This window comes from Gilliamella sp. App2-1 (assembly GCF_001690255.1).
Taxonomy (GTDB): Bacteria; Pseudomonadota; Gammaproteobacteria; order Enterobacterales; family Orbaceae; genus Gilliamella; species Gilliamella apicola_G.
Window position 1 is genome coordinate 1 of record NZ_LZGR01000048.1, and the last position, 108,695, is coordinate 108,695.

Here is a 108,695-nt window from a genome sequence, read left to right on the forward strand (position 1 = left end):
AATTAAACTTATCATAATAAATAAATTACAATTAACAAAAATTAACAAAAATTAACAAATTAACCAGTTGAGTAATAATGACAAATATCAAATTTACAAAAAAAAATCAAAAAAAGTAATAAATAATTTTGCTAAATGACTTTTTTGTAATAAAATTGGCAAAGTAAAAGAAAACATTGTAAAGAAATTTAAATTATAAAGATAAGCAGTAATATAAAAATATATATACTATAAAAATTAATAATTGCTCAGGTTGATATTTAATAAACTAAATTAATATTAGCTGTAAGTTTTATGTTATACGCTTCCTAACTGAAATATAAGGAATATTAAGATGAAAAAGAATCTTAATTTAACAGTTATCTCTGCATTTGTAATTGCCACATTAGGATGGCAATCTGCTTTTGCGGTTAATGCTCAGGTATCGCAAGGTTCTGTTGATAGTAATAAGGTAATTGAATTAAAAGATGGCTCGAAAGCTCGCGAGATGATAAATAATCAACAGCGCAGTCTTTATCAAATTGCACTTTTAAGCAGTATCTCTATTTTAGAATTACGCGCCATGAATGCAGGGCACTTTGATAAAAGAGATGTAGTTGAGGTTGGTGAGCGTATAGTTCTGCCTGAAAATTCACCATTATTGCCTGCAATTAAATTAAAAGATGATGAAAAAGATAACTATTCCAATTTACCTAAATTGGGTTCAGATGATAAATACGATGTAAAAAAAGATAAAGAAGCTCTTTCAACTCAAGTTGCTTCAACATTACAAACCTTAGCTAGTCAAGACTGGAAACAAATAACATCGTCAGAAAATGGTGGTCTATCTGGACATTTAAAAAATAGAGGTAAAGATTATACAGAGAATTATTTGCGTAATAGTGTCAAAAACCAAGTTGTTGATCCTGTTCGCAGCGCTGTGCAAGACTTTTTAGGTCGTTTTGGTACTGCTCAATTACAATTTGATTTGAGTAATAAAGGGGAATTTAATAACGTTAACCTAAAGTTATTTAGCCCATGGTATGATACAGAGAATACATTAATATTTAGCCAAATGTCGTTTCAAGAATATGAACATAATCGTCGAATAGGTAACATTGGTATTGGTCAACGTTGGGATGTGGCCGATAAAAAATGGTTACTCGGCTATAACGTGTTTTTTGACCATGATTTTCAACGTGATCACAATCGTTTAGGTATTGGTGCCGAAGCATGGACTGATTACATGAAATTCGCTGCAAACTATTATCATCCTTTATCTGATTGGAAAGAATCTAAAGATTTTGATGATTACTTGGAACGCGCAGCAAAAGGTTTTGATATTCGATTCCAAGGCTATTTACCGCAATATCCGCATTTAGGTGGATCACTTATGTACGAACAATACTATGGTGATAAAGTTGCCCTATTTGGAAAAGATAATTTACAAAAAGATCCAAGAGCAATTACTGTTGGTCTTGATTATACTCCTGTTCCTCTGTTTACTGTGAAGGCCGATCATAAACGAGGTCAAGATAACAAAAAGGCAACTAAAGCTGAATTAACGATGAACTATCGCATAGGAACCCCATTAAAGGACCAGCTGGATCCAGATATGGTTCAATCTGCTCGTTCTTTAAAAGGTAGCCGTTATGATTTAGTTGATCGTAATAACTATATCGTACTTGAATATAAAGAAAAGAAAATGTCTGTCGATTTAGGGCTTGAACAAACTCAGTTAATCGAAGGACAATCTTATCCGTTAAGTATTAGTGTCCATAATGCTAAAAATTTATCAAGCATAGCATGGTCTGGTGATATGTTAGAAATTGATGCTGGTGGTGGTTTCTTATGTGCGGCAACAGGGGTATGTACTGCTTCATCGTGGCTTAATCCACCAGTCGATACAAATAACTGGCAAATTGTTGCGCCTAGCTATGTTGACCAAAATGGTCAGCGCCACCCAGCAAGTTCCAATGGTAAATATTCTTTATCGTTAACGGTAACGGATGGCAGAGGTAAAACAGCGACATCTAATGCCGTTCTTTTTGAAGTTTTACCAAATCCTATTATGCGTAAGATTGGTGTATGGGCAGTAGACAAAAATGGAAATAAAACAACCATGGCGGAGAATATAGCCGATGGTGTAAGTTCAATGACAGTATTGGCTACTTTGGTAAAACCTAAGGTACAAAATGGCTCGATTACGTCAATGCAAGATGTTGAGGGCTTTAGTGATGAAGATCTGATGAATCGTATACCCGATACTTTTGAGTCAGTATTAAAAGGTTGGACAGCAACCAGTAATGGTAAAAAATTAGTATTGATTGATGGTACTTCCGGTAATGTGAATGATTGCCCAGCTCAACAGCCTTGTGTCATTGTTAAGTCTTTTGAAAAAGTTAAGATGGGACAAAAAGTGTCTAATAAGGCATCTACTGCTGCAGGTTTTGAAGTAATCGGTGATAGTTATATTTTAGATGTTGCCTCAAACATTAATGGTGTCGTTGATTTTTCTGTCGAAATTGATCAATTTGGACCATCATTTAACAAAGCAACGATAAATTTTTCCGGTGGTAAAGCTGGAGCAGTAAAAGTTTATAGAGCTGATGGCACGTTAGTTGCTAAACAAGTAGGTAATTCGCTTGTATTTGATTCTTCAGGTCCACAAGAATGGAAAGTCGATAATGAGTATTATGTTAAGGCATATACTACTGATGGAGCAGAAATTGTGAATCCTTTCATCATCTGGTCATTGGTAGGCTCAAATGAAGAGGCTTGTCCTGGACAGGCGGCAACGGCTAAATTGCCTGATGCATCATCAGATGCTAATGGTCCATGGTTTAACGTTGCGATGGGTGTTGATGCTCGCTACAAAATAAGAAGTTTGAAAACAAATAGTTATGCATCATCGGGTACAAGTATTGCGGGTGTTGCAGGTGCCCCAGCGCATTTAGATCTAAGCCAAATAAGTGCATTGCCACCAGCATGTGCAGGCGATCAAGGATTTAAACTACAAGTAGTTATTAACTAATAGATAGTAAAAATATCATTGTAATAGGTTCTAGACTAACGAATACTTTCGGTAGTCTATGATAGTGGACATCAACAGAAGTGTTGTATTTATATAAATATAACGTGTTAATTTATAAATAAAATAGGAAGTTAAACATGAAAAATTTAACAATAAAAAAAGTAGCATTAGGCTTATTTTTAGCTGGTTATGCAGCAAGTAGTGCATTTGCATTAGATGCAACTACTGCAGCTATCAATGGTAATGCACCAGTATTGAAATCTGCAGCCGGTGCAGCTGACCATACTGTGGCTGTTCGAGTAGCTACAGATGCGGAAGGTAATAACTTAATCGGTAATCGTGCAGCTAAAGTAAATGACTATGTGGTTATTAAATTTAATGTAGACGATAAAGATGGCGATCTTGACACGGGCAAAATCAAAGACACATTAAAAGTTTATATAAAAAGAGATGTAAATGATCCTTGGACTGAGATCGCAAATCTTAGCGACTTAGTTGCAACCAATAATGATGAAAATGGTCAAATATCTTTTAAATTAGATAATCAATTCAGAGGCGCACAAAAAATTGGTTTTAAACTTTTAGAAAGAACTGACTTTGGTCTTCCTTATGCTGGTAAATGGTTACAAGTAAACGATATTTGGGCGCAAAACTCTAGTCCAATGGTTGAAGAACCAGCAGACCCTAATGCTCCAGAAAGTACTGGTCCTGCTGATCCAGGTTCAACTACAGAGCTTCATGGTCCTGGCGATACTACTGTTGATAATGGTTACGGTCCAGTTGCGTCTGGTGTTGAAACAGTTGGTATCTTCAAGGTTGTAAATGGTGTACCAGATAAGTCAGTAAACTATGCTAATGCGGGCGCTCCAGCTCCAGTGTATGGCGAGACTTTCGCGGCTATCGCATGGGATGATGCTGACCAAAATAATGCATTAGATTCAGGTGAAACAGAGATAACAACAAATTATACTTTTGCATGGCATCTAGCTGGAAGTTATGAAGGCGTAGATGCTGATGTTGAAGAGATCACTCAGGGTGTAACAAATGGTGAAGCAACCAACAGTGTTATTACTCTAGGTTCATCAGATGGTGCGGCTAAACATAATGCTCTGTACTCATCAGCCTATAAAGCTGGTGCACAAGGCTATAAGCTTAAAGTTATTACTAACTAATTTTAAATTTAGTTATATGCAATGTAAAACCACTCTCTGGAGTGGTTTTTTTATTAAATATGAAGCATGACTGGTTCAGCTTCATATTGTTTAAGCTTTGTTATAAAATAATAACAACTTTTAATTCATCGTCATAAATTATGATTATTCCTTGGCAAAATCTTGATCCACAAACATTAAATAACCTAATTGAATATTTTGTATTACGTGAAGGTACTGACTACGGTTTACAAGAAAAATCTCTACAAGAAAAGGTTGATGATGTTAAACTTCAATTAGCAAATGGTTCAGCAACAATCTTTTGGTCGCAATTACATGAAACAATTGATATTAAGCTAACCAAATAATGGTTATAATGGTTGTTTGTTAGTATATGATTTATTGTGTAACTTTGTTATAGTGTCATAGTTGTAAATTAAATGGAGAGGTAGGAGTAATGATTGGTAAACAGCAATCGGATACAACGTTAGAATGGTTTTTATCTCATTGCCATATTCACAAATATCCAGCTAAGAGTACCCTTATACATCAAGGCGAAAAAGCAGAAACTCTCTATTATATTTTAAAAGGTTCTGTAGCAGTATTGATTAAGGATGATGAAGGTAATGAAATGATTTTGTCTTATTTAAATCAAAATCAATTTTTAGGTGAATTAGGTCTTTTTGAAGAAGGTACCGAGCGAAGTGCTTGGGTTAAAGCTAAAACAAGTTGTGAGGTTGCTGAAATTTCATACAAAAAATTTAAGCAACTCGTTCAAGTTAATCCTGATATTTTAATGCATCTTGCAAGCCAAATGGCAAGCCGATTACAAGTAACATCTGAAAAAGTCAGTAATTTAGCATTTTTAGATGTTGCTGGGCGTATTGCGCAAACACTTTTAAACCTTGCTAAACAACCCGATGCAATGACACATCCCGATGGCATGCAAATCAAAATTACGCGTCAAGAAATCGGTCAAATTGTGGGATGTTCACGTGAAACAGTTGGTCGAATCTTAAAAATGCTTGAAGACCAGCATTTGATTTCAGCTCATGGTAAAACTATCGTAGTTTATGGTACACGTTAATTGGTCAAAATAATATTATTAACAAAATGATTGATACAATACGAGATATTACATGACTCAAGAAAGAAGTATTCCAAGTCATGTGGCTATAATTATGGATGGTAATGGTCGCTGGGCTCAGCAACGTAATCAATTACGTGCTATTGGTCACCGTGCGGGTTTAAAAGTTGCACGAAAAATTGTTACTTATGCGGCAAGGTTAAAAGTAAAAGTTCTTACTTTATATGCCTTTAGTAGTGAAAATTGGAAGCGCCCACCGAATGAAGTCTCGGCGTTAATTTCTCTTTTTATTTATGCATTAAATAGAGAGATAAAAAACTTGAATAAAAATAATGTTCGCTTGAATATTATTGGTGATATTTCGCGTTTTAGTGAGCATTTGCAAAATATGATTATCAACGCACAAAATTTAACTAAAAATAATTCAGGACTAGTGTTGAATATTGCCGCAAATTATGGTGGCCGTTGGGATATTTTGCAATCTGCAAAAAAAATGGCTATGCAAGTTACAAAGGGCGAAATCACTTTAGATGAAGTGACAGAAGATCGTTTTGGTTCAACCATGAGTATGAGCGAATTTCCAGAGGTTGATTTAGTTATTCGTACTGGTGGTGAATATCGAATCAGTAATTTTTTGTTATGGCAAATTGCTTATTCTGAACTTTACTTTACCGATACCTTGTGGCCCGATTTTAACCAAAATTTATTTGATGAAGCAATCAAGGCATTTAATGCTAGAGAACGTCGATTTGGCGGAATTCATAATAAGGAAAATTCATGTTAATCCATCGTATACTTACTGCAATTGTGCTTATTCCACTTGTAATTATTGTATTTTTTTGGGTACCACTACCGATATTTGCCAGCATTATGATTATTATTGGCGGTTTAATAGCGTGGGAATGGGCTCAGTTTTTACTTATTACTAGAACTGCGTCACGATTGATGTTTGCAGTTTTTGTTGCTGTTTTATTTAGCTTGCTTTACTTTATGCCAATTTCAATGGAGTTAAGATCAAAATTATATACTATTATATTTTCACTATCGATTATCTGGTGGTTAGTTGCATTATATTTGGTGCTAAGTTATCCTAAAACCAAGCATTATTGGTCTAATTCAATGGTTGTAAAGTTGTTATTTGCTTTTCTTACTTTAGTCCCATTTTTTGTTAGTATGATTGAATTAAGAGCTATTAACTATAATGCAAATACTTGTACTGGTGCAATTTGGTTACTTTATGTCTTTGTGCTAGTATGGGCAACGGATTCAGGTGCTTATTTTGCAGGACGAGCTTTTGGTAAACATAAGCTGGCACCTCAAGTATCGCCGGGTAAAACAGTAGAAGGTTTTATTGGTGGCGTCAGTGTGGCAATTGGGATTAGTATAATTACCTATTTTTACAATTTTTTTAACATGTCCTTTGCGATGTTTTTAATTAGCTCTTTGTTAGCTATATTGGCATCGGTGTTAGGCGATTTAACAGAAAGCATGTTCAAACGAGAGGCAGGTATTAAAGATAGTGGTCATCTGATTCCTGGGCATGGTGGTATTTTAGATCGTGTAGATAGTTTAACTGCTGCAGTTCCTGTTTTTATGGCATTCTCTTTTCATTTATTATAAAAGGCTATAGATTTTGCTTTGGTCGTTGTTATTATTTATCATTACTATAAGTATATTAGTCATTGTACATGAGTCTGGACATTTTTTTGTTGCCCTTCTATGTAAGGTTCGTGTTGAATGTTTTTCGATTGGTTTTGGTAAAAAATTGTGGTCACATAAATTTTCAAATGGAACAGAATTGGCAATTGCTATGATTCCACTTGGAGGATATGTTAAAATGCTACATGCTGGGGCACAAAAATTATCAACTGATGATGAAAAGTTTGCTTTCAGTAGCAAAAAAATTTGGCAAAGGGCATTGATTATATTTGCTGGGCCTTGTGCTAATTTTGTATTGGCTATGATTATTTATTGGATTATCTTTTTGAACGGTGTGGTAATTTATCCCATAAAAGTGCAAGAAACCATTCCCAATACACCTGCTTCTACGATAAATATTCCAGCGGATGTAGAGTTAAAAACAATTAACAATATCAAAATTGAAAGTTGGAATGATGTAAATTTAGCGTTGATATCCGCTATGGGGAAAAATAACCTATCTTTATCATATTTAGATTCAACGGGTAATAATAATCCACAAAAAGTTGAAAAAGTTGTTGATATTAATCATTGGCATTTTGATATAGAAAATGAATCAGCTATTACTGCTTTTGGTTTTGTTCCTAAAGCACAAGAAATTTATCCAATTGTAAGTAAAATCGTACCACAATCGGCTGCTGAAAAAGCAGGATTACAAGTGGGTGATGAAATCATCTGTTATAATAATAAGTCTTACACAAATTGGAATGAATTTTCTGCTGAAATTAAAAAAGCAGCTCCGATAACATTAAAAGTTAAAAGAGAAAATAATGATATTTATCTTAACCTTAATCCAACTATTCAAAAAAATGGTGAAGGGGTCGCAGGTTTATACCCCACATCTAATGCAATAATTAAGCAATATGGGTTTATAGAAGGATTTGGTAAAGGTATAGCACAAACAGCATTAACTACACAAGTAACTGTTCGTTCGCTTTATCAGTTAGTGTCAGGTGTTATTGGCATAAAACATTTATCGGGACCAATAACAATAGCAAAAAGCGCAGGGCAAACAGCAAGGTATGGTTTTACTCCTTACTTATATTTTCTAGCCTTTATTAGTATAAGTTTGGGAGTTATCAATCTTGTCCCATTGCCAATGTTAGATGGCGGACACCTTGTCATTTTATTATTTGAAAAGATAAGAGGAAAAGCCTTATCAGATAAAACACAACAGCATCTTTTTCGTATTGGTTTTGTTTTATTAATGATAATAATGGGAACTGCACTATTTAATGATATTTTACGATTGTAATGGGATGAGGTTATAAACATTTACGATGAAAATAAATAAATTACTTATAGCATCTTTGCTGTTTAGCACTACAGCGGTCTATAGTTCCAATGCATTTTGTGTTGAAGATTTTGTGGTAAAAGATATCAAATTCGAAGGTTTACAGCGTGTTACTCTTGGGGCTGCACTACTTGAAATGCCAATCCAAGTTGGTGACTATGTTAATGAAGCTGATTTAGGACGAATCATCAAATCACTTTATTCTAGTGGTAACTTTGATAATATTACCGTCTCTCGTGATGGTGATAGGCTAATTGTTCATGTGCAAGAGCGCCCCACTATTTCTAGCATAACTTTTTCTGGTAATAAATCTGTTAAAGATGACATGCTAAAGAAAAATCTGGATAGCTCTGGTATTCGTGAAGGCGAAGCATTGGATCGAACTATGCTTTCAGCTATAGAAAAGGGTTTAGAAGATTTTTATTACAGTGTCGGTAAATATAACGCTCAAATTAAAGCGGTTGTAACTCCTCTGTCTCGTAATCGAGTTAATTTAAAAATAGTTGTTGCTGAGGGTAAGTCGGCATTAATTGATCAGATCAATATTGTTGGTGCTAAAGCTTTTTCATCAGAAGAGCTTATTTCTCGTTTTACTTTACGTGATGAAGTGCCTTGGTGGAACATGCTTAGTGATCGTAAGTATCAAAAACAAAAATTGGCTTCGGATTTAGATGAGTTGCAAAGTTTTTATTTAAATCGAGGTTATGCTCGTTTTAATATTGAGTCAACGCAAGTTAGTTTAACGCCAGACAAAAAAGGCATTTACGTAACAATTAATATTCATGAAGGTGAACAGTATAAGTTATCACAACTTGAATTTATAGGTAATTTTGCTGGGCACAAAGAGGCTATTGCCAAAATTGCTAATGAAAAAGTAACAGTTGGTGAGCTGTATAATGGTAAAAAAATTACTGAAATTGAAGATAATGTTAAGCGTTTACTTGCTAATTTTGGTTATGCCTACCCTAGAGTTTCAATTCAACCTGAAATGGATGATGTAGCTCATACTGTGAAATTAGCTGTTCTTGTTGATGTAGGTGAGCGTTTCTATGTTCGCAATATTAAAATAGTAGGCAATACAGTAACCAGCGAAAGCGTAATTCGTCGTGAATTTCGACAAATGGAAGGCGCTTGGTTAAGCAATGGATTAGTCGAATTAGGTAAAGAACGTTTAAATCGTCTAGGTTTTTTTGATACTGTTGAAGTAAATACCGAACGAGTGTCAGGAGTAGATGATCAAGTTGATATTATTTATAAGGTCGCTGAGCGTAATACAGGTAGTATCAAATTTGGTGTTGGTATCGGTTCTGATAGTGGTCTTAGCTTTAATGCTGGTATTTCTCAAGATAACTGGTTAGGTACCGGTAATAGCGTCTCATTTGACGTTAATACTACAGATACTGATAAAACTGCGTCTGTTTCTATCGTTAATCCTTATTTTACCGTTGATGGTGTGAGTTTAGGTGGTAGTATTTACTATAACACCTATAAAAATGACGATAAAGATGATGAGTCAGAATACTCCAGTAAGACGTGGGGGGCATCAGCGAATTTAGGTTTTCCAATTAGTGAAAATAATTTTATTCGATTTGGTTCCGAATTTGCTAACCATAAGTTATCTGACATGCAACCTCAGTATGGTATGTGGCGTTATTTTGATTCGATGGGCAAAAATGTAAAAAATAGAAATTCTATTTCTTTCGATACTAATGATTTATTATTAAATGCTTATTGGATATATAATTCTTTAGATCGTGGATTCTTTCCAACTGATGGCTTAAAAGTGACTGCTAGTGCTAAAGTCACAGCGCCTGTATTTGATAATCGATTCTATAAATTAGTTTCAGATGTGTCTTACTATTATCCAATTGACAATGATCATAATTGGATCTTCTTAACTCGTGCTCGATTAGGTTATGGTGGAGGTTTAGGAGGTAAAGAGTTGCCATTCTACGAAAACTTCTATGCTGGTGGAGCGTCAGTGCTGCGTGGTTTTAAATCAAATACTGTGGGTCCTAAAGCAGTATATCTGAATAAAAGTGGGGTCTGTGATAACTTAGATAATACATCTGGATGCACAAAATCAAAAGATGCAGTAGGGGGTAACGCTATAACTTTTGTTAGTACAGAATTGATTGTTCCTACTCCATTTGCTGGCGAAAAATATGCCGATAATATTAGAACCTCACTATTTTTTGATGCAGGTACTGTATGGGATACCAAATGGGACTTAAAAGGGAATAATATTCCAGATTATAGTTCTTCATCGGATATTAGAATGTCAGCAGGGCTTGCTGTACAGTGGATGTCGCCCTTGGGTCCTTTGGTCTTTTCTTATGCTCAACCATTTAAGAAATATGACGGTGACTCATCACAACAGTTCCAATTTAATATAGGCTCTACATGGTAATTCCATGTTATACATTAAAAACACATAGGTGATTAAAGTGAAAAAAATTATATCTATTCTTGGTATCAGTGTTGCATTGCTCTTTGCAGGTTTTGCAAACGCTGAAGTTAAAATTGGTGTGGTTGATGTTATGTCAGTACTACAACGTATGCCTCAACGTGAATCAGTAGGTAAAGCATTAGATAATGAATTTGAAGCAAGAGCTAAATCATTACAGGCAGAAGAAAAGAGAGCAAGTGAAGCAGCTGCTCGCCTAAAGAAAGATGGTTTAACCTTGTCTTCTTCTGAAAAAAGTAAATTAAATAAGATAATTTCTGATTTTGAAAATAAAGCTAAGGCATTTTCTGATGATTATCGTAAACGTGAAACTGAAGAAGCTGGTAAATTATTAACTAAAATTCAAGAAGCTGTGAAAGATATTGTTACAACAGAAAAATACGATATTATCTTAAAGGCTGAAGCGACATTATCATCTTCAGATGCTGTTGATATTTCAGATAAAGTGCTAGAAAAGGTAAAAAAATAATGTTTGCTTTCCGTTTAGAGCAACTAGCTAAGCAACTTAATGCTAAGTTATATGGTGATGGTGGTTTGATTATCACCGGCATAGCATCAATGAAAAGTGCAAAATCAGGTCAAATTACATTTTTGTCTGATAAAAAATTACAAAATAATTTATTAGAATGTAAAGCTTCTGTTGTCGTAATGACAGAAGAGTGCCTTCAATATTGGAATGGCGCGGCGCTCATTGTAAAAAATCCATATCTTGCATACGCAAAATTAGCACAAATCCTTGATACTACGCCAACGCCAGCAAAAGATATTGCACCAACAGCAGTCATTGATTCAACTGTTCAGTTAGGTAGCAATATTTCGATAGGAGCTAATGCAGTTATCGAAAGTGGTGTTGTATTAGGTGATAATTGTATTATTGGTGCTGGTTGCTTTATTGGTAAAAATACAACAATAGGTGCAGGCACAAAATTGTGGGCTAATGTTTCTGTTTATCATAATTGCGTTATAGGCGAAAATTGCTTAGTTCAATCAAGCACTGTAATTGGTGCAGATGGATTTGGTTATGCAAATGATAAAGGGAAATGGATTAAAATTCCCCAATTAGGTCGTGTTATTATTGGTAATAATGTTGAAATTGGTGCCTCAACAACAATCGATCGAGGTGCGTTAGATGATACTGTTATAGGGAATGGTGTAATTATTGATAATCAATGCCAAATAGCGCATAACGATATTATTGGTGATCATACAGCGGTAGCGGGTGGTGTTATTATGGCTGGAAGCCTAACCATTGGACGTCATTGCTTAATTGGTGGTGCTAGTGTTATTAATGGGCATATGGAGATATGTGATCAAGTTACAGTAACCGGTATGGGAATGGTGATGCGTCCAATAACTGAGCCGGGTGTTTATTCATCAGGTATCCCACTACAAAAAAATAAAGCATGGCGAAAAACGGCATCATTGGTCTTACATATTAACGAAATGCATAAACGCTTGAAAGCGCTTGAGAAGAAACTGTTAAATGTCTCGACGTAGACGATTACGGTCGGTATAATGCATGCCTATTTTTTAAATTTTTTAGCTCAGTTATCGTTTTATATAATTATGGGCAGATAATATTCAATAATTTCGAGGTATAAAGATGCAAGTTTCGGTAGAAACAACACAAGGTTTAGGTCGACGTTTATCAATTACAATTAAAGCTGAAGATATTACAAAAGCGGTTGATAAAGAACTTATTAATACAGCCAAAAAAGTACGTATTGATGGTTTCCGAAAGGGAAAAGTGCCTTTAAAAATTGTTGAACAACGTTATGGAGCTTCTATTTTACAAGATGCATTGAGTGACTTAATGCAACGAAATTTTGTTGAAGCAATTATTCAAGAAAAACTAAATCCAGCTGGAGCCCCAACTTATACTCCACCACAAGAATATAAAAAAGGTGAAGATTATACTTTTACTGTTGAATTTGAAGTTTACCCAGAAATCAAAGTTGAAAATTTAGATAAGATTGAAGTTGAAAAACCAGTAGCGGAAGTTGCAGATGCTGATATCGAAACAATGATTGAAACATTACGCAAACAACAAGGTGCTTGGAAAGAAGTTAAAAAAGCAGCTAAAGAGCAATATCGTGTTACTTTGGATTTTGTTGGTCAAGTTGATGGTGTTGAATTCGAAGGTGGTAAGGCTAATGATTTTGCATTGGTATTGGGTCAAGGTCGTATGATTCCTGGTTTTGAAGATGCAATTATTGGTCATCAAAAAGGTGATCAATTTGATATTAATGTGACTTTCCCAGAAGATTATCATGCTGAAAATTTAAAAGGTAAACCAGCTGTATTTACGGCAACACTTAAAAAAGTAGAAGAACTTGAATTACCAGAACTTACAGAGGATGTTATTAAACGATTTGGTATTGCTGATGGTAGTGTTGAAAGCCTGCGAGCTGAAGTTCGTAAGAACATGACACGTGAGCTCAATGCAACAATCCGTAATAAAGTCAAAGTACAAGCTATTGATGGTTTAGTTAAAAATAATGAAATTGATGTACCAGTGGCATTAATTGATCGTGAAGTTGATGTATTACGTCAACAAGCGTTATCTCGTCTTGGCGGTAATGTAAAACAAGGTATGGAACTACCTAAAGAACTATTTGAAGCTGAGGCCAAAAAACGAGTTGCTACTGGTTTATTATTTAGTGAAATCATTGAAAGTAATAAACTAACTGCGGATGAGGCGCGTGTTCAGGCATTAATTGATGAAATTGCAACTGCATATGAAGATCCAAAAGAAGTTTTAGAATATTATCGCAAAGATAAGAAAGCGATGGAAAATATTCGAGCTGTAGCATTAGAAGATCAAGTGGTTGATCTATTATTAGCTAGTGCAAAAGTAACAGAAAAGAATTATTCGTTTTCTGAATTAATGAACCAGCAAATTGCTTAATCTATTAGCTTTTTCATTTAATTTAAAAATCATCAAAGCCCAAATAAGGATCGTCTGTTTGGGCTATTTTGTTTAATTAGGAGATAAAAATGCCTTTAGAACCATATATGGGTGTGATTCCAATGGTTGTTGAGCAAAGCTCTCGTGGTGAGCGAGCTTACGATATTTACTCACGATTGTTAAAAGAGCGAGTTATATTTTTGACTGGGCAAGTTGAAGATAATATGGCAAATCTTATTATCGCTCAAATGTTATTTCTAGAAGCTGAAAATCCTGATAAAGATATCTATTTGTACATTAATTCGCCAGGCGGTGTTGTTACAGCTGGCTTGGCTATTTATGACACAATGCAATTTATAAAACCAGATGTCAGTACTATTTGTTTAGGACAGGCGTGTTCAATGGGATCATTACTTTTAACTGCTGGCACTAAAGGTAAACGCTATTGTCTACCTAATGCTCGCGTAATGATCCATCAACCATTAGGTGGTTTTCAAGGACAAGCTTCAGATATTCAAATACATGCGCAAGAAATTTTACAGGTAAAAAATCGCTTAAATAATATTTTAGCAATGCACACAGGCCAAGATATTAGTGTGATTGAAAAAGATACTGATCGTGATAATTTCATGTCTGCCGATAAGGCTGTTGAATATGGCCTAGTTGATGCCATATATAGTAAACGCTCTTAATATTAGGTAGGTAGAAAAAGTGAATAAAGAAAATTCAGAAAAATTACTCTATTGTACTTTTTGTGGTAAAAGTGAGCATGAAGTCCGTAAACTCATTGCTGGACCATCATCTATTTATATTTGTAATGAATGTATAGGATTATGCAATGATATTTTAAAAGAAGAGACAAAAAGCTTTTTTTCACATGAAGAGTTTATTAGTAAACCATTACCAACACCGCATGAAATTAGACAACATCTTGATGAATATGTAATTGGTCAAGAACGAGCAAAAAAAGTTTTATCTGTTGCTGTTTATAATCATTATAAACGATTACGTAATTATACGAGTCACAATGATGTTGAATTAGGCAAAAGTAATATTTTGCTCATAGGACCTACTGGTAGTGGTAAAACGTTATTAGCTGAAACATTAGCTCGTTTTTTAGATGTGCCTTTTGCAATGGCTGATGCAACAACGTTAACTGAAGCTGGTTATGTTGGCGAAGATGTAGAAAATATTATCCAAAAATTATTACAGAATTGTGATTATGATGTCGAAAAAGCGCAGCATGGCATTATTTACGTTGATGAAATAGATAAAATTTCACGAAAATCGGATAATCCCTCTATTACTCGAGATGTATCAGGCGAAGGGGTTCAACAGGCCTTATTGAAAATTATTGAAGGTACTATTGCTTCAGTTCCACCAAAAGGTGGGCGTAAACACCCTCAGCAGGAATTCTTACAAGTTGATACTTCAAAGATTCTGTTTATTTGTGGTGGTGCATTTAGTGGCTTGGATAAAGTTATTGAAAATCGAGTGTCAATTAATACTGGAATAGGTTTTGGTGCTGATGTAAAAAGTACTAAAAATAAAGTTTCTGAGTCAGAATTATTAACACAAATTGAAGCTGAAGATTTAGTTAAGTTTGGCTTAATTCCAGAGTTTATTGGAAGGTTACCCGTTATTGGTACATTATCTGAATTGGATAAAAATGCTTTAATTAATATTTTAACTGAGCCGAAAAATGCCTTAACTAAACAATTTCAAACTTTGATTGAATTAGATGGTGTTGAACTTGAGTTTACTAAAGAAGCTCTGGATGCTATTGCTATAAAAGCGATGCAACGAAAAACAGGAGCGAGAGGTTTGCGTTCAATTGTGGAAAATATACTATTAGATACAATGTACGATTTACCATCAATGAATACTATTAAAAAAGTGATTGTAGAAAAAGAAACTGTTGAGTGTTCCCAAGCACCGAAATTAGTGCTTTGTGAAGATGCTGAATTATCTGCTTGAAATACAAACTTGCCATCATAAATATGATGGCAAGAAGAACTATAATTTCGAATTAATACTAAAGTAAAATTTCTATAAATACTGTCAAGATGATCCAGAAATAGTGTATGTTTAAATCAAAAAAGATAGGCTTGAATATCTAAAAACAATCCCAATATCTATCTAATGGGGTTGTACTACTAGAGATAATAAAATGAAAATAAAACGAACTAAACACATGATTATGCCTATTTTACCATTGCGTGACGTTGTTGTATTTCCACATATGGTAATCCCTCTTTTTGTTGGTCGAAGTAAATCAATACGTTGCTTAGAAGGTGCAATGGAAATGGATAAGCAAGTCTTTCTTGTAACCCAAAAAAATCCTTCACAAGATGATCCAGCTATAGATGATTTATATGAAGTTGGAACTGTGGCTAATGTTTTACAGTTACTTCAATTACCTGATGGGACAGTAAAGGTTCTTGTTGAAGGTGTTGAACGGGCTAAAATGATTGATGTGGTTGAACATGAAGGCAATGAATTTTTTATTGCAGAAGTTAAGCCATTAAGTGAAGTAAAAAAGGCTGCTGATATAAGTGAAGCTATGATTCGCTTGACTTTATCTAACTTCGATGAATATTCAAAGCTTAACAAAAAGATAACTCAGGAAGTTGTTGATTCTATCCGTTTACTTAAAGAGCCATCTCGTTTAGCTGATTCTATTGCAGCTACTCTATTTTTAAAAGTCGATCAGAAACAAGAGATTTTAGTAACAGCGAATCTTGTAAAGCGATTTGAATTGCTTATTTCTTTGATGGAATCAGAAATTGAATTACTACAAGTCGAAAAAAATATTCGACAACGTGTTAAACAGCAAATGGAAAAGGCTCAAAAAGAGTATTACCTCAATGAGCAAATTAAAGCTATTCATAAAGAGTTAGGCGATATAGATAATAAGCCAGATGAATACGAAGAGTTAAAAGAAAAAATCATTAAAGCTAGAATGCCAAAAGAAGCGACAGACAAAGCATTATCTGAACTTAATAAGCTAAAGATGATGCCAGCAATGTCTGCAGAAGCAACAGTTGTTCGAGGCTATATTGATTGGATGATTCAAGTTCCTTGGTATAAGCGTAGTAAAGTTAAAAAAGATATTGAAGGTGCACAAAAAGTTTTAAATAAAGATCACTATGGGCTTGAACGTGTAAAAGATAGAATTTTAGAATATTTAGCAGTTCAAGGTCGTGTTAATAAAGTTAAAGGCCCTATTTTATGTTTGGTTGGACCTCCTGGCGTGGGTAAAACGTCACTGGGTCAATCGATAGCTAAAGCAACAGGACGTCAATATATTCGCATGGCACTAGGTGGAGTGCGAGATGAGGCTGAGATTCGTGGGCATAGACGCACTTATATTGGTTCAATGCCAGGTAAATTAATTCAACGTATGGCAAAAGTAGGGGTCAAGAATCCATTATTTTTATTAGATGAAATTGATAAGATGGCATCCGATATGCGTGGTGATCCTGCATCAGCATTATTAGAAGTACTTGATCCAGAGCAAAATAATGCCTTTAGCGACCATTATTTAGAAGTCGACTATGATTTATCTGATGTGATGTTTGTGGCAACAGCTAATTCTATGAATATCCCTGCACCATTGTTGGATAGAATGGAAGTTATTCGTCTTTCTGGTTATACGGAAGATGAAAAATTAAATATAGCTAAACAACATTTACTTACTAAGCAAATAGAAAATAATGGCTTAAAACCAAAAGAAATTAGTATTGATGATTCTGCTATTATCGGCATTATTCGTTATTATACAAGGGAAGCTGGTGTAAGAAACCTAGAAAGAGAGATCGCAAAAATTTGCCGTAAAATTGTTAAACAATTAGCATTAAATAGCAAATTGAAAAAAGTAACGGTAAAACAAGATAACTTAAAAGATTTCCTAGGGATACAACGTTTTGATTATGGAAAAACAGATAATCAAAACCGCATCGGTCAAGTTATTGGACTGGCGTGGACAGAAGTGGGGGGAGATTTACTCACTATTGAATCCGTAAGTGTAATAGGTAAAGGGAAATTAACTTATACAGGTTCATTAGGTGATGTAATGCAAGAGTCAATTCAAACGGCATTGACAGTTGTTCGATCTCGTGCAGAAAAATTGGGTATTAATAATGATTTTTATGAAAAACGCGATATCCATGTTCATGTGCCTGATGGTGCAACGCCAAAAGATGGACCAAGCGCAGGTATTGCAATGTGTACTTCACTTATTTCCACATTAACCGGTAATCCTGTTCGTTCTGATGTTGCTATGACGGGTGAAATAACATTACGTGGCGAAGTTTTACCTATTGGTGGGCTAAAAGAAAAGTTATTAGCTGCGCACCGCGGTGGAATTAAAACTGTATTGATTCCAATGGATAATGTTAAAGACTTGGAAGATATCCCCGATAATGTGAAATCTGAAATTGATATACATCCAGTAAAATGGATTGATGAGGTGTTAACAATTGCACTGCAAAATAATCCATTTGGTATAGAATCAATAGATAAAAAAGAAACATTAAAACAACCCGCTAAAAAGGCTATTAAGAAATTAAAAAATAGATCTGGGAGTCCTGCCAGATTAAATTAAATATTTTTTAATTTAAAAAAGATCAACTTAAAGTTGATCTTTTTTTTAGGCTTAATATTCTGACAATAGCCAATTTAGTTAAATATGTTATACTTTTAAAATGCAACATTAGGTATATGGAGAATCGCAAGATATGATGGAAACAATCCGAACAGCAGCAAATAATATTGTTGTTAAAATTATTTTTGCAATAATTATTGTATGTTTTATTTTCACTGGAGTCGGATTTTTAGGCTTTACTAGTGGTGGTCACAGCGCACGTGATCAGCAACAATACATTGCAAAAGTTGATGGTAATGGTATCAGTCGAGCTGAATTTGAAGCCCAAGCTAGAACAGTAACAGCTAATGCTGGAGGTGATAGCTCTTTTATTAAACAGCTACGTCGTAATGTATTATCTTATCAAATTGATAATTATTTAGCTTATAAATTTTCGCAAAAGATTGGCGTAGCTATTAGTAATGATCAGATTAAAAAGTTTATCAAGAAACAGAAAGATTTTTTCAAAAATGGTAAATTTGATAATCAAACATACTTAAACCTTCTTGCTGAAAATAATTTTACTCCAGATAGTTATGCCGAAATTATAAGAACTGTATTACAACAACAACAGGTTATTAGTGCGCTAACAAATAGTAATTTTGTTTTGCCAATTGATTTAGAAATATCTTCACTCAAAAATCAAACTAGAAATATATATGCTGCCACTGTCAATACCTCGATAAGTGATATTGATGAGGCGAATATAACATTAGAAGACGAACAAAAATATTATAACGAACATTCAAAAGAGTTTTTCAAAAATGAGCGAGTGAAGGTTAAATATATTGTTATTTCTCAAGATATATTGGCAAAAAATATTAACGTTACTACAGACGAGGTTAAAAATGAGTATAATAAAAATATTAGAGCTTATTCATATCCTGCCAAGAAAGCTTATAGTGTAATTTTTGTTACTGATAAAGACCAAGCTTATGATATTGCCAAAGATATTTCTTCCGGAGCTGATTTCGAAGATATTGTTAAAACTGTTAACAAAAATAATGATATTTCGCCATATGGTAAGAATGGTTCATTGGGGTGGTTTGCTGATGATGAATCTTTACCTCAGGTTTTTAAAGATGCTCAGTTGAAAAAAGTAGGAAAAATTTCATCACCAATCACTGTTGATGGTGGTTATGTGATAGTAAAATTAGATGGTATACAACCTAAAAAATTTATGAATTTTGATTATGCTAAGCATCAAATTGAGTCAAAACTCACTAAACAAAAAATACAACAAGTTTTAGAAAGTGAAGAAAATAAAATTAGAACTGCATTGAGTAATTCCCCTAAGAATATCGAAGAGCTTGCTAACAAAGTTGGACGTGAGGTAATTAGCACTGATTGGGTATCTTTCAATGATAAGTTTTCAATTGCTACTCATCCTGAAGTTAGAGATGTAATTTTTAGTGAAGAAATGATAGTTGACGGTAAGGTAACTGATAAAATTTCTGATTTAATACCTGTAGACAGAAATTATGGAAAATATGATTTTGTTGTACAAACAGTTGATTATCGTCCTGAAGGTATAGCGCCATTTGATGAAGTTAAAGATGAAATCCATAAAAAGCTTTTTACAAAAATGGCTAATAGCCAATTTAAATCGAGTGTCGATAATATATTGACTCAATTAAATGAAACTGGAAATGCTAAAAATGTGCAATTTGCAAAAAGATATACTTTGAATCGAAATTCAACAGAATTAGATCAAAAAGTTGTTAATATGGTATTTAATTTAAATCTTTCAGCAGCAGGCAAACCTGTTTATGGTGCGGAATTTTTAGATGATAAAAATGCTTATATTGTTGCACTAACTAAGGTTGATACACCAAAAGAATATGAAGATATTTCTTCTGAGTTGTTACCTTTATTCATTAATGATACGCATTATTATCTTGCTACAGATATACGTTCTAAGGCTAAGATTGAAATTATGCCTGATTCTAATTTGTGAGTTAACTCCCAAAATAGTGGTAATAATTGAAAAAAAGAAAAGTCACTTGAGTGACTTTTCTCATTTTTATTATTCATGAAATTTTTTTATTTGATTAGGTGAGATAGTTATAAAGCAAATTTACTTGCGTAACTATTTTTAGAGGTTGATCAAATGAAAGTATTTTCACTATTATGTATTTTGTTATCAAGTTTTATTTTTTCCAACACGAGCTTTGCCGATTCGGCTCCTGCAACGTCAACACCAATTAAACAAGAACAAAAACACATTGTTCAAGTAAATATCAATACTGCAACAGCAGAAGAATTATCAAAAATGTTGACTGGGATTGGATCGAATAAAGCTCAGAAGATTATTGATTACCGAGAAAAATTTGGACCCTTTGTTTCCATCGAGCAGTTAAAAGAAGTTTCAGGTATTGGACAGGCAACACTAGATAAAAATGCTGGTAAAATAATATTATAATTTATTATTTCCACCAATTAATATTGGTGGAAATAATATCGCTTTAATTATCAATAGGATCTACATCAATACTCCATCTCACTTTAGACGTTTCACTCCAATTATCGATTGTTATTAATAGTTGATCCAATATCTGTTGTAACTGTTGCCTATTTGTATGTTGAAGGAGTAATTGCCAACGATAATATCCTGCTTTCTTTGGTTGATTTGCAGGCATTGGTCCAAGTTGCCATAAAGCATGATCACAATGCACTTTTAGCCAATCATGTATATGTTTTAAAAATATTGGAGCGTGATGATTATTACGATCTGCAGCACGAATTAATGTTTGGTAACTAAATGGTGGTAATTGTGTTTGTTGCCGTTCTTGTAACGTTAGCTTGGCAAAATTTTGATAGCCTTTAGTTAGTAACACATTAAGTAAAGGGTGATCGGGATGATACGTTTGTAAAATCACTTGCCCTGCTTTAGTTTCACGTCCTGCTCTACCTGATACTTGAGTATAAATTTGGGCAAATCGCTCAGTTGCTCGAAAATCACTTGAAAATAGAGCACCATCAACATCGACAATTCCAACTAAAGTTACATCAGGAAAATGATGCCCCTTAGCTAAAATTTGTGTACCAACTAAAATGTGTGCTCCACCTTGTTGGATACTTTGTAAATAGTTATCTAATGCACCTTTTTTACTCACTGTATCTCGATCAATACGACTAATCTTGATATTAGGAAAAAGGTTCTCAAGCTGTTGTTCGAGTTGTTCAGTTCCAAATCCAATTGGCATTAAATGAGTTGAACCACATTTTGGACATTGTTTGGGAACAGTTCTTGGTGTATCACAATAATGGCAAATTAGTTTGTGTTTTTTTTGATGTAATGTATAAGGTCTATCACAACGAGGGCATTCAGCAATCCAACCACAATCATGGCATATTAATAACGGTGAAAAACCTCGACGATTTAAAAATAACATTACCTGATTATTATTGGATAAATGCTTTTTTACTTGTTGAATCAATGGTTGAGATAAACCTGCAGTAAGTGCCAATCCTCGCAGATCCAATATCGACTGTTTGGCAAGTCTTGCTTTACCGGCTCTTTCGGTTAATTGTAATAAATGGTACTTGTGATTTTGTGCATTATTGAGTGTTTCAAGTGAAGGCGTCGCAGAGCCTAAAACAATAGGAATATTGTCAAATTTAGCTCGAATAATTGCTAAATCTCGAGCATGATAACGCCAACCTTCTTGTTGTTTATAGGAACTATCATGTTCTTCATCAACAATAATCCCTCCTAAGTCTTTAAATGGAGTAAAAAGTGATGAGCGAGTGCCAACAACAATAGCATTCTCTCCATTTTTACTTCTTAGCCAAACAGATAGTCTTTCTTTATCAGTTAATCCTGAGTGTAAAATATCAATTGGCGCATTAAAACGTTGTTGAAAACGTTTAATTGTTTGTGGTGTTAATCCAATTTCTGGAACTAGCACTAATGCTTGTTTACCAGTAGCTAAAATATTAGATAGTATATTTAAGTAAACTTCTGTTTTACCCGAGCCAGTTACTCCTTCCAATAAAAACACCTCAAATTGGTGATTTTTTTTATTGACTGTTTCTATGGCATAGGTCTGCTCTTTATTTAACTGAATTGAACTAGTGTTAGTCGAAAAGTTTGTTTGCCATTGAATATTATCTGGTTGGCAGCTTACTTGTTCTATAAGATTTTTTTTCTGTAATCCGTGATAGGTGGCACTACTTCCATTAGATTCAGAAATAGTATTATTTCTAAATGATGATAATAATAATTTTTGTTTCGGAGCACGTGATAGCGATTTCAAATCAATATTTTTACCCAGCTCGGTTAATTGCCATTGTTTGAGTTCTTTTTTGACTGCTTCTCTCCCTTGCCGTAATAAAACAGGGATAGAATGAAATAAAACTTCACCAATGGGATAATGGTAATAACCAGCAGCCCAGTTTAATAACTGCCAAATAGAAGGGGTAAAAACAGGTTCTGTATCAATAATTGTAGTAATAGTTTTTAAATTTTGAATATCAAATTTAGTTTTTTCATCAATACTAACAATAATTCCTATTGTGTGACGTTTGCCGAAAGGAACTTTAACTCGCATTCCAATTTGGGCTGGCTTTGTTAATTGATAATCAAATATTTGGTAAAGTGGTACAGGTAAGGCTATATGAGCGATAAGCATTAAAAAATCACAAATATTATAATTAATATAAAGCTATATTGTACGCAGTTTTTACTTAACCTGCAAAAACTATGAATAATAATCTCCTTTTTTCAAAAGGATTACGGTCTAGTATGTTTTTATTGTTATTAAAAAGTTTTAATTATTGGTCGGTATTTATTACTTTAATAAATTAAACTGAATAGTGGTAACTATTGGTAAAATTTGCTATCTTGGCTATAAGTTGATAATTTATAAATTGCTAAGGATTAAAAGATGTTTGAGTCATTTTCGCATATTAATCAGCGCGGTGATGCTCATATGATTGATATTTCAGATAAACAGATAACAACGCGACAAGCAAGTGCTGAATCAATAGTCTTAATGAATGCTAAAACACTGAATATGATTATTGAAGGTAAACATCATAAAGGTGATGTTTTTGCAACAGCAAGAATTGCAGGTATTCAAGCTGCTAAGAAAACTTGGGAGCTTATTCCACTTTGTCATCCCCTTTTTTTGAGTAAAATTGAAATTAACATCGAAACGGATCGAATAAAAAATTGTGTTAGAATTCAATCTTTTTGTCGATTAAACGGGCAAACCGGTGTAGAAATGGAGGCGATGGTTGCCGCATCGGTTGCAGCCTTAACAATCTATGACATGTGCAAAGCCGTTCAAAGAGATATTATAATATCTCAAGTAAGATTATTGTCTAAGAGTGGTGGTAAGTCAGGTAACTTTGTAGCCGAAAAAGTTTAATAGAGATAAGATGAATAAAGTTATTTTTTTTGCTCAAATTAGAGAATTAGTGGGGACTGAGTATATTATGTTAGATGCTAATCAACTTTCAGTTTCTTATCTTATTGAACAGTTAAGAGATCGTGGTGATCTATGGTTATTGGCTTTCAAAGAAAGTTCTGTTTTATGTGCTGTAAATCAAACATTAGTTGATTTTGATTATATTGTTCAAGATGGCGATGAAATTGCATTTTTCCCTCCTGTGACAGGTGGGTAATATTATGGAGATTATCAAAATCAGCAAAGAGCCTATTAATGTTAATAAGCTAAACGATTGGCTTTCACAATTACCACAAGATGGTGCTGTTGTCTCTTTCATGGGTAAAGTACGTAGTAATGAAAAACAAACGATAAGCCTCTTTTTAGAACATTATGCTGGAATGACTGAAAAGGTATTAGCCAATATTGTAATCCGAGCTAGAGAGCGATGGCAATTAAGTCGAGTTGTGTTAATCCATCGGGTAGGAGAAATTAATGCAAATGAACAAATTGTCTTTGTAGGAGTAAGTAGCGCACATCGTTCAGATGCGTTTGCAGCTACAGAGTTTATTATGGATATATTAAAGAGCGAAGCACCTTTTTGGAAGAAAGAACGAACGTCTCAAGGAGAAAATTGGGTTCAGGCAAAAAAAACGGATAAAGAAGCATTGAAAAAATGGTATTAGTATTTATTTAGGATATAATAATACCAAGTTATATCATTCTTTTTTAATGAGAGGTAATTAATGAAAAATTATTCACCTAATGGTTCAATTATTGAACAAACAGGTAGTCGAATTCAAACGTATATGAGCCATGTTTATGGTTGGATGACTGTCGGTTTAGTCTTAACAGGGATTGTTGCTTGGTTTGCCTCGTCTAGCCCTGCAATGATTCAATTATTGTTTACTTTCAATCCAAGAGGTTATATTTCTCTTAGTGTATTTTCTTGGATTTTAATTGTAGCCGAATTAGGTTTAGTTTTTTTCTTGTCTGGTATGATCGGGCGTTTGTCAGGTAGTACTGCAACAACATTATTTATGCTTTATTCAGCTGTCAGTGGATTAACATTAACTTCTATTTTTATTGTATATTCTCATTCGTCTATTGTTAGTGTATTTTTTATCACGGCAGGCATGTTTGCCGCATTAGCTTGTTATGGTTATACTACTAAACGTGATTTGTCTGGTTTTGGTCGTTTTTTATTTATGGGATTAGTGGGTATTGTAATCGCTTCACTAGTTAATATCTTTATGCAAAGTCAACCATTAATGTGGGCAATTACTTATATTGGAGTATTTGTTTTTGCTGGGTTAACAGCTTATGATACGCAAAAACTGAAAGAATTAGGTAATCAATTATCACAAGATGATCCTAATATGTTTAGACGATTTGTTATTTTAGGTGCATTAACCCTTTATCTTGATTTTATTAACTTATTTTTAATGTTATTAAGAGTTCTTGCAGACCGTCGATAATTTTATTTAAACTAAGATAAGAGGGCTCTAAATTGGGCCCTTTTTGTTAAGATATTATTAGTAATTTATTTCCGTAGTGCTAGTTTGTTAAAAAATTTGAGGAAAGCGCTAGGGTTAAGTATAAAATGCTGTAAGATTCTTATATGTAGAGTCAATTATTTAATAGCAGATACTATGAAAAAATTATACCTCTTTGTTCTAATTAATATCTTGATTTCATCAGTAATAGCAATTCGTTTCTTCCTTGTCCCTGGAATTGCATTTTATTGGGTTGGGGTAACATTTTCTGTGCTTGCTGTTTTGGGGCATTTTTTCTCAGCCTATCTATTACTTTTAATTGTTTGTATCCCTTTGCTGTGGTTACAACAATCTGTGCGTACTATTATTCTTGCTATACTCTTCAGTTTTTTTCAAATTGGGTTATATGTTGATACTATTGTTTTCCAGCAATACCGTTTCCACATCAATCAATCTGTTTTATCAATGGTTTTTTCTGGGCAGGTTGTTGACTTTTCGATGTTTACTTACTTTTTAATGTTTGTTCTTATTGTTGCTTCATTTTGTCTTGAGTATTTTCTTCTTTACTTAATCAACAATAAATTGATTTTACCACATAAAAAATCCAGAATTGTATTGCTATCAACAGTCTTTCTTTTTAGCTCATTTTTAATTAGTCATATTATGCATATGATTGCCTTTTATTATGCTTATTCGCCTATTATGGTCGTGAAAGAATATATTCCACTTTATCGACCATTTACTTCGAAAAAAATTATGACTTTTTTTGATGAAAAAGGGCAACGAAAAGTTGTGTATAGTAAGGAGAATAGCAATGCTAGCGTTGATTATCCGAAAAATCCATTGGTAATTAATCCAGAAAATAATAAACTTAAAAATATTATGTTTATTGTCTTAGATTCTTGGCGATATGATACGTTTAGTAAAGACGTTTCGCCTAATACATTTCGTTTTGTTAAGCAAAATAATGGGGTAATTTTTGATAACCATTACTCAACTGGTAATGCAACGCGTACTGGTATTTTTGGGTTGTTTTATGGTATTCCTGGCACGTATTGGGATTCATTTTTACGAAATAGTATTCCTTCACTCTTTATCACAACGTTACAGAAAGAAAACTATAATATCGGCATCTTTACTTCAGCTAAAGTTACCGCTCCAGAATTTGACCGAACAGCATTTGTCACTATCAAAAATTTAAGAATCAGTAGTAAAGATAGTTCAGCATCTAATCGAGATAAACAAATTACGGATGATTGGCTAGCATGGTATAAAATACGTGATAATTCTAGACCAACATTTTCCTTTTTATTTTATGATGCGCCTCATGCTTATGACTTTCCTGCCGATTTTGCAGTGAAATTCAAACCTATTGGTGAGCTTAATTATATGACATTGAATAATGATACCGATCCTTTACCAATTTTTAATCGTTACAAACAGAGTGTTTATTATGATGATTATTTATTACAAAATGTCTATGATGAACTGACTAAATTAGGTTCGTTAGATGATACAATATTAATTATTACTGGTGATCATGCTCAAGAGATGAATGATAATAAACTAGGTTTTTGGGGGCATAATGGTAATTATACGGATGCGCAAACAAAGGTGCCTTTTATTATTATTGGTGGCAGAGAGCTAGAAGCTCTTAAAAATAATAGTGCAAAAATGACCAGCCATGAAGATGTCATTCCTACTTTAATGAAACATTATTTATATGTGAAAAATGATATAAGCGATTATTCGACAGGGTATGACTTATTTAATCCTATAACTAATCGTAACTGGCTTTTAATGTCAAATTATAGCTCTTATGCGATTAGGACATCTGATAATATTTATCTTGTGAATCGATTAGGTATTAGTCATTATATGGATTTACATAATCGTGAGACTGATGAAACACCAAATTATCAATACATTCAAGAAGCGATGAATCATATGCGTTATTTTTCCCAATCAGGGCAAAAGCTTAAAAAATAGAATCAATAAGTTATAAAATTGTTAGGAAAGGAGAATCATTATCTACCCACAAATAGTAGATAATGATCAAAGTATTTAATGCACATCAGCACAATTTAGGCAGTAAATATAGCGATTTTGAGGATCGTGAAATTTATTCCATAAAGAAACATGTTGTTGAAGCTGTTTGGCTTCTGGCAAGTGTTCAAAAAATATTTCTGCAGTTGATTTAGGTAACATCGCTATCACATCTGAATAAAATGCATTAAACCAATTTCCCTGTGGTTTTTGCCAATCAATTTCATAATCTGCTACATTAGCTAATGTGGCAGCAATCTCAATGGCATCATCAAAATCACCTAACTTATCAACGAGTCCAATTTTGCTGGCTTCTGAACCTAACCAAACTTGCCCTTGTCCTATTTTATCCACTTGTTCGATTGTCATATTTCGAGCTTTAGCTACTAACGAAATAAATGTTTGATAGCCATTATCAATGCTAGTTTGAATCAATTGGTTCATTTCGATAGGTAGATTTTGCGTCGAGGTATTATTAGCTAATGGTGATGTTGTTACACCATCGCTATAAACACCAATATGAGATAAAGAGTTCTCGAATGTTGGAATAATACCGAAGATACCGATAGACCCTGTAATGGTATTTGGACTTGCAACTATATAATCAGATGCGGTTGATATCCAATATCCCCCCGATGCAGCCATTCCTCCCATCGAGATAACAATAGGAATTTGATAACTACGTAAGGCTTCTAGTTCACTACGAATTGCTTCTGATGCATCTACGCTACCCCCAGGGCTATTTACTCGTAATACGACTGCTTGTATATTATGTACGTTTAAGTTCTTACGGATTTTTCTGAGCTGTTCAACAATATCTTGGCTACCAGCGACATTACTACTATTTTCACCATCGGTAATAGTGCCATTGACAAATACAACGGCAATCAGTGGTTTGTTGCCCTCGTTGTCATCACTATCTAAATTTTTATTTTTTGACTTAAGTTGATAATCATAAATGCTGATATGATGTTGATGAGTAAACTCCGATTCAAATTGGTAATTAGATGCAATGACATCGACTAACCCATTAGATATAGCATATTGAGCCATATTGCCATTAGTCGCTTTTAAATTTGCCAACATAGTATCTGGTGCCGGAACTAATTGTGTATCGGCTTTTTTTCGTTGTGATGAAATGTCATTAAGATAGTTGTTCCACATAAGTGTTAACCAACGTGTTGTATTGCTTTTTGCTTCTTCTGACATATCATCCCGAATAAATGGTTCAATGGCTGACTTGTAGGTTCCCACTCTAAAAACGTGTGTATTAATTTTTAAATTATCAAGTAAGGTTTTATAGTATAGGTTGTTCGCTGCTAATCCATATACATTAACAGCCCCAAGTGGTGTTAAATAGATTTTATTAGCATAGCTGGCTAAATAATATTGGCTTTGATTGAAATTCGATCCATATGCATAAATTGGTTTATTTGCCTCACTAAATTTAGTTAAATATTTACCGATATATTGCAGCGAACTCATATCTGCACCAACAAAATTATCTAATTTTAGAACTATGCTTGTAATCTTTGGGTCTGCAGCTGCTTGAGCTATTTTCTGAGTTAATTCAAACAAACTATTTTCGCGTGAGGTATTTACTTTTTTACCATAAATTTTATTCTGTAAAGCATAGATTTCATCACTGTAAAGAGTAGTGTCAACAATAACCCCTTCAATATCTAAAACCAATGCACCATATTGTGGAATAATTTCTTTTTTTTGTGCTTCTTTGACTAATGTAATACCACTAAAAATTAAAATAATAATAATTAAGAAAATTAGGTTAAGAAATATTTCTCTAATAAAGTTAATCACTTTCCATATTGATTTAATGGCAGATAAAGCAGACATAATAAATGATCCTTTCATAGTAGTTGAGCTAATTTTTTGCTTCAATATTTTTCTTTTTAAAATATTTTTTATCTTCAAATCGTAAGCATGTTAATTTTCCACCCCAACAACATCCTGTATCAAGTGCATAAATGTTTTCTGGTGTACCTTTTCCTTTTAATGCTGCCCAATGTCCAAAAGCGATGCTATATTCGTTTGGAATTTTACTAGGTAATAAAAACCAAGGTTTAAGTTTAGAAGGTGTTTGCTCAGGCGATTTTTTATAATAAAAATCTAACCGACCATTTTCATAGCAAAAGCGCATACGAGTTAATGCATTAGCAATATAGCGTAACCTATCTAAACCTTGTAAGTTAGGCAACCATTCATCAGGAAAGTTACCATACATTTTATCAAGGAATAGGAGATAGGAACCGCTAGATAACATAACATGCAGATCGTCAGCACATTTTTTTAGTGTTTCAAGATCCCATTGTGGTGGGATACCAGCATGGGTCATAATTAACTTGAGTGATTCGTCAATTTGAACCAATGGCTGTTTACGGAGCCAATTCATTAATTCATCAAAATCTGCTGCATGAATGATATCATCTAGATTATCCTTCTTTTTGGAAGGTGTGACATTGGCATAAATCGATAATAAATGTAGGTCATGATTACCTAATACCAATCGAATTTGCTTGGCATTATATTTAACAAATCTTAGGACTTCTAATGATTTTGGACCTCTAGCAACGAGATCACCTGTTAGCCATAAAGTGTCCGATGACGAGAATTTTGCTTTTTCAAGCAATCGCATAAATTCATCATAACAACCATGAATATCACCAATCAGTAAATTTGCCATACTGTTAACCCCATAAGTTTGCAAGTTGACAATATTGTTGTACTGTTAAGTTTTCAGCACGTAAATTGGGGTCAATATTTAATTCTGTTAATTGTTCAACAGTAAACATATTACTTAAACTATTACGAATAGTTTTACGTCGTTGATTAAATGCTTCTGTCGTCACACGAGAAAGTATTTTTATATCATTAACAAGATAAGGCTTCTCTTTATAAGGTATTAATCTAACGACTGCCGAATCAACTTTTGGTGCAGGTTTAAATGATGTTGGGGGGACTTCGAGAACCGGAATAATCTGACAATAGTATTGAGCCATAACGCTCAATCTACCATAATCTTTACTGTTAGGCGCTGCAACTAAACGGGTTACCACCTCTTTTTGTAACATAAAATGCATATCAGTAATGATATTTGCATGTTCAAATAAGTGGAACATCAAAGGTGTTGAGATATTATAGGGTAAGTTACCAAATACTCTTAATGGTTTACCTAATTGATTTGCTAATTGATTAAAGTTAAAGGTCAGCGCATCTTGTTCAATAACAGTTAATTTATTGTTTAAAAATGGATTTTTAATTAATCTACTGGCTAGATCTCTGTCGATCTCTATGACTGTTAAATGATCAATATGTTTACTTATAGGTACTGTTAAAGCTGCAAGCCCAGGACCAATTTCAACCAATGCTTGATCTGTTTTAGGCTGTATCGCCGCGACAATACTTTCGATAATATAATCATCATGTAAAAAGTTTTGTCCGAATCTTTTACGAGCAAAATGCCCTTGGTGAATACGACTATTCATCTTTATCGTCACCTGTAATTTTTATATAAGCATCACCTTTTATTTCTTGAACCCATACCTGAGCTTCTTCGGAAAATTTACGATTAAAAATAAGCCGATAAGCGTGATCTTTATTTATAGCATTTGTTCCATCTGCTTGTCTTGAATCAATTAATTGAATTAAATGCCAGCCATAAGATGACTTTATGGGCTGGCTAATTTCGCCTTTTTTTAGCTGAGTTAGAGCTGTTTTAAAACCATTATCATAAACTTCAGGACGATTCCAACCTAAGTTGCCTCCTTTACTTGCTGAACCAGTATCTTCAGAATTAGCCTTAGCTGCAGCTTCAAAGGTTGTTGCGCCACTGGTAATGGATTTGCGAATATCGGTTAATTTTTGTTTAGCTATTTGGTCAGTGATTAATACATTTGTTTTAATCAAAATATGGCGTGCATTTACTTCTTGAATTTTGACAGTTTTTTGGGCTTCTGAACGTGTATCATCAACTTTTAGAATATGTAGGCCAACTCCAGAACGGATAGGACCAATAATACTACCTTTTGGTGCACGAACTAAACGTTCTTCAAAGATAGTTGGTAATTCATTAAGTTTATGCCAACCCATATTACCACCTTTTAAAGCAAGATCGTCATTTGAATATGTAGTGGCTAATTTGGCAAAATTCTCACCTTTTTGTGCTCGATTAATAATATTTTGTGCTTTATTTGTCGCATTGTCGATTTGCTGTTTAGAAGCTTTTTCTGGAATGGAAATCAAAATATGACTGATTTTTACTTCAACATTGTTGGTAGGTTGGCGAGCAATACTTTGAGCTAAATTTTCCACTTCTTTTTCTGAAACCCTGACTCTAGATCTAACTTCATGCATTCGAGTTTTATCAATCAACATGTCATTATGGATTCTTTCTCGATAGGCTTCATAACTAATGCCCATTATCGATAGCCTGCTTCGAAGTTGATCGATAGTCATATCATTTTCAGCAGCGATTCTATCAATGGCACTGGTTACCTCATCATCACTTATAGTGATTTGAGCTTTAGCTGCTTTTTGTAAAATTAGATTTTCAATAATTAAACGATCAATAATTTGTTTTCTTAGTACTTTATCCGTAGGTAAATTTTGTGGATCAGTACTCGCTTTAATCGTTTTTAACATATCATTAACATCACTTTCTAAAATGACATTGTTATTAACAATTGCAGCAACTTGTTCTACAACTTTAGGTGCGGCATTTGCAGATAATGAAGTTATCATTCCTAAAGTTAAACTTAGGTTTAAAACGATAAATAGTTTTAATAATTTCATATTCACTTAACTCATTTTGTTGTGCAGCATTGATAGCATGCAATAAATTTATCGGTAATATATTTGCAGAAATATTTTACTCAAATGTTGTGGTATATGGTAGCTTGCCGAAGTTTAGCATTTTAGCTTTGGCGTCTTTGTTGTTGCCTAATCCTTGCAATTCGAAATTAATCGACAGTTTATTTTCATATTTACTTTTGAGAGAAATATTGTCCCAATCTGTTAGTTTTCTTCCATATTGTACTGTTGTTCCCCAACAACAGTCACTATAATGTAATCCGACAAAACTATCAGTGGTTTGTCCTAATTTAACGTCATAGTAATATGAACCAACAGCACTAACAGTTTGTGACAATGGCCAAGCAGTCATCATGCCTGCTTGAGAAATATCTTGCCGATAACCTCTATAAAAAGGATTTTTATCAACAGTGTCAATATAGTTACGATTTGCATAACGATAAGATAATTGTATTAACTTATCACTCGATGCGCGATACTCGAATACTACATTGGCTAATGAAATTGTATCAATTCGAGTATCATATTGGACGCCACTTCTAAAGATCATATCATTATTTATGCGCCAAAAATTATCTGATGCCCAAGTAATACTGCCTGTATCAGAATTTTCGTCTAGATCATTATTGTGTTCACTCGTTTTTGATTTAGTAAAATAAGTGATTTGTCCAATTGATAGGTTAAATTTTTCAACCTTGCTATTATCATAAAACCGTGTGGTTACTCCTGTTGATATTTTATTGGTTGAAGCAATTCTATCTAGGCCACTATATGGCTGATCTCTAAACAGACCAATATAATCTGATTGTAATATAGTAGAATCATAGGCACCAATATTCGATTGTTTTCGGTATGGAATATAGATGTATTTTACTCGTGGCTCTAAGGTTTGTGTATAGCCATCAATAAAAGGCATATTACGCTCAAAGATGACTTTACCATCAATACTAAATTTTGGTAAAAAACGATTTACGTTTTTATCTAAATCTTTATATTGATCAATGTTTTTTCTAATATTATCTTGATTATAATGAGTTGCCATAAACCCCATTTCAGTGGCTAATGATGACCAAGAATTGGTTAAGGTATAATTAAGTGTAGGTTCAAAATGTGCTCGCCATGCTTTAGGTTTATTTTGCCCAGATGTCAAAAAGCGAGACACTTGAGAAAATGCTCTAAATTTGAAAGGACCCAAATCATTATTATAATAACTCATATCCAACTGTGGTTCGGTTTGGTAAAGTGAATTTTTTAATTCTGAGTGAAATGGCTGAAAGTGTTTATAGCCTAACGTGATATCCCAATGCTCGTCATTATAAGCAATTTTATAAAACTGCGTTAAATACCCAGCAGTTTGGGAAGCATATTTAGAGCTTAGATTTGTCAGATATTGATTGTCACTAACTCGAGTTGTATCAGCATAAAAACGCCAATTATAGTTTATTAATTCTTCATTTTTCCAATGAAATAACCAACGGTGACGATTGTCATCATAATTATTGCCATTTAAATGAGTGGTTCTATCTTTATCATATTTACTATCATGTTGTAGCCAGTCAAACGCAAGTGTGCCTAAGCCTATTTCATTTAAATAGCGAAATTCTGTTTGTAGTTGTACACCACGCTCTTGCAAGAATCTTGGCGTAAAGGTGGCATCATAATTTGGTGCAATATTCCAATAAATTGGTATTGAAAAATCAATACCATCAACACTATCATAGCCTAAATTAGGCATTAACAATCCTGAACGACGTTTATCACCGGTTGGTAATTGTAAATAAGGTGAGTATAGAACGGGTATTTTGCCAATACTAAATATGGCATTCCAAACTTCTAGTAACTGTTCTTCGTTATCATGAATAACTGTTGATCCCTTAATATCCCATGTGCTGTCATTAACAGGACAAGATGTAAAGCTGCCATTTTTTAAAATAACATATCTATTTTTTTTTAGTTTCATCTGATCAGCATTGCCACGTCCAAGTCTATTGACAAGTTGATACTGACTTGGAGTCATGTTTGCATCATTATTATTTAGATTCATTGATGCATGATCGCCTTTCATTTTTATTAAATTATCTTGATAAGTAATATCACCTTCTAATGTTACTACTCGATTATTATTATCTTCAGTATTAATTGTTACTTTATCTGCTTGAACTGTACGGTTACCTTGTTTTATTAATACTTCACCTTTATATATGGTAATGCTTGGATAGATTGCCTCAAATTGATTGGCTTCAGTATTTATAGGTAAGGTACTTATATCTCCATTGACTAAAGGGCGATCAAACCTAGGAACGTCTATAAGACATTGCGGATTATTGCTAACAGCTGCTTTAGGTAAATCTATAGCATAACTCGAGTTGTTATACAAAGAAAATGTGACGGCAATTGCAATAAGAGTGGGCGCTAATTTTTTCATCAATGATTAAAAAGTTATTATGATTATTTTAATTGCAGCATTATAGCGGTTATTTACAAAAGTGCGAATTAAAAATTAACGTTTCACTTTGCGTTTATTCATTTTATTAAGTTGTTTTACCATCGCTATTCTTTTTTCGACTGAAGAGTATTGAAACTCATCCCACCATTTAGCTAATTCCAAAAGTTCTCCCTTTTCAATCGAGGCTCTCATTTCTAAAAGGTCATAAGCAGCTCGAAATTTAGGGTGTTCTAAAATAACGAATGCACGTTTACCATCTCGTTTTTTCATACGTAGCTGCAAACGCCAAATATCGCCCATTATGGTGGTTAATCGTCTAGGTATGGCAATATTTTTACATTGTTCAGTTAGCACTTCGTTAATTGCCATGGAAAAAGAATCATGAAATGGCAATCCACTTTCGATACATGTTGTCTGTGTTTGTTCAATAATTGGGTACCAAAAAAAGGCTGCAAATAAAAATGCAGGATTGACTCGTTTGTTGTTAGTAATACGATAATCAGTATTTTTTAAGACTTGCTCAATGATTTTTTCTAAATAACCATTTTGATTGTTGACAAACAAACGCTCAATAACAGGAAACAATTGTTCAAAAAGACAATATTCTCTTAGTAACGTGTAAGTTTTATATCCATTTCCTGTTTGTAACAGTTTAAGCGACTCATCAAAAAGTCGAGCAGAAGGTACATTTTTTAATAATGGGGCAAGGTGTTTAATTGGTGCAGCAGTAGCTGGTTCAATTTTCATATTCAATTTTGCGGCAAAACGAATAGTCCTTAGCATTCTAACAGGATCTTCTCGGTAACGTGTTTGTGGATCGCCAATTAATCGAATAATACCTTTTTGTAAATCTTTTAATCCTCCGCAATAGTCACGTAATGTAAAATTATTTACATTATAATAAAGCGCATTCATTGTGAAATCGCGACGAATAGCATCTTGTTCAATGGATCCATAAACATTATCGCGTAATAACATACCTGTCTGTGAACGTTTAGAAATATTGGTTTGTCCTTCTTGCGAACCGTGGTCGCCACGGAAAGTCGCGACTTCAATAATTTCTTTACCAAACATAATATGAGCAAGACGAAATCGTTTTCCCACTAAGCGACAGTTACGGAAAATTTTCTGAATTTGTTCTGGGGTTGCATTGGTTGTGATATCAAAGTCCTTTGGCGTTTTGCCTAAGATGAGATCTCTGATACATCCACCAACCAAATAAGCTTCGTATCCCTGTTTGTTTAATCGGTGAAGGACTTTTAATGCATTTTCACTAATCTCTTTACGGGATATATTGTGCTCATTACGTGGGATAGTCACATAGCCAACTTTTTGTTTTTTTTCATGACGAAAAAACTTTCGATAAAAGTTTGAAACTTGATTAAAAATAGCGCACCTCAAAAGTGTTTTTGGCATAATAACAATATAGCGCGCGATTATAGCGTAATTGCTAATAAGTTTCCATGTTTCTTAGAATTGGCAATTTTTCGCTCAATAAAATTATATTTTCCAAGTTGGCTTAAATATTATATTTGATTTTTTTAACATAATTATCAACAATAGTAGTTTCTATAGTAATATTAGCAATATCTAATAAAAGTAATAAACTTTGTTTTGCTCTGGTTAGTATATTTTAACTAGCTGATTAAGATGAAATAAAACTATATTCAGAACTTCTTTTTGCTTATTTGTTTCACAGAATATAATTTATAAAGCATGATAATTTAATAAATTATGAAGAGCTTTTTAATGTTATTTGTTATAACGTTACATATAGAAGTTGTTTGAGTATATATCATTAACTAATAACTTATTGGGGACATTATGAATATTCGTGATTTGGAATATTTTGTTTCGTTAGCTGAATTTCGCCATTTTCGTAAAGCTGCTGATGCTTGCAATGTGAGTCAACCAACTCTTAGTGGTCAAATTAGAAAATTAGAAGATGAATTAGGCGTAATGTTATTAGAGCGTACTAGCCGAAAAGTATTATTTACACAAACGGGTATGATGTTAGTTGAGCAATCCAAAGAGATTTTACGTAATATTCAAATTTTAAAAGAGATGGCAAGCCGTCAAGGTGAAGAAATGTCAGGACCAATGCATATAGGATTGATTCCTACCATAGCACCTTACCTTTTACCACATGTTATTACAGTGTTACATGAATCTTTTCCTCAATTAGAGCTTTATTTACATGAAGCACAGACTGCTAGTGTTGTTGCTCAGCTCGAAAGTGGAAAACTTGATTGTGCTATTGTTGCACAAGTTAAAGAGACGGCACAATTTATTGAATTGCCATTATTTGATGAACCTATGTTTTTAGCTGTTCGAGCTGATAACGAGTTAGCTAGCAAAAAGACAGTTAAATTATCTGGTTTAAAAGGACATAAATTCTTAATGTTAGAAGATGGTCATTGTTTGCGTGATCATGCAATGGGGTATTGTTTCCAAGTCGGTATTGATGAAGATAAACAGTTCAAAGCAACCAGTCTTGAAACGCTTAGGAGTATGATTTCTGCTGGTCGTGGTATCACTTTATTTCCAGAGCTAGCTGCACCAAATGAGCGAATTCGTGATAATATTTGCTATATCCCGTGTACTGATCCAGTACCATCACGTAGTATTACTTTGATTTATCGCCCCGGTTCACCATTACGTTCTCGTTATGAAACAATAGCTAAAACTATCCGTGAACATATGCCTAAAGTATTTGCTGAAAAAGAGCGATTATTAAAAACAGCAAATTAATGGTAGATTACGTATAAAATATTCAAACTAAACTATCAAATGAAAAACATCAAGGCAGGCGGAATTCGAGCTCAACAGAAAGAAAGAACCCGCCGTACTTTAATTGAAACAGCATTTAATCAACTCAATGCTGAACAAGGTTTTGCTAGTTTAAGCCTGCGAGAAGTTACGCGTGAGGCTGGAATAGCAGCTACTTCATTTTATCGCCATTTTCGTGATATGGATGAGTTGGGTTTAGCCATGGTTGATGAAAGTGGTTTAACTCTTCGTCAATTATTACGTCAAGCACGTAAACGTATCGAAAAAGGTGGTAGCGTATTACAAACGTCAGTAACTACATTTATTGAGTTTATCGATAAAAATCCAAAAGTCTTTTTATTACTTCTTCGCGAAAAAGCTGGGACGTCCTCAGCTTTTCGAGCTGCTATTGCGCGCGAAATTCAACACTTTATTGTCGAGCTTGTTGATTATCTCGATAATGCTAATCAAATGCCTCACCATTATAATGAAGCTCAAGCTGAAGCGATGGTTACTATTGCATTTAATGCTGGCGCTGAAGCGATTGACTTTGACACAGTACAGCGCCAAAAATTAATTGAAGATCTTATTTTTCAACTGAAAATGGTATCTCGAGGTGCTTATTATCTCTATCATAAAGAACAAATTAAAAAAAGATAATCATTAATATAACGACAATTTTATACTAAAACACCGACTTTCCTGAAAGTTTTGAAAAAATAAACAGTTGTTTCGTTAGTATTAAATAGATGAGATTGATATTATTTGGTGGGCATATTTATTACAAGTAATATGTATTTTTATTATTAAAGTTTATAAATAGGTGATGAAGACATATTTTTGATTAATTACTGCGGCAAAAGCCGCAGTAATATTTGTAGCGATTAATTAAAGATTTTGTAATACTTTTTCAACACTATCTTTCGCGTCACCGAATAACATATAGCTGTTTTCTTTAAAGAATAGTGGGTTTTGTACACCTGCATAACCGGTATTCATTGATCGTTTAGAAATAATTACTGTTTTTGCTTTCCAAACTTCAAGAACAGGCATGCCAGCAATTGGACTATTTGGGTCTTCTTCTGCAGCTGGGTTTACTGTATCATTTGCACCAATAACCCAAACAACATCCGTATCAGGGAAGTCATCATTGATTTCATCCATTTCAAGAACGATATCATAAGGCACTTTGGCTTCTGCGAGCAATACGTTCATATGACCAGGTAAACGTCCAGCAACAGGATGAATACCAAATCTTACTTCGATATCCATTGCGCGTAGTTTTTCGGTAATATTACTTACGGCACCTTGTGCTTGTGCAACAGCCATACCATAGCCAGGAACAATGATAACAGAACGCGCCTCTTTTAATGTTTGTGCAACTTCGGCTGGTTGCATTTCACGGTACTCACCTTGTTCTTCATCAGATGAACTAGCTGCGCTACCATCACTACCAAATCCACCCGCAATAACGCTGATAAATGAACGGTTCATTGCTTTACACATAATATATGACAAAATTGCGCCTGATGAACCAACTAATGCACCAGTTACAATGAGAAGATCATTACCTAGCATAAAGCCTGCCGCTGCTGCAGCCCAACCCGAATAAGAGTTTAACATTGAAATAACCACAGGCATGTCAGCCCCACCAATTGAAGCAACAAGATGGAAACCGAACACAAAAGCAATAATCGCCATGATTAACAAGCTAATTGTTGCACCAGCACCACTTTCTACATCAACGAAAGTAAACATTAAAATGATTGAAACAATAATTGCCGCCAGGTTCCAATAATGTTTATTTGGAATTGATAATGGTTTTGAACTAATTCGTCCATTTAATTTACCGAAAGCGACAACAGAGCCTGAGAAGGTTACTGCGCCGATAAAGACACCAACAAAAATCTCTACTAAATGTACAGTTAGTTCGCCGCCATGAAACTCTTGAATGTGAGGATCTAAAAAGCTGTTTAAGCCAACAAGGACCGCTGCCATTCCCACAAAACTATGAAGTAGCGCAACAAGTTCTGGCATTTGTGTCATTTCAACTTTTTTAGCAAGATATAAGCCAATAGTTGCACCAATAATCATTGCTATAACTATCCAGTGTAATCCGCCTTTAATACTAGCAACTGCTGCGATAAGAGCGATTGCCATACCAATCATACCATAGATATTTCCTGATTTGGCTGATTCTTGGTTAGAAAGGCCACGTAAACTAAAGATAAAAAGTAATGCAGCAATTACATAAGCTGCCTGAATAATTCCATTACTTAACATAATTTATGCTCTCCCTTACTTGCCACGTTGGAACATTTTCAGCATTCTTTGGGTAACAAAGAATCCACCAAAAATATTGATACTAGCAATCAAAATAGCAACAAAGGCAATTGCCGTAGTTAAGCCATTATCATCACCGACTTGTAATATTGCACCGACTAATATAATCCCAGAAATTGCATTAGTGACCGACATCAGTGGTGTATGTAAAGAGTGTGTGACATTCCATACTACGTAGTAACCAACAACACAAGATAATGCAAATACGGTAAAATGTCCTAAAAAGCTTTCTGGAACCGAGTTAGCAAGCCAAAAGAAAGCAATGAGAGCCAATGCTAAAATACCATATTTTTTTCGAGGTTCCATTGGTTTCGGTTCAGGCTTAACAATTGGCTCAGCTGCTTTTTTCTGCGGTTGAGCAGATACTTGAATTGGGGGGGCAGGCCAAGTGATTTCTTTATTTTTGACCACCGTTACACCACGAATTACAACATCTTCAAAATTGATATCAACATTCCCGTCTTTTTCTTTTGCAAGTAGTTTTAATAGGTTAACAATGTTCGTACCATAAAGTTGTGATGCTTGTGCTGGCATACGATTAGCTAAATCAGTATAACCAACAATCTTTACATTGTTATCTGTTTCGAAAACTTCTCCTGGTTTAGTCAATTCACAGTTACCGCCAGTTAATGCCGCTAAATCAACAATAACACTACCTGGTTTCATGGATTCAACCATCTCTTTAGAAATAAGCTTTGGTGCAGGTTTTCCCGGAATTAAGGCCGTGGTAATAATGATATCAACATCTTTCGCTTGCTCAGCAAACAGGGCCATTTCAGCTTCGATAAAGGCGGCTGACATCTGTTTAGCGTAGCCGTCGCCAGAACCGGCTTCTTCTTCAAAATCTAGCTCTAAAAAGTCGGCTCCCATGCTGTTAATTTGTTCAGCAACTTCAGGGCGGGTGTCAAAAGCACGAACAATCGCACCTAAACTCACCGCTGCGCCAATAGCAGCTAGTCCAGCAACACCAGCTCCAATAACTAATACTTTAGCCGGTGGGACTTTACCAGCAGCAGTAACTTGACCGGTAAAGAATCGACCAAATTGATTTGCTGCTTCGATAACTGAACGGTAACCAGCAATATTAGACATTGAACTCAATGCGTCTAAAGATTGTGCTCGTGAAATACGTGGCACACAGTCCATTGCCATAACAGTAATATTTTTAGCTGCTAATTTTTCTAATAATTCTTTATGCTGAGCTGGATAAATATAACTGATAAGGGTTGCTCCCTCTTTCATTAAAGCAATTTCATCGTCGGTTGGTGCATGAAATTTCAATATTAAATCACTTTGCCAAATATCTTGTGTATTTTGAATTGTGGCTCCAGCATCAATAAAAGCTTGGTCTTCAAAATGAGCTGCATGACCTGCGCCTTGTTCTACGGAAACTGTAAAGCCCAATTTTAACAGTTGTCCAACAGTCAGGGGAGTTGCAGCAACTCGAGCTTCATTGGTTAACCGTTCTTTAGGTATACCGATATGCATTTCGTTACGTCCTTATGTTAGTTTATAAAATGTATATTGATTTTAGCATAAATAGGTTTCTGTGCGAGTAGGGAATCTATTTTTTATTCAAGAAATAAGATTTTTAAATTATTTGAGTGATATTTATTAATTAATATTATTATAAGGCTGTAACTAAATAGCCCTAATTTAAATAATACAGTTTGAACTCTTTCCTCGAATTCCATTACAAATTTACTGTATATTGTTATATAATTGGTGGCATTTTTATTCATACCGCACAGAGATAAAACCTCTGAGGTATGTTTCGATTTTGTTCTCCTTGAATTAAGGATTCTTTATGATTGATTTTTCCCAATCAGTGCCAGAATTGGTTGCTTGGGCAAAAAATAATGATTTTTCGATCTCATTACCAGTTGAACGGCTTGCTTTTTTATTAGCAATAGCAGTATTAAATAGTGAACGGTTTGATGGTGAAATGACGGAATCTGAATTAGTTGATGCCTTCCGCCATGTATCGCAAATTTTCGAACAGAGTGAAGAAACGATAACGGTTAGAGCGAACAATGCGATAAATGATCTCGTTCGCCAACGTTTTATTACTCGATTTACGAGTGAAATGACTGATGGGTTTTCTATCTATCGTTTGACACCATTGGGAATAGGTATTACTGATTATTATATTCGTCAGCGAGAGTTTTCCACCTTACGTTTATCTCTCCAACTTTCTATTGTTGCACAAGAGTTAAAACGAGCTGCCGATGCTGCGCTTGAAGGCGGTGATGATCTGCATTGGCATCGAAATGTTTTTGCGCCGTTAAAATATTCCGTTGCTGAGATTTTTGACAGTATTGATATCACGCAACGTGTTATGGATGAGCAGCAGGCAGATGTGAAGCAAAATATTTCAGCCTTATTAAGCCAAGATTGGCAAGCTGCAATTAGCAGTTGTGAAGGTTTACTTACCGAAACATCGCAGACATTGCGTGAGTTACAAGATACTTTAGCTGCTGCAGGGGATAAGCTACAAGCTAGTCTTCTTTTGATCCAAGATGCAATATTGGACAATCCTGATCTTGATAAGATTAACAATGTGATTATAGATTTACAGGGCAAACTTGACCGGATTATTGGTTGGGGGCAAAAGGCGATAGATCTTTGGATAGGTTATGATCGCCACGTGCATAAGTTTATTCGTACCGCAATTGATTTAGATAAGAATCGCGTTTTTTCGCAGCGTTTACGTAAATCAATTCAAAATTACTTTGATTTGCCTTGGTCACTGACTTTTGCTAATGCTGATCGTTTGCTTGATATGCGTGATGAAGAATTAGTCTTACACGAAGCAGAAGTAACCGGCGAATTACCAGCAGAGCTCGAATTTGAAATGATTGAAGAACTTCAAGAGCATATTATTGCGCATATTGAACAAAATCTACTGATCTTTAAGCAAGAAAATAAACCACTTGATATGGGTATTGCCATTCGCAGTTATTTAGCGCAGTTCCCACGCGAACAACATTTTGATATTGCAAGGTTATTTATCGATCACGCTATTCGTTTAGGTATTGCCGAAGACGATTTGCTAGGTATCCCTGCCGAATGGAAACTGATTAACGATTATGGAGCTAAGGTACAAGCACATGTCATCAATAAATACTAAAAATTTAGAAATAGAATCAACCGCTCATCACCTTGATAAAGTTATGGGGCGTATTGCAGCCAGTTCTCAAGCATTAATCGATAAATATATGCCTGTAAAATTAGCGCAGGCGATTGCTAATCCAATTTTTCCAGAACTTGATAGCTTACTACGATCAGGGCGCCATATTGGTATTGATGAGCTTGATCATCATGCTTTTTTAATGGATTTCCAACTTGAGCTTGAGCAATTTTATCAACGTTATAATGTTGAATTGATTCGAGCGCCAGAAGGCTTTTTCTACTTGCGTCCACGCTCTACAACATTAATTCCTCGTTCAGTATTATCGGAATTTGATATGCTTGTTGGTAAAGTACTTTGTTATCTATATTTGAGCCCAGAACGATTGGCTCATGAAGGCATTTTTACCTTACAAGAGCTATTTGATGAACTGGTTTCGTTAGCTAACGAAAATAAATTACTGAAATTAGTTAACCAGCGTTCAACCGGTTCAGATTTAGATCGCCAAAAACTCTTTGATAAAGTAAAAACAGCTTTAAATCGCTTACGTCGGCTTGGTATGATTTTTTTTATTGTTGGAAACGACAGCTCACGCTTTCGTATTAACGAAGCTATCTTCCGCTTTGGGGCAGATGTTCGTAGTAGCGATGATGCGCAAGAAGCGCAACTGCGCTTAATCCGAGATGGTGAAGCAATTAAAATTGAATCATCACTGACTTTAGATAATGATAACAGCGAAGAACAAGAAGAAGTTAATGAGGAGACAGAATAAACATGATTGGACACGGTAAATTTCACTCATTAACGTTAATTAACTGGAATGGTTTTTTTGCGCGAACTTTTGAGCTAGACCAATTAGTCACAACGCTATCGGGTGGTAATGGGGCTGGTAAATCAACCACAATGGCAGCATTTGTAACCGCATTAATTCCTGACTTAACCTTATTACACTTTAGAAATACAACGGAAGCCGGGGCGACTTCAGGTTCACGAGACAAAGGCTTGCATGGTAAATTAAAACCGGGTGTTTGTTATTCTATGCTTGATGTGATTAATTCTCGTAACCAACGTATTATTTGTGGTGTCCGCTTACAACAAGTTGCAGGTCGCGATAAAAAAGTCGATATCAAACCATTCTTATTGCAAGGTTTACCTATTGGTATAAGCCCAACAGAATTGGTAACAGAACGACTCAATGATAAACAAGCTCGCATTTTATCGTTACTAGAGCTAAAAGATAAAGTTGAATTGATGGATGGTATTATCTTCAAACAATTTAACTCGATTACTGATTATCATTCAGTTATGTTTGATTTTGGCATTTTACCAAAACGCTTACGTTCACCATCAGATAGAAGTAAATATTACCGATTGATCGAAGCCTCACTTTATGGCGGTATCTCAAGTGCTATTACACGTTCACTACGCGACTATTTATTACCTGAAAATGGTGGGGTGCGTAAAGCTTTCCAAGATATGGAAGCGGCACTGCGTGAAAACCGAATGACATTAGAAGCGATTCGAGTTACACAATCCGATCGGGATTTATTCAAACATCTTATTACTGAATCGACCAATTATGTCGCGGCCGATTATATGCGTCATGCTAACGCACGCCGAGTGCATATTGAATCGGTACTTGGCTTGCGTCGTGATATGTTTAAAACGCAAGATCAGCTTATTAGTAATCAATACCGCCAAGTAGAAACGGCGAAAGAACTTAAAGAGTATCAAGAAGCGCAAAGCGATTTGGAAACTGATTTACAAGCCGCTAATGATCACCTCAATTTAGCACAAACAGCGCTACGCCAACAAGAAAAAATCGACCGCTATCAAGCAGATTTAGATGACTTAAATTTAAAGCTTGAAGAACAAAACGAAGTGGTACTTGAAGCGAATGAACAGTACCAAGTTTATCGCGATCAGGTTAACGAAACAGAGCAAGAAGTCGATGAAATCAAAACACAGTTGGCGGATTATCAGCAAGCACTTGATGTTCAACAAACACGAGCAATTCAATACCAACAGGCTTTACAGGCACTAAAAAATGCGCAGTCATTATGTCAGCTACCAAAACTAGATATTAGCAATATCGAAGATCACTTTGCCGTGTTTGATGAAAAGCAAAAAGAGATCACCGAACAAGTTCTTGAACTTGAACAAAAATTAAGTGTATCTGATGCAGCCATGAATCAATTTGATCGAGCTTATCAATTGGTGATTAAATTAGTTGGTGATGTGATACGTAGTGATGCCTTTGTTGCAGCGAAAGAAGCATTAAGAAAATGGCCATCACAATGTTATCAAGCTGAACAAGCGGAACATTTACAGCTACAACTTGATGAACTAGAACAGCGCTTTTTTGAGCAAAAAGAAGCAGAATCATTACTAACACAGTTTTGTAAACGTATTGGACGACAAATTAATTATGATGAGCTTGACGAATTAAAACAAGAGATCGAATCCCAACTAGATGAGAATGCGGAGCGGGCTAACGAATCAAGCGAAAAGCGTATTGAATTTAGGCAAGAACTTGAACAGATTCAATCGAAAATTACTGATTATCACCAAAAAGCACCATTATGGTTAAAAGCCCAAGATGCGTTAATTGCTTTGCAAGAACAAACCGGTGAAACGTTTAATAACAGTCAAGCCGTGACTCAACATATGCAAAAGTTGCTTGAAAGAGAGCGAATATTAGTTACTGAACGAGATCAAATTAGCTTTAGACGTAATCAATTAGATGTCCAAATTGAGCAACTTAACCAACCTAGTGGTGTTGATGATGGTCGTTTATCTGCATTGTCTGAACGCTTCAACGGTGTATTACTTTCTGAAATTTATGAAGACGTAACCATTGATGATGCGCCTTACTTTTCAGCGCTCTATGGTCCAGCAAGGCAAGCTATCGTTGTGCCAGACTTATCATTAGTTAAACAGCAATTAGAAAGCCTTACCGAAAGTGATGAAGACTATCCTGAAGATATCTACTTTATTGAAGGTGATCCTTCATCATTTGATGATAGCGTTTTTGATTGCGAAGAGATGAATAAATCCGTACTAGTCAAAACAGGCGATCGCCAATGGCGATTTTCAAGTTTTCCAAGTGTACCACTATTTGGTCGAGCAGCGCGTGAAGTTCATCTTGAAAAACTATCGATTGAACGTGATGAATTACATGAACGTTATGCAACAATTTCATTTGATTTACAAAAATTACAACGCATTGAGCAAAATGTTGGACAGTTTATAGGTCAATATCTTGCGGTTGCTTTTGATATCGACCCTGAAGCGGAAGCGCAAAAATTAGCGACAAGACGCACCGAAATTGAACGTCAATTATCATCTCAAGAAAGCATTGATCAACAAAACCAACAACAAGTTATTAATTGCAAAGAGCAATTAGCTACCGTTAATAAGCTTGTTGCTCAGATGCACTTGCTTGCAGATGAAGATTTAGCGGATCGGGTTGATGAATTACGTGAACAATTAGCTGAAGCGCAAGAATCTGTGCAGTATGTTAGCCGTAATCGCAATACTGTTTCAGAACTTGAACCGATTGTGGCACTATTACAAAGTGATCCTGAACAAAATGAATCGCTTCGTGAACATTACAACATGGTTAAAGCACAGCAACACACGATTCGCCAACAAGTTTTTGCGTTAACTGAAGTCATACAACGCCGAGCTCACTTTAGTTATGAAGATTCGGCTGGCATGTTGAGCGAAAATAGTGATTTAAATGAAAAATTGCGGTCTCGATTAGAAGTGGTTGAAGCGCAAAGAGCTGAAGCGCGTAGTCAGATGCAACAGTATCAAGATAAATACAATCAATATAACCAAACGTTTGCCTCGCTTAAAAGCGCATTTGAAACTAAGCGTGATATGTTGCATGAACTACAAAAAGAGATCGAACAAATTGGCGTAAAAGCGGACGCGATCACAGAAGAACGAGCGCGATTGCGCCGTGATGAAATCCATCAAAAATTAAATAATAACCGTCAACATTGTACATCGCTTGAAAAACAACTGATTATGTGTGAAAGCGAAATGACACAGATGCAAAAACGCTTAACTCAGACACTGCGTGATTATAAACAACTTCGCGAACAGATAGTACAAGCGAAAGCAGGATGGTGTTTAGTATTAAGGTTGGTTAAAGAAAACAGTGTTGAACGTCGACTACATCGCCGAGAACTGGCTTACTTAAGTGCTGATGAGCTACGTTCTATGTCGGATAAGGCATTGGGTTCGTTACGCTTGGCAGTTAATGACAATGAACATCTACGGGATGTTTTAAGATTATCAGAAGATCCAAAACGTCCAGAACGTAAAATTCAATTCTACATCGCAGTTTATGCACATTTACGCGAACGAATTCGCCAAGATATTGTGAAAACAGATGACCCTATTGAAGCGATCGAACAGATGGAAATTGAATTGTCACGTTTAACGGAAGAACTCACATCACGTGAACAGCAGCTGGCAATTAGTTCAAAGAGTGTGTCCAATATTATCCGTAAAACCATACAGCGAGAGCAAAATCGTATACGTATGCTTAACCAAGGCTTACAAGCGGTAGCATTCGGTCAAGTCAATGGCGTACGCTTAAATGTTAGCGTTCGAGAAGCACACTCTACTCTGTTATCAGCATTAGCTGATGAGCAAAACGAACATCAAGATCTGTTTAGTAATAATCGTATTACATTTTCAGAAGCTTTAGCAAAACTTTATCAGCGTTTAAACCCACATATTGATATGGGACAACGAACGGCACAAAATATTGGTGAAGAACTGCTTGATTATCGGAATTATCTTGAAATGGATGTTGAAGTGAACCGTGGTGCGGATGGTTGGCTACGTGCTGAAAGTGGTGCGCTATCAACCGGTGAGGCAATTGGTACGGGTATGTCAATTTTACTCATGGTTATTCAAAGTTGGGAAGAAGAATCCAAGCGACTACGTAATAAAGACATTTTACCATGCCGTTTATTATTCTTGGACGAAGCCGCTCGACTAGATGCCAAATCCATTGCAACACTATTTGAGCTTTGCGAACGGCTAGAAATGCAATTAATCATTGCCGCTCCAGAAAACATCAGCCCAGAAAAAGGCACAACGTATAAACTTGTACGTAAAGTGATAAACAACCAAGAGCATGTGCATGTGGTTGGTTTAAAGGGCTTCGCTTAATTTGTTTTGTCGACATTGTCGGCAAAACATTGGCGTATTTTGTAAAAAAGTTTCAGGTAACTATACGTTTTAGTATAAAAATATGGTTATAAGCTCAATAGCAATATGAGGTATTGAGCCAAATTAAGCCATTTTATAAAGGCGTACTCTGTCTAATCTTTGGCAGGATCACTTCCACCATCAAATAAAAACAGCAGTCCTTGCCTCTTAGCATGGCAGTTTGAGTATCTTATTAATGGGTGAATTTTTCTTGCCATAATAATTTTAGTATATAGTTTCGTATAACTAACCATATAACTAAAAATTTTGGTTGTAAATGTACCTTACTGATACTTAATGGGCAATAAAATAGACTTTAAGGCTTGTTATTACTGGTTTTGGTGTGCTTTGTTGGGGTTAAAAGAATATTACTGTTTATTGATTTGGTGCGTGGGCGGGACTTGAAAAGCGCTGTTTAAATCATTTTTCATAAAGCATTGTGTTTGTTTCTTCTGTTTGCCGTACCCCCATTTGTACCCCCAAAATAAAAACTGACCCCCAATATTAGGTATTTTAATCTTGCCAAATTGAAAGGTTAAAAATTGGTTTTAGAATTTTGACGGTGTAAAAATTTATCTAGGTGAGCGGTATCCGTTAATTATGTTTTAGATTTTTATACCTCCCCCCCCCATAAAAATAAAATTTAATAAAAAAGTATGCACGGTGTTCACTACCTGCTTGAAGCCTTATTCTAAAAGGGTTTGAGTGGTGTATACTTAAATGTTTACTATTCACAAGTATACACTTTAGGTATTCACTCAATAAAAAACCGCCAATTAGGGCGGTCTTATTTTAGTGGTTCAATTTGAGCTACTAGTTAGGATCTTCGGCTTTAGGTAGCCAATCTTTACACATATCTGGGTTTATTTCTAAATTAGTTTTTACCCCTATATTAGTTCGTTTTTTAATGTACGCCTTTCTATTTTCTTTTATGGCGTAATTTAATGATAAACCGAACCCACTCAAGGACAATGGATTATTAAGCCCTGTATTGCGCACATACTCAATATAAGCATGATATAAATATTTTTTAGGGTTAAATGGTATTATGCCTAAATTACCCATAAGCATACCATTAGGATGATCCAGCACATCAAGATAACTACAAAAATCTACCAAGTGGTCAGATTCGCGTTTAATCGCCGTCGCTTCGTCTGATTGTTGTTGCTGGTGTAGTCTTTCTTTAGCTTCTGCTGGACTGGTAAACTCATTTAATAGCAACCTCACAATTGAGGGGAGCTCTTGCTCTATTTTGCTAACCAAGTTTAAATCTCGCTCTTTTTCAGGGATGACTTCGTCAAAGTGAAAGATAACCCTACGCCGTGATATACCGCCGTTACGCTCGTTAAATCTCATTACCTCGTTATTGATAACCAAGACTACCGCAGGGATTTTACAAGAATAGGGTTGCTTGTGTTTTGGGTCTATTGCGACTTCATCACCGCCAGTAATTGCTTTTAATCCTGCGCCACTGCCCATATAACGCGGTTGGTCGGGTAAGATGACTAATGAGTAACCCACGATTAAGGCTCTGTCCCTTGCCTTTTCTAATGCGTCCATAGTGCCTATTACAGTATTGTTTTTACCTGACAACATCGTCGCAATTTCAGCAAAAACACTTTTACCGCTACCACCTGCGCCTGTAACCTCTAAGAATAATTGCCAGTCATGACGGTTAGCCAATATCATATATAGCGCAGCTAAGATATTTTTAGCCTTATCTTGATTGCCCGATGCTTTTTTTAGCCATTTAGCGAAGTTTGGCGCGTGAGTATCAAAAGATTCATTTTCTTTGGCAGGGTAGTAATCAATATCATTACTGACTAATAACCAATCTTGCTTATTGTGAGGTCTAAAGGTTTGGCTTTTTAGCTCATATACGCCATTTTTAAAGCAGATTAAATCTTTCTGAGGTGTTCCCATTATAGGCAGTGATAACCTGAGCGATTCAACCGCTGAGCTAATTCGCATAGGGTTAAATGGCTCGCCTGATTGAGTGAATAAATCGGCTAGTGTTCGCATTAGCAGTTTATCGCTTATAGGTTGCCATGCGTTATCTTGATAGTGATAGATTTCATCGGTAGTAAGATTAATTGCAAGGTTATTATCATAATATTGATTGAGCAGTTCAGCCCGTTGACTTGATGCCATTTGCGATAGGTTCATACTTGATAACTCGTTTTGCATGTTAAGTTTTGTCACGGTTGGTAACTCTGGTTTTATGAGGTTTTTATTAAAATGAGCCGAAGCGTTATCGCTTCCAAATTGTTGCCTATAATCATCCCAATCACATTTATAATCTGTATCAGGAATGGAGTAATAACCATTTACCGCTTGAGAAGCTTCTATTGCTTTAGCTAAGCCCGTATTCGGGCTTTGACCAATATCGTTATCACCTGCGATAATGATTTTAACGGTAGGATTTAGTTCACGAATAGCCTTGGCTACATGAATAAGATTGCCTGCGTCAATGGCGGATATAACAATAGACTGTTGGCGGAATTCCGCTATCGATATCCCTGTGGCTAAACCCTCACAGATAATAATTTCATTATGTGCGAGCAAATTTGCGCACACCTCGGCAGGTCTGCTCAAAACTGAGCGCACTAATATAAAAGCACTTTTCTTATTTGAGTCTTTCATTAAGTGCTTACTGCCATCAGGTTCGATAAATTGACCACCTGCGTATTCATTATGAAGATTCAGCATAGGCACAAAAATGCGCCCGTTATCTAACAAGGGTAAATCAAAGGTTAACCCTTTCTTGGTCAGGTATTGAGATTGCCCTAATGTTGCTTTAGATAGCAAATACTCGACCTTTTTACATACGGGATTATCTGGTATGTTATCATTATGTAATTGTTCAGAATCTATTTTTCTAAATACGAGATTTTCCCGTATTTTGTTATTCTGATTAGACAGATTTAAACATTCCGCTACTTTATTTGATGCTTCTTTAGCGTCACATTGACAATAGTTTTTGATAAGCTCTAAGCCATCACCACTACCGCACTGGTTACAGATGTACGTACCTCTACCATTTTGATTATCAAATCTAAATCTATCTTTACCGCCACAGACAGGGCAAGGGCAATGCTTGCCATTACCCACTTCAATACCTAATGATTGAAAGATATAATCCCATTTACCTATAGCTTGGGTTGTAATTTCATTGATTTTCATCACATCCCCTTAATGAATTGTCGAGCTAGATTCAGCTTTAATATCTTCGGCTAAATCAATAAATAACGATGCAAGCATTTCTTGCCCTAATTGTGTTAGTGCCATAGGTTTATCATTGCTTTCGCTGTACATCTCTTTTAGTAGTCCATAGGTGCGATTTAAGCCATCACTTTCGCCAAAGTCTTCAATTAAGCTATCTTTAAGATTCATTTTTAGCCCTAACACAATTAAATCTTTATCAATATCAATCTTGATACCGTCATGAATAAACACCTTGGCACCGTTTTTATTAATCTGCTCAATTAAAAATAAGCCTGCGATAATCGCCATGGTAGAATCAACGATACTATGATGAATTGCTGTTACTTCTTGCTGATTATCCATGATTTACCCCTTAATTTGTGCCATGTATCGCCTAACTTCGGGCGGTAGTCGCTTAGTAACATCAGCAAGTAAATCAGAGATTTCATCCTTGCCAAAAGAAAGTAGTGCTACATATTTGCCATTTTTAAGCCTTAATGCGGTAATAGTGCCGTCATCGTTATGGACAAAATCAAACTCTTTCATTCTTTGCCTCCTTGCGCTCGGTTTCGCTTCTAAATAGCTTTTTAGAATCGTTAATTAAGTCTGATACAGCATCAAGGGCATAGGCGCGTAACTCATCATTAATTGGTGTATTAGAATCACAATCAGCCATTAAAAGCGTGGTGATAGCGTTAGCTTGTCCTAGTTTTGTATTGATAGTATTAATTGCGTCCAGTGAGATATTAGCCATTGTTTTTCTCCTCCTTTAACCCGTACTCTTGTAACTCATCAAAAGCTTGCTCTACTAAATCAACGATAACCCACAGTAAATTACTCATGTCGGTTTGTTCGATGAAAGGCTCATCATATCCTGCGTACTTATGATTAGTATTGTCTAAGGCGATTTTAGCCATGCTCCGAACTTGAATAAGTTTAGATTCAACATTACAAATTAACTGATCGTTATTCATGGCTATAACCTCCAAAGCTTCTAGTGTCTTCAATAACTGGATATAAGCGAATTCTGGCAATAAAGATAAGGGATGATTTGCCTAGACTTTTTCTAGCTTGTTGTTCTGTAGGAGCTAATGCCTCAAATACTTTGGCAGTAGTAAGGTCATAGAATTTAAATAGTTTAGTTTCACGATTACTTTTTTCTTGATAATTCGTTTTCAACATACTATTTACCTCCCTTATGGTTTTGTGTAGCATCAAGTAGGTTAATTTGATTTGAAGCGAAACAGGCAACATCCCTTAATTGTGCTAGTAAATAGCCAATATCACGCATATCACTTTTAAGGTTCTGCTCCGAATAACTCTCATTTTCACTAGCCCAAAACATCAGGTTACCAATCGCACCTATTCCCCATAAAATTGATTGTTGTAGTTCTTCAAAATGGTTCTCAGCTTGTAGTAAATGGTGTGTTGGAATATCTGCTTGATAGAGATTTAAAACAGAAATTAAATTAGATAGGTCAGGTTGCCCATTTTTAGGGCGTAGGGTATCATTACTATTAGCCATAGCATTACTCCGTTTAATGTTTGTGGTTAGATAGCTCATTGAGGTGTGAACTCTTTGGGCTATTGTTTTTTGGGGCGCGACCATTATAATGGTCGTTACCGTGTAATTATAATAATATCGGGTAATTACTATGTCAACACCAAAAGAAAAAAGATCACCACAATACCAAATGCGATTAACCGAAGAATTTCGGCAACAGTTAGAAGAAGAAGCTATGAAAGATGGCGATACTAGCTTGGCTACTTGGATTAAAAGAGTTTTAAGAAAAGAATTACAATCACGAGGAATTATACCTAAAGCATAATAATTAAGTTTCTTGTGGTTTCTTTTTATGGACTCAATAAACCTACTTTTAAAATTCAACCCCATGCAATGATTAGTACGCATTAAAAAAACGGTTTTCACTGCGTACTTAGTGCGTACTTTTACACTGGTTTCCACTGAAATAGGCTTTTTTGACTGAAAACTAGAATTATTGCCAACCAAGAAGAATGATTTCACCTTTTGGATGGCGTTAATTCCGTTAAAATAGCAATTTAAGCGATTATTTGGGGCTTGGGTATACTGTCCTATTGCTAAGGCGTTAAATGGGTGTGTAGTCATCATAATTAAGCCACCTTACCCAATAACCGAATCATGTAGCTTTGTGATAGCTTGATGAGTTCTGCTTTTCGTTTTTCATAATTCCAACCCATATCTATTAACGTGATATTGGATTTCTCAAGGTAAGCTAAGTGATTAAGCTGTTCTTCAGTGATATGGTCGCGAATATCACCCGTGAGATTATGAGCTTTTCGGTAAGCCTTTGCTGTCATGCCAAGTACAATACGATTAATCATATCAAATTCATTAGTATAGTGATGTGGCTTGGTCTCCTTGCCTAGGGATAATCGTTGTATAGCTAAAGCGTCACACATAGGACGGCTATAATCTGCGACTTCTAAACGTGCTTTTAACCGCTTAAGAGCTTTCTTTTGGATTGTTGGCGCGATTTCTTTAAGGTGCTCTTCACAACGTATAAAGTACTTTCTTATTGCTCGTCCTTTCTCGTTGTTTTCAATCATCGCCAATTCTTTAGCGGTTCCGATTGTAAGGATGTAATCTGTACTTTTACGATCTCCACCTCGCTTAGTTGTCCATTTTATTTGTTGTTCATTATTTGTACTTTGATTCCTGAATTCTGATGAATCAAAGATTAAAAAATCATCATTTTTAATAAGCCCATATTCTTTTATTCTTCCCTTTATCCATGTTGAAAAATCATTTCCTACTTTTAAGTAATTATGTAAAGCCTTTGCGCTAACTGTTTGTTGTAATTTGCCGTTTAATTGCGTATCTGTTACTGGTACTAAATGATTAAACTCTGTCATAAGTATTACTCCTAACTTGTCGAAAAATCCCTCTTTTAGCTAAATTTAGGCAAAGGGATACCGTCGGCTCAAAAATGAGCTTTGCTATAAAATCAATTAATTAAGCTGCTTTGCTTGGATAAAGGGCTAAAATTTGGCTGATATCCGATTCAGTTAATAAGCTATTTTCATAACTAAGAATCAGATTAACCACCTTTTGAGCATCTTCCTTATTGGCTAGGTAATAGCGATAGTGTGAGCCTATTCCGTCGGTATTAGGTTCATCCATGCGCTTTAATGTGATGCCTAACTTTCTTTCTAGTTCTGAACAGTAATTTCTACCACTAGAAAGCCTACAGGTGCGCAATATCTCATTTTCGGTAATACCATTGTCACCAGTACACGCAATTAATAGGTAAGCTCTTGGCTTTTTAGGTAGCTTTTTATAATCAGATTGGCTATGATTGGCGTTGTCAAAGCACCAATTTAAGCCCTCGATTATTTCACGGTATAGAGGGTTTTGCTTTATCACCATTATGCTACCTCGCGACGTTCTACTCTGCGAGATTCAAGCCAAGAGTAAATCTCATCAGCTCGATAGCCAACACGGCGTAAACCGATTCTAATTTTTTGCGGAAAAGTTTTATCTTTCTTCTCTAGCGTGTAAAGGCTAGTGTCAGATTTGAAATGTAGTAAGGTTTTTACTTCTTGTTTGGATAGGATTTGGTTTTTCATACAGTTATAACCTCTTTTTGTTTTTTTATAACTGTATTATTGCGTTAAGTAATTGGGTTATTAAGGGATATATTAAATATATTTCTTACCGGAAAGAAATAAAAAATTTTTCTTCCGTTTTTATGGTTCTCTATACTCTGCAATATACTTGGTAAGTATTTCTCGATAATAACCATGCCTCTTAATACTAAAATAACTAGCGGTTTGATCACCATATAATTTTATTAATGCAGGTTTTAATGTTTTTCTTAATTTTTCTTCTCTATTAACATAGATATCACTATAAATAATATCGGCTATATTTGTTTGAGTAAGTTTTATATTAAACCTTGATGCCAATATAACTAAATCAATATAAGCTAGTACTCTATGTTCTCTCCATTTTTTTATATCAACGTTTTTAATTTTATTTCTGATGATTTTGGGAATCTCCCGATCTTGTATGTTTAAATCATTTTCATTACTAGGGGAATAAAAACCATTTTTGTAATGTTTATCACAAATAGCTTTATGATGCTTATTATATAACTCTTCTGCTGTTTTTCTTGCCGTTGGTAACCAGTTTTTAAAATTCTCTATCAAAAGATCATCTGGTGTATTTAAGTTTATTTCAGTGAAAACGTTATTCCCTTGTGAAAACCAACCTACACTATCCGGTAGATCATTCATTTTTTTTCTGTTCTTTAGATAGTCTGATTCTTCAATTTTAACATTTCGATTATCTTTAACACTACTAAGCAAATAGTTAGCGATGATCTCTTTTTGTTTATCTGTTATTCCATAATAAAATAGTTGGGATTTCATATTTAAAAAAATTGACTTCAAATCTAATAAAGCAATAGGAATATTAATAGTACCATTTTCATATAATGAGTATTCATGTTGTTTATTTGTCTCAAAAATAGTTTTATTAATTATCGCATTGCTACATTTGAAAAATCTTTTATGTTCTCTTTCATCAATATGAGAAATACTAATCAAATAATCTACTTTTGAAGGAATGCAGGGCATAAAGTATTCATAAAAGCTCTTTTTTTTATTAGTTGGAAGTTCATCCCATTCTTGTTTTATGTCATCTTCAAATTCTTCCTTAAAAAACTCTTTATATTCATTATAACCATTATCAATAATTTCTTGTCTCTCGAAAGTATGCTCATAAGCTCGATAACGTAAATCAAAAGCAATAAACCAATCCAACAAATTATAATTAGCGGTAACTTCATCATAGAATGAAACATCAATAAATTGTTTTAAATATTGAATATCACTATCCATACGCCCCTCACGCCCCTAATAGATATTTGCGCCAGTTCGCTAGGGTTGCGAATGTTCGGGGATCAGCCTAGACGCAAATAATACAGTAATATACAGTTAGGTACATTATAGCGCTGTGTTTATGTACATGGAATTGTTTTAGGTATGAAATTATTGAGGTTACTAATCAGGAATTTTTATACACATAGTGATAAGATGATCACCATCTTCTTTGGTGGGCAATATTTTAAATCCGTATTTTTTATATAGTGCTATCAATGAGGGATTATTATTACATTCTAATATAGCAAATCTACCGCCAGCCATAGCGCGGATTTGTTTAATTATTGTGAAAGTTTCTTGTAATATTAACCCAAGATTTATAGGATTATTTTCAACTGCGAAATTTTTGCCAATTTGCCCAATCAAATGAACTTTTATTTCTGTAGCGTGCTTATTAAATCCATCCATACTAGATACTAATGTTTTAGATATTTCAAAATTACTTGATTGTATTGATGTAAATGCTAAAGAAAAATAGGCGAGAATATTAAGATTATCTTCGTTGATAATAAGATAGGTTTTTGATACGTTCCTTTTGCTAAATTCTATTGCTGAATTACATAAAAAATTCTCTAAATCTTTATTTTTATCGCATGAGAAACAACAAAGGAGGCTTTTTATTTCCTCCTCGTCATATTCATTAATAAGTTCATCTAGATTAACCGTGAGCATTTTTTCGGGTTAAAACTTTAGAAAATAATTTTACTGCTTTTTGGGATTCTGCTTTATCGTCTCTATCGCGAGTTTTAATTTTATTTGGTGCTTTATCTAGTTCAATAAGAGTGTCAATGCCACTAGAATCAGCCAAAACAAACGTTTTGCTAAATGATGATGTTGCCATGTTACGCCTCCTTAAAACTAATATTGCGCAGTTGTGTAATATTATATAGTTCTATTTTGTTATATCAATATGTATTTAACTGTTTAAAAATGCATATAAATAAACAAAGTTTAATTATGTTAAAATTACATAATTAAAATAACACTTGAGGATAAAGAAATGAGAGCATTTGCAAAAAACAGCAATAAATATTTAATTCGTCGCGCTGCTTCAAAACATAAAGCACGTTTATCAGCAAAATAATAAGCCTTTATCGGGATTTTTAAATTCCCCCCCCACAGAAGATACTACAATTATAGCTATCTTCATAATAAAGGATAAGCTGCCTCCATTTTTTTATGGAAGCGAGAAGTAGTAATTATTTCAGCATGATCTTCTATATAGTTGCTATTCGTTAAATATATTTTTGGTGCGTACCTTTGTGCGTACCAGTTCATCAGATTTCACATTAGTTAAACCAAAGAGATATACGATGGTTGGCACATATATTATCTTCTATCGTATTCAAATATAACCGCCTGTCTTATTTCATCATCCAAATTTGGATCATCTTTTAATAAGCCATTTTAATAATTGCTAGCCAGCTTTATCAATATAATTAACGGGCACAAAATTAGGTATAATCAACACTATTACAATGTATCCATAATTAGTATCCATTATTTTAAAGTCTTTTCACTGGCTACCTAAGTGGATACCTATTTTTATTGTGAATAGATCAGCATAGACGCAAATAATACAGTTATATGCTTTTAGATAAATTATAGAACTGTTCATTTATACATAAAAATGGGAGCAGTTAAATCAACTTTTTTAAATTATCTAAGTGGTCATAAGTAAATCCCATTTCACTATAATTAACATCATCAACTAAAATAGGTAAGCGGCCTATATGATTGATAATTTTTTTTAACCATTCTGAATTAGTACTAAATAACCTTATTAACATCCACATTAAACAAATAGTTCCAAATATCTTTTCCCAACTGACATCTTTAGGGTTAATAATCTTTAATTCATCTACCAATTTTAGATTAAATTTAGGGGAATTTATTGAAATATTCCAAATTCTAGCGTGGTGAGCACATTTATTTCTTATAATATTTAAATGTTGTAATGCGGCTTGCATATTTTTCTTATGGGAGTTGGCCAATCTTTTGTCATTAAAGATTGCTTGGCATATACCTAATTTATACGTATCTTTCAGCATTCCATAAAATTTAGATAACATTCCAAAATCCCATATTTCTGTTACAGCCCAAATAGGAATATCTTGATAATTTTCTTTATGCCAACGAATACAATCATCTTTACTGTTTTCTATACTATTATTAAGTTTATCCAACCACTGGTCATATTTTGATTTAGACCCATTATTCGTATTCAAGTAAAATGTATCTATAAGAGATCTGTTTTTGTACCCCAGTGGATCAATTTCGCCTATAGTATGAGCTATAACTGATCTCATAAAATTTTCAATTCTAGCAATTCCTTCAAATAATAATATCTTTAATTCACAATCAAAAAGATATAAAGAGTTAATTTTTTCAATCGTCGTATTGGGAGTAAAAATATTTTTCCTCTTTGGGATGCTTGGAAAACGAATTGGATTTAATATCAAATACTGCGGGGATTGCTGTAGATAAAAAGTAATAGGACAGCGATATCGATACCAGAAACCAGATAATCTATAATAACCCACCTGTTTTAGTTTCTTAATCGCCCATTCTTCATCAGATATGACCATCCCTCTTTTTTTCAAAAGCTCAAGCTGTTGATCATAACTTTTATAGCATTTAATTGTTTTTTTTGTTATTTTCATAAACAATTTTTAGATAAAAGAAAGCCCCGAACGTATCTATAAATCAATTGTTAGATTGACTTATAGAAAGTGGTGTAGGGGCATTGTTAGATATAAGTTTATCTGTTTTTTATTAAATGTCTACTAATGTTTATTGACCTTTATTGGTGCTTAACATAAAAGATTTTTCTAAAAACACTATATGTAGTTATTTTTGCATAAAGGCTAAGTAGATATTGTGTTTTCAAATAAAATTAAACTTAGTTTTGATTGCTTGTTTTTTAATCTAACCAATAAAAAGCTCTTAAACCTGCTTTTGTCTTTTTATTGAAAATAATTGTATTTATTTCTCATTAATTAAACGGATTTTGGGGTATTTAAATTCCATATGAAGTAGCTCAATTTGAGCGTCTAAAACTTGAGCAGGTAACAAGTCTCTAATTACTCGTAAAACATCTTTATGCTCTTTGTTTGTCAGGCAGTTAAATCTTTTGGTTATGGCGCTACTAGCTCAATACGCATTGGTTGGGATTTGGCTGTAATGCCACTACCCATAGATTGATGATCTAATATCTGCTTTTCAGAATAACCATGATTAGCAAGCATCAATTTGGCAATACTCGCGTTAAATTCGCCTTTTAAGCCTTTATTAATTAATTCCACTTCTTGGCGCGCTTTGATCAGTTCTAATACATCCTTAAATTCTTCGCTTGAACTTGCGTAATTATATAAACTTGACCTTGAACAGTTAGCATATAAAGCCAGTCCAGCCACAGAGGGGATCATTTCACCATTATTGATATAACCCTGCTTATGCAAATACTCTTGCCCTAGCTCTAACATTTCCTTTAATTTTGATTTTCTTCCTACCATATTGCCATCTAACTTACTAATAATAAGGTTATTATAATCCAATAAGGCAAATTATTAGATTGCTTTTTAACGTGTCCAAAATTAGCCCAGCCAATAGGAGGGGGTAGCAAATTTCTATAACTCTACACGTCTAAAACCGCCCAACCTCCTTTTTATGCAAAACCGCGAATTGAAATAATTTTTTTGACTGCTATTACTAAATGGGGAATCATAAATAGCTATAGTTGCGTAACTCAAACCAATGTAATAAACCTGCTGGCTTTTTAGCAGATTGCAAATTTAATACCTGAATGGTGAAAATCACCATAGAGCATTTAGTCTTTTCCTCCAATAATAGCCCTGGATCAACCTTAAAATTACTTTAACTTAACATTATGATTAATAATTATTTTATTTTAATAAAAAAATAACGTTATATAAATATATTTATATTTCAATTGGTTAATTACAGGATCAGGATTATTTTAAGAATGTGTATAGTAGTGAACACTAGTGAATACTAGTGAACACTTTATATTAAAAGTTTAAGATTATGGGGAGGTAAGCATAAAAACAACCTAATGATTGGCATAGGTAAAGGGTGACATTTGAAAAGCTCCCCTCAATTTTGAGGAGGGGTATTATTGAAGTAACTCAGATTTGAGTATGGTTTTATCCATGAGAAAGCGTAACCCAAATATGGGGTACGGTATGAATATGGTATGGGTAGCGCGATATGGTTAATGATTAACTAGCTTTAAATTGCGGTTACCTGATAGTGAGACATTTCCTTGGCTTGCTTGCTCGACAAAGTCACCCCACCAGTCAAGCATAATACGCTTTTGATGTTCATATTCTGCTTTGTTGTAGGCTCGCCTTACTGCGTTTTTATCTACATGCGATAACGCGCTTTCAATGACATCATAATTAAAGCCTTGTTCGTTTAAAGCGGTACTAGCTAAAGCTCTTAATCCATGCGCAACTAACTTATCTTTGTATCCCATGCGCTTTATTGCCATGTTAGCGGTTTGGCTACTCATTGGCTTGTTATAAGGCGGTCTTGCTGTTGGGAAAACAAACTCACTTTTATGATTAATAGATTTCATTATCTCAAGTATTTTTATTGCTTGCGGTGATAAGGGTATATTGTGTGGTCTATCCATTTTCATGCGTTCGGCAGGAATACTCCATAATTTTTTATCTAGATTAATTTCTTCCCACTTAGCCCCTACGGCTTCACTTGGTCGCGTTAATGTTAATAACTGCCATTCAATCACGCATCTAGTTTGTAATTCAATCTTTGCCATAGCTAAAGCTTGCATGAACTGCGGTAACTCAGTAGGGGGAATAGTTGGCTGATTTTTTACTTTCGGGCTATTAAATACGTCGGTGATTTTAGCTAGAGGGTTATTATCGATAATTCCCATATTGACAGCATAATACATTATTTCATTAATTCGCCGACAAACTCTTTTTACTGTTTCGTATTTGTTATTGTTATTTAATGGCTGTAATGCGTTAATTGCTTTGATAGCTGTTACTTGGTTTATTGGAATATCTTTTATATAAGGGAAAACATGATTTTCTAATGAACGCCAAGCCTTTTTGAGTGTTTGTTCTTCTAAACCTTGTTCTGTTTTGAATTTGAACCATTTCTCAGCCATAGCGTAAAAGGTATTATTACAAGCTTCTTGCTTACGTTGTTCTTGTTCCGCTTTGTGATGTTGTGGATCTATCCCTTGCTTTATTAATTCTCGCGCTTCATCTCGTTGTTTTCGCGCTTGTTGTAGCGATGTTTCTGGGTATTTACCGAAAGATAATAATGTCTCTTTATGTGATATTGGCTTTTTATATTTAAATCGCCATAATTTAACCCCTGTCGGTTTAACTAACAAAAAAAGACCTCCACCATCAAAATACTTTTTATCCTTACTAGTGGCTTTTAATGCTTTTATTTGTGTGTCAGTTAAGGGAGTAGTTTTTACAGCCATTGTTCACCTTTGGGGGTACGCAATAATAGGGTATTTAATTATACCCCCAAATATACCCCCATTATTTTTGGTTGTAAATGTACCTTACTGATACTTAATGGGCAATAAAATAGACTTTAAAGCTTGTTATTACTGGGTTTGGTGTGCTTTGTTGGTTTTAAAAGAATGTTACTGTTTATTGATTTGGTGCCGTGGGCGGGACTTGAACCCGCATGCTCTTAGAGCACTACCCCCTCAAGATAGCGTGTCTACCAATTTCACCACCACGGCGCCGTTTTTATTCAGGAATATCTGATGTTGAATTTTGTTGTATAGGTTGACTTGCAGGAGCCGTTGTAGACTCTGTATTGCCTTTATTTAGCTGTGTTGCTGGTACACTATCTTCAATGTTGTCAAATTCGCTAGTTAAATTTGTATGTGGTTTACTACCTAAATTCGACAGTAAAATGCTTATTACAAAAAACAAAACGCCTAATAAAGTCGTAGAACGAGTTAAAAAATTCCCACTGCCTGACGAACCAAACAAAGTTGCAGATGCACCTGCACCAAAAGACGAGCCCATGTCAGCACCTTTACCTCGTTGTATTAAAACTAATGCAACTATTATAACCGCAATAATTAAATAACTTATAATTAAAAATTCGTACATTTCAACCTGTCAATTTTTTATGTTATATAACAGAATTTATTGATGTGAAATATTAGCGAAAGACAGCCCAACAAGCAAGTAAAATTTCAGATATAGTTGGTATATTTTGAGCATTTATACTTTTTAATTAGCAAGAACACGTATTTCATGTGTTGATGATTTACCTTTGTTAAGGAGTATATTATTGGTATACCACTAATTTTATTTCAATAAATTAATTATGATTTTTAATTTGGTAAAATTTAATTAAGTTAGTTGAAATAGTCATTAGATATATTTCTCATAATCAATTGTCAGTTTTTGGGGAAAACAAGTATAATGATGCATTTGTATTAAAGTTCACATTGATTTTATGAAATTTATTGTTAAGCTCTTTCCAGAAATAACTATCAAAAGTGATTCTGTTCGTTTACGTTTTATTAAAATACTAACGAGTAATATTCGTAATATTTTAAAGTACCATATTGAAAATGTTGCGGTTATCCGTCATTGGGATTTTATTGAAGTTCGCTCAAAAGCTGAAAATAGTGAAGCTCAAATACTTGAGTTATTAACACGAATTCCTGGTATTCATCATATTTTAGCTGTTGATGAAATTACTTTTGTTGATATGCATGATATTTTTGAAAAAGCATTAGATTATTATGCTCCGTTAATTGAAAACAAAACATTTTGTGTACGTGTAAAACGTCGTGGTAAACATGAATTTACATCAATTGATGTTGAACGCTATGTTGGTGGTGGGCTTAATCAACATGTGTCTTCGGCTAAGGTTAAATTAAATCACCCAGAAATCACGATTAATCTCGAGATCGACAAAGATAAGTTACTACTTGTGAAGAGTCGACATACAGGCATTGGCGGTTTTCCAACTGGTACGCAAGAAGATGTTCTTTCGCTTATATCTGGTGGTTTTGATTCTGGCGTGTCAAGTTATATGTTAATACGACGAGGAAGCCGAGTGCATTATTGTTTCTTTAATCTTGGTGGAAAAACTCACGAGATCGGCGTTAAACAGATGGCCCATTATTTATGGGAGCGATTTGGTAGCTCACATAAAGTACGTTTTATTGCCATTGATTTTTCTCAGGTTGTTGGCGAGATTCTTGAAAAAATTGATGATGGTCAAATGGGAGTTATCCTAAAACGGATGATGATTCGAGCTGCATCAAAAATTGCGCAACGTTATAAAGTAGAAGCACTTGTAACCGGAGAAGCATTAGGTCAAGTATCGAGTCAAACACTGACTAACTTACGGCTAATTGATAATGCCAGTGATACATTAATTTTACGTCCTCTTATCACGCATGATAAAGAAACAATTATCAATATTGCACGCCAAATTGGGACTGAAGATATTGCTAAAACAATGCCAGAATTTTGTGGTGTGATATCCAAAAGCCCAACGGTAAAAGCTGTAAAAGAAAAAATTGAAGCAGAAGAATTAAATTTTGATTTCACGATTTTAGATAAAGCCGTTGACGAAGCAGAAAATATTGATATTCGTGAAATTGCCAAACAAGCTGATACAAAGATCACTCAAGTCGAAACTGTCACAACACTGAGTGCAGATTACGTAGTGATTGATATTCGTTCTCCAGATGAGCAGGAAGATAATCCATTGGAATTGAACGATATGGAAATCAAGCATATTCCATTTTATAAACTCGCTACACAGTTTGGAGATTTGGATCAATCAAAGCAATATTTACTATATTGTGAGCATGGTGTTATGAGTAAGTTACAAGCACTTTATTTAATTGACCAAGGATTTAATAACGTAAAAATATTTACTACATAAAACTAATAATAATTTACTATATTAAGCTTTTTTACATATATAATGACTTTTTAAATATAATCTATATTTGTTATTAAGATAAAATATCAAAAATGAATGGAATGGTATAAAGAGGACTGTAATGAGTAGTAAATTGCTTATAGTTGATGATGATCCAGAGATTGCATCGTTATTACGTGAACTACTAGAATTGGAAGGATTTCGAGTTGAAATAGCTAATAATGGTGTTCAAGCGTTAGAGAAGTTTGACAGTACTATAGATCTCATTCTGCTCGATATTATGATGCCTGAAATGAATGGGCTTAGTGTATTATCTCAACTCAGAGGTAAATTTACTGTCCCTGTAATTTTTTTAACGGCTAGAGATAACGAATACGATAAAGTTATTGGGCTTGAACTAGGCGCTGATGATTACATTTTAAAACCTTTTAATGACAGAGAACTTATCGCACGAATTAATGCGCTTTTGCGTAGAACCCGTTGGGATAATGCTGTAAATGATGGTGCTGATAAACCGATTCAATATACTATTGATAAGCTGAATGTAAATCGAAAACAGCAGTCTGTATCTTTTGATAATAAATACATTGAATTAACAGGTACTGAGTTTCAAGTATTGCTCAAACTGCTTGATAATGCGGGTAAAATAATTTCGCGCGATACTTTAAGTGAAACTGTTTTAGGTAAAGAATTTATCCCTCTTGCGAGATCGATTGATGTTCATGTATCGAATTTACGGAAAAAGCTTCCTCCTAGGAGCGACGGTTTACCTTGGATTAAAACATTACGTTCAAAAGGTTATCTATTTGTAATTGATCACAATGATGATTTGCTACAAGATTAGAATAACATATAAATGAAGATCAGATAACATAAAATGTGGCTTATTGATAGACTAACCATCAGAATTTTCACTATATTTTTACTGACCATAGGTTTTTTCTTAATGTTAATTATGGTGTTACCAAGTTTAGATTCTCGAAACTTAACCTATTTAGCAAATAAAGACAAAGAAGCCGGTAATGTGCTTGCTCATCAGATCGAAAATGATCTTGTTAATGTACCTAAAGATAGTTTTCGATGGTGGATGCGTTTTATTGTTATAATGGATAGCCACCAAAAATCGGGTCAATCATTATTTATTGTTACTCCGAATGAGCAAATTATCACCGCTGAAACTAAAAATATTGATTTAGTAAAAAACTTTAGTGAAAAATCTCATAATGTAGATGATCCTGCAAAAAAGATCTATGATTCTCAAGAGATTATAGGGCCTTTTTTAGTCCAATATGCTAATGCCGAATATCAATTGTATATCTTACAACAAGCTACAGACATACAATCCCAATTTGTTAACTTTATATTTGATCATCCTTTTTTATTATTAACTTTGACCATGCTAATAAGTTCTCCTTTTTTACTTTGGTTATCTTGGAGTATTGCAAAACCAGCGCGGGGTTTAAAACAAGCGGCGGATCAGGTTGCCAAAGGCAATTTACAAGAATGGCCAGAGCTTGAGCAAATAGGATCGTCTGAATATAAAGCAACAGGTACTAGCTTTAACCATATGCTTAGGGAGCTAAAACGAATGCAAGAGGTACAGCAGCGTTTATTTTCCGATATTTCCCATGAATTACGTACTCCTTTGACACGTTTGCAGTTAGCGACATCTTTATTGCGACGAAAACAGGGTGAAAGCAGTGAAGTTATGCGCATTCATAATGAAGCAATAAAGCTAGATTCTATGATTGGTGATTTATTGTCATTGGCAAGGCAGCAATATGACAATAATGAAATTCGCGAATTTAATAAAATTAATAAGTTGTTTAAACAAGTGCTTGATAATGCCACTTTTGAAGCAGAACAAATCAGCAAAAATTTTACCGTTACCAATCTTCCAACTAATCACATTATTTTATGCTATCCCATTGCTTTATGTAGTGCACTTGAAAACGTTATACGAAATGCGTTTTGTTATTGTAACAAAGAGATTGTAGTTAATTTTATTGCTCAACAACAAAAGATCACAATTACAATAGATGATGATGGCCCAGGTGTTGCAGAAAGTGAACTAGAGAAAATTTTTAGGCCATTTTATCGCACAAGTGAAGCTCGAGATCGCAAATCAGGAGGAACAGGATTAGGACTCGCTATTGTGGCTAATGCCATCATACGCGATCATGGAACCGTAAAAGCTGAAAAAAGTCATCTTGGCGGACTTAGAATTGTGATAGTATTGCCAATTCATAAACATTAATAAATAATGAAAGAGAAAATTTGTGTCAAATTCTGCCTTAAACATCGTCTTATTTGAACCCGAAATTCCTGCTAATACCGGTAATATTATTCGTCTATGTGCTAACACTGGTTTTAACTTGCATATCATTGAACCAATGGGCTTCTTTTGGGATGACAAAAAGTTAAGACGGGCAGGGCTTGATTATCAAGAATTTGTTGATGTAAAACGTTATAAAAATCTTAACCATTTTTTAGATATCAATCAAATAGACTTGTCAACACAAGTTTATGCCTTAACCACAAAAGGGCAAAAGCCACATAGTGAAGCCAATTACCAGCAAAATGACTTTTTAATGTTTGGACCAGAAACTCGAGGATTACCTAAAACTATACTTGATGCATTACCTCAAGATAAAAAAATACGCATTCCCATGCTAGCAACAAGCCGTAGTATGAATTTATCTAACGCTGTAGCCGTTGTGGTTTATGAATCATGGAGACAATTAAATTATTTTGGAATAAAGTAATTTAATTGTATAATAATTGCGCAATTATACATTACCGCTTTTTAATATAAAATATACCTGTACGTTATAATTGCTAGAAACGCTTTTGTAGCTTAAAAACACAAAATTAGTAAAAGATAAAGAAGAGGTTAAGTTAACCTCTTTCTATCAGTGCTTAATATGATAAGCTTAAAGTCAAACAGTTATTTTAATGAATATAATTATTTAACGCGCGAAACGTATTCGCCTGAGCGCGTATCTATTTTAAGGATTTCACCAACTTGTATGAATAAAGGTACACGAACTACCGCGCCAGTTGATAAAGTTGCTGGTTTGCCACCAGTTCCTGCTGTGTCGCCTTTTAAACCTGGATCAGTTTCGATAACTTCAAGTTCAACAAAGTTTGGTGGCGTTACAGCAATCGGTTGTCCGTTCCATAATGTTAAAATACATTCAGCTTGATCAACCAACCATTTTGCATTGTCGCCAACCGTTTTAGAGTCAGCCGAAAGTTGTTCAAACGTATTGTTATTCATAAAGTGCCAAGACTCACCATCGGTGTAAAGGTAAGTTAAATTCATATCAACAACGTCAGCTACTTCGACCGATTCGCCTGATTTGAATGTTTTATCGATAGTTTTACCTGAAAGTAATTTTTTAATTTTTACACGATTGATGGATTGTCCTTTACCCGGTTTATAAAATTCATTTTCAACAATTACACACGGTTCACCATCTTGCATTATTTTAAGACCAGCTTTAAACTCATTAGTACTATAAGATGCCATAAAAGCTCCAACTAAAATTCTGAATTACAAAAAATGAGCCATATTATACAGCAAAAAATTGAACTACCAAATAATAAAGATAGATGGATTGTTGATCTTGCTAATGTTGTGACAGATATCAACGTTTTATATTCCTATTTAGGTCTAGATCCTGACACCATCTCAACTCCTATGCAACTGGCGAAAAAACAGTTTCCACTTCGGGTTCCTAGGGCTTTTATTAACCGAATGAAAAAGGGTGATAGTAATGACCCACTTTTGCTACAGGTGCTTTGTAATGATAACGAATTATTAAAAGTTGATGGGTACAGTAATGACCCATTACAAGAGCAAGATAATGCTATTGCTGGGTTATTGCACAAATATTACAATCGTGCATTGTTGATCACTAAAACGGCGTGTGCAATTAACTGCCGTTACTGTTTTAGGCGGCATTTTCCTTATCATGATAATCAAGGTAATAAAAAGAATCTTGGTATTGCGCTTGAATATATTGCTAATCATTCAGAACTCAATGAAATTATTTTATCAGGTGGTGATCCGTTAATGGCCAAAGATCATGAAATGGCTTTTTTGATTAATGCATTAGAGAAAATTCATCATATCAAGAGGTTACGAATTCATACTCGTTTGGCGGTTGTCATTCCTTCACGAGTAACGTCTGAACTTTGTCGCCTGTTTATTGAAAGTAGATTGCAAATTATAGTGGTTACTCACATCAATCACCCCAATGAGATTGATAATGATGTTGCTGGTGCGATTCAGCTTTTAAAACAAAATAGCGTGACAGTATTAAATCAAAGCGTATTGTTGAAAAATATTAATGATAATGCCGATGTTTTGGCTCAGTTAAGTGATAAGCTTTTTAATATTGGGATTTTACCTTATTACATCCATTTGTTAGATAAAGTGCAAGGGGCTGCTCATTTTTTAGTTGATGATGATACTGCGAAAATAATAATGAAACAACTTGCTGAGCAAGTATCGGGTTATTTAGTGCCTAAATTAGCGCGTGAAGTGGGGGGGGAAAAAAGTAAGCGTGTACTTGCTTTGGCTGATTAGTTAATCTATTTTTGTTGTGTAAATTCGTATGTTATAAGCTATTTATTCGGTTTTACTCAATTGTGCCATAATTAGATGTTAACGACTTTTATTAGAATTTATCTGTTAAAATCTCATTGACGGAAAATAAAATAGACACTATAATTCCGACCTCTTTAATTAATGCTGTGGAGTTTAACTCTGCAACCTGTTGATAAATTAGATTTGGATATAAATCGTCATGAAACGCACATTTCAACCATCAGTATTAAAACGCAATAGAACTCACGGTTTCCGTGCTCGTATGGCAACTAAAAACGGTCGTCAAGTTCTTGCTCGCCGTCGTGCTAAAGGCCGTGTTCGTTTAACTGTTGCTAGCTGATTTAAAGTTGGGTGATTAAGTTCACATTTCCTCGGGAGTTGCGATTGTTAACTCCCTTTGATTTTAATCAGGTCTTTCAAGAGTCCATTCGGGCTGGCTCTCCATTTTTGACGTTAGTTGCACGTAAAAATAACTGTAATCATATGCGGTTGGGCTTTGCTGTAGCTAAAAAACAAGTGAAACGAGCCCATGAGCGTAATCGTATAAAGCGACTGGCTAAAGAGTACTTTCGGCATCGTCAACATCAGCTTCCTAATATTGATTTTATTCTGATGGCTAAACAGCCTGTTATAGACTTAGATAATCAACAAATCGTTGAAATACTCAATAAATTATGCCAACGAATCATAGCCAAGCAAGAGGTTTAAATAAATTTATATTTATTATCAAACAGCATGTTTATGCATGTAACTATATGATAATTAATGTTTTTGTTTTTTTTATTCGTGTTTATCAACGTTTTATTAGCCCTTTGTTTGGTCCTAAATGTCGATTTACTCCGACATGTTCGCAATATGCAGCAATTGCATTAATGCGCTTTGGATTAATAAAAGGTAGTTGGCTAACAGCTAAACGTGTATTAAAATGTCATCCTTTACATGAAGGAGGAGAAGATTTTGTTCCTCCAAAAACTAAAACCAATAGAGAAAAACACTAATGGGATCTCAACGTAATATTTTAGTCATTGCTTTACTTTTTGTATCTTTTTTTATTTGGAAAGCGTGGGAGGAAGATCACGCACCTAAACCGCCAATAGCTAATCAGTTGACACAACAAATGGGTGATGATAGTTTAACAGATGGCTCTGCATTGGGTGAAACAATTACTGTAAAATCAGATGTTTTGTCACTCACTATTAATACTTATGGTGGTGATGTGCAAGCCGCAAAATTGTTAAAGTATGAGCAAACACTTCACTCAGGTACGCCTTTTCAATTATTAACTTCACGCCCTGATTATGTTTATATTGCAGAAAGTGGTTTAACAGGTAAAGGTGGTCCAGATAATGCTACTCAAGGTTCAAAACGTCCAGTATATCAAACTGAAAAGTTAGAATATGTTTTAGCTGATGGGCAAGATGAATTGCGTGTTCCACTCACTTATCAAGTTAATGGCGTAAGTTATACTAAATATTACATATTACACCGTGGTAATTATGCCATTGATGTTCAGTATGATATTAATAATCAAAGTAGTGCAGCTATTGATGTTGCAATGTATGGTCAATTAAAACAAACCATTAAATTACCTGATGATATACCAACCGAAGGGGGAAGTGGACTAGGGCAAAGTGCATTCCGTGGAGCTGCTTACTCGAGTTCTAGCACCAATTATAGTAAATATAGTTTTGATGATATTAAAGATAAAGATTTGGCGGTTGAAACTCACACTGGCTGGGTTGCGATGTTACAACACTATTTTGCTTCAGCATGGGTACCATCTCAGGATAAAAATAATCTATTTTATTCTCGTACAACGGCTAATAACTCTCAAGCAACAATTGGTTTTAAAGGCGAGTCAGCTGTTATTCCTGCTGGAAGTACATACACGACTGGAGCAAAACTGTGGTTAGGTCCTGAAATTCAAAGCCAATTGAAGGAAACGGCTAACCATCTTGATTTAATTGTCGACTATGGTTGGTTATGGTTTTTGTCACAACCGTTGTTTTATTTGTTGAAGTTCATTCAAAATATTATTAGTAACTGGGGCTTCTCAATTATTGTCATCACGTTTATTGTTCGTGGTATTTTGTTTCCATTAACTCGCGCGCAGTATCGTTCAATGGCTAAAATGAAGCTATTGCAACCACGTTTACAAGCGCTGAAAGAACGTTATGGAGATGATAGACAAAAAATGAGTATGGAAACAATGGCACTTTACAAGCAAGAAAAAGTGCATCCATTAGGGGGATGCTTACCACTAATGATTCAAATGCCAATTTTTTTGTCATTATTCTATATGTTGGGTAATTCTGTTGAGCTACGTCATGCACCATTTGCGCTCTGGATTTGTGATTTATCATCGCAAGATCCTTATTATATTTTGCCTTTATTAATGGGTGCTAGCATGTTTTTAATTCAGAAAATGTCACCAACACCTGTTACCGACCCACTACAACAAAAACTCATGACTTATATGCCATTAATCTTTACGGCTTTTTCCTTATGGTTTCCATCGGGTTTAGTTCTATATTATATCGTCAGTAATTTATTCACAATTGCTCAGCAACGTATTATCTACTGGGAACTTGAGAAAAAAGGACTTCACGAGAAGAAAAAGAAATAATATTGATTAAAAGGAGGAGTAAAATCCTCCTTTTTCGTTTTTATTTTGGTGTTAATTATATGAATATACAGCAACAATTTAATTTAACTGGTAATGAAATCGGTTACTGGTTTGTAAGTGCTAATGGTCGATTGTGGTTGCCTGATGGTGAAGTTCCTGTCGGGTGTGCTGATGAGCTAGGTTTTACGAATAAACTTGCTCAACCAATAGGCGAATGGAAAGGGCTAACGGCTTGGCTGATTTGTTATGAAATGAAAAATTCGATGAGTTCAATTCGTCCATTACTTGATAGGACTGATCAATCCTTATTTAATATGGCTGGTCGAGCAGTTCAACTTTCTGAGTTTTACCGTTCCCATAAATATTGTGGTTATTGTGGGCATGAGATGTATATTAGTAATACAGAATGGTGTTGTATGTGTGACCATTGTAAAGAGCGTTACTATCCACAAATTTCACCATCTATTATCGTGGCTATTCGCCGCAAAAATAAAATTTTATTAGCAAAGCATGTTAGGCATAATCAAGATAACTTGTATACTATTTTAGCTGGTTTCACTGAAATTGGTGAAACAATGGAAACAGCAGTTGAACGGGAAGTTTTTGAAGAATCAAAAATAAAAATTAAGAATATTCGTTATGTAGGATCACAACCTTGGCCATTTCCAAATTCATTAATGATGGGTTATTTAGCTGATTATGATAGCGGTGAAATAGTAGTAGACAAAAACGAACTCATCGAAGCAAACTGGTATCATTATACAGAATTGCCTAAAATTCCTAAATATGGCACTATTGCTAGACGTTTAATTGAAGATACAATTATACTTTGTCGCGAATATGATGAATATGGAAATGACTAATCATATTGAACTGTCCTTATTCGATTGGCGGTTTTTTACTCGTTGCCTATTGTAATACAAACCATTTTAGTCTAATCGAAGTTTTGATTATAATCCGAATAAGTACCCATATTAGGTAGTTCAATTTCTTATTAATTTTTATCATTAATGATGGTGTTACCATTTGATGCTAATTTAAAGGTTTTGATAATGGTTTTTTCTAATTACTTATTCGCATTACATAACACGGGTTCTATATGATCTTGCTCATAAAATTCTGAGTTTGCGTCTATAATCGTTACCATTTTTCTTTATGCCAAAACAGTTTTTGGATGAAACAAAAGCAATATCATAAATATTTTTGGTGAGGTCCATGCCATAGCTAATTTCATGATATAACCTTTCTAAATCGTAATTAGTAATAAAGATTTGTTTATTTTATTAAATTATTTTATTTGAAGACCCTTGAATATGTTGCTGTTTAATCATTTTACTAAACGGTAAAAGCTTTGGTTCAGTATAAAAAAATAATTATTAATTACTGCACTTGGTAACTGTAGTAAGTTATTTATAGAGTAATTTTTTTATCCAGTTATCTGGAAATATGTTCAGTTAACAAATTATTTGTTGATCGTTGTTCATTGTTGCCTTATTGATTTTTATTTTTGCACCAAATGGCAAGAGCATCGCAATGCCAATCTTTCATCATGTAATACCAAGCAGATCGCCATTTACGTACAGTATCATTGTGTAAGTTAAGAGTTTTTCCTATTTGTAAATTATTAGCTCCAGAAACAAGTAGATCAATGAATTGTAGCCATAATTCAGGTTTTGGTATACGGTTTAAATGGGTGTTGCTTAAAGTATTAAAACTATGCCGGCAACGCTTACAGCGGTAACAAGTACGTGAACCCACTTTGGTTGTTTCGTTGGATCCGCAGTGTATACAAGTTGGGCTTTGTTCATTCAATAAGTCTGTCACTTTGGCTTTAATAATTTTATATTGTTGAGCCAAGGTTGGAATTAATGTGGCTTGCTTTTGATGTGTATACCACTTATGCAATGATGGGTAATGGATTTGAAGATAATGAATAATAGCTCGATCTCGACGTATGACCTTTTCGTGTGAAATTTCAAGTTTTTTGGCAATTTCGTGATAACTCATCTTGTTTATGCGGTTAGTAAAAATAATCTCTAACCAATTATAGGGCATTAAACGATTGAAGGGTGTATTAGTTGAAACGGTAAAATATTTATGACAATTTTTACAACGATATGTTTTAGTGGGTTTTGAACGAATTATGTAAAATTTAGTTTTTTTACAAAATGGACAAAATTCTGTATGTTGCGATGTGATTTTCTCTAGATCATGATAAAAAGCTGTCAATTCATCATATAATTCGGTTGGTACGAGTTCATAAATCATTTTTTATTCCATTATCGCTTATCCCCCGCAAATGTTATCAAATTTTTACTTAAACATATAGCTATCCAGAAATTTTTTTACGCTTTTTAGCGAAGAGTAACATTTGACCTAGTATGAGTGTTAACCTGTTTGTATTTATTAATTTTTTGTATCTTCGATGAACTAAGAAGATACAAAAATGTATTGCTACTACATAGTATGATTATTAATGCAATTTGCTGATTGTAATATGATCAATCGGCGAATAATGCTCTTTCCAATTAGGAAAGAGCGGCAATGTCTATATGAATAAATATTATTTTTGTTGATGCAACCATTCGGCGACTTGTTTAGCAAAATAGGTTAATATTCCATCGGCTCCCGCGCGTTTAAAGCAAAGCAAAGATTCCATAATGGCTGATTTTTTATCTAACCAACCATTTTCAATTGCCGCTGTTAACATGGCATATTCGCCAGAAACTTGATAAGCAAAAGTCGGTACAGCAAAAGTTTCTTTGACTCTTTGCACTATATCAAGATAAGGCATACCCGGTTTAACCATGACCATATCTGCACCTTCGCTTAAATCTTGATAAATTTCTTGTAATGCTTCATCACTGTTAGCGGGATCGAGCTGATAAGTTTTTTTATTGCCACCTTTAATATTTTTGGCAGAGCCGACAGCATCACGAAAAGGACCGTAAAAACAAGATGCATATTTGGCTGAATAAGCCATAATTTTGGTGTTAACAAAACCGTGATTTTCTAGTCCATTACGTATTTCGCCAATGCGACCATCCATCATATCACTTGGTGCGATAATGTCTACCCCCGCTTCTGCTTGCATTAGCGCTTGTTTAACAAGCGTTTCAATAGAGCGATCATTTTGTACGTACCCTTGTTCATCAATAATGCCGTCTTGCCCATGTGTGGTATAAGGATCAAGTGCGACATCAGTAAGTATACCTAGTTCAGGGAATTCTTTTTTTAATGCTCGAATCGCTTTTGGTACTAATCCAGTTTCATTATATGCTTCTTGTGCAAGTAGTGATTTTTTTGCTGGTTCAATAACAGGAAATAATGCAAGAACAGGAATCCCTAATTTAGCTACTTGTTCTGCTTCGTTTAGTAATACATCAATACTCATTCGGTTTACATTTGGCATTGAGGTAACGGGTTCAGTAACATTATTTCCTTCAATAATGAAAGCTGGATAAATGAGGTCATTGACGGTCAAGCTATGTTCTGCAACCATACGACGACTAAAGTCATGGGAGCGATTACGGCGTAAGCGACGAGTTGGGTATTGACCAGTAAATGATAGCATGAAAAACTCCTGTGTATTCTTTATAAGATTTGAATTATTATCTGATGCCATATGTTGATTGGCAAATTAATTTGCTCTCTTAGAATAATTCGATTTTTTACTTTACAATATATATTGATTAGAGGTAAAATTGCGCACTAAATTTAGTCCCTTGTGATATTAAACAAATTTGAGGTGAGAGGCACATGCCAGTAATTAAAGTACGTGAAAATGAACCTTTCGATGTAGCATTACGTCGTTTCAAACGTTCTTGTGAAAAAGCAGGAGTTTTAGCTGAAGTTCGTAATCGTGAATTTTACGAAAAACCAACAACTATTCGTAAACGAGCTAAAGCAGCTGCTGTTAAACGCCATGCTAAAAAATTGGAAAGAGAAAACGCTCGTCGCACTCGTCTATATTAATTGTTTTTAAGATTATTTATACTGAAAACTTGAATTGATATTAAAATCAATTTTTTATTTTTTAATATAAAGAATTCTAACAAGCCGTATTTTTGATACGGCTTGTTGTCTTTCTATAATACCAGAATTGGTTGAAAATTTATCATGAAAGGTCTTATCCCCCGCGATTTCATCTTAGATCTCATTGCTCGAACTAGCATTCTCGATGTGATTAGTAAACGCGTTAAAATGAAAAAAAGGGGGAATAACTATTTTGGTTGTTGCCCTTTTCATGATGAAAAAACAGCCTCTTTTTCGCTTAATGAGAAAAAACAGATCTATTACTGTTTTGGATGTGGTGCATCGGGATCGGTTGTTAATTTTTTAATGCAATATGAACGGTTGTCTTTTCCTGAAGCTATTGAAGAATTAGCTAGTATGCAAGGAATTCGAGTACCTTATATTGATAGTGATAACAATGAAATTGATCAATCTAAACATATTGAATCTCGAAATGTACGTCGTGATTTGTATACCTTGATGGCTAAAATCACGGATTTCTACCAGCAGCAATTAGCATTACCAACATCTATCGATGCTCAAAAATATCTTGAGAATCGAGGTCTTAACGCTGAAATTATAGCCAGATATAAAATTGGTTATGCCCCTAATGATTGGCGATTAACTTCACAAAATATTGTTAAAACTAAGACTGAAGCAGAGCTTTATAAACAAGCAGGCATGCAAGTAACCAATGATAGTGGTAATCAATATGACCGCTTTCGGGCACGAGTCATGTTTCCTATCCGTGATAGGCAAGGAAATGTCATAGCATTTGGTGGAAGAACTATCATTAATGATCCTGCGAAATATATTAATTCTCCGGAAACTCCAATTTTTCATAAAGGTTTCCAACTTTATGGACTTTATGAAACACAAGAAGTGAATCGTAATCCTCAACAACTCATCGTGGTTGAAGGTTATATGGATGTGGTTTCGCTTGCTCAATATGGTATTGATTATGCTGTTGCATCTTTAGGCACGGCAACGTCAGAAGAACATATTAAGTTATTATTTAGAGCAACAGATTCGGTAATATTTTGTTATGATGGCGATAATGCTGGGCGAAGTGCCGCTTGGCGGGCTCTTAATGTATTATTGCCTTGCTTAATCGATGGTAAGAAAATTACCTTTGCTTTTTTACCTCAAGATGAAGATCCGGATAGCTTTATTCGTAAAGTTGGTAAAGCGGATTTTGAAGAATATTTAAATGAGGCCTCAAATTTATCAAAGTTTTTATTTGATGAACTTTTGAAACAGGTTGATTTAAAAACTGCTGAAGGAAAAGCTAAATTGAGCTCGCTAGCTTTACCACTACTTGATCAAATTAAGGCAAAAGCTTTTAGATTAAATTTATTACAAAAACTTGGCAATTATTTAGGTTTGCTTGATGTCTCTCAACTAGAGCAATTAATGAGTGACAATCGATACAAAGGTAATGAAAAGGCAAAAGAAAGAGCCCCTGTATCACAAATAAAATTAACCACTATGCGTGTTTTAATCGGTTTATTACTTCAATATCCTAATCTTGCTGAACAAGTTTCTGATATTAATGTGATTCGCCAAGTTAAAATGGCAGGTATTGAGATCTTTATTGAATTACTTGAATTATGTCAACGTTATCCCAATATAACGACAGCACAAATACTAACAGAGTGTATAGATAGACCGTTTTATAAACAATTAAATCGTTTATCAACATGGGAGTGTCATTATCAAGATGATGAAATAGATTCAACTTTTTCACATACTTTAAAAGAGTTATATGATAATATACTCGCCCAAAGGCAAGATGAACTAATCGCAAAAGAGAGAGTCTCTGGTTTAAGTACCGCAGAGAAAAAAGAATTGGCGACTTTAATACTTGTTTTATCAAAAAAAGACTAAATATATAGGGTATATGTAGATTTTCAGATATAGTTCTACATATATAATATAGATGACCAAATAACTAAAGTGGATACCTTTTATGGAGCAAAATTCTCAATCACAGCTAAAACTCCTAATCATTCGAGGTAAGGAGCTAGGATACCTGACCTATGCTGATGTCAACGATCATTTACCTGAAGAGATTATTGATTCAGATCAGATTGAAGATATTATCCAAATGATTAATGATATGGGCATTCAAGTGCTTGAAGAAGCCCCAGATTCTGATGAGTTATTACTTTCAGATAATGTCCCTGATGAGGAAGCCGTTGAAGCAGCAACAGCATTAGTATTATCTAATGTTGAGTCAGAAATTGGTAGAACAACCGATCCTGTCCGTATGTATATGCGCGAAATGGGCGCGGTTGAGTTGTTAACACGTGAAGGTGAAATTGATATTGCTAAACGTATTGAAGATGGCATTAATCAGGTTCAAACGTCAGTATCCGAATATCCAGAAGCCATTACCTATCTTTTAGAGCAATATAATTTGATCGAAAGCGGACAGGTTCGCTTATCTGATTTGATTACCGGTTTTGTTGATCCAAATGCTGAGGAAGTCTCTGAAGAACTACCTGAAGAGTTAGTTAGTGAAACCGAAATTGACATTGATGATAGCGACGATGAGAATGAGGATGAAGAAAGCGATTCTTCAACTGATGATGATGTTTCTATTGATCCTGAAGTTGCCAGAGCTAAATTTGCTGAACTAAAAGAGCAACATGATAAAACATCGGATGCTATTAAAAAATATGGTCGAGCTCATAAAAAAGCGCAAAAAGAGATTGAAAACTTATCAGAAATATTCAAACAATTTCGTTTAGTTGCTAAGCAGTTTGATATTCTTGTTAATAACATGAGAAGCATGATGGAGCGCGTTAGAACACATGAACGTGCAATTATGAAGATCTGTGTGGAACAATGCAAAATGCCGAAAAAGCAGTTTATGACGCATTTTACTGGTAATGAAAATAATATGAGCTGGTATCAAAAGGCATTAACAGCTAAAGGCGCATTTGCTATAAGTTTGAAAGAATTTGAAGAACCTATTCAAGTTCAGATCAATCTATTGCAGCAAATTGAAATAGAAACTAACCTTTCTATTGAGCAAATCAAAGATATTAATCGGCGCATGTCTATTGGTGAAGCTAAAGCACGCCGTGCTAAGAAAGAAATGGTTGAGGCTAATTTGCGTCTCGTTATCTCTATTGCGAAGAAATATACCAATCGCGGATTACAATTCTTAGATCTTATCCAAGAAGGTAATATTGGTTTGATGAAAGCGGTTGATAAGTTTGAATACCGTCGTGGTTATAAATTTTCAACCTATGCGACTTGGTGGATTAGGCAAGCCATTACTCGATCCATTGCTGACCAAGCAAGAACAATTCGTATTCCAGTACATATGATTGAAACAATCAATAAACTAAACCGTATTTCACGTCAAATGTTACAAGAGATTGGTCGTGAACCAACGCCTGAAGAGTTGTCAGAACGCATGCAAATGCCTGAAGACAAAATTCGTAAAGTGCTTAAGATTGCTAAAGAGCCCATTTCAATGGAAACACCTGTTGGGGATGATGAAGATTCCCATTTAGGTGACTTTATTGAAGATACTGCTCTTGAGCAACCGTTAGATGCAGCTACGTCTGAAAGCCTACGCAGTGCGACACGTGATATTTTATCTGGATTAACGCCAAGAGAAGCCAAAGTGTTACGTATGCGATTTGGTATTGATATGAATACGGATCATACGCTAGAAGAAGTCGGTAAACAATTTGATGTTACACGAGAACGTATTCGTCAAATTGAAGCTAAAGCCTTGCGTAAGTTGCGCCATCCAAGTCGATCCGATGTGCTTCGTAGTTTCTTAGAATAAATTTTATCATTTACATATAACGCCACTTTTGTGGCGATTTTTTTAATTGTTTTTAATTAAAGACACTAAAAACCATGAATATACTGCAACGATTTAAGATTGATTCATTTTTATGGATTTTAATTTGTGTTGTGATTACAGCTAGTGTTTTTCCTTGTGAAGGACAAACCAAAACTGTTTTTGAATACCTTACAAGCTTCGCTATTGGCTTACTCTTTTTTATGCATGGCGCCAAACTCTCTTTTCAAGCAATTGTTGTTGGCATAAAGAATTGGCGATTGCATTTATTAATATTTGCTACTACCTTTGTGATTTTTCCTATATTAGGTTTGATGATGCAATTGTTGGTGCCAAATTTTTTATCACAAGATATTTATTTAGGCTTTATTTATCTTTGTGTTTTACCGGCAACAGTACAATCAGCTATAGCTTTCACTTCAATAGCAAAAGGTAATGTAGCAGCAGCTGTTTGTAGTGCATCTGCATCAACTTTATTAGGTGTTTTTATTACCCCTCTTTTGGTTGGATTATTAATGCATACCCAAGCTTCGACATCAATGAACATAATTGATGCGATTAGCTCTATTATGTTAAAACTGATGTTGCCTTTTATTGTTGGGCATTTATCTAGACGTTTTATTGGCAAATGGATAAATAAATATAAAAGCGTTATTTCTAAAATAGATCGCCTGTCGATTTTATTAGTAGTTTATGTTGCTTTTAGTGATGCGGTAGTTAATGGTATATGGTTGCAAGTTGGTTTTTTATCATTATTAAACATTCTATTTTTCTCGATTATTCTATTGACTATAGTGTTATTTATTACCACTTATAGTGCAAGATTTTTAGGTTTTAGCAAAGAAGATGAAATCACAATTGTATTTTGTGGCTCGAAAAAGAGCTTAGCGAGTGGTATTCCAATGGCAAGTGTTCTTTTTCCCATATCAATAATAGGCATTATGATTTTACCTTTAATGATCTTCCATCAAATCCAATTAATGATTTGTGCCTTTTTAGCGGCACGTTATGCCCAACAAAAAATGTAAAAATTGTTTTGCTCATTAGCCTATTCTCAAGGATAATAGTGGTGCTAATTAACAACAGAAAGATATATTATGTTTCATCTATTTGCTGATTTAGAATTTTCAACCATTATAGTATTAGCCTTTGCTTTACTTTTTGTACTTTTTTACGAGGCTATCAATGGATTTCATGACACCGCCAATGCTGTTGCCACTGTTATTTATACAAGGGCACTTAAAGAACAACTCGCAGTTTTTATGGCAGGAGTATTTAATTTCTTTGGAGTGTTACTTGGTGGGCTTAGTGTTGCTTATGCAATTGTGCACTTGTTACCAACTGATTTATTACTTAATGTCAGTTCGGCTCATGGGCTTGCTATGGTATTTTCTATTTTATTTGCAGCAATTATTTGGAATTTAGGTACTTGGTATGTTGGTATTCCTGCATCAAGTTCACATACTTTAATTGGTTCTATTATTGGAGTGGCACTTGCAAATGCATTGATTATGGATACATCAATCATTGATGCGCTTAATATCCCTAAGATGCTCCAAATCTTTTTATCCTTGATTATTTCACCAATAGTTGGTCTTGTTATTGCCGGGTTAATGATCTTTTTTCTACGTAAATATTGGACACGTAAAGGGCAAAGTAAAAAGAGCAGTAAAAAAAGAGAACGTATTTTTATGACGCCTGAACAGCGTGAAAAACTCTATGGCAAGAAAAAGCCACCGTTTTGGATCCGTATCATGCTTATTATATCGGCTGCTGGCGTGAGCTTTTCTCATGGTGCTAATGATGGGCAAAAAGGAATTGGTTTATTAATGTTAGTGTTAATGGGAATTGCCCCTGCTGGTTTTATCGTTAATATGAATGCTCCTACTTATGATATTACTAATACCCGTAATGCAATCCATAATATTGAAGAGTATTTTGTTTCGCATAGTGAAGATTTAACAACTGTGATAGGTAAACAATCTGCGATTGATGCAAACATTCCTATTACAGATTTGAATCAATATCATTGTGATTATTCTCGTTCCTTCATCACTATTGGAATAGCGAATTCACTTTTTAATAAAATTAATGATTATCAATCGTTAAATGTAGAACAACGATCTCAGGCTAGACGTATATTATTATGTTTATCTGATACTGTTTTGCATGTTGCCAAACAACCTAATGTGCCACCAGAAGACAAACAATATTTAAAATCTTTAAATAATGATTTGCTCAAAACTGTTGAATATGCGCCTATTTGGATCATTATTGCGGTAGCTTCGGCGTTGGCAGTTGGAACAATGATAGGGTGGCGGCGTGTAGCTATTACTATAGGTGAAAAAATTGGTAAAAAAGGTATGACTTACGCACAGGGGGTGTCGGCACAAATCACAACGGCTTTATCAATTGGGATTGCAAGTTATACCGGTATGCCAGTATCGACAACCCAAGTTCTTTCATCATCTGTTGCTGGTACAATGATCGTTGATGGTGGTGGAGTACAGGGTAAAACCATTAAAAATATTGCGTTAACATGGATTTTAACACTTCCAATTTCGATTTTGCTATCTGGATCACTTTTTTGGCTTGCTCAAAAATTAATTTAGTAGTAAAAAGAGAATATCAATTTGTAATTTAACCTGAGCATCAAATAGGAAGGAGTAACGTATTATGGCTTATAAACACATATTAGTTGCAGTGGATTTATCGCCTGAAAGTGAAGTTCTTGTCGAAAAAGCAGTTTCTATGGCTAGGCCGTATAATGCTCAAATATCATTGATTCATGTTGGTATTAACTATTCTGATCTTTATACTGGTTTGGTTGATATTAATATGAATGATATGAAAGATCGAATTACTGAAGATGCACACATTGCATTAAATAAATTGGCAGATGATGCGGGTTATCCTATTGCTCACACTCTTTCAGGAAATGGAGAATTTGACCAAGTATTAATTGAGGCAATTCACGAATATGGTGCTGATTTAGTCGTGTGTGGCCATCATCAGGACTTTTGGAGTAAGTTAATGTCTTCTGCTCGTCAACTTATCAATAGTACTCATATTGATACTTTAATTGTGCCATTAAAAGATGAAGAACCTGTGCAAGAATCTGCTAAATGAAGTATTAAATATCAACCCGCTCATTAAGCGGGTTTTTTATACGTATTAGATAAATATTTTTGTGAAAAAATTTCAGGGAAGTAGGTGTTTTAGTTTATTTGTTGTGTATGCATATTGTAGTTTATCGAAATATACTCAAATTTTCATTTTAGTTTATAAGGGGATTTAATATGAATATAGCTTTAGTTACTGGTGCATCCTCTGGTTTTGGGCAAGCCATTTGCCGTAAGCTAATTGCAGACGGTTATAAAGTAATAGGTGTAGCTAGGCGTATAGATAAACTACAAAAACTTGCAGATGAATTAGGTATTAATTTTTTGTCATTGCCATTAGATATAACTAAAAAAGATGCAGTGAATACCATTTTGTTACAATTACCGAATGAATTCCAACCCATAGACGTTTTGATTAATAATGCAGGTTTAGCATTAGGCTTAGAGCCTGCTTATGAAGCAGATTATAACGATTGGGAAACAATGATTGAAACCAATATTATTGGGCTAGTAAATTTAACTCGACAAATTTTACCAGAAATGGTTGATCGCAATTTTGGTTATATCATTAATCTTGGATCTGTGGCTGGCACTTATGCCTATAAAGGTGGGAATGTTTATGGTGCATCTAAAGCCTTTGTTAAACAGTTTAGTGCTAATTTGCGGACAGATTTATTAGGAAAAAAAGTAAGGGTCACTAATATTGAGCCTGGATTATGTGGTGGTACAGAGTTCTCAAATGTTCGATTTCATGGCGATAACGAGAAGGCTTCAGCGATTTACCAAGGCGTTGAATTTATTACTCCTGAAGATATTGCCAATACTGTCTCTTGGTTAGTTAATACACCAACTCATTTCAATGTCAATTCAATTGAAATAATGCCTGTTGCACAAGCGCCGGCAGGATTGACTGTTTGTAAAGAAGATAAATAATATAATCCTTATTATTGAGTTTTGTAGCTGATTTTTACTGGAAACAAAAAAATTATGGTTGGTAAACAAAATAGACTTGCACTTCTGCTAATGGGTTGCTATCCTTTCTTCTTATGAATTTGATTGAGGTTTAAGGCAATGACATTTTCTGATGTAACGAAAACATTTGCGACAAGTTTGCCTGGTACAGATAGTTATGTAAAACTACGAAATGCAATGAGAGTACTAATTCAAGAAGATCCAAAAAATGCGTCAGTTTATTTTTTGATTTTTGGATTTGCTCGCACATATGTTATGTTATATGAAGATCAGGAAATATCTCCACAATTTGCCGAAGATAATCAAAAATTGATGTTATCGTATCTTAATATTTTAGATGAAGCATTAAAGAAACAAGATGCTCAAAGCATATATCTAGCATTAAATAAAGTTGTCAATGAGTACGAAAACAGCAAAAAGGTTTTTTAAATTACAGCCTGACATGAAAATGTCGGGCTGTTTTGTTTTGAGCTTAATTTAATAATTTCCGAGGGAAATCATGATAATTTTAACTAGTATGACAAACATCATTGGCACTTTAGGTACTATTATGCGATCTAGGGCGGGTTGATTTTTCCAAAAGATATTAAAAAACCCGCCCTTAAAGGCGGGTTTTTATTTTGTATGAAAGTAATATAGTTAACGTAAACAAAGAAATAAGTTAAAAATGAAAATAGCGTGATAATACTACAAGATTTTTTTGATACCTATAAGCAAGCGCTAAAAACAATAACTCAAATAATAATGGCATAAATTATGATAATAAGTAAGGTGTGATATGAAAGTTTTAAAATTTGGAGGAACATCTGTTGCTAACGTAGAACGTTTTTTGCGAGTTGCAGAGATTATTAAAAATAATGCTAAACAAGAGCAAACCGCTGCTGTTTTATCGGCACCAGCTAAAATTACCAACCATTTAGTTGCAATGGTTGAAAAAACAGTTGCAGGACAAGATATACAAAATAATATCTATGATGCTGAAAAAATCTTTGCTGATTTATTAGAAGGTATTGCAAAAGCACAACCTAATTTTGCTTATGAACAGATGAAGCGCTTTGCGCTTGATGAATTAAATAATATTAAGCAATTGCTTAAGGGTATTGGTTTATTAGGTCAATGCCCTGATAGCATTAATGCATCAATTATCTGTCGTGGTGAAAAACTTTCTATCGCCATTATGGTAGAACTATTAAAAGCTAAGGGGCATTTAGTTACTGTAATCAATCCAGTCGCAATGTTAATTGCAGAAGGTAGCTATTTAGAATCAACGGTCGATATTGCAGAGTCTTCACACCGAATTAGTGAAATGCGTATCCCACAAGATCATATTATTTTAATGCCTGGTTTTACAGCAGGTAATGAGAAAGGCGAGTTAGTTGTTCTTGGGCGTAATGGTTCAGACTATTCAGCTTCGGTACTCGCGGCATGCTTACGCGCTAATAGCTGTGAAATATGGACAGATGTTGATGGTGTTTATACCTGTGATCCTCGTATTGTACCCGATGCTAAACTGCTTACAACGATGTCTTATCAAGAAGCCATGGAGCTTTCATATTTTGGTGCAAAAGTACTTCATCCAAGAACAATTTTACCTATTGCCCAGTTCCAAATCCCTTGTTTAATTAAAAATACGAATAATCCCGATGCACCGGGAACACTGATTGGTGCTAATGTTGTTGATTCAACTACACCAGTAAAAGGTATCACCAATTTAAATGATATGGCAATGATCAATGTTTCTGGTCCTGGATTAAAAGGTATGGTTGGTATGTCAGCACGTGTTTTTTCTGCAATGTCTTATGCAGGTATTTCAGTCGTACTTATTACTCAATCTTCATCAGAATATAGTATCAGTTTTTGTATACCTCAAACTGAACTTTATCGGGCAGAAGAAGCATTGAGCGATGAATTTTTCTTAGAACTAAAAGATGGATTACTTGAACCGATTGAAGTGATCGAAAGACTTGCTATTATTTCCGTTGTGGGCGATGGTATGCGGACATTGCGAGGCTTATCGGCTAACTTCTTTACAGCACTTGCTAGAGCCAATATAAATATTGTTGCTATAGCACAAGGTTCATCTGAACGGTCTATTTCAGTTGTGGTTGATAATGATGTTGCCGTGATGGGCGTACGTGTTGCACATCAGATGTTATTTGGTACTGATAAAATGCTTGATGTGTTTGTGATTGGTGTTGGTGGTGTTGGTGGTGCATTAATCGATCAAATCGAACGTCAACAAGCATGGCTTAAAAACAAACAGATCGATTTGCGTGTTTGTGGGTTATTTAATTCTAAACATAACGTTCTTAATCGCGATGGTATCGATCTTTCAAATTGGCGAGAGCAAATTAAGCACAGTGAAAATAGTTATTCGTTAGATGGAATTATTGAGTTTGCTAAAAATAATCGATTACTTAATCCAATTTTAGTTGATTGTACTTCTAGTTGTGAAATATCTGATAAATATGCAGACTTTTTAGCTAATGGCTTTCATGTTGTCACGCCAAATAAAAAAGCAAATACAAGTTCAATGGCTTATTATTTACGTTTACGTCAAGAAGCCGAAAAAAGTAAACGTAAATTTCAGTACGACACCAATGTTGGAGCTGGTTTACCCGTTATTGAAAATTTACAAAATCTACTTAATGCTGGGGATGAACTAATTAAATTCTCTGGCATATTATCAGGTTCGCTCTCTTTTATTTTTGGAAAACTTGATGAGGGAATGTTATTGTCCGAAGCCACTAAATTAGCAAAAGAAAAAGGCTTTACTGAACCTGATCCTCGAGACGATCTATCTGGAACCGATGTAGCTAGAAAGTTACTTATTTTAGCTAGAGAATCAGGTTTACAATTAGAATTGGATCAAATCAATGTCGAGTCCGTATTACCTCTTGAATATGCACAAGGTAGTATTGATGAGTTTATGGCTAAATTACCGCAATTAGATTTAGAGTTTAAAGCAAAATCAGAACAAGCGGCAAAACAAGGTAAAGTATTACGTTATGTGGGTAGCATCGAAAACAATCAATGCAGTGTTAGAATTGAAGCTGTCGATAGTGAAGATCCTCTTTATAAAGTCAAAAATGGCGAAAATGCCTTAGCATTTTATACACGTTATTACCAACCAATTCCTTTGGTCTTACGTGGTTATGGTGCAGGGAATGATGTCACAGCAGCAGGTGTTTTTGCTGATATTTTACGAACTACATCTGGCAAAATTGGGGGTTAAATGAGTCATAAATCTTTAACTGTTTATGCACCCGCATCAATGGCCAATATTAGTGTTGGCTTTGATATATTAGGTGCAGCAATTAGCCCGATTAGTGGTGCGATGCTGGGGGACTGTATTACCGTTGAATCTACTAACGAATTTTCCCTTACTAGCAAAGGTCAATTTGTCAAAAAACTACCCTATGATCCTAAATATAATATTGTTTATCAATGTTGGCAGCGCTTTTGCCAAGCAATGGGTAAAAAATTGCCTGTCAGTATGACGCTTGAAAAAAATATGCCAATTGGCTCGGGGCTAGGATCAAGTGCTTGCTCTGTGGTTGGGGCATTTGTTGCTTTAAATGAGTTTTTTGATAAACCATTTAATGAGTTTGAAATGCTTTCAATGATGGGGGAACTTGAAGGACGTATTTCGGGTAGTGTGCATTATGATAATGTGGCGCCCTGCTATTTGGGTGGAATGCAACTTATCCTTGATGAAATGGGCATCATTAGTGAATCGATACCGCATTTTGAAGAGTGGTACTGGGTAATGGCATATCCAGGCATTAAGGTTTCAACCGCTGATGCGCGCGCAATATTACCTGCCCAGTATCAAAAAGCTGATTGTATAGCGCATGGGCGCTATGTTGGTGGGTTCTTGCATGCTTGTTATACCAAGCAATCTAAGCTAGCTGCGACAATGCTTTTTGATAATATTGCGGAACCTTATCGTAAACAGCTATTGCCTCACTTTGATGAAACACAAAAACGGGTTAAACAACTTGGTGCGTTGGCATCGGGTATTTCCGGTTCTGGTCCAACAATGTTTGTGATTGCCGATAAGCTTGAAACTGCTCAGCAAATTGAATTACTGCTTAAACATAGTTATTTACAAAATGATGAAGGTTTTACCCATATTTGTAAAATAGATACCCAAGGTGCAAGAGTGATCTAAGTTTATTGATTATAAAAAATCGAGTTAAACCTAAGAAGACGCCAACTTTTTGCTGATTAAGTTAATATCAGAAAAAGCACAAAATTAAAGCATAAAGATAACTGGAATATATTATGAAATTGTATAACTTAAAAGATCATTACCAGCAAGTTAGTTTTGCTGATGCGGTGCAACAAGGATTAGGAAGAGGGCAAGGTTTATTCTTCCCTCAAGAGCTACCTAAGTTTTCTATAAACGAAATTGAATCATTATTAACACTCGATTTTGTGACTCGTAGTGCTAAAATCTTATCTGCTTTTATTGGTGATGAGATCAGCTTTGATGATATGCATAGGCTTGTTAACAATGCGTTCCAATTTCCTGCCCCTGTAAAATCGGTAGAAGCAGATATTGGCTCCCTAGAACTCTATCACGGGCCAACGCTCGCATTTAAAGATTTTGGTGGACGTTTTATGGCGCAAGCATTAGTCCAAGTTGCAGCAGATAAAAAAATTACTATTTTAACCGCTACATCTGGTGATACTGGAGCCGCTGTCGCCCATGCATTTTATCATTTACCTAATATTCGGGTCGTAATTTTATATCCCGCGGGAAAAATTAGCCCATTACAGGAAAAACTTTTTTGTACACTTGGTGATAACATCCATACTATTGCGATTCAAAGTGACTTTGATGCTTGCCAAACGTTAGTTAAAAAAGCATTTGATGATGAGGAATTAAAAACTAACATTGGTTTGAATTCTGCTAATTCTATCAATATTAGCCGATTGCTAGCGCAAATTTGTTATTACTTTGAAGCTTATGCACAACTAACGCCTAAGCAACGTGAACAACTTGTGATTTCAGTACCAAGTGGTAATTTTGGTGATTTAACAGCTGGTTTGCTTGCAAAAACAATGGGTTTACCAATTAAACGCTTTATTGCTGCAACAAATGCGAATGATACCGTACCACGATATTTAGAAACCGGAAAATGGGAACCTCACGCAACAGTTGCAACGCTATCTAATGCAATGGATGTTAGCCAACCTAATAATTGGCCTCGAATTGAGGAAATTTATAAAAGAGAAGGTTGGGCACTTAAATCACTTGGTCATGCTGCTGTGTCTGATGAAGTTGCTAAGCAGACCGTTCGTGAACTTAATCAAAAAAATTATTTGTCAGAGCCCCATGGTGCAATTGCTTACCGTGTATTACGTGATCAACTGCAAGACGGTGAATATGGTCTATTTTTAGGTACGGCGCATCCAGCTAAATTTAAAGAGGTGGTTGAAGATATTCTTGGCAAGTCAATTCCACTGCCAAAAGCGCTAGCGGAACGTGCAGATATGACATTACTTTCCCATAATATGCCTGATGATTTTGCCAAATTACGTGATTTTTTAATTAACTTAGATTGGTAAATATTGTGCCGTTGCCCAATAGGCGACGGCATTTTTTACTTAATGATAGTGCCCCTTATTTGTTTACTTCATTGACTAGCCAATTTTATCCTCACAGTCATCATCTTCATTTTCAATGCTTAAATTTACTTGTACCACCCTATCTAAAAATAGAAGATACTAATCAACCTTGTTTAAATTAAAATTTTCAGCTATTGTAAGCTTAATTATGTCATTATAAGGATATTGTTATGTACTGTCCGTTTTGTAATGCAGATGATACAAAGGTGATTGATTCACGTCTTGTCGGTGAAGGATATCAAGTTCGTCGCCGTCGCCAGTGTGTCGAGTGCAATGAACGTTTTACCACATTTGAAATTGCTGAATTAATTATGCCTAATGTCATTAAAAGCAATAAAGTTCGTGAACCATTTAATGAGGATAAATTACGTAATGGTATCAAAAGGGCACTTGAAAAACGCCCAGTGAGTTTTGATGCCATTGAAGATGCGATAACACGTATAAAATCCAAACTTAGAGCAACCGGTGAACGCGAGGTTCCAGCAAAATTAATTGGTGACTATGTGATTGAAGAACTCAAAAACTTAGATAAAATTGCTTATATTCGTTTTGCTTCGGTCTATTTTAGTTTTGATGATATCGAACAATTTAGTAATGAAATTGCCAAGTTACAACAGAAATAATACCCCAGATGACGATGATAAACGACAATGATTATTTTTATATGCAACAAGCGATTGAGCTAGCTAAGCTTGGTCGTTTTACCACATCACCAAATCCTAATGTTGGTTGTGTGATTGTAAAAGACAATCAAATCATTGGTAAAGGTTATCATCAAAAAGCAGGGCTACCACATGCTGAAGTTTATGCACTACAAATGGCCGGGAATAATGCTAAAGATGCAACAGCATACGTAACACTAGAACCCTGTAGCCATTTTGGTCGAACGCCACCTTGTGCCGATGCCCTAATCAAATCGCAAATTAAACGTGTTGTTATTGCCATGCAAGATCCCAATCCAAATGTTTCGGGCAATGGTATAAAACGATTGCGTGATGCGGGAATTGAGGTGGTTGTTGGGGTATTCGATAGGCAGGCTGAAACGCTCAATCAAGGCTTTTTAAAACGAATGCGAACAGGATTTCCATATGTACAACTTAAACTTGCCACTTCTCTTGATGGTAAAGTGGCAATGGCATCGGGCGAAAGCAAATGGATCACATCAAGCGCGGCAAGACAAGATGTACAACAGTTTAGGGCACAGGCAAGTTGTATTTTAAGTACCCGCATAACGGTACAAACCGATAACGCGAGTTTAACGGTTAGACATGCTGAGTTACCTGATGATATAAAACAAGTTTATTCCGCCGAAAATATTCGGCAGCCTATTCGTGTCATTATTGATGGCCAAAATCAATTAACCGGTGATGAGAATCTTTTTAAGCAATTAGGCGAAATATGGGTAGTGCGGAAGCAAGCTATTTCCATCAATAAGCCTAACACTCAATTAATAGTTGAATCCTCACCAAAAAATAATATTGATTTAGTGCATTTAATGACAATTTTAGGTCAAAAAGGTATTAATTCTGTCTGGGTTGAAGCGGGTGCTCAGCTAGCTGGTGCTCTAATAGAACAAAACTTAATTGATGAATTGATTATCTATTACGCACCTAAATTACTTGGTCATAATGCAAAAGATATGTGTATATTACCTAACTTACAAAATCTATCAATGGCGCCAAATTTTCGATTTGAATCGGTTGTTATGGTAGGCGAAGATCTGCGAGTTATTTTAAAACGGATATAATTCTATTAACAAAAAATCATCTATTAAGCGATATAGTCAAAAGCTAAAATGGGATTGATTATAAAACTACAAATCTGGGTTTTGATTTTAAATTAGGATGTCTGTTTGTTTTTAACTGATACCTTCAATCGCAACTAGATATTTAAATATCATATCTATGAACTATGAAGATTATAGATGTTACTATTTTGACATCGATGAACAATTTATTGTCTTTAGTCTTAGCTTTAAAAGGAATTTAGTATTATTGGAAATAGATAATAAGAGCATTATCGATAATAGGTTTAAATATTTCAAATCTTAAAAATAACTTTATATTTAAATCAAAGATTAAGCTTAACAGCTAATGCCAACTAGTATTAAGTAACATAAAAACATCAATCCCATGAATGAGAATACAATCTCATCATGGGATGATTAATATCAACTACCTTGTAATATTTTTAATAAATCTTCAGTGGTATTAATTGCTTTAATGCGTTCAAGGGTATCTTCAGCAATTACAGCACGAGTTAATTGCCGTAAAATATCTAGATGTTCATTGGTTTTTGCTGCTATCCCTATGACAACATAAGCAATATTGTTATCTTCATCCCAATAGATTCCTTCAGGATAATAATTTATTTTTAGCCCTGTTTCGATGACACTATCACGTTTGTCTGTGGTACCATGCGGAATTGCGATGCCATTACCTAAAAAGGTTGAGATTTGCGCATCACGATCAAACATAGCTTGGGTATAATCATCTTTAACTAAACCGGCTTTGATCATCGCTTCAGATATTGACTGAATGGCTTCTTGCTTAGAGTGAGATCCGCTTATGATTGAAATATCATTAGTTGTCAGTTTTAAATGACTCATTTGTCGTCCTTATTAATTTTGATATACCGAAAAGTTATCGATATATCAACTGGTTAATTATACTGTGACTTTAATTGCTAATTGTCGATTTTGATGAATACGTATTAAACCTAATAATATGGCACCAATAAGTGCACCAGCGAAAATACAACCCACCCAGAGAAAAGGTTTATTTACCAATGGCAGTACTAAAAAACCACCATGGGGAGCAGGGACTTGAATTTGGCTTAAGAAAGTTAATACAGAAGCAATGGCCGATGATAGCATCATGATTGGGAGCACGTGTAATGGATCTTTTGCCGCAAAAGGAATGGCGCCTTCGGTAATGTGCGTTGAACCTAAAATATAGTTTACCATTCCGGCTGCACGTTCTTCTTCAGTAAATGCTTTGTCGCGGAAAATAGTCGTTGAAAAAGCAATCACAAAAGGTGGCACAATACACGCAGCAGAAACTCCAGCCATAAAGTAAAAGTTACCTTCACCTAGTAGCATGGTGCCAGTCACATAGGCTGCTTTATTGACAGGACCGCCAAAGTCAAAAGAGCACATGGCTCCAATTACTATACCAAGTAAAATAGGATTAGCGGATTGTAATGATTCAAGGAATGATTTCATGGCATTGTTAATGGTTGCAATCGGTCCGCCTAGTAAATACATGCCGGCACCGATCACAAAGACACCGATTAATGGCATGATAAAAATAGACTTTAGTCCTTCAAATGAACGAGGCAAGCAGCCTAACCACTTTTTGACATAAAGCATCAAGTAACCCGCAGCAAAACCAGCAATAATGCCACCTAAAAAACCAGCTCCGGTCATATTGGCAATCAATCCGCCAACAAAACCGGCAACCATTCCAGGTCTTCCTCCTATAGAGTAAGCGACAAAACCGGTAAAGATTGGCACCATAATACCAAATGCCTGGCCGCCGATTTTCATCAATAATGCAGCAAATTCATTATATTGTGCATTGGTTTCATCTGCTGAATAGATCCCCCATAAAAAAGAGAGTGCAATTAATACCCCACCAGCAACAACAAAAGGCAACATGTTAGAGACACCACTCATAAGGTGTTTATAAATCTGTCGACCCATCGATTCTTTTACATCTATTGGGTTAGATGGTGAAACCGAGTTTTTGGTGTCGTTTTTATCGCTTTTGCGGATAGGAACCTTACCTGAAGTGATTTGTTCAATTAGTGCGGCTGCTTTATGAATACCATCTTTGACAGGGACTTCAATAACAGGCAATCCATCAAAACGGTTTGGATTGACATCTTTATCTGCTGCTATAATAACACCCATTGCACTCGCAAGATCTATATCGGTAATGGCATTATCAACCCCACCTGCACCATTGGTTTCTACTTTAATTTCAACGCCTGCTTTTTCAGCAGCCGCTTTCAAGGCTTCTTCTGCCATATAGGTATGGGCAATGCCCGTTGGGCAGCCTGTTACAGCTAATATTTTTTTCATAATAATCCCTCTTACTTTATTTGGGTCACTTCAAGCTGATCCATATAAATATTGACTTTATCTAATAAACCTAATCCATCTGATTCGGCCACGTTAGCACCAGTCGCAGATGCTTTTTTCATTGATTTTTCAATATGTTGTTGCTCAGGCAACCATTCACTAAGAAAAGCCGCCAGTGAAGCATCACCAGCACAAGCAGAGCTGATTAATTTGATTGCTACAGCATTGCAATACCAAATATGCACCCCATTAGAAAAGTAGAGTCCCTTAGCCCCCATGGTTAATAAAATGTTTTGTGCACCTTGCACGTGTAGCGTTTCTAGCGTGGTAATGATTTGTGATGTGGTTCTGGTTTCAAAACCAAAAATCTCTTTGACTTCATCATCATTAGGTTTAATTAATAGTGGCTTGTAGGTAAGTAACTGGCTTAATTTTTTGTGACTAATATCAAGAATAACTTGAATATTTTTTTTGTTACATAAATCTAAAATAGTTTCATAATATTCAGGCTCAACATTATTGGGTAAACTACCACTGATAACTAAATAGCTATTGTTGACTAATGATTCAATGATAGTAAGCAGTTCGATTTTTTTATCGTTCGGTACAAATGGACCTTTACTCACCAATTTATATTCATTTTGTCCATCATTAATAAAAATATTGATACGGGTAATATCGTCAATAAAACAGGGTTTTGTTTCAATCTGCATTTTTGTCAGTTCATCGGTAATATATTTACCTGAAAACCCGCCAAAAAAGCCTAGTGCACAAGTTGGTTTAGCAAAGTTATGTAAGACAATTGCAACATTGATTGCTTTACCATTGGGACTATATTTCGTGTGTAATGTGCGATTGACGCTATTAGGGTTAAGCCCATGACAATGAATATTCATATCGATGGCCGTGTTAAGTGTTAATGTATAGATCATCATCTCAACCTCTATAATTTGCCAGCACATCCACATGTCGCAATAATTTTTTTGACAATATCTTTCATTGCTGCTTTTGCCGGTTTCATATAGTGACGAGGATCATGAGCATCAGGATGTTCAATAAGATACTGTTTTAGGGCATCTGAAAATGCAATTTTTAATTCGGTTGCGACATTGACTTTACAAATGCCACGTCGAATACACTCACGGACATCCTTTTCTGGCACGCCAGATGCACCATGTAATACAAGGGGGATATCAACCATTGAACGGATTTCTGATAAGCGTTCAAAATCTAGTTTTGGTTCTGATTTATAAAGACCATGTGCGGTTCCTATGGCGATAGCAAGAGAGTCAATTCCTGTTTTTTCAATAAATTCTATTGCTTGCTTAGGATTGGTATATAAAGCATCTTTTGCATCAACAACGAGATCATCTTCAACGCCGCCAAGACGGCCTAGTTCAGCTTCAACGCTGACATCGTAACGGTGGGCGTAATCCACCACATGTTTAACAATCGCAATATTTTCTTCAAATGGGAAATGTGAACCATCAATCATCACCGAGCGAATACCGGCGCTAATTTTATAAGCTATATCGTCGAATTGTTCATGATGATCTAAATGAACTGCTAATGGAATGTTATGTTTTTTCGATAACTCATCAGCAATGGCAATAATATTTTCTGTTCCGGCATAACTATATGTCCCAGGTGTGCCTGCTAAAATGACAGGGGACTGCAATTCGGCGACAGTTTCGACAACAACCTGCATGGTTTCTAAATTATGGATGTTAAAGGCAGGTACAGCGTAGTGTTCTGTTTGCGCTTTTTTTAACATATTGTGGCTTGAAATGATAGACATATGACTTTCCCTTAATAATTTGGTTTCGATTGATATTGGGCCAATAACTTTCTTTTTGAAATTTATTGTTAATGAATATACTTTCAAAACGTAAGTTATTCTAGTGGTAATCACGTGAGATAGATCACAAAATTCAACTTTACTTTCGAAACGAAATAAAAATAATTTATAAATTTTCGTTTTGATGGTTAATATGTATATAGGGGCTGCCGAATAAAGAATATGTTAAGCATTATTAATATGATTTATAAGGTAAAACATTGATCTAGTTTGATGTTGACCAAGTATAGGATTAATTCTATTATCACTGCTTCTTTATTTTTATCTACAGCATGGGAAATCAAATTGGCTAGAGCATCTTCAGCCCTATTAAAGCGACGATTGCAAATTGCAGGAATAGTTCGTCAGCAAGGCGAAGTTAAAGTTGATGAGTTATCAGAATTGCTTCAAGTCTCGAATGTGACTATTCGTCAAGATTTAACTTATTTAGAGCAGCAAGGATATTTAAAGCGATCCTTTGGTGGAGCGATTTATATTGCTCCAGAGAGTGTGTTTAATCAGGCTAGTACCATTACCCCAAGTTATACACAAAGTGTTAGTGATTGTCGTGATATTGAATTAGTCAAAGTCTGCTTAAGTTATATTAATGATGGTGATACGTTGTTTTTAAGCCATGGCAATTTAATAAGGAAATTGATTCCATTTTTACATAGCAAAAAATCATTAATACTTATTATGAATGATATTAGTAACGCACAATTAGCAAAAGAATTTACCGATGCTGAAGTGATTGTTGTTGGTGGCGTGTTACTTGATGGCAATATTTTGCAAGATAACAAGATGATTAACTTTGTCTTGAATCAATTTTCAGTGACGCATTTTATCATTGAATTAAGTGCAATTAATTCTGATAATCAATTGATTATTGAAAATTTAGAACAAGTTAAAACGTATCAACAAATAATGAAAAAAGCGGCACATACTATCGGCATTTTGCCACAACGCATCGCCCATAATGATAACAATAGCATTGGGATACTAACTGATATTGATATGGTGGTTTTGTCACGACCGGCTGTGACTGAATATCATCAACAATTATTAGATACTCATTTTGATCAGCTGATTTCCAATAAATATTGTGTGACTTATCAAAACATCTTGGAGACATAATATGCATTTTAAAATCTGCACGATAGGTGAGCTGTTGGTTGAGTTTTTGGCGAAAACACAAAATCAACGTTTCGATCAAACAGGAGAGTTTATCGGTCCTTTTGTTAGTGGTGCTCCCGCAATATTTGCAGATCAAGTTGCAAAATTAGGTTTTCCTGTTGTCTTTTTTAGTTGTGTCGGAAAAGATGCCTTTGGCAAAATGTGTATTAGTCGCCTCAAAAATGACGGTGTAATTATTGATGGCATTACTTCACATCATAAAGCCAATACCGGCAGTGCATTTGTTACTTATAAAGGTGCTAACGAAAGAGATTTCATTTTTAATATTCCAAATAGCGCATGTGGTTTACTTTCATTTAATCATATTAATGAAAACTTATTAAAAGATTGTACTCATTTACATGTAATGGGGTCATCGCTTTATTCGTTTCGCGTGATTGATGCTATGCGTAAAGCAATAGATATTATCAAAAATAAAGGTGGTACAATTTCATTCGATCCTAACTTACGTAAAGAGATGTTTGATATACCCGAAATGGAGCAATCTTTTGATTACATAATGGAATATACCGATATCTTTTTACCGAGTGAAAGTGAAGTTAGTTATTTTTCTCACCATAATGGTGAAAGTGAGCAACAAACCATGATTAATTTGCTTAACAAAGGAATTAAGCACATTGTGGTAAAAGGCGGTTCTAAAGGTGCTAATTATTATGGAATTGATAAGCAAGGTCATTTACAAATATTGCACATTGGGGGATATACAATAAACTCCGTTGATCCAACAGGCGCGGGAGATTGTTTTGGTGCAACATTTATCAGTTTAATGTTGGCAGGTTATTCAGTCGAAAAAGCATTGCAATATGCCAATGCGAGTGGCGCATTAGCCGTATCTAAAAAAGGTCCTATGGAAGGAACTTCCACATTAGTTGAACTAAAACAATTTCTTTCTTGTGCTTTTATCAAGTAATAATTAAAAGCTTAAAGCAATGGGGTTATCAAAATTACAGGCAAAAAAATCCCAATAACAAAGTTATTGGGAAAACATAAGGAATAGGAAAAACAATGAAATAAATGCATTGTCGAGAGATATTATGCACGTTTTTTGGATAAATGTATGTAAAGTTATGTGAATTATTGATTAAATAGTTAGCTCCTATTATGTTAAATAATTGTAAATATTAATATGATTTAATTATAGGTTTATATATATCAATAATTTATTTATAGAAATATCTCTAATAACGAATTCAAAAATAGCTTTCCATGCTCTGTTATTTGCCAGTTTTGTTTATCTTCAATTAAATAGCATTTTCCAATGGCAGTCGCTATTTGTTTCTCAACTGTTTGTAAAGGTAAAGAAGTCCGTTGTTCAAACTCGTGTTTAGGCGTTGGTTCAAAAAGCCTAAAACGATTCATAAAAAATTCAAAGGGCAGATCTTCTTCCGGTACCGTATAATATTTATCTAAATAACGTCCTTCTAAATACCCTTTTGGGTGACGCGTTTTTATGGTGCGAATAATTTTGCCATCAGGTTGTGTTAATTTACCATGAGCACCACATCCAATACCTAAATAGTCGCCAAATCGCCAATAATTTAAATTATGTTGGCATTGTAAATTTTCTTTAGAATAAGCCGAAGTTTCATATTGTTGATAACCATGGCTTGTCAATAATTGATGACCTCGTTGATAAATTTCCCAAAGTTTATCATCATCTGGTAAAACGGGGGGTTTTGATCCAAATAGTGTATTGGGCTCAATAGTTAATTGATACCAAGATAAATGAGGCGGCGCGATAGCAATGGCTTGTTCTAAGTCATATATGGCATCATCAATACTTTGATTTGGCAATCCATGCATTAAATCTAAATTAAAACTTCTTAAATTTAATTTTTGGGCTAGTTTTCCTGCTGTGATTGCTTCTTTGGGATCATGTATCCGCCCTAATTTAACCAGCTTATCGGCTTGAAAACTTTGCACACCAATTGATATTCGATTTATACCTGCTTGCTGATAACCATTGAATCTTTCTATATCTACAGAATTTGGATTGGCTTCAATGGTGATTTCTGCATTCTTATTTATGGGGATAATCTTATTTATATTCAATAATAATTTATCAATCAATTCAGCAGAAAACAGGCTCGGTGTACCTCCGCCAATAAAGATTGAATAAATTGAGCGGGTTGAGCAAAAAACAGCATCATGCTGTAAATCTTTAATCAAATGCTCTACATAAGCTTCATAATCTGGCGTTTTTTTTACGGTATGTGAATTAAAATCACAATAAGGACATTTTTGTACACACCATGGCATATGAATATACAAGCTCATTGGGATTTTATACATAAACGTAGTCTTTCCTGAAACTTTTTAACAAAAATAACCTATATTATCTTATTTTGATAGCGTGCCATTTTACTCCAGTTTATTAAAAAAAGCTTTTGGCATCTATAGTGTTTTTATTATTAAGTTAAAAAGCGTACAATTATCGATATATTCCGATATTAATTATTGATTAAATCTATTATTTAGGAGTAAGTATGAGTATATATAAAGCGATTTTAGATAGTGGCTTATCAGGCGTATCACTAAGCCCATCGGTTAAGCAATCGACTTATGGTGAACTCCCTATTGTGGTTATTCACCATAAAACTTGCAAGGCAGCGGTTACATTACAAGGTGCACATTTGTTATTTTGGCAACCCGCTACTGAACAAACCCCCGTTGTTTGGCTAAGCGACAAAACAAATTTTAAACAAGGGGTGGCTATTCGAGGAGGGGTACCCGTTTGCTGGCCTTGGTTTGGTCAATTAGGGAGTCCTTCTCATGGTTTTGCGCGTATTGTTGAATGGAAATTAGACTCTTGTAAAGAGGATGATAATGGCGTTGATCTCATATTGTCTCTTACTAATAATCAGCAGACAGAACCTTATTGTCACCAACCTTTTACTGTGTCATTAAATCTTCATTTAGGTAAAACTTGTGAAGTTACTTTAAGCTGTTATGCTGACTTTGATATAACTAGTGCGCTACATACTTATTTTGGTATTGATAACATTGACCATGTTGTGGTCAAAGGTTTAGGTGAAACTTATCAAGAACGACTTGCAGTTGAAAACAAACCAGCAACAGTAGGCCAATTAACTTTTAATCAAGAAGTCGACCGTATTTATACTGATGCGAGTAAACAACTAACGATAACTGATGGCATCCGAACAATTCAATTAACCAACACTAATGTCAGTGATGTAGTTACTTGGAATCCATGGATAAATAAAGCTAAAGCCATGGAGGATTTTGGCGATGATGAATATAAATCAATGGTTTGTGTCGAAGCCGGTTGTATCACAAAACCATTGAAATTATCTTCCAATAAGAAATTTACTTATGGTTTTCGCATAGAATTGCTCTAAGCGTTCATAATTTATGCCACATACGCAATCAATGTTTTACTCATTTGTAATAAGATTAATTGATTGCGTTTACAGGGATAACACTTTATAATCCACACCCACCACTTTTTAAAGTGCTAGTTTGATAGTCAACTACTGGGTCGCCTGTAATTGGCTTTTATTTTAAATCATTAAGAGAAATAAATATGTTTACATTCAAAGCTGAAGTTAGAAAAGAGCATGGTAAGGGTGCGAGCCGCCGCCTGCGTCACGCTGGTCAATTCCCAGCCATCATTTATGGTGGAACTGAACCTGCAATCTCTGTTGTGCTTGATCACAACCAAATCTTTAATATGCAAGAAAAACCAGATTTTTATTCTGAAGTGTTAACTATCGAGGTTGACGGAAAAGCAGTTAAAGTAAAAGTACAAGCAGTACAACGTCATGCATTTAAACCAAAATTAGTTCATATGGATTTTGTACGCGTATAATTTATGTATTGGAATATTATCCAATTCTTTGTTTCAAGCAAAAGGTCACCACTGTGGTGACCTTTTTGTTTTAGAGCTAATGTAGGCTAATGCCTATTGTTATGATTTAACCTGTACACTAACCATCCAACATAATAGAATAATTACATTATACCATCCTAGGAGAAAACCATGTCTGATATCCCAACTTGCGATTTAGTTATTTTTGGTGCTAAAGGGGATTTGACAAGACGTAAATTACTACCGTCTTTATATCAACTAGAAAAATATGGAAAACTACCTGAACAAACCAAGATTTTAGGCGTAGGACGTGCTGATTGGGATCATGCTGCTTATTGTGAAGTTGCAAAAGATGCACTCATCTCATTTATGCCGGAGCCGTTAGACGATAGTATTTGGCGGAGATTTAGTCAACGATTGGATTTTCATAAATTAGATGTTAATGATAGCGCGGGTTTTGCAGGATTGAAAAATAAACTTGATTCAGGTCATCCCGCTATTTTCTATTTTGCAATGCATCCAGGTGCTTTTGGAACTATTTGCCAAGGTCTAGCTGCTGCAGGTTTAAATCAATCACAAAACCGCATTGTGATGGAAAAGCCACTTGGAACTGATTTGCAATCATCTCGTGAAATCAATGATTCGGTGGCTAAATTCTTTAGTGAATCACAAGTTTATCGTATTGATCATTATTTAGGTAAAGAGTCAGTACTAAATCTCTTAGCCTTACGTTTTGCCAATACAGTATTTGCGTCATTTTGGGATCGTAATTCTATTGATCATGTCGAAATTACGGTAGCTGAGCAAGTAGGTATTGAGGGTCGTTGGGGGTATTTTGATAAAGCCGGCCAAATGCGTGATATGGTGCAAAATCATTTATTACAAATATTAACCATGATTGCCATGTCACCACCTGCTAACCTAGAAGATAATAGCTTACGTAGTGAAAAGATAGCCGTACTAAATGCTCTTAGGCCAATTAATAAAACCAATATACGCGAAAAAGTAGTTCGTGGACAATATACAGCAGGATTTGTTAATGGTGTTAATGTACCGGGCTATCTAGAAGAAGACGGCGCAAATCAAAAAAGCAATACCGAAACATTTGTTGCGATTCGAGTTGATATTGATAACTGGCGTTGGGCGGGCGTTCCATTTTATTTACGTACAGGTAAGCGTTTACCGAGCAAATGTTCTGAAGTCGTTGTTTATTTCAAACCATTACCGCTTAATTTATTTAGTGAATTTTATCCACAATTACCACAAAATAAATTGACGATTCGTTTACAACCTGATGAAGGAATGGATATTGAAATTTTAAACAAAGTACCGGGATTAGATAGTACTCACAATTTACAAACCACGAAACTTGATTTAAGTTTTAGCGAAACTTTTCACCAACAAAGCGCTGATGCTTATGAGCGTTTATTACTTGAAGTTATGCGGGGGCGCCAAGCGTTATTTGTTCATCGTGATGAAGTTGAAGCTGCATGGAAATGGGTTGATTCAATTATTAGTGCATGGGAAACAGAAAAAGAACCACCAAAAACTTATCAAGCTGGAACTTGGGGACCAGTCGCATCCGTTGCCTTAATCACTAAAGATGGGCATTCATGGCACGAATTTGAATAAAGGAAAAATAACTATGTTTACGTTAAATAAATATCAAAATAGTCAATTATTGATCGAAGATTTAACCTCACATATCGTCAATGAATTAAAACAGGCCATTGTACAAAAAGGACATGCTTCTATTGCGGTTTCGGGGGGTAAAACACCTATTCCATTATTTGTATCACTGAGTCAACAAAATATAGAATGGAGTCGAGTTTTTATTACGTTGGTGGATGATAGATGGGTTGATGATACTAATGATGCCAGTAACGAAAAGTTAGTGATGACGCATCTATTACAAAACAATGCAAAATTGGCTAATTTTGTCGGTTTAAAAAACAGTTGTGATAATCCATTTGATGGCGCCGAAATGACTGACAAGATGTTAGATAAAATTCCGATGCCATTTGATGTAATTGTTTTAGGTATGGGCGAAGATGGACATACCGCTTCATTATTTCCAGGTGCAGCTAATTTAGCGGCCGGTTTAGATATGAAATCAGGTCGAAAAGTTGTCGGGATGACACCATTAACAGCGCCACTTGATCGTATTACTTTAACGTTACCTACTATTTTAAATAGTAAAAATATCTATCTACATTTAGTTGGTGAAAGTAAAATGCAGGTATTAGAACAAGCCGAAAAAGATCATAATGTTAATCAAATGCCTATTCGAGCTGTTTTGCAGCAGGACAAAGTGAATGTCACAGGGTTTTGGACTGCATCTTAAATTTTCTTCCGTTTTGTTTGCCAACTTGCGTCGGTAATGAATTTTTACAATAAATTTTGCTTCCAAAGCACTGGATCAGCAGTGCTTTGACCTTACCAATTAATCCTCTTTTATGGGCTTTTCTGCTTGTTTTGCTGTTTTTGTTTTTCGGCTGGCTTTTTTCTTGGGTCTTTTAAATTGACCATAGTCGATAAGTTCACCCGTTTCGTCATCAATCACGCCCCACTCTTGGCTATTATCTAAAATCGCCTTTTGTTCAGTCGAGTGGGTAATCTGATAGGGTGGTTTTGTAAATACCCCAAACCCAGTACACAACTCACGTAGAAAATTAAGCTGCCTGTTTTAGTGTTTTATACTCAATCGGCGTCATATTATTTAGTGCTTCATGAGGTCTTTCGGTGTTATAACTGGTTAGCCATTCTTCGGTTACCTTTCTTACTTGTTCCAGATTATTAAATAAATATAAATCTAATACCTCTGTGCGATAGGTACGATTAAATCGTTCAATATAGCCATTTTGATAAGGACTACCGGGCTGGATATAATCAATGGCTATATCATGTGATTTAGCCCAGTTTATAAAGGTTTTTCCTGTAAATTCTGGCCCATTATCGACTCGTATTTTTAATGGATACCCATGATATTCGGCCAGTTTATCTAAATAACGGGTAATTCTCCCTACCGGTAAGCTTACTGCAATATCAATGCCTAGCGCCTCACGATTAAAGTCATCGATGACATTGAATGTCCTAAAGCGACGTTGATTACCACTACTGTCACTCATAAAATCCATTGACCAGCATTCACCTTGTTTATTAGGAACCAATAGCTTTTCTAGTGTTCGTGGGGGGATACGTTTTTCACGTTTAGCCCTAATATTAAGTTTTAACTCACAATACACTCGATAAACACGCTTATGATTCCATTTATAGCCAAGCTTTCTGATGCGATTAAAACATTTGGGAAAGCCCCAGCGTAAATGCTTGTCAGTGATAGTACTTAATACTGATATTATCACCGAATCATCCAGTAATTTAGGTTGATAATAGTAAGCACAACGGCTTAAGCCAACAATGGCACAACTCATAGCAATAGTAACAGAATGATTTTGTTGTAGTTGCTGTGCCCACGTTTTACGTGCCTTTGTGGGCACTAAAGCTTTTTTATGATTTCTTCCTGAAGCTGGGATTTTAAGCTCAGTTCTGTAACTACCCCTTAAAATAGTACAGCAAAAGAGTAGAAAATTCTCTTTATTAATCCACTGAGGATTTAACCATGAAAAAAATGACTGAACATCAGATTGTATCTATTTTAAAAGAAGCTGAGGCTGGTATCCCTGTCAAGGAACTTTGCCGTAAATATGGCATGGGAAATTCAACTTTCTATAAATGGCGAGATAAATATCATGGTTAAAAAATTTAGTATCGAATTCAAACAACAACCAGTTGATTATGCATTATCTCATGCACACCTTTCTATTAGCGAACTTTCCAACCATCTAGGTGTGGGTAAATCAACCCTAGATAAATGGATTAGGCAACTTTCCCCGAATAAAACCAGCCGTCGAGAGTTAACGGCTGAGCAACAGCGGATTATGGCGTTAGAAAAAGAGATTAAAGAACTGAAAATGGCCAATGATATACTAAAAAAGGCGCATGTGTACTTCATCAATAATCCAAGTCGGTGAAGTACGCTTATATGAAAAATCATTTAACCTGCTATCCCGTTACTAAGATATGCTCGTTACTTGGTGTCAGTTCATCGGGTTATTATGCCTGGTTAAAAAGTGCAAACAAATCAGCCAAACTCAGCGAGTATATCCAAAAGCAGTATTGGCACCATAAGGCCCATTTGGGGGTCACCGAGGCTACTTGATGCTAGGGGGATGCAGGCTATCAAGTTTCAGAAAGGACAATTAGCCGTGTTTTGCAACAATTGGGATTACGGAGTAAAGCAGCACGTAAATTCAAGTATAAAACAGATACGGCTCATCACAATATTGCGCCCAACACGTTAAATAGGCAATTTAACCCTGATAAGCCGAATACGACATGGGTAACCGATATTACTTATATTAAAACGGGTGAAGGTTGGTTATATTTGTCGGTGATTATCGATTTATATGGACGAAAAGTGATTGCTAGGCAAACGAGTCGCTACATAGACCGCCATTTAGTGTGTAATACATTAAAACAAGCCTTATTTGGGCGTCAATTTCCTAAAAATGTACTCATCCATAGTGACCAAGGAAGCCAATATGGCAGTGCTGATTTCAAGCAATTATTGTTACAATATGGGCTAAGGCAAAGCCTGAGTCGAAGAGGAAACTGCTTTGATAATGCGGTTGTTGAGAGTTTTTTCATACACTCAAAACACATATTATTCATGACTGTTACTACAAAACGAGGAAACTGGCTAATAAAGCACTATTTGAATATATTGAAATCTATTATAATCGGATACGTCGTCATTCAGCTAATGGCTGGGTATCACCTGAACAATATGAACAACAATATTACCAAAACGAAAAAATGATAGAAGCGGGCACTGTCTAATATTTTGGCGAGGATCAAGGTACTGATAAATTACCATATGTATAAACCACTTTGATTTTTATTGAGACCTTTGTACGGTAAAGCTTCACTCAAACTAAATTTTTAACCGTGCTTTTTTGAGGCATTTGGGCTTATATTTAGACCTAAATACCTCTAGATAAGTGACTATTTATCGCCATTTCCCTATTCTAGGCGCCTTTCCTGCTGTACAGATAACTCTAGTTTGATATCAAAGTTCAATAAGCTGCCTGAAAGATGAGCTTGGATTAGTTCAGTCAATGGAGTTTCAAATTAAACCGTATTTACGAAACCAAAGAATAAGTAGAAAGCTTTATGAAGATAGCAGAAAATGAAATACACATCTGGTTTACCTATAATGAGGAAATAAATCCCGATTTTGCTTTGACCAACTATGTCCAATTTTTGAATCATCAGGAATTGGAGCAGTGGCAAAATTATACTTTGACAAGTATAAACACCAATATTTGGTAACCCGAATGTTAGTGCATGATGTTCTGAGCAGATATCTACAAGGTATTCCTGCCAAAAATATAGAATTCAGAACTAATTCTGCACATTCTCTTTTAAATTTACTACTTAGTTGTCTTGTCACGGGATAATCTTATTAGTTGATGCTTTTTCATACCGCTAAGAATATCTGCAAGAAAAGTATACCGTTACACTGTGTAAGTGGTTTAGAAAATTAGTTTAAACAGAAAAAATACCTTATTCAAGTTGAAACCTGCGTCAGCGGTTGAGACTCTTTATAGTTTATTCAATTGTTCAATACTGAATAAGTGGCTTAGCAGTATCGTTGAATAAGCGAAAAAAACGGAACTCACATGTTCCGTTTTTTTGTATGCTAAATCCTTGTATTCACTCGGCCAAAGAAAATATAGACAATAACCGCTAGAAAACCAAAAGCCAGAGACACAAAAAACATTGCCTGATAAGCGCAGTTTATTGAAATTATTTGATGTTGAGTGAGGTTGATTAATATTCCTGATAGTACGCCTCCAAATGCACCACCAATTTGCTGTGTAACACGCGTGATAGCGCTCGTGTCCTTAATTTGATTTTTATCACAGAACTCAAATGGAGAAGAGAGAACAGCAATCGTGGCGACGCCTAATCCGGAACCTCGAACAGTAAAACCGATAATTTCAAAGGCGTTGCCACCTACTTGAATTATTAATATACTTATTGCTGATATTATTAATCCTACACCAATAATTAGAAATGAATTTATCTCACTTAGAGATTTATAAATAAATTTTCTAGCCAACCAGGCACCTACACCTTGTAGAGCTAGCAACATACCAATATATGTAATAGATATATTATCATTTATTGCTTGTATTAAAGGAAAAAAAATCATGAAACCAAAAAAGATAAGTGACGTCAGAAATCCCATAATTATTGCGAACGAATATTGAATACAACTAAATGAACTTAAATCGATCAGTTTACTGTCTGACTTGTTATTAATAATAAGCGAAACCAGCATCAAACCAATACCTAAAACTAGCATAATAATATTAAAAATATCAAAAAAATGCCCAGAAGTGATATTTTTAATAGAGATGAAAAATATTATTAAAGCAATTAAAAATGTCATTAATACATAAATATTCATATTGTATTTAGACGTTTTATTATCAGGCATTGTCGTTCTACCAAATAAAAAAGCCATAAGTACTAAAGGTATGTTGATAAAAAAAGCTATTCTCCAATTTAACTGTTCTGATATGATTGCTCCAAAAATTGGCCCTAGTGCAGGGGCAAAGACTGACGGAATAGCAATCAATGCCATAACCGGCTTTAGTCTTTCCTTACCAAAATAAGTTGCTATTGTAGATTGAGTAATAGGAATTAAAATTCCTGCACCAAAACCTTGTAGACATCTATACAAGATTAAAGAAACCAGATTATATGAAAATCCAACTAATATAGAACCAACAAGAAAGACAAAAATTGAGCATACCCATGCTTTCTTGAGTCCAAAATTTTCATGTACATAAGGTGATAGTAATATGCCAGCTGCGCAAGCAAGCATATATATGGTAACAGCCCATTGCATATAAGCATAAGAGGTATTAATGTCATTCGAAATTGAGGGTAAAATAACATTAACAATACTGCTATCTAATAATGGCAATATACTAGATAGTGTCATAGCAAACACTAACTTTCTTTCTGAGGTTGTCAGGTCAATCGATTGCTTCATATTAAACTCTTTCCAGATTATATTGAGTTGCGCCTCGCGTATATATTCCACCGAACGTTGGCGGTGTAATTTCTTTATAATTTTTAAGTATTAAAACTAATTTTTGAAGGGCGATATTTAATTGCATATTTGCAAATTGAGCACCAATACAAGCATGAATTCCCACTCCATATGAAAGATGTCCCTTAAATTCTCTTCGTGGATTGAATGTGTTTGGGTGTTCAAAATATTTTTCATCTCTATTTGCTGATGGTATTAAGGAAAATATTAAATCTCCTTTTTTTAAGTTAACACCTTCAACACAACTATCATCCTCGACTTGGCGTGGAATTAAATGAACAGGTGGTGTAATTCGTAAGCTTTCCTGCAAGATACTATTAGTGCTGCAATCATTGGAGATAACTAGATCAATATAAGATTCATTTCTATAAAGGTGATAGATACAATTTGCTAAAACTTTATCAACTGGTTCTGAAGCTGCAAGTAAAATGTTTAATGAAAGTGCGACTATCTCACTATCACTTAATATTTCACTTTCATTACTATTATGAATAATAAAAGAAATAATATCATCTCCAGCACACTTTTTACGTTCATCGATTAAATCCAATATCACTTTTTCCAATTCTTCAGATGCAAATAGTGCGATATCTTCAGTCTCTTTTGAAAGATTAAACCCAGTCGCAAATTGAACTATGAGTTTTAATCTTTCTAGATACCAGTCTAATTTATTATAATCAATACCAATGATATTGAATGTTGTTAATAAAGCATATTTATTACCAAAATCAGAAATAAAATCAAATTTGTTCTTAGTTATAATTTCTGTTAACAATGAATCACATAGATTTGTCAGTTTGGGGGGATAATAATCTTTCAACACACGACCGGTAAGCTGATGTAAGAGCATGCTCTTTTTTATTTTATGTTCATTACCTTCCATCTGAGCCAGAACTTTTCCCCTCATTACTGGCTCAGCTCTTTTAGATAAAGGTTTTGTTGAAAATAATACTGAATTTCCAAGTATGCTACGAACAGCATCATAACTAATAGTTAAATGCGCATTTAAAGTTTTGTCATAAATAACGTTCTCCGTTTTATCCAATAAATCAATATATTTGTATGGATCTTGTCCATATTCATCAGACAACACTCCTGGAAAATGATTGTTCATAGTCAACATATTACCTCCATATTACTTAATAATTAAATTGAATGATCTTTAACAATAATTTTTGTATCTGAACTAGGGCTGATACTTAACTTTCCAGCATAAACATAATCAGCTATTGGCCATGAACAGTAATAAGATATATGCAGACTAGTTAGTGAAGATGACAATAAAGAAGGGGAAATAATAAAAGGAATTTCTCTTATTATATATTCTGTAGCAATAATAATATCCTGTTCTTTTATTTCAGATGTTTTACTGATGGCGTTTTTTCTATTCAAAATAGCTTTATATGACTGAGTTATACATAATGAGTGAAAATTCTCATTATTTTTAAAATCTTCTTTTATTATCTCTACATTTTTTTTATACAATTCGTCAGCATAAAAATCGGAAAATTTTAATATTCTTTTTGCAAAAAAATCATGACCAGACATTGATAAATAATTATTAATAGCTCTTTCAATTCGATAAAATTCTTTTCGTGATTTTTTACGTGCTTTTACCTCATTATCTCCAGCTCCTATTAAAAGATACTTAGCCTCTTCATGTGGATGTAAAACATCTACATGATCATAATTATCAAACCCCCACTCCAACATATTTTTAATGTAATTTTCATTAAATTTGGA

Annotated in this window: 95 protein-coding genes, 1 tRNA gene and 2 pseudogenes; 58 read left to right on the forward strand and 40 right to left on the reverse strand. The window is 34.7% G+C overall.

Annotated features, from left to right (window positions below; all coding sequences use genetic code 11):
• Positions 1-334 precede the first annotated feature (334 nt).
• From A9G22_RS06340 to A9G22_RS06415, 16 genes are all read left to right on the forward strand, one after another.
• A complete protein-coding gene (locus A9G22_RS06340) occupies positions 335-3,013 on the forward strand; it encodes an inverse autotransporter beta domain-containing protein (RefSeq protein WP_065585727.1) in 2,679 nt (892 codons plus the stop codon).
• Positions 3,014-3,150: 137 nt separating this feature from the next.
• Entirely contained in the window at positions 3,151-4,185 is a 1,035-nt protein-coding gene (locus A9G22_RS06345) for a hypothetical protein (protein ID WP_075508537.1), read from the forward strand.
• Between the two features lie 140 nt (positions 4,186-4,325).
• Positions 4,326-4,532, forward strand: a complete 207-nt coding sequence (locus A9G22_RS06350) for a YheU family protein (RefSeq protein ID WP_065585729.1) — start codon at positions 4,326-4,328, stop codon at positions 4,530-4,532.
• Between the two features lie 89 nt (positions 4,533-4,621).
• Complete coding sequence (gene crp, locus A9G22_RS06355) at positions 4,622-5,251, forward strand: cAMP-activated global transcriptional regulator CRP (protein ID WP_065585730.1); 630 nt, start codon at positions 4,622-4,624, stop codon at positions 5,249-5,251.
• A gap of 52 nt (positions 5,252-5,303) precedes the next feature.
• Positions 5,304-6,035: an isoprenyl transferase gene (locus tag A9G22_RS06360; protein WP_065585731.1), complete on the forward strand. Its 732-nt coding sequence runs from the start codon at positions 5,304-5,306 to the stop codon at positions 6,033-6,035.
• Positions 6,029-6,871, forward strand: a complete 843-nt coding sequence (locus tag A9G22_RS06365; protein WP_065585732.1) for a phosphatidate cytidylyltransferase — start codon at positions 6,029-6,031, stop codon at positions 6,869-6,871. The genes A9G22_RS06360 and A9G22_RS06365 overlap by 7 nt, the downstream gene beginning before the upstream one ends.
• A gap of 13 nt (positions 6,872-6,884) precedes the next feature.
• Positions 6,885-8,204: an RIP metalloprotease RseP gene (rseP, locus tag A9G22_RS06370; protein WP_176700242.1), complete on the forward strand. Its 1,320-nt coding sequence runs from the start codon at positions 6,885-6,887 to the stop codon at positions 8,202-8,204.
• A gap of 25 nt (positions 8,205-8,229) precedes the next feature.
• Positions 8,230-10,653: an outer membrane protein assembly factor BamA gene (bamA, locus tag A9G22_RS06375; RefSeq protein WP_065585734.1), complete on the forward strand. Its 2,424-nt coding sequence runs from the start codon at positions 8,230-8,232 to the stop codon at positions 10,651-10,653.
• A 37-nt stretch (positions 10,654-10,690) separates the two neighbouring features.
• Positions 10,691-11,179 (forward strand): OmpH family outer membrane protein, encoded by a 489-nt coding sequence (locus A9G22_RS06380; protein ID WP_065585735.1) that lies wholly within the window; start codon positions 10,691-10,693, stop codon positions 11,177-11,179.
• Positions 11,179-12,207 carry a UDP-3-O-(3-hydroxymyristoyl)glucosamine N-acyltransferase gene (gene lpxD / locus A9G22_RS06385; protein ID WP_065585736.1) on the forward strand — a complete coding sequence of 343 codons (1,029 nt, stop codon included), beginning with the start codon at positions 11,179-11,181 and terminating at the stop codon, positions 12,205-12,207. The genes A9G22_RS06380 and lpxD overlap by 1 nt, the downstream gene beginning before the upstream one ends.
• A 106-nt stretch (positions 12,208-12,313) precedes the next feature.
• Positions 12,314-13,618, forward strand: coding sequence for a trigger factor (tig, locus tag A9G22_RS06390; RefSeq protein ID WP_065585737.1), 1,305 nt, complete (start codon positions 12,314-12,316; stop codon positions 13,616-13,618).
• Between the two features lie 89 nt (positions 13,619-13,707).
• Positions 13,708-14,310 carry an ATP-dependent Clp endopeptidase proteolytic subunit ClpP gene (gene clpP / locus A9G22_RS06395; RefSeq protein ID WP_065585738.1) on the forward strand — a complete coding sequence of 201 codons (603 nt, stop codon included), beginning with the start codon at positions 13,708-13,710 and terminating at the stop codon, positions 14,308-14,310.
• A 19-nt stretch (positions 14,311-14,329) separates the two neighbouring features.
• Positions 14,330-15,595 carry an ATP-dependent protease ATP-binding subunit ClpX gene (gene clpX, locus A9G22_RS06400; RefSeq protein WP_065585739.1) on the forward strand — a complete coding sequence of 422 codons (1,266 nt, stop codon included), beginning with the start codon at positions 14,330-14,332 and terminating at the stop codon, positions 15,593-15,595.
• Between the two features lie 193 nt (positions 15,596-15,788).
• Positions 15,789-18,224 carry an endopeptidase La gene (gene lon, locus A9G22_RS06405; RefSeq protein ID WP_081296871.1) on the forward strand — a complete coding sequence of 812 codons (2,436 nt, stop codon included), beginning with the start codon at positions 15,789-15,791 and terminating at the stop codon, positions 18,222-18,224.
• 133 nt (positions 18,225-18,357) lie between these two features.
• Positions 18,358-20,220: a SurA N-terminal domain-containing protein gene (locus A9G22_RS06410; RefSeq protein ID WP_082264514.1), complete on the forward strand. Its 1,863-nt coding sequence runs from the start codon at positions 18,358-18,360 to the stop codon at positions 20,218-20,220.
• 153 nt (positions 20,221-20,373) lie between these two features.
• A complete protein-coding gene (locus tag A9G22_RS06415; RefSeq protein ID WP_075508539.1) occupies positions 20,374-20,685 on the forward strand; it encodes a ComEA family DNA-binding protein in 312 nt (103 codons plus the stop codon).
• A 43-nt stretch (positions 20,686-20,728) separates the two neighbouring features.
• Here A9G22_RS06415 and priA read toward each other — a convergent pair whose 3' ends face one another.
• Positions 20,729-22,897: a primosomal protein N' gene (gene priA / locus A9G22_RS06420; protein ID WP_065585742.1), complete on the reverse strand. Its 2,169-nt coding sequence runs from the start codon at positions 22,895-22,897 to the stop codon at positions 20,729-20,731.
• Positions 22,898-23,152: 255 nt separating this feature from the next.
• On the opposite strand from priA, the gene moaC reads away from it, so the two are divergent.
• The 5 genes from moaC (at position 23,153) to A9G22_RS06445 (ending at position 27,141) form a co-directional block, all read left to right on the forward strand.
• Positions 23,153-23,638 (forward strand): cyclic pyranopterin monophosphate synthase MoaC, encoded by a 486-nt coding sequence (moaC, locus tag A9G22_RS06425; RefSeq protein ID WP_075508540.1) that lies wholly within the window; start codon positions 23,153-23,155, stop codon positions 23,636-23,638.
• 10 nt (positions 23,639-23,648) lie between these two features.
• Positions 23,649-23,894 carry a molybdopterin synthase sulfur carrier subunit gene (gene moaD / locus A9G22_RS06430; protein WP_065585744.1) on the forward strand — a complete coding sequence of 82 codons (246 nt, stop codon included), beginning with the start codon at positions 23,649-23,651 and terminating at the stop codon, positions 23,892-23,894.
• A gap of 4 nt (positions 23,895-23,898) precedes the next feature.
• Positions 23,899-24,342, forward strand: coding sequence for a molybdopterin synthase catalytic subunit MoaE (moaE, locus tag A9G22_RS06435; protein ID WP_065585745.1), 444 nt, complete (start codon positions 23,899-23,901; stop codon positions 24,340-24,342).
• Positions 24,343-24,402: 60 nt separating this feature from the next.
• Positions 24,403-25,134: a Bax inhibitor-1/YccA family protein gene (locus tag A9G22_RS06440; RefSeq protein ID WP_065585746.1), complete on the forward strand. Its 732-nt coding sequence runs from the start codon at positions 24,403-24,405 to the stop codon at positions 25,132-25,134.
• Positions 25,135-25,308: 174 nt separating this feature from the next.
• A complete protein-coding gene (locus A9G22_RS06445) occupies positions 25,309-27,141 on the forward strand; it encodes a sulfatase-like hydrolase/transferase (protein ID WP_075508541.1) in 1,833 nt (610 codons plus the stop codon).
• Positions 27,142-27,216: 75 nt separating this feature from the next.
• Here A9G22_RS06445 and sppA read toward each other — a convergent pair whose 3' ends face one another.
• From sppA to pcnB, 6 genes are all read right to left on the reverse strand, one after another.
• The gene (gene sppA, locus A9G22_RS06450) at positions 27,217-29,052 is read right to left on the reverse strand and encodes a signal peptide peptidase SppA (protein WP_218058757.1); all 1,836 of its coding nucleotides are present in this window, start codon (positions 29,050-29,052) and stop codon (positions 27,217-27,219) included.
• A gap of 28 nt (positions 29,053-29,080) precedes the next feature.
• Positions 29,081-29,899 (reverse strand): bis(5'-nucleosyl)-tetraphosphatase (symmetrical) ApaH, encoded by an 819-nt coding sequence (gene apaH / locus A9G22_RS06455; protein WP_065585748.1) that lies wholly within the window; start codon positions 29,897-29,899, stop codon positions 29,081-29,083.
• A gap of 4 nt (positions 29,900-29,903) precedes the next feature.
• Positions 29,904-30,701 carry a 16S rRNA (adenine(1518)-N(6)/adenine(1519)-N(6))-dimethyltransferase RsmA gene (gene rsmA / locus A9G22_RS06460; RefSeq protein WP_065585749.1) on the reverse strand — a complete coding sequence of 266 codons (798 nt, stop codon included), beginning with the start codon at positions 30,699-30,701 and terminating at the stop codon, positions 29,904-29,906.
• Positions 30,694-32,007 (reverse strand): peptidylprolyl isomerase SurA, encoded by a 1,314-nt coding sequence (gene surA, locus A9G22_RS06465; RefSeq protein WP_065585750.1) that lies wholly within the window; start codon positions 32,005-32,007, stop codon positions 30,694-30,696. Before surA ends, rsmA begins: the two co-directional genes overlap by 8 nt.
• A 76-nt stretch (positions 32,008-32,083) precedes the next feature.
• A complete protein-coding gene (gene lptD, locus A9G22_RS06470; RefSeq protein ID WP_075508542.1) occupies positions 32,084-34,450 on the reverse strand; it encodes an LPS assembly protein LptD in 2,367 nt (788 codons plus the stop codon).
• A 75-nt stretch (positions 34,451-34,525) separates the two neighbouring features.
• Complete coding sequence (gene pcnB, locus A9G22_RS06475; RefSeq protein ID WP_065585752.1) at positions 34,526-35,887, reverse strand: polynucleotide adenylyltransferase PcnB; 1,362 nt, start codon at positions 35,885-35,887, stop codon at positions 34,526-34,528.
• A gap of 408 nt (positions 35,888-36,295) precedes the next feature.
• Here pcnB and oxyR point away from each other — a divergent pair, with 408 nt between their 5' ends.
• Together oxyR and fabR are read left to right on the forward strand one after the other, a co-directional pair.
• Positions 36,296-37,222 (forward strand): DNA-binding transcriptional regulator OxyR, encoded by a 927-nt coding sequence (oxyR, locus tag A9G22_RS06480; RefSeq protein WP_065585753.1) that lies wholly within the window; start codon positions 36,296-36,298, stop codon positions 37,220-37,222.
• A gap of 39 nt (positions 37,223-37,261) precedes the next feature.
• Positions 37,262-37,900 carry an HTH-type transcriptional repressor FabR gene (gene fabR / locus A9G22_RS06485; protein ID WP_065585754.1) on the forward strand — a complete coding sequence of 213 codons (639 nt, stop codon included), beginning with the start codon at positions 37,262-37,264 and terminating at the stop codon, positions 37,898-37,900.
• Between the two features lie 228 nt (positions 37,901-38,128).
• Here fabR and pntB read toward each other — a convergent pair whose 3' ends face one another.
• Positions 38,129-39,523, reverse strand: coding sequence for a Re/Si-specific NAD(P)(+) transhydrogenase subunit beta (pntB, locus tag A9G22_RS06490; protein ID WP_065585755.1), 1,395 nt, complete (start codon positions 39,521-39,523; stop codon positions 38,129-38,131).
• 15 nt (positions 39,524-39,538) lie between these two features.
• Positions 39,539-41,071, reverse strand: coding sequence for a Re/Si-specific NAD(P)(+) transhydrogenase subunit alpha (gene pntA / locus A9G22_RS06495; RefSeq protein ID WP_065585756.1), 1,533 nt, complete (start codon positions 41,069-41,071; stop codon positions 39,539-39,541).
• A 319-nt stretch (positions 41,072-41,390) separates the two neighbouring features.
• Between pntA and mukF the strand changes: the two genes are divergently transcribed.
• From mukF to mukB, 3 genes are read left to right on the forward strand one after another with little or no spacing between them, the layout of a single operon-like run.
• The gene (gene mukF / locus A9G22_RS06500; protein WP_065585757.1) at positions 41,391-42,713 is read left to right on the forward strand and encodes a chromosome partition protein MukF; all 1,323 of its coding nucleotides are present in this window, start codon (positions 41,391-41,393) and stop codon (positions 42,711-42,713) included.
• 43 nt (positions 42,714-42,756) lie between these two features.
• Positions 42,757-43,485, forward strand: coding sequence for a chromosome partition protein MukE (gene mukE / locus A9G22_RS06505; RefSeq protein WP_081296875.1), 729 nt, complete (start codon positions 42,757-42,759; stop codon positions 43,483-43,485).
• 2 nt (positions 43,486-43,487) lie between these two features.
• Positions 43,488-47,906, forward strand: a complete 4,419-nt coding sequence (gene mukB / locus A9G22_RS06510) for a chromosome partition protein MukB (protein ID WP_075508543.1) — start codon at positions 43,488-43,490, stop codon at positions 47,904-47,906.
• Positions 47,907-48,758: 852 nt separating this feature from the next.
• Here mukB and A9G22_RS06515 read toward each other — a convergent pair.
• From A9G22_RS06515 to A9G22_RS06545, 7 genes are read right to left on the reverse strand one after another with little or no spacing between them, the layout of a single operon-like run.
• On the reverse strand, positions 48,759-51,128 hold the full coding sequence (locus tag A9G22_RS06515; protein WP_075508544.1) for a primase-helicase zinc-binding domain-containing protein: 2,370 nt from the start codon (positions 51,126-51,128) through the stop codon (positions 48,759-48,761).
• Between the two features lie 9 nt (positions 51,129-51,137).
• On the reverse strand, positions 51,138-51,512 hold the full coding sequence (locus A9G22_RS06520; protein WP_075508545.1) for a hypothetical protein: 375 nt from the start codon (positions 51,510-51,512) through the stop codon (positions 51,138-51,140).
• 3 nt (positions 51,513-51,515) lie between these two features.
• Entirely contained in the window at positions 51,516-51,695 is a 180-nt protein-coding gene (locus tag A9G22_RS06525) for a hypothetical protein (protein WP_075508546.1), read from the reverse strand.
• Positions 51,682-51,903, reverse strand: coding sequence for a hypothetical protein (locus A9G22_RS06530; RefSeq protein ID WP_075508547.1), 222 nt, complete (start codon positions 51,901-51,903; stop codon positions 51,682-51,684). The genes A9G22_RS06525 and A9G22_RS06530 overlap by 14 nt, the downstream gene beginning before the upstream one ends.
• Complete coding sequence (locus tag A9G22_RS06535; protein ID WP_075508548.1) at positions 51,896-52,123, reverse strand: hypothetical protein; 228 nt, start codon at positions 52,121-52,123, stop codon at positions 51,896-51,898. Before A9G22_RS06535 ends, A9G22_RS06530 begins: the two co-directional genes overlap by 8 nt.
• Positions 52,116-52,331 (reverse strand): host cell division inhibitor Icd-like protein, encoded by a 216-nt coding sequence (locus A9G22_RS06540; RefSeq protein ID WP_075508549.1) that lies wholly within the window; start codon positions 52,329-52,331, stop codon positions 52,116-52,118. Before A9G22_RS06540 ends, A9G22_RS06535 begins: the two co-directional genes overlap by 8 nt.
• A gap of 1 nt (position 52,332) precedes the next feature.
• A complete protein-coding gene (locus A9G22_RS06545; protein WP_075508550.1) occupies positions 52,333-52,674 on the reverse strand; it encodes a hypothetical protein in 342 nt (113 codons plus the stop codon).
• Between the two features lie 130 nt (positions 52,675-52,804).
• Here A9G22_RS06545 and A9G22_RS11400 point away from each other — a divergent pair, with 130 nt between their 5' ends.
• Positions 52,805-52,978: a hypothetical protein gene (locus A9G22_RS11400; protein WP_176700243.1), complete on the forward strand. Its 174-nt coding sequence runs from the start codon at positions 52,805-52,807 to the stop codon at positions 52,976-52,978.
• 304 nt (positions 52,979-53,282) lie between these two features.
• Here A9G22_RS11400 and A9G22_RS06550 read toward each other — a convergent pair whose 3' ends face one another.
• From A9G22_RS06550 to secG, 11 genes are all read right to left on the reverse strand, one after another.
• Positions 53,283-54,044: an antA/AntB antirepressor family protein gene (locus A9G22_RS06550; protein WP_082264515.1), complete on the reverse strand. Its 762-nt coding sequence runs from the start codon at positions 54,042-54,044 to the stop codon at positions 53,283-53,285.
• A 100-nt stretch (positions 54,045-54,144) separates the two neighbouring features.
• Positions 54,145-54,558 carry a hypothetical protein gene (locus tag A9G22_RS06555; protein WP_075508551.1) on the reverse strand — a complete coding sequence of 138 codons (414 nt, stop codon included), beginning with the start codon at positions 54,556-54,558 and terminating at the stop codon, positions 54,145-54,147.
• Positions 54,558-54,758: a helix-turn-helix transcriptional regulator gene (locus tag A9G22_RS06560; RefSeq protein WP_075508552.1), complete on the reverse strand. Its 201-nt coding sequence runs from the start codon at positions 54,756-54,758 to the stop codon at positions 54,558-54,560. Before A9G22_RS06560 ends, A9G22_RS06555 begins: the two co-directional genes overlap by 1 nt.
• A 120-nt stretch (positions 54,759-54,878) precedes the next feature.
• Entirely contained in the window at positions 54,879-56,033 is a 1,155-nt protein-coding gene (locus A9G22_RS06565; RefSeq protein ID WP_075508553.1) for a DUF6387 family protein, read from the reverse strand.
• A gap of 162 nt (positions 56,034-56,195) precedes the next feature.
• Entirely contained in the window at positions 56,196-56,747 is a 552-nt protein-coding gene (locus tag A9G22_RS06570) for a hypothetical protein (protein WP_218058759.1), read from the reverse strand.
• Positions 56,734-56,916 (reverse strand): hypothetical protein, encoded by a 183-nt coding sequence (locus A9G22_RS06575; RefSeq protein ID WP_075508554.1) that lies wholly within the window; start codon positions 56,914-56,916, stop codon positions 56,734-56,736. Before A9G22_RS06575 ends, A9G22_RS06570 begins: the two co-directional genes overlap by 14 nt.
• Positions 56,917-57,715: 799 nt before the next feature.
• Positions 57,716-58,738: an Abi family protein gene (locus tag A9G22_RS06580; protein WP_075508555.1), complete on the reverse strand. Its 1,023-nt coding sequence runs from the start codon at positions 58,736-58,738 to the stop codon at positions 57,716-57,718.
• 474 nt (positions 58,739-59,212) lie between these two features.
• A complete protein-coding gene (locus A9G22_RS06585; RefSeq protein WP_075508556.1) occupies positions 59,213-59,590 on the reverse strand; it encodes a terminase small subunit in 378 nt (125 codons plus the stop codon).
• A gap of 719 nt (positions 59,591-60,309) precedes the next feature.
• Positions 60,310-61,560, reverse strand: coding sequence for an integrase domain-containing protein (locus tag A9G22_RS06590; RefSeq protein WP_034882780.1), 1,251 nt, complete (start codon positions 61,558-61,560; stop codon positions 60,310-60,312).
• Positions 61,561-61,744: 184 nt separating this feature from the next.
• A tRNA-Leu gene (locus tag A9G22_RS06595) sits at positions 61,745-61,830 on the reverse strand.
• 7 nt (positions 61,831-61,837) lie between these two features.
• The gene (secG, locus tag A9G22_RS06600; protein ID WP_065587023.1) at positions 61,838-62,209 is read right to left on the reverse strand and encodes a preprotein translocase subunit SecG; all 372 of its coding nucleotides are present in this window, start codon (positions 62,207-62,209) and stop codon (positions 61,838-61,840) included.
• A gap of 352 nt (positions 62,210-62,561) precedes the next feature.
• On the opposite strand from secG, the gene thiI reads away from it, so the two are divergent.
• From thiI to trmL, 4 genes are all read left to right on the forward strand, one after another.
• Entirely contained in the window at positions 62,562-64,010 is a 1,449-nt protein-coding gene (gene thiI, locus A9G22_RS06605; protein WP_065587022.1) for a tRNA uracil 4-sulfurtransferase ThiI, read from the forward strand.
• A 121-nt stretch (positions 64,011-64,131) separates the two neighbouring features.
• Positions 64,132-64,854: a response regulator gene (locus A9G22_RS06610; RefSeq protein ID WP_065587021.1), complete on the forward strand. Its 723-nt coding sequence runs from the start codon at positions 64,132-64,134 to the stop codon at positions 64,852-64,854.
• A 33-nt stretch (positions 64,855-64,887) separates the two neighbouring features.
• Positions 64,888-66,267 carry an envelope stress sensor histidine kinase CpxA gene (cpxA, locus tag A9G22_RS06615; protein ID WP_065587020.1) on the forward strand — a complete coding sequence of 460 codons (1,380 nt, stop codon included), beginning with the start codon at positions 64,888-64,890 and terminating at the stop codon, positions 66,265-66,267.
• A 22-nt stretch (positions 66,268-66,289) separates the two neighbouring features.
• The gene (gene trmL, locus A9G22_RS06620) at positions 66,290-66,775 is read left to right on the forward strand and encodes a tRNA (uridine(34)/cytosine(34)/5-carboxymethylaminomethyluridine(34)-2'-O)-methyltransferase TrmL (RefSeq protein ID WP_065587019.1); all 486 of its coding nucleotides are present in this window, start codon (positions 66,290-66,292) and stop codon (positions 66,773-66,775) included.
• Positions 66,776-66,975: 200 nt separating this feature from the next.
• Here the strand turns inward: trmL and efp are convergent, their stop codons facing one another.
• Positions 66,976-67,542 (reverse strand): elongation factor P, encoded by a 567-nt coding sequence (gene efp / locus A9G22_RS06625; protein WP_075508557.1) that lies wholly within the window; start codon positions 67,540-67,542, stop codon positions 66,976-66,978.
• Between the two features lie 33 nt (positions 67,543-67,575).
• On the opposite strand from efp, the gene epmB reads away from it, so the two are divergent.
• The 6 genes from epmB (at position 67,576) to nudC (ending at position 72,114) form a co-directional block, all read left to right on the forward strand.
• Complete coding sequence (gene epmB / locus A9G22_RS06630; RefSeq protein WP_075508558.1) at positions 67,576-68,604, forward strand: EF-P beta-lysylation protein EpmB; 1,029 nt, start codon at positions 67,576-67,578, stop codon at positions 68,602-68,604.
• A 220-nt stretch (positions 68,605-68,824) separates the two neighbouring features.
• A complete protein-coding gene (rpmH, locus tag A9G22_RS06635) occupies positions 68,825-68,965 on the forward strand; it encodes a 50S ribosomal protein L34 (RefSeq protein ID WP_025314679.1) in 141 nt (46 codons plus the stop codon).
• Positions 68,966-68,976: 11 nt separating this feature from the next.
• Positions 68,977-69,333 carry a ribonuclease P protein component gene (gene rnpA, locus A9G22_RS06640; RefSeq protein WP_081296990.1) on the forward strand — a complete coding sequence of 119 codons (357 nt, stop codon included), beginning with the start codon at positions 68,977-68,979 and terminating at the stop codon, positions 69,331-69,333.
• A 47-nt stretch (positions 69,334-69,380) separates the two neighbouring features.
• Entirely contained in the window at positions 69,381-69,623 is a 243-nt protein-coding gene (gene yidD, locus A9G22_RS06645; protein WP_065587015.1) for a membrane protein insertion efficiency factor YidD, read from the forward strand.
• Positions 69,623-71,251, forward strand: coding sequence for a membrane protein insertase YidC (gene yidC / locus A9G22_RS06650; RefSeq protein ID WP_065587014.1), 1,629 nt, complete (start codon positions 69,623-69,625; stop codon positions 71,249-71,251). Before yidD ends, yidC begins: the two co-directional genes overlap by 1 nt.
• 59 nt (positions 71,252-71,310) lie before the next feature.
• Positions 71,311-72,114 (forward strand): NAD(+) diphosphatase, encoded by an 804-nt coding sequence (gene nudC, locus A9G22_RS06655; RefSeq protein WP_065587013.1) that lies wholly within the window; start codon positions 71,311-71,313, stop codon positions 72,112-72,114.
• A gap of 628 nt (positions 72,115-72,742) precedes the next feature.
• Here the strand turns inward: nudC and A9G22_RS06660 are convergent.
• Positions 72,743-73,519: a hypothetical protein gene (locus A9G22_RS06660; RefSeq protein ID WP_065587012.1), complete on the reverse strand. Its 777-nt coding sequence runs from the start codon at positions 73,517-73,519 to the stop codon at positions 72,743-72,745.
• Positions 73,520-73,814: 295 nt separating this feature from the next.
• Positions 73,815-74,825, reverse strand: a complete 1,011-nt coding sequence (gene hemB, locus A9G22_RS06665; protein WP_065587011.1) for a porphobilinogen synthase — start codon at positions 74,823-74,825, stop codon at positions 73,815-73,817.
• Positions 74,826-75,010: 185 nt separating this feature from the next.
• Here hemB and rpsU point away from each other — a divergent pair, with 185 nt between their 5' ends.
• The 13 genes from rpsU (at position 75,011) to ribD (ending at position 90,569) form a co-directional block, all read left to right on the forward strand.
• A complete protein-coding gene (gene rpsU / locus A9G22_RS06670) occupies positions 75,011-75,226 on the forward strand; it encodes a 30S ribosomal protein S21 (protein ID WP_034882800.1) in 216 nt (71 codons plus the stop codon).
• A 144-nt stretch (positions 75,227-75,370) separates the two neighbouring features.
• Positions 75,371-77,152: a DNA primase gene (gene dnaG / locus A9G22_RS06675; protein ID WP_065587010.1), complete on the forward strand. Its 1,782-nt coding sequence runs from the start codon at positions 75,371-75,373 to the stop codon at positions 77,150-77,152.
• An 82-nt stretch (positions 77,153-77,234) separates the two neighbouring features.
• Complete coding sequence (rpoD, locus tag A9G22_RS06680) at positions 77,235-79,073, forward strand: RNA polymerase sigma factor RpoD (RefSeq protein WP_065587009.1); 1,839 nt, start codon at positions 77,235-77,237, stop codon at positions 79,071-79,073.
• 74 nt (positions 79,074-79,147) lie between these two features.
• Complete coding sequence (locus A9G22_RS06685) at positions 79,148-80,119, forward strand: bile acid:sodium symporter family protein (RefSeq protein WP_075508559.1); 972 nt, start codon at positions 79,148-79,150, stop codon at positions 80,117-80,119.
• Between the two features lie 69 nt (positions 80,120-80,188).
• Positions 80,189-81,703: an inorganic phosphate transporter PitA gene (gene pitA, locus A9G22_RS06690; protein ID WP_065587007.1), complete on the forward strand. Its 1,515-nt coding sequence runs from the start codon at positions 80,189-80,191 to the stop codon at positions 81,701-81,703.
• Positions 81,704-81,767: 64 nt separating this feature from the next.
• Positions 81,768-82,220, forward strand: a complete 453-nt coding sequence (gene uspA, locus A9G22_RS06695) for a universal stress protein UspA (RefSeq protein WP_065587006.1) — start codon at positions 81,768-81,770, stop codon at positions 82,218-82,220.
• A 170-nt stretch (positions 82,221-82,390) separates the two neighbouring features.
• The gene (locus tag A9G22_RS06700) at positions 82,391-83,146 is read left to right on the forward strand and encodes an SDR family NAD(P)-dependent oxidoreductase (RefSeq protein ID WP_065587005.1); all 756 of its coding nucleotides are present in this window, start codon (positions 82,391-82,393) and stop codon (positions 83,144-83,146) included.
• Between the two features lie 138 nt (positions 83,147-83,284).
• A complete protein-coding gene (locus A9G22_RS06705; protein ID WP_065587004.1) occupies positions 83,285-83,614 on the forward strand; it encodes a hypothetical protein in 330 nt (109 codons plus the stop codon).
• 349 nt (positions 83,615-83,963) lie between these two features.
• A complete protein-coding gene (gene thrA, locus A9G22_RS06710) occupies positions 83,964-86,420 on the forward strand; it encodes a bifunctional aspartate kinase/homoserine dehydrogenase I (RefSeq protein WP_065587003.1) in 2,457 nt (818 codons plus the stop codon).
• Positions 86,421-87,359 carry a homoserine kinase gene (gene thrB / locus A9G22_RS06715; protein ID WP_065587002.1) on the forward strand — a complete coding sequence of 313 codons (939 nt, stop codon included), beginning with the start codon at positions 86,421-86,423 and terminating at the stop codon, positions 87,357-87,359.
• A gap of 113 nt (positions 87,360-87,472) precedes the next feature.
• Positions 87,473-88,762 (forward strand): threonine synthase, encoded by a 1,290-nt coding sequence (gene thrC / locus A9G22_RS06720; protein WP_075508560.1) that lies wholly within the window; start codon positions 87,473-87,475, stop codon positions 88,760-88,762.
• A 230-nt stretch (positions 88,763-88,992) separates the two neighbouring features.
• Positions 88,993-89,445 (forward strand): transcriptional regulator NrdR, encoded by a 453-nt coding sequence (gene nrdR, locus A9G22_RS06725; protein WP_065587000.1) that lies wholly within the window; start codon positions 88,993-88,995, stop codon positions 89,443-89,445.
• 14 nt (positions 89,446-89,459) lie between these two features.
• Positions 89,460-90,569, forward strand: coding sequence for a bifunctional diaminohydroxyphosphoribosylaminopyrimidine deaminase/5-amino-6-(5-phosphoribosylamino)uracil reductase RibD (gene ribD / locus A9G22_RS06730; RefSeq protein WP_065587061.1), 1,110 nt, complete (start codon positions 89,460-89,462; stop codon positions 90,567-90,569).
• A gap of 423 nt (positions 90,570-90,992) precedes the next feature.
• Here ribD and A9G22_RS06735 read toward each other — a convergent pair whose 3' ends face one another.
• The 4 genes from A9G22_RS06735 to A9G22_RS06750 are packed head-to-tail and all read right to left on the reverse strand — an operon-like array spanning position 90,993 to position 94,704.
• The gene (locus A9G22_RS06735) at positions 90,993-91,430 is read right to left on the reverse strand and encodes a PTS sugar transporter subunit IIA (protein ID WP_065586999.1); all 438 of its coding nucleotides are present in this window, start codon (positions 91,428-91,430) and stop codon (positions 90,993-90,995) included.
• A 57-nt stretch (positions 91,431-91,487) separates the two neighbouring features.
• Positions 91,488-92,906 carry a PTS fructose transporter subunit IIC gene (locus A9G22_RS06740; RefSeq protein WP_065586998.1) on the reverse strand — a complete coding sequence of 473 codons (1,419 nt, stop codon included), beginning with the start codon at positions 92,904-92,906 and terminating at the stop codon, positions 91,488-91,490.
• 11 nt (positions 92,907-92,917) lie between these two features.
• Complete coding sequence (locus A9G22_RS06745) at positions 92,918-93,838, reverse strand: 1-phosphofructokinase family hexose kinase (RefSeq protein WP_065586997.1); 921 nt, start codon at positions 93,836-93,838, stop codon at positions 92,918-92,920.
• Positions 93,839-93,849: 11 nt separating this feature from the next.
• Positions 93,850-94,704 carry a tagatose bisphosphate family class II aldolase gene (locus tag A9G22_RS06750; protein WP_065586996.1) on the reverse strand — a complete coding sequence of 285 codons (855 nt, stop codon included), beginning with the start codon at positions 94,702-94,704 and terminating at the stop codon, positions 93,850-93,852.
• Between the two features lie 345 nt (positions 94,705-95,049).
• Between A9G22_RS06750 and A9G22_RS06755 the strand changes: the two genes are divergently transcribed.
• On the forward strand, positions 95,050-95,877 hold the full coding sequence (locus A9G22_RS06755; RefSeq protein WP_176700244.1) for a DeoR/GlpR family DNA-binding transcription regulator: 828 nt from the start codon (positions 95,050-95,052) through the stop codon (positions 95,875-95,877).
• A gap of 1 nt (position 95,878) precedes the next feature.
• Positions 95,879-96,847 carry a sugar kinase gene (locus A9G22_RS06760; RefSeq protein WP_065586995.1) on the forward strand — a complete coding sequence of 323 codons (969 nt, stop codon included), beginning with the start codon at positions 95,879-95,881 and terminating at the stop codon, positions 96,845-96,847.
• A gap of 254 nt (positions 96,848-97,101) precedes the next feature.
• Here A9G22_RS06760 and hemW read toward each other — a convergent pair whose 3' ends face one another.
• Positions 97,102-98,229, reverse strand: coding sequence for a radical SAM family heme chaperone HemW (hemW, locus tag A9G22_RS06765; protein WP_065586994.1), 1,128 nt, complete (start codon positions 98,227-98,229; stop codon positions 97,102-97,104).
• 194 nt (positions 98,230-98,423) lie between these two features.
• Here hemW and A9G22_RS06770 point away from each other — a divergent pair, with 194 nt between their 5' ends.
• The 4 genes from A9G22_RS06770 to pgl all read left to right on the forward strand — a co-directional run bounded on the left by A9G22_RS06770 (position 98,424) and on the right by pgl (position 102,110).
• A complete protein-coding gene (locus A9G22_RS06770) occupies positions 98,424-99,296 on the forward strand; it encodes a D-hexose-6-phosphate mutarotase (RefSeq protein ID WP_065586993.1) in 873 nt (290 codons plus the stop codon).
• A 185-nt stretch (positions 99,297-99,481) separates the two neighbouring features.
• Positions 99,482-99,766 carry a 50S ribosomal protein L25 gene (rplY, locus tag A9G22_RS06775; RefSeq protein WP_065586992.1) on the forward strand — a complete coding sequence of 95 codons (285 nt, stop codon included), beginning with the start codon at positions 99,482-99,484 and terminating at the stop codon, positions 99,764-99,766.
• 171 nt (positions 99,767-99,937) lie between these two features.
• Entirely contained in the window at positions 99,938-101,398 is a 1,461-nt protein-coding gene (zwf, locus tag A9G22_RS06780; RefSeq protein ID WP_065586991.1) for a glucose-6-phosphate dehydrogenase, read from the forward strand.
• Positions 101,399-101,411: 13 nt separating this feature from the next.
• Positions 101,412-102,110, forward strand: coding sequence for a 6-phosphogluconolactonase (gene pgl / locus A9G22_RS06785; protein ID WP_065586990.1), 699 nt, complete (start codon positions 101,412-101,414; stop codon positions 102,108-102,110).
• Between the two features lie 99 nt (positions 102,111-102,209).
• Here the strand turns inward: pgl and A9G22_RS06790 are convergent, their stop codons facing one another.
• Complete coding sequence (locus A9G22_RS06790; protein WP_075508561.1) at positions 102,210-102,425, reverse strand: hypothetical protein; 216 nt, start codon at positions 102,423-102,425, stop codon at positions 102,210-102,212.
• A gap of 13 nt (positions 102,426-102,438) precedes the next feature.
• A complete protein-coding gene (locus A9G22_RS06795; RefSeq protein ID WP_081296988.1) occupies positions 102,439-103,263 on the reverse strand; it encodes an IS3 family transposase in 825 nt (274 codons plus the stop codon).
• A gap of 122 nt (positions 103,264-103,385) precedes the next feature.
• On the opposite strand from A9G22_RS06795, the pseudogene A9G22_RS06800 reads away from it, so the two are divergent.
• Positions 103,386-103,520, forward strand: a pseudogene (locus A9G22_RS06800) (transposase); the annotation flags it as partial.
• Positions 103,516-104,665, forward strand: a pseudogene (locus A9G22_RS11115) (IS3 family transposase). The pseudogenes A9G22_RS06800 and A9G22_RS11115, both read left to right, overlap by 5 nt.
• An 862-nt stretch (positions 104,666-105,527) precedes the next feature.
• On the opposite strand, the gene A9G22_RS06815 reads toward A9G22_RS11115, so the two are convergent.
• The 3 genes from A9G22_RS06815 to A9G22_RS06825 all read right to left on the reverse strand — a co-directional run.
• The gene (locus A9G22_RS06815; protein ID WP_065586987.1) at positions 105,528-106,892 is read right to left on the reverse strand and encodes an MFS transporter; all 1,365 of its coding nucleotides are present in this window, start codon (positions 106,890-106,892) and stop codon (positions 105,528-105,530) included.
• A gap of 1 nt (position 106,893) precedes the next feature.
• Positions 106,894-108,075 carry a cytochrome P450 gene (locus tag A9G22_RS06820; protein WP_075508562.1) on the reverse strand — a complete coding sequence of 394 codons (1,182 nt, stop codon included), beginning with the start codon at positions 108,073-108,075 and terminating at the stop codon, positions 106,894-106,896.
• Positions 108,076-108,098: 23 nt separating this feature from the next.
• On the reverse strand, positions 108,099-108,695 hold a 597-nt coding region (locus A9G22_RS06825; protein WP_141669998.1), incomplete at its 5' end, for a tRNA-dependent cyclodipeptide synthase.

Excerpts from the sequence above, each read along its gene's own strand:
- A9G22_RS06340 (WP_065585727.1), top strand. The coding sequence starts at position 335 with ATGAAAAAGAATCTTAATTTAACAGTTATCTCTGCATTTGTAATTGCC.
- A9G22_RS06345 (WP_075508537.1), top strand. The coding sequence starts at position 3,151 with ATGAAAAATTTAACAATAAAAAAAGTAGCATTAGGCTTATTTTTAGCT.
- A9G22_RS06350 (WP_065585729.1), top strand. The coding sequence starts at position 4,326 with ATGATTATTCCTTGGCAAAATCTTGATCCACAAACATTAAATAACCTA.
- crp (WP_065585730.1), top strand. The coding sequence starts at position 4,622 with ATGATTGGTAAACAGCAATCGGATACAACGTTAGAATGGTTTTTATCT.
- A9G22_RS06360 (WP_065585731.1), top strand. The coding sequence starts at position 5,304 with ATGACTCAAGAAAGAAGTATTCCAAGTCATGTGGCTATAATTATGGAT.
- A9G22_RS06365 (WP_065585732.1), top strand. The coding sequence starts at position 6,029 with ATGTTAATCCATCGTATACTTACTGCAATTGTGCTTATTCCACTTGTA.
- bamA (WP_065585734.1), top strand. The coding sequence starts at position 8,230 with ATGAAAATAAATAAATTACTTATAGCATCTTTGCTGTTTAGCACTACA.
- lpxD (WP_065585736.1), top strand. The coding sequence starts at position 11,179 with ATGTTTGCTTTCCGTTTAGAGCAACTAGCTAAGCAACTTAATGCTAAG.
- tig (WP_065585737.1), top strand. The coding sequence starts at position 12,314 with ATGCAAGTTTCGGTAGAAACAACACAAGGTTTAGGTCGACGTTTATCA.
- clpP (WP_065585738.1), top strand. The coding sequence starts at position 13,708 with ATGCCTTTAGAACCATATATGGGTGTGATTCCAATGGTTGTTGAGCAA.
- lon (WP_081296871.1), top strand. The coding sequence starts at position 15,789 with ATGAAAATAAAACGAACTAAACACATGATTATGCCTATTTTACCATTG.
- A9G22_RS06410 (WP_082264514.1), top strand. The coding sequence starts at position 18,358 with ATGATGGAAACAATCCGAACAGCAGCAAATAATATTGTTGTTAAAATT.
- A9G22_RS06415 (WP_075508539.1), top strand. The coding sequence starts at position 20,374 with ATGAAAGTATTTTCACTATTATGTATTTTGTTATCAAGTTTTATTTTT.
- priA (WP_065585742.1), bottom strand. The coding sequence starts at position 22,897 with ATGCTTATCGCTCATATAGCCTTACCTGTACCACTTTACCAAATATTT.
- moaC (WP_075508540.1), top strand. The coding sequence starts at position 23,153 with ATGTTTGAGTCATTTTCGCATATTAATCAGCGCGGTGATGCTCATATG.
- moaD (WP_065585744.1), top strand. The coding sequence starts at position 23,649 with ATGAATAAAGTTATTTTTTTTGCTCAAATTAGAGAATTAGTGGGGACT.
- moaE (WP_065585745.1), top strand. The coding sequence starts at position 23,899 with ATGGAGATTATCAAAATCAGCAAAGAGCCTATTAATGTTAATAAGCTA.
- A9G22_RS06440 (WP_065585746.1), top strand. The coding sequence starts at position 24,403 with ATGAAAAATTATTCACCTAATGGTTCAATTATTGAACAAACAGGTAGT.
- A9G22_RS06445 (WP_075508541.1), top strand. The coding sequence starts at position 25,309 with ATGAAAAAATTATACCTCTTTGTTCTAATTAATATCTTGATTTCATCA.
- sppA (WP_218058757.1), bottom strand. The coding sequence starts at position 29,052 with ATGTCTGCTTTATCTGCCATTAAATCAATATGGAAAGTGATTAACTTT.
- apaH (WP_065585748.1), bottom strand. The coding sequence starts at position 29,899 with ATGGCAAATTTACTGATTGGTGATATTCATGGTTGTTATGATGAATTT.
- rsmA (WP_065585749.1), bottom strand. The coding sequence starts at position 30,701 with ATGAATAGTCGTATTCACCAAGGGCATTTTGCTCGTAAAAGATTCGGA.
- surA (WP_065585750.1), bottom strand. The coding sequence starts at position 32,007 with ATGAAATTATTAAAACTATTTATCGTTTTAAACCTAAGTTTAACTTTA.
- lptD (WP_075508542.1), bottom strand. The coding sequence starts at position 34,450 with ATGAAAAAATTAGCGCCCACTCTTATTGCAATTGCCGTCACATTTTCT.
- pcnB (WP_065585752.1), bottom strand. The coding sequence starts at position 35,887 with ATGCCAAAAACACTTTTGAGGTGCGCTATTTTTAATCAAGTTTCAAAC.
- oxyR (WP_065585753.1), top strand. The coding sequence starts at position 36,296 with ATGAATATTCGTGATTTGGAATATTTTGTTTCGTTAGCTGAATTTCGC.
- fabR (WP_065585754.1), top strand. The coding sequence starts at position 37,262 with ATGAAAAACATCAAGGCAGGCGGAATTCGAGCTCAACAGAAAGAAAGA.
- pntB (WP_065585755.1), bottom strand. The coding sequence starts at position 39,523 with ATGTTAAGTAATGGAATTATTCAGGCAGCTTATGTAATTGCTGCATTA.
- pntA (WP_065585756.1), bottom strand. The coding sequence starts at position 41,071 with ATGCATATCGGTATACCTAAAGAACGGTTAACCAATGAAGCTCGAGTT.
- mukF (WP_065585757.1), top strand. The coding sequence starts at position 41,391 with ATGATTGATTTTTCCCAATCAGTGCCAGAATTGGTTGCTTGGGCAAAA.
- mukE (WP_081296875.1), top strand. The coding sequence starts at position 42,757 with ATGGGGCGTATTGCAGCCAGTTCTCAAGCATTAATCGATAAATATATG.
- mukB (WP_075508543.1), top strand. The coding sequence starts at position 43,488 with ATGATTGGACACGGTAAATTTCACTCATTAACGTTAATTAACTGGAAT.
- A9G22_RS06515 (WP_075508544.1), bottom strand. The coding sequence starts at position 51,128 with ATGAAAATCAATGAAATTACAACCCAAGCTATAGGTAAATGGGATTAT.
- A9G22_RS06520 (WP_075508545.1), bottom strand. The coding sequence starts at position 51,512 with ATGGATAATCAGCAAGAAGTAACAGCAATTCATCATAGTATCGTTGAT.
- A9G22_RS06525 (WP_075508546.1), bottom strand. The coding sequence starts at position 51,695 with ATGAAAGAGTTTGATTTTGTCCATAACGATGACGGCACTATTACCGCA.
- A9G22_RS06530 (WP_075508547.1), bottom strand. The coding sequence starts at position 51,903 with ATGGCTAATATCTCACTGGACGCAATTAATACTATCAATACAAAACTA.
- A9G22_RS06535 (WP_075508548.1), bottom strand. The coding sequence starts at position 52,123 with ATGAATAACGATCAGTTAATTTGTAATGTTGAATCTAAACTTATTCAA.
- A9G22_RS06540 (WP_075508549.1), bottom strand. The coding sequence starts at position 52,331 with ATGTTGAAAACGAATTATCAAGAAAAAAGTAATCGTGAAACTAAACTA.
- A9G22_RS06545 (WP_075508550.1), bottom strand. The coding sequence starts at position 52,674 with ATGGCTAATAGTAATGATACCCTACGCCCTAAAAATGGGCAACCTGAC.
- A9G22_RS11400 (WP_176700243.1), top strand. The coding sequence starts at position 52,805 with ATGTCAACACCAAAAGAAAAAAGATCACCACAATACCAAATGCGATTA.
- A9G22_RS06550 (WP_082264515.1), bottom strand. The coding sequence starts at position 54,044 with ATGACAGAGTTTAATCATTTAGTACCAGTAACAGATACGCAATTAAAC.
- A9G22_RS06555 (WP_075508551.1), bottom strand. The coding sequence starts at position 54,558 with ATGGTGATAAAGCAAAACCCTCTATACCGTGAAATAATCGAGGGCTTA.
- A9G22_RS06560 (WP_075508552.1), bottom strand. The coding sequence starts at position 54,758 with ATGAAAAACCAAATCCTATCCAAACAAGAAGTAAAAACCTTACTACAT.
- A9G22_RS06565 (WP_075508553.1), bottom strand. The coding sequence starts at position 56,033 with ATGGATAGTGATATTCAATATTTAAAACAATTTATTGATGTTTCATTC.
- A9G22_RS06570 (WP_218058759.1), bottom strand. The coding sequence starts at position 56,747 with ATGCTCACGGTTAATCTAGATGAACTTATTAATGAATATGACGAGGAG.
- A9G22_RS06575 (WP_075508554.1), bottom strand. The coding sequence starts at position 56,916 with ATGGCAACATCATCATTTAGCAAAACGTTTGTTTTGGCTGATTCTAGT.
- A9G22_RS06580 (WP_075508555.1), bottom strand. The coding sequence starts at position 58,738 with ATGAAAATAACAAAAAAAACAATTAAATGCTATAAAAGTTATGATCAA.
- A9G22_RS06585 (WP_075508556.1), bottom strand. The coding sequence starts at position 59,590 with ATGGTAGGAAGAAAATCAAAATTAAAGGAAATGTTAGAGCTAGGGCAA.
- A9G22_RS06590 (WP_034882780.1), bottom strand. The coding sequence starts at position 61,560 with ATGGCTGTAAAAACTACTCCCTTAACTGACACACAAATAAAAGCATTA.
- secG (WP_065587023.1), bottom strand. The coding sequence starts at position 62,209 with ATGTACGAATTTTTAATTATAAGTTATTTAATTATTGCGGTTATAATA.
- thiI (WP_065587022.1), top strand. The coding sequence starts at position 62,562 with ATGAAATTTATTGTTAAGCTCTTTCCAGAAATAACTATCAAAAGTGAT.
- A9G22_RS06610 (WP_065587021.1), top strand. The coding sequence starts at position 64,132 with ATGAGTAGTAAATTGCTTATAGTTGATGATGATCCAGAGATTGCATCG.
- cpxA (WP_065587020.1), top strand. The coding sequence starts at position 64,888 with ATGTGGCTTATTGATAGACTAACCATCAGAATTTTCACTATATTTTTA.
- efp (WP_075508557.1), bottom strand. The coding sequence starts at position 67,542 with ATGGCATCTTATAGTACTAATGAGTTTAAAGCTGGTCTTAAAATAATG.
- epmB (WP_075508558.1), top strand. The coding sequence starts at position 67,576 with ATGAGCCATATTATACAGCAAAAAATTGAACTACCAAATAATAAAGAT.
- rpmH (WP_025314679.1), top strand. The coding sequence starts at position 68,825 with ATGAAACGCACATTTCAACCATCAGTATTAAAACGCAATAGAACTCAC.
- yidD (WP_065587015.1), top strand. The coding sequence starts at position 69,381 with ATGATAATTAATGTTTTTGTTTTTTTTATTCGTGTTTATCAACGTTTT.
- yidC (WP_065587014.1), top strand. The coding sequence starts at position 69,623 with ATGGGATCTCAACGTAATATTTTAGTCATTGCTTTACTTTTTGTATCT.
- nudC (WP_065587013.1), top strand. The coding sequence starts at position 71,311 with ATGAATATACAGCAACAATTTAATTTAACTGGTAATGAAATCGGTTAC.
- A9G22_RS06660 (WP_065587012.1), bottom strand. The coding sequence starts at position 73,519 with ATGATTTATGAACTCGTACCAACCGAATTATATGATGAATTGACAGCT.
- hemB (WP_065587011.1), bottom strand. The coding sequence starts at position 74,825 with ATGCTATCATTTACTGGTCAATACCCAACTCGTCGCTTACGCCGTAAT.
- rpsU (WP_034882800.1), top strand. The coding sequence starts at position 75,011 with ATGCCAGTAATTAAAGTACGTGAAAATGAACCTTTCGATGTAGCATTA.
- dnaG (WP_065587010.1), top strand. The coding sequence starts at position 75,371 with ATGAAAGGTCTTATCCCCCGCGATTTCATCTTAGATCTCATTGCTCGA.
- rpoD (WP_065587009.1), top strand. The coding sequence starts at position 77,235 with ATGGAGCAAAATTCTCAATCACAGCTAAAACTCCTAATCATTCGAGGT.
- A9G22_RS06685 (WP_075508559.1), top strand. The coding sequence starts at position 79,148 with ATGAATATACTGCAACGATTTAAGATTGATTCATTTTTATGGATTTTA.
- pitA (WP_065587007.1), top strand. The coding sequence starts at position 80,189 with ATGTTTCATCTATTTGCTGATTTAGAATTTTCAACCATTATAGTATTA.
- uspA (WP_065587006.1), top strand. The coding sequence starts at position 81,768 with ATGGCTTATAAACACATATTAGTTGCAGTGGATTTATCGCCTGAAAGT.
- A9G22_RS06700 (WP_065587005.1), top strand. The coding sequence starts at position 82,391 with ATGAATATAGCTTTAGTTACTGGTGCATCCTCTGGTTTTGGGCAAGCC.
- A9G22_RS06705 (WP_065587004.1), top strand. The coding sequence starts at position 83,285 with ATGACATTTTCTGATGTAACGAAAACATTTGCGACAAGTTTGCCTGGT.
- thrA (WP_065587003.1), top strand. The coding sequence starts at position 83,964 with ATGAAAGTTTTAAAATTTGGAGGAACATCTGTTGCTAACGTAGAACGT.
- thrB (WP_065587002.1), top strand. The coding sequence starts at position 86,421 with ATGAGTCATAAATCTTTAACTGTTTATGCACCCGCATCAATGGCCAAT.
- thrC (WP_075508560.1), top strand. The coding sequence starts at position 87,473 with ATGAAATTGTATAACTTAAAAGATCATTACCAGCAAGTTAGTTTTGCT.
- nrdR (WP_065587000.1), top strand. The coding sequence starts at position 88,993 with ATGTACTGTCCGTTTTGTAATGCAGATGATACAAAGGTGATTGATTCA.
- ribD (WP_065587061.1), top strand. The coding sequence starts at position 89,460 with ATGATAAACGACAATGATTATTTTTATATGCAACAAGCGATTGAGCTA.
- A9G22_RS06735 (WP_065586999.1), bottom strand. The coding sequence starts at position 91,430 with ATGAGTCATTTAAAACTGACAACTAATGATATTTCAATCATAAGCGGA.
- A9G22_RS06740 (WP_065586998.1), bottom strand. The coding sequence starts at position 92,906 with ATGAAAAAAATATTAGCTGTAACAGGCTGCCCAACGGGCATTGCCCAT.
- A9G22_RS06745 (WP_065586997.1), bottom strand. The coding sequence starts at position 93,838 with ATGATCTATACATTAACACTTAACACGGCCATCGATATGAATATTCAT.
- A9G22_RS06750 (WP_065586996.1), bottom strand. The coding sequence starts at position 94,704 with ATGTCTATCATTTCAAGCCACAATATGTTAAAAAAAGCGCAAACAGAA.
- A9G22_RS06760 (WP_065586995.1), top strand. The coding sequence starts at position 95,879 with ATGCATTTTAAAATCTGCACGATAGGTGAGCTGTTGGTTGAGTTTTTG.
- hemW (WP_065586994.1), bottom strand. The coding sequence starts at position 98,229 with ATGTATAAAATCCCAATGAGCTTGTATATTCATATGCCATGGTGTGTA.
- A9G22_RS06770 (WP_065586993.1), top strand. The coding sequence starts at position 98,424 with ATGAGTATATATAAAGCGATTTTAGATAGTGGCTTATCAGGCGTATCA.
- rplY (WP_065586992.1), top strand. The coding sequence starts at position 99,482 with ATGTTTACATTCAAAGCTGAAGTTAGAAAAGAGCATGGTAAGGGTGCG.
- zwf (WP_065586991.1), top strand. The coding sequence starts at position 99,938 with ATGTCTGATATCCCAACTTGCGATTTAGTTATTTTTGGTGCTAAAGGG.
- pgl (WP_065586990.1), top strand. The coding sequence starts at position 101,412 with ATGTTTACGTTAAATAAATATCAAAATAGTCAATTATTGATCGAAGAT.
- A9G22_RS06815 (WP_065586987.1), bottom strand. The coding sequence starts at position 106,892 with ATGAAGCAATCGATTGACCTGACAACCTCAGAAAGAAAGTTAGTGTTT.
- A9G22_RS06820 (WP_075508562.1), bottom strand. The coding sequence starts at position 108,075 with ATGTTGACTATGAACAATCATTTTCCAGGAGTGTTGTCTGATGAATAT.